A 112,126-nucleotide genomic window follows, 5' to 3' on the forward strand; every position below is an offset into this window, starting at 1 on the left:
GGTGAAGCCGCCGCGCTGAGCAAGGAAGAACAGCTGGCGGTGCTCGACGCCGTGCTGGAGGTGGCGCCCGCCCATCAGGTGGTGATGGGCCTTTCCGGCAATAACATGGCCGCCACGCTGCAGATACAGCAGGCCATTCAACTGCGCGGCATCGCCGGCGTGCTGATCCCGGCGCCTTACTACATCCGCCCTTCGCAATGCGGCCTGATAGACTATTTCACCCAGTTGGCCGACGCCTCCACCGTGCCGGTGATCCTGTACAACATTCCGCAGCGCACCGGCATCGCCATGGAGCTGGCCACGCTGCGCCGGCTCGCACGTCACCCCCGCATCACCGCCATCAAGGATTGCGGCGGCAACCCTGACGCCACCATGGCGCTAATCGCCGACGGCGAAATCGATGTGATGACCGGGGAAGACAATCTGATCCTCACCACGCTGTGCCTCGGCGGCACCGGCGCCATCTCCGCCGCCGCGCATGTTCACCCTGAACGTTTCGTCCAGCTGGTGCAGCAAGTCGCCGCCGGCGATCTGGCCGCGGCGCGCAGCAACTTCTATGAGCTGTTGCCGATGATCCACCAGATGTTCAGCTTCCCGAATCCGGCGCCGGTCAAGACCGTGCTGGCCCAACAGGGGCTGATCGCCAACGAACTGCGCTCGCCGATGCAGGTGGCGCCGCAGGCGCTGCAGCAGCAGATCGCCGCGACGCTGGCGCAGCTGCAGCCCGCCGAGGCGATAGTCGGTTAAATTTGTTAGCTAAGCCGCTGTAATTTTGGCGCTGTGGGACTACGATGAGAGGTTAAGCATGCCCGTCATTCGTCATCAACAAGGAGCTTCCGATGAAACTGTTCTATAAAGCCGGCGCCTGTTCGCTGTCCCCGCATATCGTGCTGCGTGAGGCAGGGCTGGATTTTACGGCGGAGAAGGTCGATCTGGCGCAGAAGAAAACCGAGAGCGGCGCCGATTACCTCGCCATCAACCCCAAGGGACAGGTACCGGCGCTGCTGCTGGATGACGGCAGCCTGCTGACCGAAGGCGTGGCGATCGTGCAATACCTGGCGGACCGCGTGCCGGACCGTAACCTGATCCCGGCGGCGGGCACCCTGTCGCGCTACCACGCGATCGAATGGCTGAACTACATCGCCACCGAGCTGCACAAAGGGTTCAGCCCGCTGTTCAACCCGAAGACGCCCGAGGAATATAAAACCATCGCGCGCGCCAGGCTGGAGCAGCAGTTCAGCTATCTGGATTCGGTACTGGCGAAGCAGCACTTCCTGTTGGGAAGCCGTTTCAGCGTGGCCGACGCCTACCTGTTCACCGTGCTGCGCTGGGCATTCGCCCTGCAGTTCGATGTGCGCAAGCACGCCCATCTGGCGGCCTGGTTCGATCGCGTTGCGGCGCGCCCGGCGGTAGATGCGGCGCTGAACGCCGAAGGATTGAAGTAAGGTTCAGCCCCGGCGGCTCTCGCCGGGGCCCGATGCCGCTTACAGTTTTACCGCTCTGAACTCGCTGCGCGGCTGCACGATCCGATCCTGCGCCGCCACCACCTGCAATTCATACTCGCCCATCGCCTGCGTGGTCAGCATCACCTCATACACGGCGGCGGTCACGTGCTCCAGCGCTTTATCCAGCGCCTCGCCCTTCAGCAGATCCACCAGCAGCAGACCACTGGTCAAATCGCCGACGCCAACCGGCTGACGCGCCCCGAAGTCCACCAGCGGCCGGCTGATGTGCCAGGCTTCGTCCGCCGTCACCAGCAGCATTTCGAAACAGTCGGTGTGATAGCCGGCACGGGCCAGGTGCTTGACCAGCACCAATCGCGGCCCCTTGGCGATCAGCGATCGAGCGGCCTGCACCGCGTCGTCCACGTTGGCGACGGCCATCTGGCTCAGCATTTCCAGCTCCAGCAGGTTCGGCGCCACCATGTCGCTGCACGGCAACGCCTGACGGCAGTGAAACTCGGCCACCCCCGGCGCCACGATGCAGCCCTTTTCAGGATGTCCCATCACCGGATCGCAGAAATACCAGGCGTTCGGATTCGCCTGCTTAACCTGACGCACGATCGCCAGAATATGGTCACCCTGCTCCGGCGAACCGATATAACCGCTCAGCACCGCATCACAGCGTTTCAGCTGATCGATATTGGCGATGCCCTGCGCGATCTCGCTCAGGTGGCTGGCCGGCATGACGCAGCCGGTCCACTGACCGTATTGCGTATGGTTGGAGAACTGCACCGTGTTCAGCGGCCAGACGTTGACGCCCATGCGGCGCATCGGAAACTCCGCCGCACTGTTGCCGGCGTGACCAAACACCACGTGCGACTGGATAGAAAGAATGTTTTTCATCGACAGAACTCGTTGGGAATGCGGCAGCCAGCCTGGCGGCTGCCCAAAAAGAAAGGGGCCGCCTGGGCCCCTTACCATCATTATACGCTTACTGCCAGTCCACCAGGCAGTAGTGTTTCTTGCCGCGGCGCAGCAGCGTGTAACGGCCAAACAGACGGTCCGCATCGCTGAAGCGGTATTCGGCATCCGACTGTTTCTCGCCGTTGATGGTCACCGCGTTGGAACCGATCATGGTGCGCGCCTGGCCACGTGACGGCACCAGTTCAGCATTCACCAGCGCCTGCTGCAGATCGGCGTCGCGCTCAAGTTTGATGGTCGGCATGCCGTCCTGCGCCAGCTGGGCGAAGTCCGCTTCGGTCATGTCATGCAGCGCGCCGGAGAACAGGCTCTGGGTGATGCGCTTGGCAGCCGCCAGGCCTTCCGCACCGTGCACCATGCCGGTCACTTCTTCCGCCAGCACGTACTGGGCGCGCGGCGCCTTGCCGCTGTTCTTGTCTTCTTCTTCCAGCGCGTTGATCTCTTCCAGGCTCATGAAGGTGAAGAACTTCAGGAAGCGGTAAACGTCGGCATCGGCGGTGTTGATCCAGAACTGGTAGAACTTGTACGGGCTGGTTTTTTCCGGCGCCAGCCAGACCGCGCCGCCTTCGGTTTTACCGAACTTGGTGCCGTCTGCCTTGGTGATCAATGGCACGGTCAGGCCGAACACCTGCTTCTGATGCTGACGACGCGTCAGATCGATGCCCGAGGTGATGTTGCCCCACTGATCGGAACCGCCGATCTGCAGCTCCACCTGGTGGCGGTTGTACAGCTCGGAGAAATCGAAGCCCTGCAGCAGGTTGTAGGAGAACTCGGTGAAGGAGATGCCGGAGTCGTCGCGATTCAGGCGCTGCTTGACCGCTTCCTTGTTGATCATCTGGTTGACGGAGAAGTGCTTGCCGATATCACGCAGGAAGGTCAGCACGTTCATGCCGCCGAACCAATCGTAGTTGTTGGCCGCGATAGCGCTGTTGCTGCCGCAGTCGAAATCGAGGAACGGGGAAACCTGTTTGCGGATCTTCTCAACCCACTCGTTCACCGTATCGGTGGTGTTCAGCTTGCGCTCCGCCGCTTTGAAGCTCGGATCGCCGATCAGGCCAGTGGCGCCGCCCACCAGCGCTACCGGTTTGTGGCCGGCCAGCTGGAAGCGCTTCAGGCACAACAGAGGAACCAGATGGCCCAAATGCAAGCTGTCAGCGGTCGGATCGAAACCGCAATACAGTGCAATTGGCCCTTGCGCCAGTCGCTCCGCTAACGCTTCCTCATCCGTAACCTGGGCAACGAGGCCCCGCTCTTGCAGTTGTTTAATCAAGTTGCTGCTTGCCATCAATGACTCCATGTATAAACGAATGCACCTTTGCCGGTACACGGCCTTTCGCCCAGTGGCGAAATAAAAATTCAGGGTAGCGCATAGAATAAAGCGCCGGCGGCGTCAGCACCAGCGCTTAGAGGGGGATTTTACGTCTTCAAGGTGCCAGTCGGTCAATTTTCCAGTCATTCCCGTCCCGCTGATACAGGAAACGGTCATGCAGGCGGTGGGCGCCGCCCTGCCAGAACTCGACGGAGTCAAATTTCACGCGGAATCCGCCCCAGAAACTCGGCAACGGCACCTCGCCCTGCTGGAACTTCTGCTTCAGCTCGAGGAATTTGCTTTCCAGCACGCCGCGCGCGGAAATGCGTGACGACTGCTGCGACACCCAGGCGCCGATTTGGCTGTCCTTCGGCCGGCTATGGAAATACTTCAGCACTTCGAGGGTCGACAGGCGCTCCGCCTGACCGAGGAAAATCACCTGACGATCGAGCATGTGCCAGGGGAACAGCAGGCTGATATGCGGGTTTTGCGCCAGCTGCTGCGCCTTGCGGCTGCCGAGGTTGGTGTAGAACACCAACCCCTGCTCATCGAAATGCTTGAGCAGCACGATGCGCTGATACGGCTGGCCGCGTTCGTCGACGGTAGCGACGCACATGGCGGTCGGATCGGCCAGGCGCGCGTCGCAGGCCTGTTTCAGCCAACGCTCGAACAGCTCGAGCGGATTGGCGGTCAGATCGTTGCGGCGCAGGCCGCCTCGGGTATATTCACGGCGCAGGTCCGCAACATCAAACTCATTCTTTTCAATCATCTGGGTTATCGACCAACTGAAAAATCCGTCGTTACATTCTGCGCCTGCGGCGCCAGGAACTCAATCGCTCCGACGCCACCGCTGACCGTCACTCCGTCAACACGCAGTCGCTCATGACTACCTTGCCGTTGCGCTCAAGATAGGCATTGCGGTCTTTCGACCAAAAAGTGTATTTGCCGTCGCTGTATTTAGCGCCGGTCAACGCCAGCACCTGCTTGAGATGCAGCTGTTCGCCATCCATCAGCAGGCTGACTTCGCTCGCCTTGCCGTCGAGCGCCACCGTCAACGGCGTGGTGCCGCACTGGTAGTGCATCGTCTGGCTGCTCTGCGGCAGGATGTAGCTGCAGCCGGACAGCGCCAGCGCGCCGGCGACGAAAATGACTTTTTTCATGCTGTTGCTCCTTAGAAAAATCCTTCACAGGCTATCCTAACAGAGCTAGCGCCCCCCGAATGGCAAAACCGGATAAATCCCACCCAGCACCGTTTCACGGCTGGCGCCGGTCACCGAAGGCAGGTTGCCGGCCTGGCCGGACAGCGTGCGAAACGCCAGCCAGGCAAAGGCCAAGGCCTCCATATCGTCGCCGCTGACGCCGCAATCGTCGGTCAGCCCAACTTCCGTCCCCGGCAGCAGCGCAGACAGACGCGCCATCAGCAGCGTGTTGCGCGCCCCGCCGCCGCACACCAGCAAACGCTCGCACCCGCCGGCCAGCAACACCTGTTCGCTGATGCTGACGGCGGTCAGCTCCGTCAGCGTGGCCTGCACGTCGACCGGCGCAATCGCCGGTAATCCGGCCAGCTGACGCTCCAGCCAGGCGATGTTGAAATACTCGCGGCCGGTGCTTTTCGGCGCAGGCAGCGCGAAGTAAGGGTCCGCCAGCATCTGCTGCAACAGCGGCAAACAGACGCGCCCCTGCATAGCCCAGCCGCCGTCCTGATCGTAAGGTTGCGCGCGGTGGCGCCAGATCCAGGCGTCCATCAGCATGTTGCCTGGCCCGGTGTCAAAACCGCGCACCGGCGCACCGGGCAACAGCAGAGAGAGGTTGGCGATGCCGCCGATGTTCAGCACCATACGCCGCTCGACGGGATGCCCCAGCAGCGCCTGATGAAACGCCGGCACCAGCGGCGCGCCCTGCCCGCCGTAAGCCATGTCGCGCCGGCGGAAATCGCCGACGGTGGTGATATTGGTCAGTGCGGCGATGCGGTTGTTGTCGCCGAGCTGCATGGAGAAACGCGCGTCGCCTTCCGGTTCGTGCCATACCGTCTGGCCGTGGCAGCCGATGGCGGTGATATGATCCGCGTCGATACCGGTTTGCTTCAGCAGGCCGAGCACCGCCTCGCCAAACAGCGTGCCCAGCTGTGCGTCCAACCGGCCGACCGCGGCCAGCGTGGTTTGCTGCCCCTGGCACATCCCCAGGATCTCTTTTTTCAGCGCGATCGGCATCGGATGGCTATAGCTGGCCTGCTGCGCCACCATGCGATCGTCAATCGCGGCCAATACCACATCGATTCCGTCCAGACTAGTGCCGGACATGACGCCTATATAGCGGCCTGACTTCATAGCAACATCCTCTAACCCGCACGGTAAGCAAATTTTATCCTGACAAATAAACCAGAATTGACGAATTAACGCCATGAATTATGATGCTTTTTTTACGCGCCGTGAGCCAGGTGCGTCGCTGTGGCACATTTTATGTGTTAAACCGTGCGTTAACCGGCAACGGAATGTCGGTGAGGCTGTCATAAAGGTAAACCGCGGTTTATTATTGGTTGAACAGAGAAAAGTTAAGCTGCGTGCAGCGATGAGGCATGGCGCTGTATCAACTTTCAGCCATACTTTGTCTATCATTTTCACTGAATCTTGCCTGGTGAGCATTGCCAGGTTATGGACTACTACCATCAGGAGTTTTATATGATCAAGCGTCTTCTCGTCGTTGCCGTCGCCGCCGTTACGTTGGCTGGGTGTGCCAATGAATCCATGTCCGGCGATGTCTACTCGTCCTCGCAGGCCAAGCAGGTGCAGAACGTCACTTACGGGACGCTGGTTTCCGTGCGTCCGGTTAAAATTCAGGGCGGCGAAGGCTCCAACGCCTTGGGGATGATCGGCGGCGCGGTAATTGGTGGGCTGTTGGGCAACACCGTTGGCGGCGGCACCGGCCGTACGCTGGCTACCGCGGCGGGCGCTATCGCCGGCGGCGCGGCGGGCAACAGCATCGGTGAAGTGGCCGGTCGTACCTCAGGCTACGAGCTGGAAATCAAAACCGACCAGAAAGAGAACATCGTCGTGGTGCAGAAAGCAGGCGACACCAAGTTCAGCCCGGGTCAGCGCGTGCGCATGGCGCGCATGGGCGACACCATCACCGTCTCTCCGCTGTAAGTCAGCAGGCGGCATACGGCAAACCGGAGGCAATCGCCTCCGGTTTTATTTCTGATGCTGTGAAACTGTAATCGTAGAAAAATAAGAATATTATTATTTGTTCTGCAGTTCGGTGATATTTTGTTCTAACTTGCCAATCAGCCCTACCAACAGATGCACTTCGTCGGCGGTAATGCCGCTTAAAATCTCACTGCGCGTAGACGTGATCACACTGTCGACTTCCCTGATGATCGGATCGGCCGCTTCGGTCAGCTTGATGCGCTTCGCGCGGCGATCGTTGGCACAGGTGTGACGCGTGATAAGCCCCTTCTCCTCCAGTTGGTCCAGCGTGCGAACCAGTGACGGTTGCTCGATACCGATCGCCTTGGCCAGCTGGATTTGCGACTGCTCCGGCGGCAAGCGATTGATATTGTGCAACGTAACCCAATGCGTTTGGGTCAGCTCCAACGGCTTGAGCCGATGATCGATGAGCGCTCGCCAAACACGAACCAATCGTGCTAAATCTGAACCTAATGTTGACTCCACTTACCCCTCCTTATAATTAGCATGCTAACATTACCTCCCAGAGCTTAGACTATTTTGGGTAACTCACATTAAAAACACAAATGTATATAATGTATATTGTGGAAATAACCACTATTTTTAACCGCTATTGTTTAATCGTTATGCAAATATTCAACATATTCACCCGTAGGGATTGTTAATGTGAATACATCATGGTTACACGCCTCATCGCCCTTACCCGATTTGGTCCTGGGGGCATCGCTTTATTTTCCACCCATATTTAAAGCTTTTTTGCTAGGACTGGTCTTATGGTTGCTGATTCATCAGCTGCTCAGGGACTGGATGTATTCCGGTGAAATCTGGCACCCCATGTTGATGGACCTGTCCATTTTCGTCCTGACCGTCAGCGGTTCCTTATGGATTTTAGCGAGTTGGTAACCCATGCAGCATAAAACATTAAAATACTTTTCTACGGTGATCGTCTGCGCCATTGCCGTCTGCGCCGGTTGGTGGCTCTGGAATTATTATATGCAATCCCCATGGACCCGTGACGGAAAAGTGCGCGCAGAACTCGTCAATATCACCCCTGAGGTTTCTGGAAGATTAGAGAAAATAAGTGCGAATGACAATCAATTCGTACCTGCGGGAAGTCTGATTTTTACCCTCGACCCGGTGCCTTATCAGATCGCGCTGGACAATGCCGAGGCCGCGGTGGCAAAAGCGCAATCGGATCTGGCCAAGGCGGACCATGAAGCCGCCCGACGCCGCGGGTTGCCGCGCAACGTTATTTCCGCTGAAGATTTGGATGAGTCCAATTTAGCCGCTCAGGCAATGAAGGCCGCCTATAAAGCCGCCCTGGCCAACCTGGAACAGGCCAAATGGAATTTGAGCAAAACTAAAATTTACGCGCCGACCGACGGTTATATCACCAATCTGCAGGCGCGGGTCGGGAACTACGCCAACGCCGGCACGCCTTTGGTCGCACTGGTGGATGTCCATTCGTTTTATGTACTCGGTTATTTCGAAGAAACCAAGCTGAAACATATAAAAGAAGGCAATAAAGCCGATATTGTCTTATATAACGGCAACACCCCGCTGCAGGGGGAAGTAGAGAGTATCGGCCGCGCCATTTACGATCAGAGCGTTGACAGCAACAACGATCTATTAATGGATGTTAAGCCCAATGTTCCCTGGGTGCGTTTGGCTCAGCGCGTGCCGGTGCGGATAAAATTGCTCAACGTGCCCGCCGATTTGACGCTGGTTGCCGGCACCACCTGCACCATTTCGATTCATCAGCGGAACTAAAGTGTGAACCTGCCCTTTCTGGAGTGGAGCCGTACCCCCTGGGGTAAGGCGACCGGCGGCCAATGGCGCTATGCGCTGCGCAACTCGCTGGCGATGTGTCTGGCGCTGTGGGTGGCGTTCGTGCTCGAGCTCGACGAACCCTATTGGGCGCTCACCTCCGCTGCGGTGGTCAGCTTCCCCACCATCGGCGGCGTGATCAGCAAAAGCATCGGCCGCATCTTCGGCAGCCTGGTGGGCGCCGCCGCCTCGGTGGCGATCGCCGGCCACTGCCTGAACGATCCCTGGCTGTTCACGCTGTTCATCGCCGCCTGGATCGGGCTATGCACCTATATCTCCAACCATTATCAAAACAACGTTTCCTACGCGTTCGCGCTGGCAGGCTATACCGCCGCCATCATCGCCTTCGGTACGGTCAACGTCACCGATACCCAGCAGATCTTCGATATCGCCCAGGCGCGGGTTTGCGAAGTGATCACCGGCATTCTGTGCGGCGGGCTGATGATGATGATCCTGCCCAGCACCTCCGACGGCGAAGCCTTGCTGACTTCGCTGCGGCGCATGCAGCAGCGGCTGCTGGAGCACGCCGCCATGCTGTGGCAGCCGGAGGTCACCACGCAGATGCGCACCTCACACGAAGGCGTTATCGGCCAGATCCTGACCATGAACCTGCTGCGCATTCAGGCGTTTTGGAGCCACTACCGCCTGCGGCGGCAAAATAACCTGCTCAACTATCTGCTGCACCAGCAGCTGCGCATTACCAGCGTCATCTCCAGCCTGCGCCGCATGCTGCTGAACTGGCCGGATCGCCCCGCCAATCTGATGCCGGTGCTGACGCAACTGCTGGATGAATTGCGCGATCCCACCACCGATAAATATCGCTTGGCGCGCCTGCTCCAGCAGATCGCCCCGCAAGATGCAGCGGACTACCGCCATCGCGCCTTCTGGCTGCGTTTGCGTGATTTCTGCTGGCTTTATCTGCGCTGCAACCGCTGGCTTCAGCGATTGGAAAGCGCCACGGCGGTCAGCGATCTCCAGCCGCCGCGCGTCACCTCGCTGGCGCGCCATACCGACAGCTACGAAGCCGCCTATAACGGCCTGCGCACCTTTTTATGCATCGTGATCGGCTGCGCCTACTGGATCAACACGCAGTGGGACGCCGGCAGCGCGGCACTGACGCTCACCGCCATCAGCTGCGTGCTCTACTCCTCCACGCCTTCGCCGATCAACAGCGTAAGCACCTTGCTCAAGGCGGTGCTGCTGCTCTCGGTCGCCTGCTTCGTGGTGAAATTCGGTTTGATGATCCAGATTGATGATTTCTGGGTGTTCTGCGCCTTCCTGTTCCCGATCCTGGTGACCATGCAGATGCTCAAACTGCAGAATCCGCCTTATGCCGCGCTTTGGGGGCAGCTGATCGTCTTTATGGGCTCATTTCTGACCGTCAGCAATCCGCCGAGCTATGACTACCAGTCCTTTATCAATGACAACATCGGTAAAATTGTCGGTGTGCTGCTGGCCGGGCTGGCGTTTCAGATCCTGCGCCCCAGCTCGGACAAGCGAAAGAGCCGCCGTATTATCCGCGCGCTGCGCCGCGACTTTATCGATCAGTTGAGCAAAAAGCCGCAGCAGAGCGAAAGCCAGTTTGAATCGCTGATCTACCATCGCATCAGCCAGCTCAATCAAAGTCAGGATCAGGAGGCGCGCACCTGGTTGCTGCGCTGGGGCGTGGTGCTGCTCAACTGCAGCCACATCGTCTGGCAGCTGCGCGACTGGCAAACCCGCTCAGATCCGCTGTCGGCGGTGCGCAACGTCTGTATCCACTGCCTGCGCGGCATCATGACGGAGAAAGGCGTGCAGCACAGTTCGCTGGACGCCACGCTGCAAGAACTGCTGCGCATGAGCAACGCCCTGGCGCACCACCCGGAACAGGCGGCGCGCGATCTGGCCGGCCTGATTTGGCGGCTCTACTGCTCGCTGCAGCAATTGCAACAGGCCATTGGCCAGCCCGCCGCCACAGCGGCCGTCAGCGGCGGATGATCACTTGATCACGCCGCAGGCGAAGCGCTCACCACCCCCGCCGAGCGGCAGCGGATGATCCGAGTGATTATCGCCGCCGGCATGCACCATCAGCGCCTTGCCCTCAATTTCACTGATTTTTTTCAGCCGCGGCGCCAACACCGGATCGTTCGCCATGCCGTCGGCGGTCACATAGATGGCCGGCAAATCGCCCAGATGCCCGTCGGCATACGGCCCGAGGTGTTTCCCGGTTTTTTGCGGATCAAAATGCCCGCCGGCCGCCAGCGCCGCCACCGCCTTGCCGTCCTTCATGCCCGGCTCGCAGCTGCCTTTCTCATGCACATGGAAACCGTGCACCCCGGCCGGCAAGGCTTTCAGGCTCGGCGTGAACAGTAAGCCGTAAGGCGTTTCGCTGATGGCCACTTTGCCGATATCCTGACCGATGCCCTGCCCGGTCACCAAGTTCATCTCAACGTCGACCGTCGCCGCCTGAGCGGCCCCGCAGGCCATCAGGCCAAGCGCCGCATACCAATAACGTTTCATCAATCAGTCTCCTTAATGACTCTATCGAGTTATCAGTATAGGAGAGCCAGCGCCAGCACTGTTAACCAACGCACAATCTCGCCAATTTGATTCGCGGGCCTAATATTTAGCACCAATAATAATTCTACCGATGTTGGTCCTCTGACCAGCTGTCGTTCGGCTAACGTTGTTTCCCTGTTTCCACCGCCGACGCGCGAGAGTTCACTTCCCGGCCAGGCGGCATACTTCATAAGGAACTGATATGGGCATCTTTAGCTATAAGGATCTGGACGAAAACGCGTCAAAGGCGCTGTTTTCCGACGCCTTGGCCATCTCTACCTACGCTTACCACAATATCGATAACGGCTTCGATGAAGGCTATCACCAGACCGGTTTCGGCCTCGGTCTGCCGCTGACGCTGATCACGGCGCTCATCGGCAGCACCCAGTCGCAGGGCGGCCTGCCCGGTCTTCCCTGGAACCCCGACTCCGAACAGGCCGCGCAGGACGCGGTGAACAATGCCGGCTGGTCAGTGATCGACGCCGCGCAATTGGGATACGCCGGCAAAACCGATGCGCGCGGCACCTACTACGGCGAAACCGCCGGTTACACCACCGCTCAGGCCGAGGTGCTGGGCAAATATGACAGCGAAGGCAATCTCACCGCCATTGGCATCTCATTTCGCGGTACCAGCGGCCCGCGCGAGTCGCTGATCGGCGATACCATCGGCGATGTGATTAACGATCTGTTGGCCGGGTTCGGGCCGAAAGGCTATGCCGACGGCTATACGCTGAAGGCCTTCGGCAATTTGCTGGGGGACGTGGCGAAATTCGCGCAGGCCCACGGGCTGAGCGGCGAAGACGTGGTGATCAGCGGCCACAGCCTCGGCGGGCTGGCGGTCAACAGCATGGCGGCGCAGAGCGACGCCAACTGGGGCGGCTTCTACGCGCAGTCCAACTATGTCGCCTTCGCCTCGCCGACCCAGTACGAAGCCGGCGGCAAGGTGATCAACATCGGCTATGAGAACGATCCGGTGTTTCGCGCGCTCGACGGCACCTCGCTGACCCTGCCGTCATTGGGCGTTCACGATGCGCCGCATACCTCCGCCACCAACAATATCGTCAACTTCAACGACCACTACGCGTCGGACGCCTGGAATCTGTTGCCGTTCTCCATTCTCAACATTCCGACCTGGCTATCCCACCTGCCGTTCTTCTATCAGGATGGTCTGATGCGGGTGCTGAACTCCGAGTTTTATTCGCTGACCGACAAAGACTCGACCATCATCGTCTCCAACCTGTCGAACGTCACGCGCGGCAGTACCTGGGTGGAAGATCTGAACCGCAACGCGGAAACGCACAGCGGGCCGACGTTTATCATCGGCAGCGACGGCAATGATTTGATCAGGGGCGGCAAAGGCAACGACTATCTCGAGGGCCGCGACGGTGACGATATCTTCCGCGACGCCGGCGGCTATAACCTGATCGCCGGCGGCAAAGGCCACAATATCTTCGATACCCAGCAGGCGTTGAAAAACACCGAGGTCGCCTACGACGGCAATACGCTTTACCTGCGCGACGCCAAAGGCGGCATTACGCTGGCGGACGACATCAGCACCCTGCGCAGCAAAGAAACCTCCTGGCTGATTTTCAGCAAAGAGGTGGATCATCAGGTGACCGCCGCCGGATTGAAATCGGATTCGGGCCTCAAAGCCTATGCAGCCGCCACCACCGGCGGCGACGGCGATGACGTCCTGCAGGCTCGCAGCCACGACGCCTGGCTGTTCGGCAATGCCGGCAACGACACGCTTATCGGCCATGCCGGCGGCAACCTGACCTTCGTCGGCGGCAGCGGCGATGACATCCTGAAGGGGGTCGGCAACGGCAATACCTTCCTGTTCAGCGGCGATTTCGGCCGCGACCAGCTGTATGGCTTCAACGCCACCGACAAACTGGTATTTATCGGCACCGAGGGCGCCAGCGGGAATATCCGCGACTATGCCACGCAGCAAAACGACGATCTGGTGCTGGCCTTCGGCCACAGCCAGGTCACGCTGATCGGCGTCTCGCTCGATCATTTCAACCCCGATCAGGTGGTGTTGGCCTAAAGACCGACGTAAAAAAAGCCGGGCGCTTTCGCCGCCCGGCTTTCCTCTTTCTACCCCGTCTCAGGGCACGTCATACCCCAACGCAGCCTTGCGAATGCGGAACCACTGCTGGCGGTTCAGCGCCAGTTTCTGCGCCTTCAACGCCGAACGCACCCGCTCGATCTTGCCGGAGCCGATAATCGGCAGCGGCGAAGACGGCAGGCGCATCACCCAGGCGTAAACCACCTGTTCAATGGTCTCGGCGCCGATCTCTTGCGCCACCCGCTGCAGCTCGTCGCGCAGCGGCTGGAACTCGGCGTCGTTGAACAAGCGGCCGCCACCCAGGCAGGACCAGGCCATCGGTTTGATGCGCAGCTGCTGGCACTGGTCGAGCGTGCCGTCCAGGATCGCCGGTTGGTGAATCGGCGAAATTTCCACCTGATTGGTGACCAGAGAGAACGGCAGACGCGACTGCAGCAGTTGGAACTGCGCGGGCGTAAAGTTAGAGACGCCGAAATGGCGCACCTTGCCGCTTTTGTGCAGCGCGACAAAGGCTTCGGCCACGTCGTCAGCGTCCATCAACGGATCCGGGCGGTGGATCAGCAACAGGTCGAGGTAGTCGGTATGCAGATAGCGCAGCGAGTGTTCCGCGCTCTGTACGATATGATCGCGATCGGTGATGTAGTGGCCGATCGGGTTGCCGGGCTTGGCGGTGGTGGCGATGCCGCACTTGCTCACCAGCTCCAGCGACTGCCGCAACGCGGGCTTCAGGCGCAGCGCGTCGCCGAATGCCTGCTCGCAGGCATAACCACCATAGATATCTGCGTGATCGACGGTGGTGACGCCCAGTTCGACGTGCTGTTCGATAAACGTCAGCAGCTGCTGCGGCGACATGCCCCACTCCATCAACCGCCAGTAACCGCAAATCATGCGGGAAAATTCAGGCCCCTGCGGCGCGAGACGAATGCGTTCTACCATTGCGAAAACCTCATGACATTAGTTGTCAGCCAGCATACACAAGCCGGTGAGGCGCAGGGAAGCGCAAAGGCGCATGAACGTGCGGCAGATCAGGAAAGGGTCAAAACAGCGAAGGCTGTTCCGGCAGCGGCTCGTCGGGGGCTTTGTTGGCGCGCTGCAGGCGCAGGAAACGTTGGCGACACAGACGCAGCACTTCGCGCTTTTGCGCGTCGCTCATGCTCATCCAGCCGAACCGCTCCTCGCGGCTGCGCAGGCAGCCACGGCAGAAACCGCGATCGTCGGCCTGGCAAATGCCGCGACACGGGCTGGGGATGTCGAAAAATTCAAGCTGCTGTGCCACGGACCCTCCTGCATTCTCCTGCTAATTGAAGACGTCATCGCCGCCGCTGGCAAGTCCCTTTTCGCCATTGCGGCGAAAATAGTCGCGCAAATAGCGCAGCGCCTGGCGGCTTTTCTCCGGCATAGTGCGTTCCAGCGTCAGCGCGTGCAGCCGCAGCGGCGCCGGCCGCCACTCCGGCAACAGCAGCAACAGCTCGCCGCGCTGCAGCTCGTCGCCAATTTCATACAGCGGCTGAACGGAAATGCCCAGACCGGCGCGGGTAAAGGCGCGCATCACGTTCATGCTCTCGCTGACGATCTGCCCCTCCGCCAGCCGCAGCTTGACCTGCTGGCCGGATTGATGCAGCAAATCCAGATGGGCCCCGCTGTAGCCGCTGGAGATCCAGCGGTGCTGCACCAAATCCTGCGGCTTTTCCGGCACCCCATGCTGGCTGAGGTAACGCGGCGCCGCGCACAGCACCATCGGCCACGCCGTCAGCGGGTGAGCGATCATATTGGCGTCCGCCAGTTGACGATTGGCGCGCAGCGCAATGTCGACCCGCTGTTCTATCATGTCGACGATGCGATCGTCTGCCAGCACCCGCAGCGTCAGCTTGGGATGCGCCTGCAACAGCGGCGCCAGCGCCTCCGCCAACGAGCGGCCGCCGATGCCAACCGGAGTGGCGATGCGCAGCTCGCCCACCAGCGTGTCCCGCAGTTCCGCCAGCCGCTGCTCCGCCTGCTGCGCCTGTTGCAACATCGCCTCGCAGCCGGGATAAAACGCCGCCCCCGCCTCGGTCAACGCCAGACGGCGGGTGGAGCGGTGCAACAGCGGCACCCCGAGCGCCTTCTCCAGCGAGCGCATATGCTGACTGACCGCCGACGGCGTCATGCCCAGCCGCCGCGCCGCACCGGCCAACGATCCCTCCGCCACTACGGTGGCGAACACCGCCATTCGATTGAGTTTATCCACGATTATGAAGTTTTACTTAATCAAGAAAGCATGAATATGGCACTAATCACGGCTATTGTTAAGGACTAGAGTAGATCCCACGCAGCAGGCACATCGGCCTGCCTTACGATACTGACCCATCCCTGAAGGAGCATACAGATGAAAGTAGCCATTATTGGAGCAACCGGTTTTGTTGGCCGCCGTGTGGTGGATGAAGCGCTGGCTCGCGGCATTCAGGTAACGGCGATCGCCCGTCAGAAAAAAGATTTGCCGGACCACGCCAATCTGACCGCCGCGCTGGGCGACGTCGCCGATACCGCCTGGCTGGCGGGGCAATTGCACGGTCAGGATGCGGTGATCAGCGCCTACAATCCCGGCTGGGGCGAAGACAACCTGTATGAGAAGACTACGCGCGGCGCCCAGCAGATCCTTACCGCGGTCGAGCAGGCAGGCGTCAAGCGCCTGTTGGTGGTGGGCGGCGCAGGCAGCCTGGAAGTGGCGCCGGGCGTTGAACTGGTGGATACGCCGCAATTCCCGGAAAATATCCGCCCCGGCGCGCAGGCGGTGCGCGATCTGCGCAATAAACTGCGCAACGAATCAGCGCTCGACTGGACCTATCTCTCTCCGGCCGCCCTGCTGGAACCGGGCAAACGCACCGGCCAGTTCCGCCTCGGCACCACGCAGCTGCTGATGAACGGCGACGCGCCGGCCAGCATTTCGGTGGAAGATCTGGCGGTGGCTATCGTCGATGAGATTGAAAAACCTCAGTTTATTCGCGCCCAATTCACCGCCGCCTACTAATTCCCCTCACCGCCAGGCCACCGGCCTGGCGTTTTCCCGCGTTCGCCGCCGCCAGTATTCTGAATTTCTAAGGTTTTCTTAAGTTTCATCCGGTAGATTTCAAGGCATTATCTACTCTCAGGATCCAGATTTGGCAATGTGGTTACGTCAACGCTTACAGTGCAACAGCCTCGGTTTTATCCTCGCCACCGCCCTGTTCTTCACTCTGTTCCAAAACGCGTTATTCCTGCATCGCGCCTGGTCGTATATCACCTTCGATAGCGTCCACAGCGTGATATTCGCCGCCAGCATGCCGGTGGTGATCTTCTGTGCGCTGAATATTATCTTCAGCGTGTTGACCGTGCCCTACCTGCGCAAACCGCTGATCGTCTTTTTCTTGCTCGGCAGCGCTGCAGCCAACTATTTCATGTACAGCTATGGCGTGGTGATCGACGGCAACATGATGCAAAACGCCTTTGAAACCAACACCCACGAAGCGACGGCGTTGCTGACGCCGCGCATGGGGCTGTGGCTGGCGCTGCTCGGCGTCCTGCCGGCGGCGGCGGTTTGCTTCACCCATATTCGCCAGACCCGCCCCTGGTGGTACATGGTTGGGCTGCGCGCCGCCAACGTCATGCTGTCATTGGTGGTGATCCTGATCATCGCCGCGCTGTTCTACAAAGACTACGCTTCGCTGATCCGCAACAATAAAAGCGTGGTGAAGATGTTGACGCCTTCCAACTTCGTCGCCGGCACCATCAAGTTTACCGAGCAGCGCTACTTCACGCGCAATCTGCCGCTGGTGAAGATCGGTGAAGACGCGCGCAAAGGGCCGCTGATCGCCGGACAGGCCAAGAAAACGCTGGTTATCCTGGTGGTGGGCGAAACCGCCCGCGCCGAAAACTTCTCTCTCGGGGGCTACGATCGCGAGACCAACCCGCGCCTCAAGCAGGACAACGTGGTCTATTTCAAGAACGCCAGCTCTTGCGGCACCGAAACGGCGATCTCCGTCCCCTGCATGTTCTCCAACATGCCGCGCAAAGCGTACGACGCAACTCAGGCGACGCACCAGGAAGGCATGCTCGACGTGCTGGCGCATGCCGGCGTCAACGTGCTGTGGCGTGATAACGACGGCGGCTGCAAAGGCGCCTGCGATCGGGTGCCGCACATCGACATGACCAAACTGAAACTGCCGCAGGACTGTGACGGCGAAGTTTGCATGGACAATGTGCTGTTGTACAAACTGAACGACTACATCAATAGCCTGAAAGACGACGGCGTGATCGTGTTGCACCAGATGGGCAGCCACGGCCCGGCTTATTACCGCCGCAGCATGCCGCAGTTCCAGACGTTTTCGCCGACCTGCAACAGCAATCAGATCCAGGATTGCAGCCATGAACAGCTGGTGAACACCTACGACAACTCGATCCTGTATACCGACGCGATGCTCGATGCCACCATCAAGCTGCTGCAGCAGTATGACGACCGGTTCAATACCGCGCTGGTCTACCTGTCCGATCACGGCGAATCGCTGGGAGAAAACGGCATGTATCTGCACGGCACGCCTTATGTCTTCGCGCCGAGCCAGCAAACTCACGTGCCATTCCTGATGTGGATGTCGGCCGACTATCAGCGCAATTTCGGCATCGATCGCCAGTGCCTGAGCGCGCTGGCGGAAAAGGACGACGTGTCGCAGGACAATCTGTTCCACACCCTGCTGGGCATGCTGAATGTGCAGACGCGTGAATATCAATCCCAGTTGGATATTCTGCAACGCTGCCGCAACGCGGCGTAAGCGCTTAACTTACGCGTGCCGCTGAGGCACAATGCCTGAGACCAACCGGCGTTTTGTGCGCCGGTTTTTTTATTCCCATTGACCTAGACCAATCGGTCTATTATGCTCGGCGCCATGATGACCAAATCAACGCATTGCAACGTGGATACACGTGAACATCTGCTCGCCACCGGCGAAACCCTCAGCCTGCGCCTGGGCTTTACCGGCATGGGGCTGAGCGAACTGCTGGCCACGGCGGGCGTGCCGAAAGGATCGTTCTACCACTATTTCCGCTCGAAGGAAGCCTTCGGCGAAGCGATGCTGCAACGCTATTTCGCGCACTATGATGCGCAAATGCAAAAGCTGTTTGCCGACGAGCACACCGATGCCCGCCACCAGCTCTTGGGGTATTACGCCCAGGCCATCAGTTACCACTGCCGCAGCGAATGTCATAACGCCTGTCTGGCGGTGAAACTCTCCGCCGAGGTGAGCGACCTGTCGGAGCCGATGCGCCATGCGCTGGAAACCGGGACCGCCCGGGTGATCGGCCACCTGCAGGCGGCCATTGAGCGCGGCATCGCCGAGGGAGCGCTGTCGGTAGCCATGAGCCCGGCGGCAACCGCAGAGACGCTGTATGCCCTGTGGCTCGGCGCCTCGCTGCGCGCCAAGATCCGGCGATCGTTGGCCCCGTTGACCAGCGCGCTGGAAAGCATCGAGTTGCTGCTGCGCCCGCCGCAGCCGTAACACCACCGTCTTTTTTCGTGAAAATGCAGTTCGTGTTTTTTTATCGCCCATAACTAGACGACCGGTCTATTAAATACAGGATGCACTATGAAGACTGAAAAATTGCTCTCTCCGCTGAAAGTTGGCGCAGTCACCCTGCCCAACCGCGTGTTTATGGCTCCGCTGACGCGTCTGCGCAGCATCGAACCGGGCGACATTCCCACGCCGCTGATGGCGGAGTATTATGCGCAGCGCGCCGGCGCCGGTCTGATCGTGACCGAAGCGACGCAGATTTCCTTCCAGGCGAAAGGCTACGCCGGTGCGCCGGGCCTGCATACCCCGGAGCAGATCGCCGCGTGGAAACACATCACGCAGGCGGTACACGACAAAAACGGCCACATCGCCGTACAGCTGTGGCACGTAGGCCGCATCTCCCACACCAGCCTCCAGCCGGGCGGACAAGCGCCGGTCGCCCCTTCGGCGATCAACGCAGACACCCGCACCACCGTGCGTGACGAAACCGGCGCCTGGGTGCGTGTACCGACCTCTACGCCGCGCGCGCTGGAAACCAGCGAGATCCCGGGCATCGTCAACGATTTCCGCCAGGCGACCGCCAACGCGCGTGAAGCCGGCTTCGACTTTATCGAGCTGCATGCGGCTCACGGCTATCTGCTGCACCAGTTCATGTCTCCGGCGTCTAACCAGCGTACCGATCAATACGGCGGCAGCATCGAGAATCGCACCCGCCTGACGCTGGAAGTGGTCGACGCCGCCATCGCAGAATGGGGCTCCGAGCACATCGGCATCCGCATCTCGCCGCTGGGGCCGTTCAACGGCCTGGACAACGGTGAAGATCAGGAAGAAGCGGCGCTGTACCTGGTGGAAGAGCTGAACAAACGCAACATCGCCTATCTGCACATCTCCGAACCGGACTGGGCCGGCGGCAAACCGTATTCCGACGCCTTCCGTGACTCGGTGCGCGCCCACTTTAAAGGGGTGATCGTCGGCGCCGGCGCCTACACCGCTGAAAAAGCCGAAGCGTTGATCGAAAAAGGCTTCATCGACGCGGTGGCCTTCGGCCGCAGCTACATCGCCAATCCGGATTTGGTCGAGCGTTTCCGTCAGCACGCCCCGCTCAACGAACCTAAGCCGGAAACCTTCTACGGCGGTGGCGCCGAAGGTTATACCGACTATCCGTTTCTGACGAAGTAACCCGTCCTGACCCTAAACGGCCACGCAACCGCCTGGCCGTTTTTTTATGCACGCAAAAAGGCCCGCACAAGGCGGGCCGACGTTCCCTGGTGTTGTTATCTGCTACAGGTCAATTTCTACACGGTTACGCGCGGAATTGATAATTGATTGTGCAGATCAATTACTTCGTATCGATCGGTACACTCGATCAATATTTAAACACCCATGGCGAGGGGGCAAAAAGTGACATCGTCACCAACTCGTCACGTTGAATTCCCTTGCGGGACAAGGCTATACTCGCTTGTGCTTCAATCCACCCGCCGTCTGCCACGGCACAGTCAATTCAGAGGAATTATGCGTTTACTCCATACCATGATCCGCGTCGGTGATCTGCAACGCTCCATCGACTTCTATACCAAGGTATTAGGCATGCGCCTGCTGCGCACCAGCGAAAACCCGGAGTACAAATACTCGCTGGCTTTTGTCGGCTATACGGAAGAAAGCGAAGGCGCGGTTATCGAACTGACCTATAACTGGGGCACCGACAGCTACGACATGGGCACCGCCTTCGGCCACCTGGCGCTGGGCGTAGACGACGTCGCCGCCACCTGCGACAACATCCGCCGCGCCGGCGGCAACGTCACCCGTGAGGCCGGCCCGGTGAAAGGCGGCACCACGGTGATCGCGTTCGTCGAAGATCCGGACGGTTATAAAATCGAGCTGATCGAAAACAAACACGCCGGCCAAGGCCTCGGCCACTAAGCCTCTCTCGGGGCGCGCCTGTGCCCCGCTGATTCTCCGCGCGATAGCGCCTGCAACCGGGCGCAAAATTTGCCATAATGCGCGCTGCATTCGATGAAGATAAGAAACTGATGGCCGAAAAAAGTGATCTTAACGCCCTGAGTGGTCGTTTTCGTGGGTTTTATCCCGTAGTAATAGATGTTGAAACCGCCGGCTTCAACGCCAATACCGATGCGCTGCTGGAAATCGCCGCCGTGACGCTGAAAATGGATGAAGACGGCTGGCTGCAGCGCGACGAAACCCTGCACTTCCACGTGGAGCCTTTCGAGGGCGCCAACCTGCAACCGGAAGCGCTGGCGTTTAACGGCATCGATCCGCACAACCCGCTGCGCGGTGCGGTCAGCGAATACGACGCGCTGCACGCCATTTTCAAAGCGGTGCGCAAAGGGCTCAAGGATCGCGGTTGCAACCGGGCCATTATCGTCGCGCACAACGCCAACTTCGATCACAGCTTCCTGATGGCCGCGGCCGAACGCGCCGGCTTGAAGCGTAATCCGTTCCATCCGTTCGCCACCTTCGACACCGCTGCGCTGAGCGGCCTGGTGCTGGGGCAAACGGTGCTGGCCAAAGCCTGCATCGCTGCCGGCATGCCGTTCGACAGCAGCCAGGCGCACTCCGCGCTGTACGACACCGAACAAACCGCCCTGCTGTTTTGTGAGCTGGTTAACCGCTGGAAGCGTCTCGGCGGCTGGCCGCTGCCCGCCGGCGATCTCGCCGAATAAGCCCAATAAAAAAGGCGGCCCAGTTTGCACTGGCGCCGCCCGTTACGCGATAACCGCAAGTCTGTCGATTAAGACTGCTGGTCTTCCTGCGCTTTATACTTTTCTGCCGTTTCTTTGATCAGCTGCTGCAATTCGCCGCGCTGATACATTTCGATGATGATATCGCAACCGCCGACCAGCTCACCGTCTACCCACAGCTGCGGGAAAGTCGGCCAGTTGGCGTATTTTGGCAACTCGGCGCGGATGTCCGGGTTTTGCAGAATATCCACATAGGCGAAACGCTCGCCGCAGGCGGACAGCGCTTGCACAGCCTGCGCAGAGAAGCCGCAGCTCGGCAGCTTTGGCGAACCCTTCATGTACAGCAGAATCGGGTTTTCAGCGATCTGGTGCTGAATTTTTTCAAGTGTCGTCGTCATTTATTGCTTCCTCAAGCCACATTTCATGGCTACAACATGCATCACGCGGGCTATTGTAGCGGCTGGAACAGTCGCAAGAAAACGCCATCTTTTGCAAGGATATTCGCCCGCCGCCGATCGCGTTTCACCGGCCACGTCATTCCGGTCAAAACATACGTTGAGAATAACATTTTTAATCCGACCATTTCACTAATATATTGCGCCGCGATGACGGCGCGGCTTAATTATATCCGCCACCGCCTCCTGGCGCTTTTTTATACACCAACAGGCTGATTTTAAACCAAAAAAAATGTCATTAACGTTTTCTCACAATATGGATTATTATTTATGAGTTCTTCGCTGTTTTATATGGCGAAATTCGGGAATACTGTAACTCTTTCGATATCCGTTTCGGGGCCAAGGTTGGTGACGTCGACATGCGTTTAATTCTTACGCTCTTTGCGCTGCTGTTTACTCAGCTCTTCTTCAATTTGGCGCACGCTGCGCCACAGGCGCGTGTTGCCGCCGAGCAGCGTAAAAGCCATGCCAATGAAGCGCGGCCCGATGACCGCAGAAAAAAGAAAGCGGATAAAGCCGCCAAAAAAGCCAAAGTGACGGCCCCCGAGAAAAAAACCAAGACCGCCAAGGTCAAAAGCGAGAAAAGCGCGAAAAAGATCGTCAGCGCCAAACCCAAGGTCAAAGCGCAGAAAACCGCCAAAATTAAAGTCACCCCGCCGAAAAAGGGCTACAAAAAAGGCTATGGCCGCCACCGCGAAGCCGGTATGGCCACCGCCAAGCTGGCGCGTGATGAAAAACCATTGAAACTCAGCCCAGCGCACAAAAAGCGTTACCAGCACGCCAAGCAGACCGCGATGGCCAAGCTGATGGATCAGATGGGCAAGCCTTACCGCTGGGGCGGCAGCTCGCCGCGCACCGGCTTCGACTGCAGCGGCCTCATCTATTACGCCTATAAAGACGTGGTGAAAATCAAGATGCCGCGCACCGCCAACGAAATGTATCACCTGCGCGACGCGGCGCCGATCAAGAAAAGCGAACTGGAAAGCGGCGATCTGGTGTTCTTCCGCATTAACAACCGCGGCGTGGCGGATCATGTCGGCGTCTACCTCGGCAACGGCAAATTCATCCAGTCGCCGCGCACCGGCGAAGAGATCCGCATCAGCCAGCTCGATAACGACTATTGGCAGAACCACTACATCGGCGCTCGCCGCGTAGTAACGCCGAAAACCATCCGTTAATTCCCTGCTCTTCGCGGTTGCGGCCTCGGCCGCAACCGCCTGCTCAAGCTATCGCCCATCGCACTCCCCCACGCGCATTTCTCGCTTTTCCTCCTGTTTTTTATGATGAAAATTGTTAAGATTGAATGACCACAATAAAAAACGGCCCATCCGGCGTTCGCCCCGGCGAGAAGCTGAATGGCGCTGTAAAGGAGGAAGCAATGTCGTTTGAATTACCTGCATTACCGTATGAGAAAAACGCGCTCGAGCCGCACATCTCCGCCGAGACCCTGGAATACCACTACGGCAAACACCACAACACCTACGTGGTTAACCTGAACAACCTGGTGAAAGGCAGCGAGTTCGAAGGCAAATCACTCGAAGAGATCATCAAGACCTCTAACGGCGGCGTGTTCAACAACGCCGCGCAGGTGTGGAACCACACCTTCTACTGGCACTGCCTGTCGCCACAGGGCGGCGGTGAACCGCAGGGCGAACTGGCGGCGGCGATCGTCAAATCCTTCGGCTCTTTCGCTGCGTTCAAAGAGCAGTTCACCGATGCCGCCGTGAAAAACTTCGGTGCCGGCTGGACCTGGCTGGTGAAAAAACCGGACGGCGCGCTGGCAATCGTCAACACTTCCAACGCGGCAACCCCGCTGACCGGCGAAGACAAACCGCTGCTGACCGTTGACGTGTGGGAACACGCGTATTACATCGATTACCGCAATGCGCGTCCAAAATACCTGGAAAACTTCTGGGCGTTGGTCAACTGGACCTTCGCGGCGGAAAACCTGGCGTAAGCGCAGGCCTTGCCTAAGTGATGAGGCGCAGCTTGGCTGCGCCTTTTTTAAAACTGGCGGGAAATCAGTTCAACGCGGCGACAAAGCTGAAAGCGATGATCATCGCCAATGCGCAAACGGTGGTGAACAGCGACATCTTCAGATCGGTATCCATGACAACTCCTTTAAAATGGGCTTTCCTAAGGATAAAAGGCGCACAATTAGTACGTCAAATCATTTTCCCACAGTTCGCCGATAAAATCTTGTTATCATTTCCCGGTTTATAATCTCGATTACCTCTTCCACTTTTGTTCAATATGCGACAAAATTCGCAGTTCACAACTGCGTACCGGCATTCATGCCCCTCCTGATTAAGCGCTGACGACTTCAACACTAAAAACTCAGTTTTCGCTTCTCTGGAGAAGGATCTACGTAGGCAAACGATTAACATCACACTTACATGCTGTAAACATGTGAGTTCAGGAGTCATTCCTTACATGGCAACGATTAAAGATGTGGCCAAACGCGCGGGCGTTTCCACCACCACCGTTTCGCACGTCATCAATAAGACTCGTTTCGTCGCCGAAGAGACCAAAGCGGCCGTGTGGGCCGCCATCAAAGAGCTGCACTACTCGCCGAGCGCCGTGGCGCGCAGCCTGAAAGTCAATCACACCAAGTCTATCGGTCTGCTGGCCACCTCGAGCGAAGCGCCCTACTTTGCCGAAGTGATCGAGGCGGTGGAAAACAGCTGCTACAGCAAAGGCTATACCCTGATCCTGTGCAACTCGCACAACAATCTGGACAAACAGCGCGCCTACCTGGCGATGCTGGCGCAAAAGCGCGTCGACGGCCTGCTGGTCATGTGTTCCGAATACCCGGATCAGCTGCTGGGCATGCTGGAAGACTACCGCAACATCCCGATGGTGGTAATGGACTGGGGCGCCGCGCGCGGCGACTTCACCGACACCATCATCGATAACGCGTTCGAGGGCGGCTATCTGGCCGGGCGTTATCTGATCGAACGCGGCCACCGCGATATCGGCGCTATCCCGGGCCAACTGTCGCGCAACACCGGCGGCGGTCGGCATCAGGGCTTCATGAAGGCGCTGCAGGAAGCGCATATCGATATTCGCGAAGAGTGGATAGTCCAGGGTGACTTCGAGCCGGAGTCCGGTTACAAGGCGATGCATCAAATTCTGTCGCAAAAACAGCGACCGACCGCAGTATTCTGCGGCGGCGACATCATGGCGATGGGCGCCATCTGCGCCGCCGACGAACTGGGGCTGCGGGTGCCGCAGGATATTTCCGTGATCGGCTACGACAACGTGCGCAACGCCCGCTACTTCACCCCGGCGCTGACCACCATTCATCAGCCGAAAGAGCGTCTGGGCGAAATGGCCTTCACCATGCTGCTGGATCGCATCATCAGCAAGCGCGAAGAATCGCAGGTGATCGAAGTGCATCCGAAGCTGGTCGAACGCCGTTCGGTCGCCGACGGTCCGTTCATCGACTACCGCCGCTGATCGTCCTCCCTACCGGAAGCCGGCGCGGCTTCCGGTGCCGCCTCACTCAGCCACTCCTGATTCAGCGTCTCGCCATCGCCCAAATACGCCAGCAGCCAGCTCATCGCCGGTGACGGTTTATCCTGTTGCCAGGTCAGGCAGCAGGGGCTGGCGGGAAACGGCTGCTGCAACTGCAACGCCTTCAGCTCACCGCGCTGCACCCGCGGCAGCGCCAGATGCGCCGGCATCATGCCGACGCACAATCCGGCGCACAAACAGTCGAGCGCCGAGGTCCAGTCCGGCACCACCAGCCGCCGCTGGTTATCCAGCGTCCAGGTGACGCGCTTGGGCAGATTGCGCGAGGTGTCTTCCAGACAAAGCGCAGGGTACGGCCTCAACCGATCGTCATTCAACGGCCCTGCCAGCTGCGCCAACGGGTGCTGTGGGCTGACTACGCACAGCCAGTTCATATCCCCCATGTCGCGGAAAGCGAAGCCGCCGCCGACCGGCACCGCGCGGGTGGCGCCAATCGCCATGTCCGCCCTGCCGTCCACCAACGCATCCCACACGCCGTTAAACACCTCGGGTTGCAGCATCAACTCGACGTCGGGGAAATGGCGGTAGAAATCCAGCACCAGCTGGCGGCTGCGCTGCGGTTTGACGATGATGTCTACCGCGATATTCAGCTGACCGCGCCAACCGTTGGCCACCTGTTGACAGTGGCGGCGGGTGTCGAGCATTTTTTTGATAACAGCTCGCGCATCCTTGATAAACAGCGCGCCGGCCGGCGTCAGTTCCACATCTCGGTGACGCCGCTCAAACAGCGGCACCGCCAGCCATTGCTCCAGCTGCCGCACGGTATAACTTACCGCCGACGGCACCCGGTGCAGCTCCTGCGCCGCCGCGCTGAAACTGCCGGTGCGCGCCACCGCATCAACGACCTCGAGAGAATATTCAGACCACATCGCTTTGCCTTCAATTTTTTTAACAGCACTTTGCAAATATTACCGTTTCACAAGCAGAGATCCAGCCGGATACACTGGCCGGCGCTAAAAACCTGCGACACTAAAATATTAACGAGAAATACCATGCGAAATTCCTTTGGTTTTATGTTCTACCTCGCCGGCCTGAGCATGCTGGGTTATCTGGCGACCGATATGTACCTGCCCGCCTTCGGCGCCATGCGGGAGGAACTGCAAATTTCCGCCGGCGCGGTCAGCGCCAGCCTGAGCATCTTTTTGGCCGGCTTCGCCTTCGCGCAGCTGCTGTGGGGGCCGCTCTCCGACCGTCTGGGGCGCAAACCGGTATTGTTGATTGGCCTGACGCTGTTCGCGCTCGGCTGCCTGGGCATGCTGTGGGTGGAAAATGCCGCGCAGCTCTGGATACTGCGCTTTATTCAGGCCGTAGGTGTCTGTTCCGCCGCCGCCATCTGGCAAGCGCTGGTGGTCGACCGCTATCGTGAAGGCCAGGCCAACCGCGTATTCGCCACCATCATGCCGCTGGTGGCGCTATCGCCGGCGCTGGCGCCGCTGCTGGGCGCCTGGCTGCTGAACCACGCCAGCTGGCGCGCGATCTTCGCCGTGCTGCTGGCCATCACCGCCTTGTTGCTGTTGCCGACGCTGCTGCTCAAAGAGAACGCCAGGCCAAAACCCGCCGTCGACGCGCCAAAAAGCAGCGTCAGTTTTTGGCAATTATTGAAATCCCCGGTATTCAGCGGCAATGTCGCCATGTACGCCGCCTGTTCGGCCGGTTTCTTCGCCTGGCTGACCGGCTCGCCGTTTATCCTCGGTGATATGGGCTACGGCCCGAGCGACATCGGCCTGAGCTATGTGCCGCAGACGCTGGCCTTCCTGCTGGGCGGTTACGGGTGCCGCGCCGCGCTCAAGCGCATCAATGGCAAAACCCTGCTGCCGTGGCTGCTGGTAGCTTATGCTGTCAGCATGGTGGCCCTGTATCTGGTGGCAACCCTGACCAATCCGACGCTCACCACGCTCCTGATCCCGTTCTGCGTGATGGCGCTGGTCAACGGCGCCGGCTATCCGATCATGGTGGCCAACGCGCTGATGCCGTTCCCGGACAGCAGCGGCAAAGCCGCCGCGCTGCAAAATACGCTGCAGCTGGGGCTGTGTTTCGTGGCGAGCATGCTGGTATCGACGTTTATTGCGCAGCCGCTGTTGGCGACGGTGACGGTGATGGTGTCCACGGTGATACTGGCCGCGCTGGGGTATTTCCTGCAGCGGGGAAAAGCGGCCAAGGCGCCGCAAGAAACGGCGCGCGAACATGCTAACTCAGCGTCATAATTGCAAAGCTAAATAATCACTTAAAGAATATGCGTGCCGAGTGCGATTTACAGTTGAGTCAATGCCTCGGCGCGCCTATACTCAAAAACAACCTTGTAAAGTAACACCTTATAATCTCTATATCTCAATTAGCTGTTGTGTACGCGTCTTGCGTCACACTCTTTTTTTGAAGAGGCGTTTATCCTGCGCCGTTTGCGTCGGGTCGCTTCTTTAAATTTCCTCTGTTCATAGTCGGATATCAGACGCCGCGGGCTTATTTCCCGTCGGTATACGTATGCACCCGCAGAAATTGTCTAAGCTGTTTCCTAACGGGTCATCAGTCAGAAGAAGGTGATGGAGAAGCTATGAGTTCATCGTGTATAGAAGATCTGAGCATCCAGGATAACCAGTGGTACCGTATCGCGCACGAAATGCTCGGTCTGGCCGGTATCGAAATTAACGGATCGCGCCCTTTCGATATTCAGGTTAAAAACCCCGAATTCTTTAAACGCGTTTTGCAGCAAGGCTCCCTGGGTCTAGGCGAGAGCTATATGGATGGTTGGTGGGAATGCGAGCGGCTGGATATATTCTTCCAGCGCGTGGTCAGCGCCGGGCTGGAGAAGAAGCTCCCCCACCACCTGAAAGATACCCTGCGTATCGCCGCGGCGCGCCTGACCAATCTGCAATCGAAAAAGCGCGCCTGGATCGTCGGCAAAGAGCATTACGATCTTGGCAACGATCTGTTTACGCTGATGCTCGATCCTTACATGCAGTACTCCTGCGGCTACTGGAAAGACGCCGCCACGCTGGAGGAAGCGCAAGAAGCGAAACTGCGGATGATCTGCGAAAAACTGCAGCTGCAGCCGGGCATGCGCTTGCTGGACATCGGCTGCGGCTGGGGCGGCCTCTCCGCCTATGCGGCGAAAAATTACGGCGTGTCGGTGGTCGGCGTGACCATTTCCGCCGAGCAGCAGAAGCTGGCTCAGGCACGCTGCGCCGGGCTGGACGTGCAGATCCTGCTGCAGGACTATCGTGATCTGCATCAGCAGTTCGATCGCATCGTCTCGGTCGGCATGTTCGAGCACGTCGGGCCGAAAAACTATCGCACCTATTTCAACGTGGTAGAGCGCAATCTGGCGCCGCACGGCCTGTTCCTGCTGCACACCATCGGTTCCAACAAGACCGACATGAACGTCGATCCGTGGATCAACAAATATATCTTCCCGAACGGCTGCCTGCCCTCGGTGAGGCATATCGCCGAGGCCAGCGAAGGCCATTTCGTGATGGAAGACTGGCACAACATCGGCGCCGACTACGATCGCACGCTGATGGCCTGGTTCGAGCGCTTCAAGCAGGCGTGGCCGCAGCTTGCTCCACGTTATTCCGAGCGCTTCGAGCGGATGTTCAGCTATTACCTGAACGCCTGCGCCGGCGCGTTTCGGGCGCGCGATCTGCAGCTGTGGCAGGTGGTGTTCAGCCCGAAAGGCGTTGAAGGCGGCATCCGCGTCGCACGCTGAACGCTCCCCTAATAAAAAAAGCCCCGGCAACCTCATCGCCGGGGCTTTTTTTGCTCTTTCGAACCAGGCGGCTTAGCCGCAGTAAACGCGGATGATTTTATCGTTGCTATCGCCGAGGAAGTTCAGACGGCGCAGGTTGAAATCCATGGTGACGGCAGAGTTGTACGGAATGGCGCGCACCTTGGATTCGATCCGCACGCCTTCCAGCGACGTCATCGGCTTGCCGACGTAGTTTTGATACTGCGAAGCGCCGCAGGTATCGTCCGCATCGGCCACTTGCGCGCCGCCGCCCTGCTCAGGTGAACTGCTGCAGGCGCTCAGCGCCAGCAACGCGGTTAACAACAACGTTTTCCCATAAAACTTCACGCGTTTCTCCTCTCTGCTTATGATTCGACTCCGGCGGCAACGCCCGAATCGCTGTCAGTCTTTGTGCGCCGGCGCCACCGCCGCCGCCAGCGTCGCTTCCCGATTGGCCAGCACGCGTTCGACGGTGTCCACTACCGCCTGCGTCTGCGGATCGATCTCGATGTTCACCTTATCGCCCAGGCGTTTTTTACCCAGCGTAGTGCGCTCCAGGGTTTCCGGGATCAGATGCACGCAGAAACGGTTATTCACCACTTCGCCGATGGTCAGACTAATGCCGTCGATGCCGATGAAACCTTTGTGCAGCACATATTTCATCAATTCCGCATTCGGCATGCGCAGCCATACCTGACGGTTATTTTCCGAGGTATAAATTTTGGCCACTTCCGCCGTGCATATAATATGGCCGGACATCAAATGACCGCCAATTTCATCATTGAATTTCGCCGCGCGCTCGATATTGACGATGTCGCCCAGCGCCAGATCGCCGAGGTTGGTCAGGCGCAACGTTTCCTTGATCAAATCGAAGCTGACGCGGTTGCCTTCCACCGCGGTGACGGTCAGGCAGCAGCCGTTATGGGCCACCGACGCGCCCAGCTCCAGCCCCGGCAGCAGTTCTGCAGGCATCTCGATCACATGGGTGCGGAAATTGGGTTTCTCATCAATGGCGACCAGCGGCGCGGTGCCTTGTACGATACCGGTGAACATATGTGCCTCTTCTTACTCAATAGATTAAAACGCTTCCGGCAGTTTGCCCCAGTTGGCGCTGAAAACCAAATCCGCGACGGCAAAAAACGCGTGCCTGCGCATTTAATAACTATTTATCTGCGGCGTTTGCTTAACGACGCCGAGCAGGTACAATATTTTTGACAAAATTCCGCTATTTTAATTGTTGTCCTCTCGCGGCAGCCCTCCCTCCCACATATATAAAATAGAAAGGTGTATGCGTGCAGAAGTACTTAATTGAAGCGCGTAGTTTATTGGCTCTCGCTATCCCGGTGATCATCGCGCAAATCTCGCAAACCGCCATGGGCGTGGTGGATACCATCATGGCCGGCGCTTACAGCGCCACCGATATGGCGGCGGTGGCGGTCGGCACCTCTATCTGGCTGCCGGCCATCCTGTTCGGTCACGGCCTGCTGCTGGCGCTGACCCCAGTGATCGCCCAGTTAAACGGCGCCGGCCGTCGCGATCGCATCGCCCATCAGGTGCGTCAGGGCTTCTGGCTGGCCTCCGGCGTTTCCGTACTGTTGATCGTCGTGCTGTATAACTGCAAATTCGTCATCGACATGATGCACAACATCGATCCGCAGCTGGCGGATAAAGCCGTCGGTTATCTGCACGCCATCATGTGGGGCGCGCCGGGCTATCTGTTCTTCCAGGTGATGCGCAACCAGTGCGAAGGGCTGTCCAAAACCAAGCCCGGCATGGTGATCGGCTTCCTCGGCCTGCTGGTGAATATCCCGATCAACTACATCTTTATCTACGGCAAGTTCGGCATGCCGGAACTGGGCGGCGTGGGCTGCGGCGTCGCCACCGGCAGCGTCTACTGGATCATGTTCCTGATGATGCGCTGGTACGTGAAGCGCGCGCCGTCGCAGCGCGACATCAAGCGCCAGACAGGCGATCTCGGCGGCCCGGACTGGGCGGCGCTGAAGCGCCTGATCGGCATCGGTATGCCGGTGGCGCTGGCGCTGTTCTTCGAAGTCACCCTGTTCGCCGTGGTGGCGTTGCTGGTGTCGCCGCTCGGGATCGTCGCGGTCGCCGGCCACCAGATCGCGCTTAACTTCAGCGCGCTGATGTTCGTGTTGCCGCTGTCGCTGGGCGTCGGCGCCACCATTCGCGTCGGTTATCGTCTGGGAGAAGGGTCGGTAGAAGGCGCGCGCGTCGCCGCATACTCCGCCATCGGCGTCGGCATCACCATGGCCGTCTGCACTGCGCTGTTTACCGCCACCTTCCGCGAACCGATCGCCCTGCTGTACAACGACAGCCCGGCGGTGGTGGCGATGGCCTCGCAGCTGATGCTGCTGGCGGCGCTGTATCAAATCTCGGATTCAATCCAGGTGATCGGCAGCGGCGTGCTGCGCGGTTATAAAGATACTCGCGCGATCTTCTTCATCACCTTCATCGCTTACTGGGTGTTGGGCCTGCCGAGCGGCTATCTGCTGGCGCTGACCGATGCGGTGGTGCCGGCGATGGGGCCGAGCGGTTTCTGGATCGGCTTTATCATCGGCCTGACCTTCGCCGCCATCATGATGGCGCTGCGCATGCGCTGGCTGCAGAAACAGCCGACCACCGTCATCCTGCAGCGTTCTACCCGCTGAGTCCGTTCCCGGCCGGTTTTCTCCCCGGCCGGGCAGCGGGTTGCGGAAAAAAACGCCTGTCTGCGCACAACCTCAGCAATCGCGTGAAATACCGAATAAAATTGCGTTTTTCCCCTTGCCAGCACGCGGGTAGCTCGTTAATATTCGTCCCCGCTGTCAGCCATGACAGACAGGAAAAGATGCGTCCGTAGCTCAGTTGGTTAGAGCACCACCTTGACATGGTGGGGGTCGGTGGTTCGAGTCCACTCGGACGCACCAAATTCCAGAAGCAGTACAGTGCGTCCGTAGCTCAGTTGGTTAGAGCACCACCTTGACATGGTGGGGGTCGGTGGTTCGAGTCCACTCGGACGCACCAAATTTCAGAAGCAGTGCAGTGCGTCCGTAGCTCAGTTGGTTAGAGCACCACCTTGACATGGTGGGGGTCGGTGGTTCGAGTCCACTCGGACGCACCATATTGCTGATTCACCTCTCCCCCTATCGCGTTATAATTCTCGCTGTTTCGTCTCTGCCCGACCGCTCGATTTTTCATGTCGATTGCGCCGAACTACCGCCATCAGCCATCAGGAACGCCACATGACCACCTTCACCGCCAACACCCCCTTTTTACCGCTCGACAATGGCCTTGCCCGTCGTGAAGGCGTGATGAGCGACGGTTCGCCGGCAGCGGAAGTGCGTTTCGAGACCGGGGCCTTCGGCCAGCTGCAAAAGCCCGCGCACGCGCTGCAAACCCGGGTGATATCGGGTGAATTCGAGTTCACCCTCGGCGGCGACACGCGGATAGTGCGGACCGGCGAGAGCCTGACCCTGCCGGCCAACGTCGCCAGCGGCTGCTTCTGCCTGAGCGCCGGTGTGCTGCTGGAAATCCCGCAAACGCGCTAAGCCGCATTTACAGCAAGGTTATTTGCGCAACAAGCCGTACGCAACGCGTTGCATTTGCGCCACATTTGCCCTCGTTTTGACATATCCGCCGCACCGCCGCGGTTTTTTATTTTGTTTCCCGCCGCTTAGCCTTTATAATGCGCAACGTCTATCAGTTGAATGGTTTCAGCCCTTGATCTGCGAAAACGCAATAACAACACGATTTAATCTCACCCCGTTGCGCAGCATCCCCGCGCCCCCGCGCGGGCTGAATTTTTCCGCCCCACATCAACTGTCGTCACCTATCCTTAACTATGTTTTTCACCACCAGGCACGGCTCAAATTCCCTATCGGCGTAAACAACGCCGGTCAAATTCGTTTTTTTATCCATCACAACTTGTAGAAAACTCCGCCATGAAAAAGACCAAAATTGTTTGTACCATCGGTCCAAAAACCGAATCGGAAGAAATGCTGACCAACCTGCTCAATGCGGGCATGAACGTGATGCGTCTCAACTTCTCTCACGGCGACTATGAAGAGCACGGCAACCGCATCAAGAACATGCGCGCCGTGATGGCGAAAACCGGTATCAACGCCGGCATCCTGCTGGATACCAAAGGCCCGGAAATTCGCACCATGAAACTGGAAGGCGGCAAAGACGCCTCTCTGGTCGCCGGCCAAACCTTCACCTTCACCACCGACCAGAGCGTGATCGGCAACAGCGAACGCGTGGCGGTGACCTACGCCGGCTTCGCCGCCGACCTGAAGATCGGCAACACCGTGCTGGTTGACGACGGCCTGATCGGCATGGAAGTCACCAACGTGACCGAGAACGAAGTCGTTTGCAAGGTGCTGAACAACGGCGACCTGGGCGAGAACAAAGGCGTCAACCTGCCGGGCGTGTCCATCCAGCTGCCTGCGCTGGCCGAGAAAGACAAACGCGACCTGATCTTCGGCTGCGAGCAAGGCGTCGACTTCGTGGCGGCGTCCTTCATCCGTAAACGCTCCGACGTGCTGGAGATCCGCGAGCACCTGAAAGCGCACGGCGGCGAGCAGATCCAGATCATCTCCAAGATCGAGAACCAGGAAGGCCTGAACAACTTCGACGAAATTCTCGAAGCGTCCGACGGCATCATGGTTGCCCGCGGCGATCTGGGCGTTGAAATCCCGGTAGAAGAAGTGATCTTCGCCCAGAAGATGATGATCGAAAAATGCAACCGTGCGCGTAAAGTGGTGATCACCGCCACCCAGATGCTCGATTCCATGATCAAGAACCCGCGCCCTACCCGTGCGGAAGCCGGTGACGTCGCCAACGCCATTCTGGACGGCACCGACGCCGTCATGCTGTCCGGCGAAAGCGCCAAGGGCAAATACCCGCTGGAAGCGGTCAACATCATGGCGACCATCTGCGAACGCACCGATCGCGTGATGCCAAGCCGCATCGATACCCTGAACGATCGCCGCAAGCTGCGCATCACCGAAGCGGTATGCCGCGGCGCGGTTGAAACCGCCGAAAAACTGGACGCGCCACTGATCGTCGTCGCCACCAGCGGCGGCAAGTCAGCGAAATCCGTGCGTAAATACTTCCCGAACGCCGTGATCCTGGCGCTGACCACCAACCAGACCACCGCGCATCAGCTGGTGCTGAGCAAGGGCGTTATCCCGCAGATGGTCAAAGAAATCGCCTCCACCGACGACTTCTACCGCATCGGTAAAGAAGCCGCGCTGGCCAGCGGCCTGGCGCAAAAAGGCGACGTCGTGGTGATGGTTTCCGGCGCGCTGGTGCCGAGCGGCACCACCAATACCGCCTCGGTACACGTGCTGTAATATAAAACGTGACATAATTATCTTGATCAAAACGCCGCTTTGCGGCGTTTTTTTATCGGCAGTAAACTATTTTTCTCAAAACGCAACCGCGATCTGCTCATTATTTAGCTAATAACAAATCGGAGTAGTCCCATGGAAGCCGGCTGTTTTCCCTCGTTTTTTTAACTAATTTGTAAAACCAGATGCAAGTTTGAGCGAACGATCAAAATAAAGCACCTCAACACTAAAAAATTATTCTCTTTCGAAAAAAGTTTGTGTAATACTTGTAACGCTACATGGAGATTAACTCAATCTAGAGGGTGTTATAATGAATCGTACTAAACTGGTACTGGGCGCGGTAATCCTGGGTTCCACTCTGCTGGCTGGCTGCTCTAGCAACGCTAAAATCGATCAACTGTCTTCTGACGTTCAGACTCTGAACGCTAAAGTTGATCAGCTGAGCAACGACGTGAACGCAATGCGTTCTGACGTTCAAGCGGCTAAAGACGACGCAGCACGCGCTAACCAGCGTCTGGACAACCAAGCTCACGCTTACAAAAAGTAAGATAGCTTTGGTTATTGAAAACGGCGCACATTGTGCGCCGTTTTTTTTTGCCTGTTTGTCGCCTGGGCTTTCCAGCTCGGCGGGCAAAAAAAAGAGGTTCAGCACGCTGAACCCCTCTTCGACCGCTCAATCCGGCAAACTTAGTTCACCGAGCTGATTGGCGCTGCCTTGAATGGGCTCTTTTTCGCCGCAGGAGCCGCTGCAGGCGTTAAACTCACCTCAGACGGGCTCTCCCCTACGTTGACCAGCACCGGCATGCCAGAGCGGCGGACAACCGCGCTATCGAACACGGCGCGATCGGTTTGCCCATCGGCAGCAAAGGCTTTCTCCGCTTTAGACAACGCGATCGGCATGGTCTGCGGATCGTCGCTTTCCACCCGCGACAGCGGCTGGTGCACTTCCACATAGCGTTTGCCGTCCGGCTCGACCGAAATCTTCACCGGATCGTTGATCACCTGCACCCGCGTACCGCGCGGCACCATGTTGAACAGCGCCTCGATATCCGTCGGACGCAGGCGAATACAGCCGGAGCTGACGCGCATGCCGATACCGAAGTTGGCGTTGGTGCCGTGGATCAGGTATTCACCGCGCCCCATCGCCAGACGCAGGGCGAACAGCCCCATCGGGTTCTCAGGGCCGGCCGGCACCACCGCAGGCAGCGTCACGCCCTGGGATTGATAGCGCTTGCGGATGTTGGCGGTGGGCGTCCAGGTCGGGTTAGGGATCTTTTGGCTGATGGAAGTCACCTCCAGCGGCGTGTGCATCCCGGTCTGGCCGATACCGATCGGATAGACGATCACTTTATTCTCGCCTTTCGGATAGTAGTAAAGGCGCAGCTCGGCCAGGTTGACGATGATCCCTTCACGCTTGGTGTCAGGCAGCAGCATTTGGGTCGGAATGGTCAGCACCGTGCCTGGCTTGGGCAGGAACGGGTCGGTGCCGGGGTTGGCTTCCAGCATGCCCAGCAGGCCAATCTTGTAGTCGGCGGCGATCGCCTCCAGCGGACGGCCGTCGTTTGGCACGGTATAAGTGGTGTTTTCGCCGATCAGACGGCTGTCCGGCGGCGGCAGCGGGTATTCGGTCGCACTGGCGGCCTGCGTGCCGGCCAGTACGGTGGCGAAGACCATGCCCATTAAACTCAACGCACGTTTCATTATCATCCCTATATTTTTTATGACGGTTCGCCCCCAAGGCTAACGAGCGCCTGGCGGTGGGTAAATCAGACAATACCTGATTAATACTAGCAACGCTGGCATCAAAGGCAATAAGTTCTCTAAAAATCAACACGTTATAACGTAATCGCCGTCGTTGATTGTCAACGAAACGTCAATGGGTAAGCTGCTGAAATATCACTGAATTGGGGGATGAACCCTGGGGAAAACGGCGGATTGTAAAGACTCATTGACAAAGCGAATATATCAATGAGCCTTTAAAGAGCAGTGGCGTTAAGGATCAGGCCAGCTGAGCGGCTTTACTGCGAATGGCGCGGATCATCGCCTCCAGCCCCTGCGAGCGCGAAGGCGTCAGATGTTGGCTGAGCGCCAGCTCGGTGAAAAACGGCCGCACGTCGAGCTCGACGATTTGCTGTGGTGTCAATTGACGATAAAGAATAAACACCACCGCCAGCAGCCCTTTGACGATCGCCGCGTCGCTATCGCCATGGAATTCGACCTGCCCTTGCTCATCGCAGCGCATCACGATCCACACCTGGCTCTGGCAGCCGGAAATCAGGTTCTCGGCCTGCCGCTCGGCCTCGTCCAGCGGCGGCAATTTGGCGCCGAGTTCAATCACGTACAGGTATTTCTCCTCCCAGTTCAAACAGCGGGAGAAATTACGCACCAATTTGTCTTTGTCCGGCAAATTCGCCATGGGGATCCTTTTGTACCGCCGAGGACGCGCCCCGGCTAGCCTAACAGCTGATGAATGCGTTGCAGCCCGGCCACCAGCCGGTCCACCTCTTCGCGGGTATTATATAACGCCAGCGACGCGCGGCACATGCTCGGCACCTGATAAAACGCCATCAGCGGCATGGCGCAATGGTGGCCGGTGCGAATGGCGATGCCGTATTGATCGAGGAAGCTGCCGACGTCATAGGCATGGTGTTCCCCCAAATTGAAGGCGATCACCCCGGCCCGATGCGCCGGACCATAGATTTTCAGCGTCGGCACCTGCTTGAGCGCCTCAAGCGCGTAATGCATCAGCGACTGTTCGTAATCGCGGATCGCATTCAGCCCCAGGGCTTCGACGTAATCGAACGCCGCGCCCAGCCCCATGATGCCGGCGGTGTTCGGCGAACCGGCCTCGAAGCGCCAGGGCGGATCGGCGAAGGTGGTGCCCGCCGTCAGGCTGACCTGACGGATCATCGAACCGCCCCCTTCCCACGGTGGCATCTGCTGCAGGAGCGCCTGGCGCCCATACAGCATGCCGATGCCGGAAGGGCCATACAGCTTATGGCCGGAAAACACGTAAAAATCGCAGTCCAGCGCCTGAACATCGACGCGCTGGTGCATCACCGCCTGCGCGCCGTCCACCAACACCGTCAGATCCGGCGCCAGGGCTCTGGCGCGGGCGATGATGTCGCGCACCGGGTTGACGGTGCCCAGCACGTTGGAGACCTCGGTCAGCGCCAGCAGTTTGCAGGACGCGTCGATCAGTTCCGGCAACTGCGCCAGATCCAGCGTGCCGTCGGGCTGCAGCGGCCAAACCCGCAGCTGCAGACCGCGCTCCTGCGCCAGCATCTGCCAGGGCACGATGTTGGCGTGGTGCTCCATCTCGGTGATGAGAATCGCGTCGCCCGACTGCAGCCGGTGGCGGCCAAAGCTGTTGGCCACCAGGTTAATGCCTTCGGTGGTGCCCTTGACGAACACCATCTCTTCCGCCGAGGCGGCGTTGATAAAGCGCGCCGCCTGTTCCCGCACCGCTTCCATCTGCTGAGTCGCCTCGGCGCTTAGGGTGTGGATGCCGCGATGCACCGCGGCATAGCCGTGGCGATAGAAATCCAGTTCGCGGTCGATCACCGTCTGCGGTTTCTGCGCGCTGGCGGCGCTGTCGAGGTAGGCCAGCGGTTGGCCGTTCACCTCGCGCGCCAGCAGCGGGAAGTCGCCGCGCACGCGTTCAATCGGATAACTCATGCAGCCTCCCCCGGCAGGCGCTGGGCGATGCGCGCCAGCACCCGTTCCCGGATGGTGTCGTTGGCGATGCCTTCGGTCAGCTCGGCGGCGAAGGCGAAGATAATCATCTGCTGCGCCGCGCGTTTGTCGATGCCGCGCGACTGCAGATAAAACAGCTGTTCTTCATCGATACGCCCCACGGTGGCGCCGTGGCTGCACTTGACGTCGTCAGCGTAGATCTCCAGCTGCGGCTTGGTATCCACTTCCGCCACTTTCCCCAGCAACAGATTGTGGTTGGTCATCTGCCCGTCGGTTTTGATGGCGTGTTTGGCCACTTTGATCATGCCGTTGAACACCGCTTTGCCGCGATCGCTGACCACGGTTTTATGCAGCTGGCGGCTTTCGCAGTAGCCCTTGTTGTGTTCCAGATAGGTGCGGGTATCGCAGATCTCCTTGCCCACCGGCAGCACCAGGCTGTTGATCACCAGATTGGCACCTTCGCCGTTCAGCTGCGCGCTGGTGTTGTGGCGCGTCAGGCCTGCGCCCAACAGGAAGCTGTCGCTTTTCACCCGCGCGTCGCGGCCGATGACCAGATCGTTATGGGCAAAGTGGTAGCTCGGCCGGCTTTCAAACGCCAGCTTGCAGTGCAACAGCCCGGCGTTGTCCGCCACGTTGGCGGTCAGGCGCGCGCCGGTAAAGTGCGCGGCCTCGCCCAGGCTGACATAGTGTTCAATCACTTCCGCCTCGGCCCCGCGCCCGATCTCCAGATGATGACGATGATGCACGGTATTCACTTCCCCCGTCACGCCGCGGCCGCTGCTGATATGCAGCAGGTACAACGGACGAGCCGGGGCCTTGCCGGCCGGCAAGCGAATCAGGCTGGTTTCCTGCGCCAGGCTTTCGGTCAGATGCAGGAAGACTTCGGGCTGAATGGGCTCCGGCAGCGCCTGCGGCGTGCCGTAGGCGGTCAGCTCGAACTGGTAGTCGCCCAGATCGCCATCGCTGAGCGCGGCACTGTAGCGACCGTCGATAAACACCAGCCGACAGGCATCGATGCCGAGCGCCAGCGCCTCAAGCTGCTCTGCACTCACCGGCGCGGGCTGCGGCTCAAGGAATTGCTGCTCCAGCAGCCCCTCGAGCGGCGTGTATTTCCAGTTCTCATGTTTGCGCGTCGGCCAGCCGAGGCGCAGCGCCTGCTGCCAGTGCGCCAGCGCATGGGGCGAACGCTCGCCGCCGCGGCCTTCGAACAGGCGATACAGCTGCTGCAACGCGTTGGCGTTACTGTTGGTCGGTAAGCCAGCCATAGCCCTGCTCCTCCAACTGTTTCACCAGCGAGAAATCGCCGGATTTGACGATGCGCCCCTGGGACAGCACGTGTACGTAATCCGGCTGGATGTAGTCCAAAATGCGCTGGTAGTGTGTGACGATGATAAAGGCGCGCTTGCCGTCCCGCAGCGAGTTGACGCCGTTGGCGACGATTTTCAGCGCGTCGATATCCAGACCGGAGTCGGTTTCATCGAGAATGCACAGATCCGGCTCCAGCGCCGCCATCTGCAGAATGTCGTTGCGCTTTTTCTCGCCGCCGGAGAAACCGACGTTGACCGAACGGGTCAGCAGATCGGCCGGCATATCCAGCAGTGCGATCTTCTCTTCGATGAAATCGGCGAAGTCAAAGCGATCCAGCGGCTCCTGTTCGCGGTATTTGCGCACCGCGTTGACCGACGTCTGCAGGAAAAAGTGGTTGCTGACGCCGGGGATCTCCACCGGGTACTGGAACGCCAGAAACACGCCTTCGCCCGCGCGATCTTCCGGATCCAACTCCAGCAGGTCCTTGCCCTTGAAGGTGACTTCCCCTTCGGTCACTTCGTACTCTTCACGCCCGGCCAGCGTGGCGGACAGCGTGCTCTTGCCCGAGCCGTTCGGCCCCATGATGGCGTGCACTTCGCCCGGTTTGATCTCCAGATCCAATCCCTTGAGGATCTCGTTGCCTTCCACGCTCACTTTCAAATTCTTGATGCTTAACATGCTGTGTCCTCAGATAGCGCCGACGGCGCTAAAAATGCGGCGATTAGCCCACGCTGTGTTCCAGGCTGATGGCCAAAAGTTTCTGCGCCTCGACGGCGAACTCCAGCGGCAGCTCGGAGAAAACGTCCTTGCAGAAACCGTTGACGATCATCGAAATGGCGTCATCCTCGCTGATGCCCCGCTGCAAGCAGTAGAACAGCTGGTCGTCGCCAATCTTCGAGGTGGTGGCTTCGTGCTCCAGCTGCGCGCTGTTGTTGCGCGCTTCAACGTAAGGGAACGTATGGGCGCCGCTGTCCGGCCCGATCAGCATCGAGTCGCACTGGGTAAAGTTACGGGCGTTTTCCGCCCCCGGCAGGATTTTCACCAGGCCGCGATAGGTGTTCTCGCTGTGCCCGGCGGAAATGCCTTTGGCGATGATGGTCGACCTGGTGTTTTTGCCGATGTGGATCATCTTGGTGCCGGTGTCCGCCTGCTGATGGCCGCTGGTCAGCGCCACCGAGAAGAATTCGCCGATCGAATTGTCGCCCTGCAAAATCACGCTCGGGTATTTCCAGGTGATGGCCGAGCCGGTTTCCGACTGGGTCCAGGACATTTTCGAGCCGGCGCCTTCACACAGCGCGCGCTTGGTGACGAAGTTGAGGATGCCGCCCTTGCTCTCGCCGCCGGAGAACCAGTTCTGCACCGTCGAGTATTTCACTTCGGCGTCTTTATGCAGGATCACTTCCACCACCGCCGCGTGCAGCTGGTAGCTGTCGCGCACCGGGGCCGAGCAGCCTTCGATGTAGCTGACATAGCTGCCTTCGTCGGCGATCAGGATGGTGCGCTCGAACTGGCCGGTTTTGGCGGCGTTGATACGGAAATAGGTCGACAGCTCCATCGGGCAGCGCACGCCTTTCGGCACATAGACGAAGGTGCCGTCGGAGGCCACCGCGGCGTTCAGCGCGGCGAAGAAATTATCGTTGGACGGCACCACGCGGCCCAGGTACTGACGCACCAGATCCGGGTATTCCTGGATAGCTTCGCCGAACGAGCAGAAGATCACCCCGCTCTCCGCCAGTTTTTCACGGTAAGTGGTAGCGACCGAGACCGAGTCGAAGATGGCGTCCACCGCCACCTCGCTGCCCTCGCGCACCGGCACGCCGAGCTGATTGAACGCCAGCTCCACTTCGCTGGTCAGGTAATCTTTTTCCGTCGCCGCGCCCGGTTGCTGCTCGGCGCCGGGTTGCGAACCGCAGGCATCGTCGCAGCTGCCGCAGGACGGCGCCGAATAGTAACTGTAGTCCTGGTAGTTCAGGCGATCGTAATTGGCCTTCAGCCAGTGCGGCTCTTCCATCTGCAGCCAGGCGCGGTAGGCCTCGAGGCGGAATTCCAGCATCCACTCGGGTTCGTTGCGCTTGGCCGAGATAGCGCGCACCACCTCTTCGTTGATGCCCTTGGCCAACTCATCGGTTGCCAGCTGGGTGAAGAAACCTTCTTTGTAGCGACCTTCGCTGACCCAAGCCTGCACTTCATTAGGCATTTCTACATTGCTTCGTGTCATGTTGATTGCATCGCTCAAACGCCAAAACTCTCGCCGCACCCGCAGGCATGCTGAGCTTTAGGGTTATTGAATTTGAATATCTGATTCAGCCCTTCGCGGACATAATCTACCGTGGTGCCGTCGATAAACGGCATCGCCTTCAGCGGCACATAGAGTTTGGCGCCGTCGCGCTCAAACAGCAGATCGTCATCGGCGGGTTCGCGGGTCAGATCCAGCACATAGGCAAAGCCGGCGCAGCCGGATTGTTTTACCCCTAGCTGCAGCCCTTTCACCTGCGGATCCTGCTGCATCAGTTTCGTTATTTGTCGTACGGCGCTGTCGCTGAGCGAAATGCCTTGCCAGACATTCTCGTCCAAAGAAAAAGTGCCGACATTTTCCGTTTGCATAGGGTTTACCTCACACTCGTGTTTGGCCACAGCCAATCTGGGTTACTTACATGTTAGTGATAACGATTATCACTTCAACCGTTTGTTTTGCGGGGGTATCCGCCGCGAGCGCGGTTTTTCGCTGCGGCGTGCGGCAAGCCAGCGGGACATCCGTGGCGGCTTGCGGCGTGTGGCGGCAAGGCGTGCATGCTATCCCTATGAATTTGTTCTTTATCCTGCATCACCGTACCGCACTCCCCGGTGGCCCGTCAGCGTTACAGCGCCGCCGTGCGTTGCCGATCTAAACATTCATAGAAAATACCTATTTCTGCATTCTGTCTGTCGTAAATGTGCGTTTATCGGCATTTTGCGCCGCGGCGCAAGGCGCGGCCTTTAAGTTAAAGTTTAGTCGCTCTGGGTTAAGTTGGGCCGTCGATGGCCTTTTACCCCCCATGGAATGAAAAAACGCCGCCACGGGGATTGATCGGCAACGCGGCAGTTTATATGATAATGATTATCATTCAATTTGAATTTGAGCGCGAAGCCAATGACTCTTTCGATCAACGCATGGTTGCTGGGCAAGATTGATGACTACAAATTCAGCGTGCGCGACGCCACGGTGGACTTTTATATGGCCGAAGCGGCGCTGCGCCGCCCGGAATGCAATATTGATCATCTGAAGCGGTACAACAGCGTCAGCCTCACCATGGCCAATCTGTGCCTGGAGAACGGCGATGATGACAGCTATCTGCACGCGCTCAGCAAGCTGCACAACCGGCTGATCGTCGAGATCAACAATCCGCAGCGCTGCCAGCTGTTTCGGGTGCAAAGCTACCACTTCGCCCGCCACACGCTGACGCTGATCTGCCAAAAATATGCGATGGAAGGCACCTGGGAGAAGGCGAACGCGTTTCAGAAGGACTTCGTCAAACGCGTGCCGTTTCAGCTGTAAAACGAAGCGCTCCGCAGGCCGATCGCCTGCGGAAACCGGCGGGGATCAGTCGATGACCGCCGTGGTCAGACGCGAGGTGCAGCACAGCCGATCGCGCGCGTCGAAGATCTCTATCTGCCACACCTGATGACGGCGGCCAACGTGCAGCGCGCGGCACACCCCGCGCACCTGGCCATCGAACACCGCCCGCAGGTGGTTGGCGTTGATCTCCAGCCCCACCACCTTCTGTTCGCCTTCGCTGCACAGGTAGCCGGCCATCGATCCCATCGATTCCGCCAGCACCACCGACGCCCCGCCGTGCAGCAGCCCGAACGGCTGCCGGGTGCGGCCGTCCACCGGCATGGTGGCTTCCAGGAAATCCTCGCCCAGTTGAGTAAACTCGATGCCCACATGGCTGACCATGCAGCCGTCGCCGGCGCGGTTCAGCTGCTCCAGCGATGTTTCACGTTTCCACAATTTCACTCAATCATCTCCAGAAGTGCCTGTAATGGGTGGCGCACGCCATTGCCCTCGATGCGTTTCACCTGGCTGCGGCAGGAATAGCCGGTCGCCAGGCAGCGCTGACGCGGCAAACGCTGCAGCGTCGGATGCCATGATAGCTCATAAATGCCGAGCGAGTTTTGCAGGTTCTTGGCTTCATGGCCGTAAGTGCCGGCCATGCCGCAGCAGCCGACGCTGACGTTCTCCAGTTTGGCGCCGAAGCGGGCGAAGATCGCCGCCCACTGTTGGCCGCTGGCCGGCAGCGCGGTGGTTTCAGTGCAGTGACCGAACAGATACCAGGGTTCGCCGGTCGCCGGCTGTTCGGCGCGATCCGCGATCCGCTGTTGTAACCATTCATGCACCAGCTGCACCTGGAAATCGCCACGCTCGGTGCCGAGGATCTCGCGGTATTCGTCGCGATAGCACAGCACCAGCGCCGGATCGACGCCCACCAGCGGCATGCCGAGCTGCGCCACGCGGTTGAGGAAATCGGCGGTTTTGCGCGCGGTGCGGGCAAAGCGCGTCAGGAAGCCCTTCACATGCTGCGCCTTGCCGTTCGGCGAGAACGGCAGCAACACCGGTTTATAACCGAGCTTTTCCACCAGCCGAACGAAATCCGCCACCACTTTGGCGTCGTAATAGCTGGTGAACGGATCCTGAACAATCAGCACGTGTTCTTCGCGTTGCTCGGCGTTCAACCCTTCCAACTGTTCCAGCGTCAGCGTGGTCGCCCGGTGGCCTGACAGCTGCTGACGCAGCGTCGGGCTGGACAACAGCGGCAGATCGACCATGCCGACGGCGTTGCGGCTCATCTCCCGCAGCCACGGCTGGCGGAAGAAGAAGTTGAACACCTTCGGCGCGCGGGCCATCAACGGGGTATAGCTTTCTACGCCGGCGACCATGTAGTCGCTCACCGGGCGCAGGTAGCGGGTATGGTAAAGCTGCAGGAAGCGCGAACGGAACCCCGGCACGTCAATTTTGATCGGGCACTGGGTGGAACAGGCCTTGCAGGCCAGACAGCCGGACATCGCCTCTTTCACTTCGTGCGAAAAGTCGTACTCGCCCTTGCCGGCATGCCAGCTGTTGCGGGTTTTCTCGATTAGACCGCGCAAGCTGAGGCGCTGCTGCGGCAGCTGTTTCTCCAGCGCCAACGGATCGACGCCCTGCTCGGCCAACAGACGCAGCCACTCGCGCACCAGCGTCGCCCGCCCTTTCGGCGAATGGATGCGGTTGCCGCTGATCTTCATCGACGGGCACATCGGGCTGCGCACGTCGAAGTTGAAGCACAGGCCGTTGCCGTTACACTCCAGCGCGCCGCGGAACGAGGTGCGCACCTCGACCGGGATCTGGCGATCGAAGGTGCCGCGTTTGACCGCATCCACCTGCATCATCGGCGCATCCACCGCCAGCGGCGCACAGATCTTGCCCGGGTTAAGACGGTTATCCGGATCGAACGCCGTCTTGATGCGGCGCAGCTCCTCGTACAGCGTTTCCCCGAAGAATTCAGGGCTGTACTCGGCGCGGAACCCCTTGCCATGCTCGCCCCACAGCAGGCCGCCGTATTTGGCGGTGAGCGCCACCACCCGATCGGAGATCTGCTTCATCAGCACTTCCTGCTGGGGGTCGCACATGTCGAGCGCCGGACGCACGTGCAGCACCCCGGCATCGACGTGGCCGAACATGCCATAGCTCAGCTTGTGGTCGTCGAGCAGTTGGCGGAACTCGACGATATAGTCCGCCAGGTGCTGCGGCGGCACGCAAGTATCCTCGGCGAACGGGATCGGCTTGGCGCGCCCTTTGGCGTTGCCCAGCAGCCCGACCGCCTTCTTGCGCATGTTGTAAATGCGCTCGATGCCCGCCAGGTCGCCGCAGATCTGGTACCCGATCACGCCGGCCTGCCGCTGGGCGATCAGTTCATCCAGCCGTTGGCACAGGGTCTCCATCTGGCCGTCGATCAGCGCGCGGTCGTCGCCGGCGAATTCGACGATGTTCAGCCCAAGCATCTCTTTATCCGGCACGTCGGCGATCAGTTCGCTTACCGAATGCCAAACGATATCTTCACGCGCCAGATTCAGCACCTTGGAGTCGATGGTTTCCACCGACAGCGCCTTGGCCTCGACCATAAAGGGCGCATTGCGCAGCGCCGAGTCGAAGGAGTCGTATTTCACGTTAACCAGACGACGCACCTTCGGCAGCGGCGTAATGTCCAGCCGCGCTTCGGTGATAAAGGCCAGCGTGCCTTCCGCACCGGTGAGGATGCGCGTCAGATCGAAGGTTTGCAGATCGTCGCTCAGCACGTGGCGCAGGTCGTAGCCGGTGAGGAAGCGGTTGAGTTTGGGGAATTTTTCCAGGATCAGCGCGCGCTGCTCGCGGCAGCGATTCAGCACCGTGCGGTAGATGCGCCCTTCGGCGGTCTCTTCCAGGGCAATCGTTTCCGCCAGCGCCGTCGGCATGGCGCGGGTGTCGATCATCTCGCCGCCCAGCAGCACCGCCCGCAGGCCCAACACGTGATCGGAGGTTTTGCCGTATACCAGCGAGCCCTGGCCGGAGGCGTCGGTGTTGATCATGCCGCCCAAGGTGGCGCGGTTGCTGGTGGACAGTTCCGGCGAGAAGAAGTAGCCGAACGGCCGCAAATATTGATTCAGCTGATCCTTGATGACCCCGGCTTCGACTTTCACCCAGCCCTGTTCGACGTTGATCTCCAGAATGCGGTTCATATGACGCGACATATCGACCACGATGCCGGTATTGAGCGACTGACCGTTGGTGCCGGTGCCGCCGCCGCGCGGGCTGAAGGTCAGCGTATTGAAACGCTCTTCCCCCGCCAGGCGGGCGATCAGCGCCACGTCGGCGGTGGAACGGGGAAACACCACCGCATCGGGCAACAGCTGGTAAATGCTGTTGTCGGTGGCCATCGTCAGCCGGTCGGCGTAGCTGGTGGCGGTATCGCCGTTGAATCCGTTTTGCTTCAGTGCTTCCAAAAAGTCGAGCACCCGTTGAACGAGGCCGGGCGCCTGAGAAATCTGTGGGATCATTCGCTTTTTTGACCCTGTCCGTCTATTTTTTATGCGCTGATGTACGCTGAATCGGGCCTTTAATTCAGACCCACCCTATTTTTTAGTGACACTAAAAACTAACATACTCGTTTAGTGAAGGCATTCACATTATTACCGCCCTGCGAGCGCCGCCACAGGCGGCCGCCCGGCGGTGATAAACCGACCGACAGGCACCCCGATTCGCCGGTGCCAGGGATTTAATTGACCAGGATGAGAACCCACTGATGCCACTCCCGCAATCGCGTTACGACTTACCGCGAATTATTTTCGGCGTGCTGTTTATCGCCATCATGATCGTCGCCTGTTTCTGGGTGATCCAACCGTTTATTCTCGGCTTCGCCTGGGCGGGCATGGTGGTCATCGCCACCTGGCCGCTGCTGCTCAAACTGCAAAAGCTGCTGTGGGGCCGCCGCTCGCTGGCGGTGCTGGTCATGACCCTGCTGTTGATCCTGCTGTTCATTCTGCCCATCTCCCTGCTGATCAGCAGCGTGGTGGATAACAGCGCGCCGTTGATCGCCTGGGCCAGCTCGCCAGGCAAGTTGCATATTCCCGACCTCGCCTGGCTGCAATCCGTCCCGATGATCGGCGACAAGCTCTATACCAGCTACCATACGCTGGTTAACGCCGGCGGCGCCGCGCTGCTGGCGAAGGTACAGCCATACTTCGGCCAGACCGCCACCTGGTTCGTGGCGCAGGCGGCGCATATCGGCCGCCTGCTGCTGCACTGCGCGCTGATGCTGCTGTTCAGCGCCTTGTTGTACGCGCGCGGCGAACAGGTCGCGCTGGGTATCCGTCACTTTGCGGTGCGCCTCGGTTCCGCGCGCGGCGATGCGGCGGTGCTGCTGGGCGGCCAGGCGATCCGTGCGGTCGCGCTGGGCGTGGTAGTGACGGCGCTGGTGCAGTCGGTGCTGGGCGGCATCGGTCTGGCGGTAAGCGGCATTCCGGCCGCCACCCTGTTGACGATGCTGATCTTCATCTGCTGTGTGGCGCAATTGGGGCCGCTGTTGGTGCTGGTGCCGGCCATCATTTGGCTGTACTGGCACGGCGACACCACCTGGGGCACCGTGCTGCTGGTCTGGAGCTGCGTGGTGGCCACGCTGGATAACGTGCTGCGCCCGGTGCTGATCCGCATGGGCGCCGATCTGCCGCTGCTGCTGATCCTGTCCGGCGTTATCGGCGGTTTGCTGGCCTTCGGCATGATCGGCCTGTTCATCGGCCCGGTGGTGTTGGCGGTGTCTTATCGCCTGCTGACCGCCTGGATGGATGAAGCGCCGGAGCCGACCACCGCGCCGGAGCAAGTGATCGAAGAACTGGAAAAACGTTAATCGCCCTCCCTTCCGCCCGCATCGCCGGGCGGAAGAGTTTCCCCTCTCACTACGCCTACCTCATTCGGGTAATATCTTCGCCAAATATAATGCCGTTGTTTATTGATTAAGGCGCGGCAAATGGAAAGGTGCAATGTAAATCCGTGTTTGCTGCAAAATGCAAAAAGAGATAACGCCCGCAAATAAATGGTGATACCGCTATCGATTAGGATGATTCTTAATGACTAGTCGCGTTCAAATATCTAGTATTATGGCCATCTATTGCTTCAAATCACTGATTTTAAAGCAACCTTTCTGAACAATGTAATGCCATACATGTGAATTGCTGTGTGTAGTCTTTGCCCATCTCCTACGATGGGCTTTTTTTTATTCTTTTTTCGCCAAATTGATTATTTAACGCGCCGTTATTTACATTCAGAAATAAAAAGGCCGCAGCGTAAACTGCGGCCGGGTATTAATGCCTTAGCAACGCCGAAGCCTTATTTCTTTTTCGACAAGTTGATCCAGGTCTGCACTACGGTATCCGGATTGAGCGACAGGCTATCGATGCCCTGCTCCATCAACCACTCGGCGAAGTCTTCATGGTCGGACGGCCCCTGGCCGCAGATACCGACGTATTTGCCGTGGCGTTTGGCCGCCTGGATCGCCATCGACAGCAGCGCTTTCACCGCGTCGTTGCGTTCGTCGAACAGTTCCGACACCACGCCGGAGTCGCGATCCAGCCCCAGCGCCAGCTGGGTCATGTCGTTGGAGCCGATGGAGAAGCCGTCGAAGTGCTCAAGGAACTGATCCGCGAGCAGCGCATTGGACGGGATCTCGCACATCATGATCACTTTCAGCCCGTTTTCGCCGCGCTTCAGCCCCTGACGCGCCAGCTCGGCCACCACCGCTTCCGCCTGCGCCACGGTGCGCACGAACGGCACCATGATTTCGACGTTGGTCAGCCCCATTTCGTTACGCACGCGTTTCACCGCTTCGCACTCCAGCGCGAAGCAATCGCGGAAGCTGTCGGCCACGTAGCGGCCGGCCCCGCGGAAGCCCAGCATCGGGTTCTCTTCGTGCGGTTCATACTTGTCGCCGCCCACCAGGTTGGCGTACTCGTTGGATTTGAAGTCGGACAGACGCACGATCACGCGCTTCGGCCAGAAGGCGGCGCCCAGCGTCGCGATCCCTTCGGTCAAACGACCGACGTAGAACTCGACCGGGTGGTCATAGCCCTGCATCAACGCGCGAATTTCGTTTTGCAACGCCGGCGTTTGCTGATCGAACTCCAGCAACGCGCGCGGGTGCACGCCGATCATGCGGTTGATGATGAATTCCAGCCGCGCCAGGCCCACGCCTTCGTTCGGCAAACGCGCGAAGTCGAAAGCGCGATCCGGGTTGCCGACGTTCATCATGATCTTCAGCGGCAGATCCGGCAGTTCGGTCACTTCGGAGCTCTGCACGCTGAAGTCCAGCATGTCGCTGTAAACGAAGCCGGTGTCGCCTTCCGCACAGGATACGGTGACTTTCTGGCCGTCTTTCAGCACGTCGGTGGCGTGGCCACAGCCCACTACCGCCGGAATGCCCAGCTCACGGGCGATGATCGCCGCGTGGCAGGTGCGCCCGCCGCGGTTGGTGACGATCGCAGCGGCCTTCTTCATGATCGGCTCCCAGTCCGGGTCGGTCATGTCGGTCACCAGCACGTCGCCCGGCTGGATGCGATCCATTTCGCTGATATCGTGAATCACCTTCACCGGACCGGCGCCGATGCGATGACCGATGGCGCGGCCTTCCACCAGCACCGGGCTGGAGCCGTTCAGCTGATAGCGTTCCATGGTCTGTTCGTTGGAGCGAACGGTCTCCGGGCGCGCCTGCACGATCAGCAGTTTGCCGGTGTGGCCGTCTTTCGCCCACTCGATATCCATCGGGCGGCCGTAATGTTTTTCGATCAGGATCGCCTGCTGCGCCAGCGCCTGCACTTCGTCATCGGTCAGCGAGAACCGGCTGCGCTGCGCTTCCGGCACGTCTTCGATGCGCACCTGCTTGCCGTGATCCTGCGACGGCGCGTACACCATGCGGATTTTTTTCGAGCCCAGGTTGCGGCGCACGATCGCCGGCTTGCCTTTTTGCAACGTCGGCTTGTGCACATAGAACTCATCCGGGTTCACCGCGCCCTGCACCACCATCTCACCCAGACCGAAGGCGGAGGTGATGAACACCACCTGATCAAAGCCGGACTCGGTGTCGATGGTGAACATCACGCCCGAGGAGGCCAGATCGGAGCGCACCATGCGCTGTACGCCCGCCGACAGCGCCACGCCGCGGTGGTCGTAGCCCTGGTGCACGCGATAAGAGATGGCGCGGTCATTGAACAACGACGCGAACACGTGCTTGATCGCCACCATCACGGCGTCGATGCCCTGCACGTTGAGGAAGGTTTCCTGCTGGCCGGCAAAGGAGGCGTCCGGCATGTCTTCCGCCGTGGCGGAAGAGCGCACCGCAAAGGAGGCTTCCGGTTCGCCGTCGGCGAGCTGTTGGTAAGCCTGATGAATTTCACGCTCGAACTCGGCGTGGAACGGCGTGTCGATCACCCATTGGCGGATCTGGGCACCGGCCTTGGCCAGTTGTGCAACGTCGTCAACGTCAGTCTGATCCAGTAACTGATAGATGCGCTGGTTAACACCGCTTTGTTCGAGGAAATCGTTAAACGCCTGCGCGGTGGTGGCAAAACCGTTCGGCACGGCCACGCCCAAATCGGAAAGATTGGTGATCATTTCACCGAGGGAAGCGTTTTTGCCGCCGACACGGTCAACGTCGTGCATGCCAAGCTGGTTGTACCAAAGCACATTACGCAAGTCTGGGCCATTGTTGGACATCGAGACAATCCTTATTGCTATCAGTAGGGTAAAGACGGATTTAATTCGCTTGCTTTACGGCGCCGCTAAACGCGGAGCCGAATCAGACTAGCACACTGATCCGGGGAAAATGGAAAGGTGAATCGATCAACCCACTGAAGAAAGTGGTTTTTAAGAGAATGTCCTAACCGGCTGATTTGCCTGGGAACCGTTCCCAAACGCACGAAAAGCTTAGTTCTCAACAAATTACGTTCTTTTTAAACTTCTGTTTTAATGACCGCGCAAACGCTACCGTTTTTGGTGAAAATAACGGCAAACTCGCGCTTCAGGTGGAAAAGCGCCGCTGGGCCGCACTTTTTATGGCCGCTAATCGCGCTTTCCGCCCGCGCCGCCGCATGGCGGTTTATCGCCCCGCCGTCACAATTTTTTCTCTCGTCCCTTTACCGACGGATCGTCTGCGGCCCATGATATTGACAGTGATGACAGCAGGAACACCGTTTTCAGGTAAGGAGCCTCGGGTGGAAAGAAGCGTTTTTTATATTTCGGATGGTACGGCGATCACCGCCGAAGTGCTGGGACACGCGGTGCTGTCGCAGTTCCCGGTCACGGCGACCACCTATACCCTGCCGTTTGTCGAAACCGAGGCCCGCGCGCGCGCAGTTCGCCAGCAAATCGATGATATTTACCATGAAACCGGCGTGCGCCCGTTGGTGTTTTACTCCATTATCTCGCCGGAAGTGCGCGATGTGATCGTCCAGAGCCAGGGCTTCTGCCAGGATATCGTGCAGGCGCTGGTCGGCCCGCTGCAGGGCGAGCTGGATGTGGAACCGACGCCGGTGCCGAACCGCACCCACGGCCTGACCGCCAGCAATCTCGGCAAGTACGACGCCCGCATCGCCGCCATCGACTATACCCTGGCGCACGATGATGGCATTTCGCTGCGCAACCTCGATCAGGCGCAGGTGATCCTGCTCGGCGTCTCGCGCTGCGGCAAAACCCCCACCAGCCTCTATCTGGCGATGCAGTTCGGCATCCGCGCCGCCAACTACCCGTTTATCGCCGACGATATGGACAATTTGCATCTGCCGGCCTCGCTGAAACCGTTTCAGCATAAATTATTCGGCCTGACCATCGATCCGGAGCGCCTGGCGGCGATCCGTGAAGAGCGGCGCGAAAACAGCCGTTACGCCTCCTTGCGCCAGTGCCGCATGGAAATCGCCGAGGTCGAGGCGCTGTTCCGCAAAAACCAGATCCGCTACCTCAACACCACCAACTATTCGGTCGAAGAGATCTCCACCAAAATCCTCGATATCCTCGGCATGAGCCGCCGCATGTTCTGATCTTTCCCCGCGGGGCCATCGCGCCCCGCCGCCTGCCGTTTATTTCAGCAGCAGCTGATTTTTTTGTGCTTTTTTTCGCGGCTTTGATCAACAGAACGCAATCTCTACGGTTGAATTCAGCGCTTTTTGCGTTATTGTGATCGCCATCACTTCCCGGCGCTCCTGCCGCAGAGAAGAACAGTTTCCAGGGAACAACATGCACAAAACAGATGAACTGCGGACCGCGCGCATCGACAGCCTCGTCACGCCGCAAGCGTTGGCGGATAAGCTGCCGATCTCGGCGGCCGTCGCCGATAACGTGACAGCGTCACGTAAACGCATTGAAAAAATCCTTACCGGTGAAGACCGCCGCCTGCTGGTGGTGATCGGCCCCTGCTCCATCCACGATCTCGACGCCGCCGTCGATTACGCCGGCCGGCTGAACGCCCTGCGCGAACGCTACCAGGATCGCCTGGAGATCGTGATGCGCACCTACTTCGAAAAACCGCGCACCGTTGTCGGCTGGAAAGGCCTGATCTCCGATCCGGCACTGGACGGCACCTTCCAGGTCAACCGCGGCATCGAAATGGCGCGCCGCCTGCTGCTGGAGGTGAACCAGCTCGGCCTGCCGACCGCCACCGAATTCCTGGACATGGTCGTCGGCCAATACATCGCCGATCTGATCAGCTGGGGCGCCATCGGTGCGCGCACCACCGAAAGCCAGATCCACCGTGAAATGGCCTCGGCGCTCTCCTGCCCGGTCGGCTTCAAAAACGGCACCGACGGCAACACCCGCATCGCCATCGACGCCATTCGCGCGGCGCGTGCCGGGCACATGTTCCTGTCGCCGGACAAACATGGTCAGATGACCATCTACCAGACCAGCGGCAACCCGTACGGCCACATCATCATGCGCGGCGGCAAAACGCCGAACTACCACGCCAGCGATATCGCCGCCGCCTGTGACAGCCTGCGTGAATTCGATCTGCCGGAGCACCTGGTGATCGACTTCAGCCACGGCAACTGCCAGAAGATGCATCGCCGTCAGTTGGAAGTGGCCGACAATGTCTGCCAGCAGATCCGCGCCGGCTCTGCCGCCATCACCGGCGTGATGGCGGAAAGCTTCCTGGTGGAAGGCACGCAGAAAATCGTCACCGGCCAGCCGCTGACCTATGGCCAGTCGATCACCGATCCTTGCCTGAGCTGGTCCGACAGCGAACAGCTGCTGGCGATGCTGGCGGATGCCATCGATAGCCGCTTCTAGCCTATCGCAGGCCGGGGCCACGCCCCGGCTTTATCTCCCCTGTTTCGCTCATCTATACTGATCGCAATCCTTTAACACCCGCCGCAACGCACTGGGAGCCCCGGCATGATTCACTCTCTGTTATCCATCCCCTGCGTCACGCTGCAGGGCGAGCAAAAAACGCTGGGCGATTTCCCGGCGCGCGCTTACCTGGTGGTCAACACCGCCAGCAAGTGCGGCTTCACCCCGCAATACCGCGGGCTGGAAAATTTGTGGCAATACTATCGCGAACGCGGGTTGATGGTGCTCGGCTTCCCTTGCAACCAGTTTGGTTCTCAGGAGCCGGGCAGTCCGCTTGAGATCGCCAATTTTTGCAGCCTCAACTACGGCGTCAGTTTCCCGCTGTTCAACAAAATAGAGGTCAACGGCCCCGGCGCCCATCCGCTGTTCAACGAACTGAAACGCCTGGCGCCCGGCATTCTGGGCAGCCGCCGCATCAAATGGAATTTCACCAAATTCCTGCTCACCGCCGATGGCCAACGTGTCACACGCTTTGCGCCGATCACCAAACCTGAGCGTCTGTTCGACCGCATCGAAACCCTGCTGAAATAATCCCCTCTTTTTTACGGGCCGAGCGCGTTCGGCCCGTCGCCGGATGTCCGTTCGGCAAAAAGGTTCCATCGGTAAGAAAATTTTCCTTGATGTAACCTTTCCATCACATGATAATGATTCTCAATTTGATATTAATTACCATTTAATGGTCTGTTTTATAAGCACAAAGATGATGGATACTGCCAACACGCCAACTCCCGCCGCCGCGGCCCCGACCGAGCACAGCGCAAACGCGCCGCCCAGCTACGACAGCGCACAGCTGCTCGGCGCCGACGGCATCGCGTTCATTACCCATCAGGGCCAGCGCTATCAACTGCGGCAGACCAAGGCAGGGAAATTGATCCTGACCAAATAACCACAGAATCCTCAAACGCCAGCCACCCCGATCTTGTGATCCAGGCAGCCAGCAAATCTATTGATATGTTTCATTACATACGGAGAGTTGCACCATGCCTCTGACATTTTCCACCCGGCTGCGTTTTTCCGCGTTGAGTCTGGCGATTGCCTGCGCTCTGCCTACGGTGGCCTTGGCACAAAACACCAGCACGACACCCTCTTCTTCCCCCGCGACGCCGGCCAAAAAAGCCAAAGCCGCTGACGAAACCATGACCGTGGTCGCCACCGGCAATCAGCGCAGCAGCTTTGAAGCGCCGATGATGGTGACGGTCATCGAAGGCAGTTCGCCGGAAAGCCAAACTGCGGGGACCGCTGCCGATATGCTGCGCCGCGTGCCGGGTATTACCGTCACGGGCTCCGGCCGCAGCAATGGGCAGGATCTCATGATGCGCGGTTACGACCGACGCGGCGTGCTGACGCTGGTCGACGGCATCCGCCAGGGCACCGATACCGGCCATATTAACGGCACATTTTTAGATCCTGCGTTGGTGAAGCGCATCGAAATCGTGCGCGGCCCTTCTGCCCTGCTGTACGGCAGCGGCGCGTTGGGTGGCGTAGTGTCTTATGAAACTGTCGACGCCGCCGACCTGCTGTTGCCAGGCCACGACAGCGGGTTCCGCGTCTACGGCACCGCCGGCAGCGGCGATCACAGCTTGGGCATGGGCGCCAGCGCCTACGGCAAGACCGATAACCTCGACGGCCTGCTGTCGTTCGGCACCCGCGACGTCGGCAATCTGCGCCAGGGCAATGGCTTCGATGCCCCCAACGACGAAACCATCAACAACGTGCTGGCCAAAGGCACCTGGAAGATCGACGACAACCAGTCGCTGGGCGGCAACCTTCGTTACTACAACAACAGCGCCCAAGAGCCGAAAAACCCACAAACGCCAGCCAGCTCCGCTGGAAACTTAATGACCAATCGTTCGACGATCCAACGCGACGCGGCTCTGAGTTACAAACTGAAGCCGGTCGGCCAGGATTGGCTGGATGCTGAAGCGAAAGTGTATTACTCGGACGTGAAAATTAACGCGCACGCCAGCGGCAGCGAAGATGAAGCGCGCAAACAAACCACTAAAGGCGCCAAACTCGAAAACCGCACACGCCTGTTTGCAGATACTTTCGCTTCGCACCTGTTGACCTACGGCACCGAGGCTTACAAACAGGAGCAAACGCCGGGCGGAGCGACCGAAAGTTTCCCGCACGCAAAAATCAACTTCGCTTCAGGCTGGCTGCAGGACGAAATCACGCTGCGCGATCTGCCCGTCACCCTGCTCGCCGGCACCCGCTATGACAATTACAAGGGCTCAAGTGACGGCTATGCCGATGTGGATGCGAACAAATGGTCCTCACGCGGCGCAGTCAGCATTACCCCCACCGACTGGCTGATGCTGTTCGGCTCCTATTCTCAGGCGTTCCGCGCACCGACGATGGGTGAGATGTACAACGACTCCAAACACTTCTCCATCCCAATGGGGCCTACCACCATCACCAACTATTGGGTGCCGAACCCTAATTTGAAACCGGAAACCAATGAAACTCAAGAGTACGGATTTGGTCTGCGTTTCGACGATCTGCTGCTCGCCGATGATAGCTTGCAGTTCAAAGCGAGCTATTTCGATACTAAAGCCAAGGATTACATCACAACCGACGTCACCATGGAGCTGGGACGCGGCCCGCGCGGCCCTTACTGCATCAGTTGCACCACCTTTTCGACCAATATCGATCGCGCAAAAATCTGGGGATGGGACGCTACGCTCAGCTATAAAACCTCTTGGTTCGGCTGGGATTTGGCTTATAACCGCACCCGCGGCAAAAATGAAGCGACCGGTGACTGGTTGAGCAGCATCAATCCGGACACCGTCACCAGCTCGCTGGATGTGCCGCTGGGCGAAACCGGTCTGTCCGCCGGTTGGGTCGCCACCTTCGCCGAACGCGCCACCCGCGTGCAGACGGGGACGCCGGAGCAAGGCGGCTACGGGGTTAACGACTTCTATCTGAGCTACAAAGGCCGCGACCGTCTGCAGGGCGTCACCACCACCGTGGTGCTGGGCAACGCCTTCGACAAAGAGTACTACTCGCCGCAGGGCGTCCCGCAGGATGGCCGCAACGCCAAACTGCTGGTCAGCTACCAGTGGTGATCATTTGACTATCTGGCGGACATCCGGTGTGTCCGCCATTCGCATCACAGCGCAGGAGAATCCCGCATGAGCAACACCCTGTACGAACGTTACCAACAGGCTAAAATCGACCATCCCGGCAAATACGCCCGCGACCTGGCGGCGATCCTTGGCGTCAGCGAAGCGGAGCTGACGCACGCCCGCGTTGGCCACGACGCACGCCGCCTGCAGGCCGACGCCCGCACATTGCTGACCGAACTCGAGCAAGTGGGCGTCACCAAGTCTATCACCCGCAACAGCTATGCGGTGCATGAGCAGATGGGCCGCTACCGCAACCAGCACCTCAACGGCCACGCCGGGCTGATCCTCAACCCGCGCGAGCTGGATCTGCGCCTGTTCCTCAACCACTGGACCAGCGTCTTCGCCATGAGCGAAACCAACAAGCGCGGCGTGCGCCACAGCATTCAGTTCTTTGACCCGCAGGGCGATGCGCTGCACAAGGTCTACACCACCGAGGAAACCGATCTGCCGGCCTGGATGGCGCTGGTGGAACGCCACCTGAGCGAAGAAAACTCGGCGCTGGCGCTGCAGCCCGCCGAGGCGGCCACCTCCGATGAAGCCACGCAGGATCAGGCCAAAATCGACGCTGAATGGCGCGCGATGACCGACGTGCACCAGTTCTTCCAGCTGCTGAGCCGCAATAAGCTGACGCGCCAGCAGGCCTTCCGCGCCGTCGGCGACGATCTGGCCTATCAGGTGGACAACAGCGCGCTGTCGCAACTGCTGGAGGCGGCGCAGCAACAGCAAAATGAGATCATGATCTTCGTCGGCAACCGTGGCTGCGTGCAGATTTTCACCGGCCAGATCGAACGGTTGATGCCGCAGGAAGGCTGGATCAACGTGTTCAACCGCCGCTTCACGCTGCACCTGATTGAAAACGCCATCGCCGAAAGCTGGATCACCCGCAAACCGACCAAAGACGGCATCGTCACCAGCCTGGAGCTGTTCGCCGCAGATGGCACGCAGATCGCGCAGCTGTATGGCCAGCGCACCGAAGGCCAACCGGAACAAACCCAGTGGCGCGAGCAGGTCGCCGCGCTCGCCGCCAAGGACATCGCCGCATGAAATCCTCCTTGATCCGCCGCCTGGCGTTGATGGTGACGCTGACGCTGCCGCTCACCGCCGCCGCCGCGCAGCGCATCGTCTCGATCGGCGGCGACGTGACGGAAATCGCCTTTGCGCTCGGCGCCGGCGACGACGTGATCGCCCGCGACAGCACCAGCCTGCATCCGGAAGCGGTGAAAAAGCTGCCGGACGTCGGCTACATGCGCCAGCTGAACGCCGAAGGCATTCTGGCGCTGAAACCGACGCTGGTGCTGACGACCGAGCTGGCGCAGCCGGCGCTGGTGCTCAAACAACTGGCGGACAGCGGCGTCAAGGTCGTCAGCGTGCCGGGTGACACCACCCTGCAGGCGGTGCCGCAAAAAATCGCCGCGATCGCCGCCGCGCTGCAGCGTGATGAGCAAGGCAAGCAGTTGAGCGAGCGCTATCAACAGCAGCTGGCGGCGGTCGATACCACTCCGCTGCCGGTCAAGGTGCTGTTTGTGATGAGCCACGGCGGCATTACGCCGATGGCGGCCGGGCAACACACCGCCGCCGACGCGGTGATCGCCGCCGCCGGACTGAAAAACGCCATGCAGGGTTTTGACCGCTACCGTCCGCTGTCGCAGGAAGGCGTCATCGCCAGCGCGCCGGACCTGTTGCTGGTCACCACCGACGGCGTGCGCACCCTCGGCGGCGAACAGCAACTGTGGACGTTGCCGGGTCTGGCGTTGACGCCGGCAGGTAAGCAGCGTCGCGTGCTGATCGTCGATGACATGGCGCTGCTGGGCTTCGGTCTGGAAACGCCGGCGGCGCTGGCCAAACTGCGCCACGCGGCGGAGCAAAAGTAATGCGCTGCCGCACCTCGCCTCAGTTAGCCATCATCGGCCTGCTGGTGCTGCTGACGCTGCTGGCGCTGGTCGCCGCTAACCTGGGCGCGCTGACGCTGTCGTTTGGCACCCTGTGGCGCGAACCCTTCAGCGACGCCGCCTGGCACATCTGGCTGAACATCCGCCTGCCGCGCGTGCTGTTGGCGGTGGTGATCGGCTGTGCGCTGGCGGTATCCGGCGCGGTAATGCAGGGGCTGTTCCGCAATCCGCTGGCGGATCCGAGCCTGCTGGGCATCAGCAGCGGCGGCGCGCTGTTTGTCGCGCTGTTCATCGTGATGCCGCTGGCGTTGCCGGTGACGATCGCGTTGTATGGCCACATGCTGGCGGCGTTCCTCGGCAGCCTGCTGGTATCGCTGTTGATCTACGGCATCAGCCGCAGCGGGCACGGCAATCTGTCGCGGCTGCTGCTGGCGGGCATCGCGATCAACGCCCTGTGTATGGCTGCCATCGGCGTGCTCTCCTACATCAGCAGCGATCAACAGCTGCGCCAATTCTCGCTGTGGATGATGGGCAGCCTCAGCCAGTCGCAATGGCCGACGCTGGCCGTTTCCGCCTCGCTGATCCTGCCCACGGCACTGCTGACGCTGCTGCAGGCGCGTCGTCTGAACCTGTTACAGCTGGGGGACGAAGAGGCACACTACCTCGGGGTGAACGTTCAGCGCGCCAAGCTGCAGCTGCTGCTGTTGAGCGCCCTGTTGATCGGCGCGGCGGTGGCGATGAGCGGCGTGATCGGCTTCGTCGGTCTGGTGGTGCCGCATCTGGTGCGTATGCGCCTCGGCGGGGATCACCGCTGGCTGCTGCCCTGCTCTGCTCTGGGCGGCGCCTGCCTGCTACTGGTCAGCGACACGCTGGCGCGCACGCTGGTGGCGCCGGCCGAAATGCCGGTGGGATTGATGACCAGCCTGATCGGCGGCCCTTACTTCTTGTGGCTGGTGATGCGCCAGCGGGAGCGAACCAGTGGATAACGCCGCCAACCTCACGGCCCGGGAGTTGCGCTACAGCCTCGGTACGCGCCGCTTGATCAACGATGTTTCGCTCAGCCTCGCCGGCGGTGAAATGGTGGCGATTATCGGCCCTAACGGCGCCGGCAAATCGACGCTGCTGCGTTTGCTGACCGGCTATTTGACGCCGGACTGTGGCGAATGCCGGCTGCTTGGCCGCCCGCTGGAACACTGGGCGCCGCAGCAGTTGGCCAAAGTCCGAGCCGTGATGCGTCAATACAGCGATCTGGCGTTCCCCTTCAGCGTGGAAGAAGTGGTCAGCATGGGACGCGCGCCGCACGGCAAACGCGACGAGCACCAGGCGATCCAACAGGTTATGGCGCAGACCGATTGCCTGGCGCTGGCGCAGCGCGACTATCGTCAGCTGTCCGGCGGCGAACAGCAGCGGGTGCAACTGGCGCGGGTATTGGCACAGCTGTGGCAGCCGCAGCCGTCCCCCGCCTGGCTGTTCCTCGACGAGCCGACTTCGGCGTTGGATCTTTACCACCAGCAGCATACCCTGCGCCTGCTGCGCTCGTTGACGCGCCAACAGCCGCTGGGCGTCTGCTGTGTGCTGCACGATCTCAATCTGGCGGCGCTGTACGCCGACCGCATCCTGCTGCTGCATCAGGGGCGCCTGGTGGCGAGCGGCACACCGCAGGAAGTGTTGCAGACGGAAATCCTCACCCGCTGGTACCAGGCCGATCTCGGCGTGATTCATCATCCCGAAGTGTCGTTGCCGCAGGTCTATCTGCGCCAATGAAACGTTCAAGGGCGCCATGAGGCGCCCTTTTTTCATCTCAGCTGGAGCAGGAAATCTCCAGATGTTTGCCCCAGTCCGGCGGCAGCGCGGCGAGATCGTCATACTCCGGCGCATCGTCGAACGGCCGCAGCAAGGCCTGATGCAACCGCTGCAAACGGCCGACGTCGTCTTTCTCCGCATCCTCAATCGCTTGCTGGGCCAGGTAGTTGCGCAGGATCAGCCGTGGGTTCACCGCCTTCATCGCCCGTTGCCGCTCCGCGTCGCTGACCTGCTCCTGCTGCAAACGCTGACGATATTGCTGATACCAGGCGTCGAAGGCCGCGCGGTCGATAAACTCATCGCGCAGCGGCGACTGCGCCTGTTGCTGTTCGGTTTCGCTCAACAGGCGGAACGTGCGGGTATAGTCCCGCCCTTCCTGGGCCATCAGGCTCAACAGGCCGGTCAGCACGTCGTTATCCTGCGCCGTCGGCGTGAAGAAGCCCAGTTTGGCGCGCATCTGTTCGCCATAGGCGCGCATCAACGCCGGTTCATACGCCGCCAACGCCTGCTGCAGCTGTTCGGCAGTCATCAGCCCCGACAAGGTTTGCGCCAGGCGATGCAGGTTCCATAACGCCACCGCCGGCTGATTATCAAAGGCGTAACGCCCTTGATGGTCGGAATGGTTACAGATATAGCCGGGCTGATAGTCATCGAGGAAGCCGTAAGGGCCGTAATCGATGGTGATGCCGAGAATCGACATGTTGTCGGTGTTCATCACGCCGTGGGCGAATCCGACGGTTTGCCAATGGGCGATCAGGCGCGCCGTGCGTTCGACCACGTCGGTAAACCACAACAGGTAACGATCGGCCTGATCCTGCAACTGCGGCCAGTGACGGGCGATGACGAAATCCGCCAGCTGCCGCACCTGCTCCGGCTGTTTGCGGTAATAAAAGTGTTCGAAGTGACCGAAGCGCACATGGCTTTCCGCCACCCGCAGCAGCATCGCGCCGCGTTCCGGCTGCTCGCGGTATACCGGTTGTTGACTGGTGACAATAGTTAACGCACGCGTGGTGGGGATCCCCAGATGGTGCAACGCCTCAGAGGCCAGAAACTCGCGGACAACCGAACGCAGCACCGCGCGGCCATCCCCCATGCGTGAATACGGCGTCAGCCCGGCGCCCTTCAGGTGCCAGTCACGGTGACTGCCGTCCGCCAGGACTTGTTCGCCCAGCAAAATGCCGCGCCCATCGCCCAGTTGCCCGGCCCAGACGCCGAACTGGTGGCCACTGTACACCTGTGCCAACGGCTGCATGCCCGGCAGCAGCGTTTCCCCCGCCCAAATCGGGGTTTTATCCTGAGTAAACCAACTGTCATCCAGCCCCAGCTCGCGCGCCAGCGGCTCACTGTGGTACAGCAGGCGCGCATCCTTGAGCGGCGTCGGGTTCAGGGCGGTGTAAAAACCGGGTAATTGTTGATAGTAAGCGTTATCGAATTGCGGCATAGGCCCTCCGTTTCAGCGTAGTGTAGAGCCTGAACGGGAGGATTAACACCGAAGGAATGCAGGGAGAACGCATCCGCCTGTCACCAGAACGGATGCGGGAGGTTTCTCGTGAGGAAACGCGCTGAACGTCGGCTGACAAACGCGGTTATCAGCAAAACGTGGGGGAATAACGGCGACTGAATCACGCTAAACATCACCCCGTCGCTTATTTACCTCATTGTGTGTAGTTTTTTTGTATCACTTCTTAATTATTGAACTCGCTGGGCATCGCCAGCAAAGCTTGCAGATTATCCACACCAACGCTGGGCCATAAAAAACCTTGCAGGCCTAAAACACCGGCGTATCTGAGTTTATTAAAGTACTCTTTTTTCTCTATTCCTCCGACGATCACGCCTTTACACAACAGGTTGATATTCTTTAACAACGAGTCGATGACCACGTCATACCCCTGATGGGTAAACAGCTGCCAGTAAAAACGCTTGTCTATCTTTACGTAGTCAAACAAACCATCGTACAACGCGGTCAGCGTGGCTTTACCGGAACCGAAATCATCGAGCCACAGCGTAAACAATTCGCTTAATCGCCGCACGCTCGTATTGTTCTTTCCGGCAGAAAGATTCGGAAAACTCTCACTCATTTCAAATGCAATAAAAGGATATTGCCGGATCCTCTGGCACAAGGCCGGATCGGAAAGAATAAGCTCGACGATGGTTTCTTCGATATTGATGGTCAACTGCACGCTGTTACCGGTAAACCAGGCAGCATGCTGCTCCGCCAGTCTCAATTGCTCATTAAATAACTCAATCCTTTGTTCAGGCGCCAATAAATTAATCCCAATTTCGGCCGGCATGGCTAAATCACCGTCGAGACTGTTGAAACGGCTCAACATTTCCACCGCCAACAGCCCGCCCTCCATTGAGTAAACAGGTTGAAAAACATAGCTACTAATAAAGTCAGCTTCGAGTTGGATGTTCATTTTAATGCCACAGGATGAATGGCTAGCGTATCATCGTATATCAATATATTTTATCGATCAATCCTTCTGGGATTAATCGGAAATATCAATGCAAATGCTCGTAAAATATCATTTAATTGATAGATTAAAGCTATACGACAATCGCGAACGGCGCAAAGAAAAGCAGCCGCACTTATGCCAGTTTTCTCGTTCGGCGCGTGATGCGAAAAGATATTTGGCTTAAGTGGAATGGATTTGAGGTCAAATTTGACTTATCTCCTTTGTTTTAATTAAGAAAAATCCTAAATAAAGTAAAATAATCTTTCTGACTTAACGCCAATTTTTCCGGCCGTTAACGATGACTGATTAAATTTAATAACGCATCAATTCCGCCCGTTATTCGCAGCATTGAAAACCTGAAAAAATGCCCACCTTGATTTTCAGAAAATCTGCGCTACGCCCAGCGAAACGTCGCTTTCAGCGATAAAAAAAGGGATGAGCACGCTCATCCCCTCGCAGCCAGACCGCCCGGCTAGCGGATGGTATCGCTCAGCCATTGCCGCAGCTCGGTCAATTCAGCCGCCTGTTGCGGATAGGCCGCCACCAGGCGGTCGCAGCAGGCGGCGACGGGCTCACTGCGGTACGCGCAGCCCACCAGCATGTCCGCCAACCGCTGTAGCGGAGCCGGATTCAGGCTGTCGGTGAATACCTGCGCACGAACAATTGTCCCCTTCTCGACATCGAAGAACAGGTCCACGCCGCCCCAGACGAAGCGTTCATTTAGCAGATGGCTGAACGCCGGCGCCTTGCCGAAATTCCATTCCCAACTGCTCTGTTTGGCGAACTGCGCGGCAAAATCGGGCAGATCGGGGAATACATCCGGCGAAATGATCTCCGGCTCGGCCGTCTCGCCATAGTGGGCGAAGAAGGCCTGCACGATCGCCTCACACACCTGCTCATGGCTGATGCCCGGCAAAAACTCCGCCAGGTTGGCGACGCGTGAACGCACCGAGGTGATGCCCTTGGCCTGCAGTTTTTTGGGATCCGGATTGAGGTAGTCCGCCAGCCGCTCCAGATCGGCATTCAGCAACAGCGTGCCGTGGTGGAAACCGCGATCCTGCGTTTCGCGATAGGCGGAGCCGGATATTTTGCGCGGCCCATCGGCAGTTTCCATCACCAGGTCATTGCGCCCCGATGCGTCGGCCGTTACGCCCAACTGCCGCAGCGCTTGCAGAATGATATTCGTAGAGACGCTTTTATCGTACCCCGGCTTGCCGGCCATAAAGGTGAAGCAGGTGTTGCCCAAATCGTGGAATACCGCCCCGCCGCCGCTGCTGCGCCGCGCCAGCCGAATGCCATCCTGTTCCATACGCCGGGTGTTGCACTCTTTCCAGGGGTTCTGCGACTGGCCGATCACCACCGTTTCGGCATTGCGCCACAGGAAGAGGATTTTTTGCGTGGTCATTTCGCGGAAGATGCACTCTTCCACCGCCAGGTTGAACCAGGGATCGTAGGAGTCGGAGATCAGTAAACGCAAACTGTTCATGGCAGGCACCGTTCAAAACACGTGATGCCGCCATGATACACCAAATCAACGGGTTAAGGCTAAATGCGCCGCGCCTGCCAGTACACCCGTTTCCAGTAAACGTTATCGAGCGAGGAGCGGATCACCCCGCGGCTGGTCGAAGCGTGGATAAATTGGTCGTTGGTATCGTAAATGCCGACGTGCAAACCGTTCTCACCGCCGCCGGTTTTGAAAAACACCAGATCGCCCGGCATCAGTTCGTCGCGCGAGACCTTGGTGCCCAGCGAGGTTTGCTCTTCGGTCGAACGGGGCAGCTGCATATCGAAGCGATCGCGGAACGTGCGGTAAACAAAGCCGGAGCAATCGACGCCGCCGCGATCCAGGCCGCCGTAACGGTATGGCGTGCCGTACCACTGGCGCAGTTGTTCATTGAGCTGAGCCACCACCACGATAGAATCCGCCAGGCGGCCGCTGGGTGGCGGCGCATGGCTGCTGCAACCGGCGAGGATTAAACTGGCTAATAAAAACCACACACGCATCCGCATAATATCCCTTCATTGAACACGTTGCCGCATTATGCCATTCGGTACACCACTACACTGCCTGCGAGGCAAAGCCGGCACCACGTAAGGAAAGCGCTATTTCGCGTTAATTTATCTCCCGCACGGGGAAAAAGGCAAGCGCCATGAGGGAGATAATAGCAGGATCGCCGGTTTTGGCCCTATTGCGGCGATTTGGTCTCGGATTTGCTGTTAATCAGCCAGACGCCGAACAGAATAAACAGCGTGCCCAACGTTTTCAGCAGCGTAGCGGATTCGTTAAACCACGGCAGGATCACCGCCGCCAGGTAAACCAGCGCATAGCTGACGCTCAGCAGAGGATAAGCGCGGTTTAACGGCAGATGGCGCAGCGCAAAGAACCAACACAGCATCGACAGCGCATAGCCAAAGATGCCGCCGCCCACCGCCAGCAGCGGCAGCCAGTAGTCGCCGATCAGCCTCAGCGAGACATCGGCGAACGACATCAGCGGGATCTGAACCATGCCCCACTTCATCAGCAACTGCGCCAGCGTCACCAGCAGTACGCTGGCGGCGCCCCAGGCATAGCCCTTCATGAATGCACGCTCATCAGCAGGATCCCCAGCATAATCGACGCCACGCCACACCAATGGCGCGCGGTCGTCGGCTCATGAAACAGCCAGCGCGCCGCCAGCGTCACCATCACGAAGTTAAGGCTGAGCATCGGGTAAGCCAGGCTGAGCGGCAGGCGTTGCAGCACATTGAGCCACACCGCCATGCCCAGCCCCAGCAACAGCACCGCCAGCGCCAGCCAACGCAGCGTCTGCTTGAGCCGCGCCTTGTCCGCCCGTTCCCAGCAGTGCGCCGCCTGCTTCTGGCACAGCTGCCCACCACAGGTGAGCAGACTGACCACTATCACCAACAGAAAACCGATCATGGTTGCTGTTTATACCACATCAGCACCAGACGGTTCATGCGATCCACCTTATCTGCGGCAGGCAGTTCCTGCGGCAGCGCTTCGCCGCGGGAGAGCTGCAACACCAGCGACACATTCCCCTGCTTGCGCGCCTGCGCCAGCCACTGCGGGAAGTCGGCGTCGCTGATCAGGTGCCCTTTGGCGTCCGGATACTCCAGACCATAGGCCACCTCGCCTTTCTGGCTGTACATCAGCACGTCGCTGCGCTTGAGTTCCCAGGCCAGGCCGGCCGCCACCCCGACGCTGTCGGTCAGCACGTAACGGCTGTCGCCCAGTTCGGCCATCGTGGCGCGGGCGAAGTTCTGCGGCAGTTTGGAATCGGTCACCTGTTGCGGGATGGCGTAGCCGATCACCAGGCACAGCAATACCGGGCAGGCCGCCGCCCAGCGCCATTGACGGCCGTTATCGCGCGCAGAAACCAGTGCGAACAGCAGCCAGCCGCCGAAGGCGATCAGGCCGAGCACCACCTTCGGCCACTCTTGCGCGGTAAACAGATGGGCTTTCGGCAGCAGGCCGGAGCTCAACACCACCAGCGCCACGATGCCGATCAGCCCGAACAGGCCGTTCAGCCAGGCATTGGCCTTGAACAGCCTGGCGCGCAGGGTGGCGGCGTAGTCTTCCGCATAGGCGGTCATCAGCAGCGCCAGCGGCGCCATGCACGGCAGAATATAGGTCGGCAGCTTGCCTTTGGCGATGCTGAAGAAGATCAGCGGCATCATCGCCCAGCTCAGCAGGAAGAACAGCTCCGGGCGCTGTACGCGTTCGCGCCAGCCCTTGAGCAGCGCACCGGGCAGCAGCGCCAGCCACGGCAGCACCGCCGCCAGCAGGATCGGCAGGTAATACCAGAACGGCGCCTTGTGCTGGGCGTTATCTTCGGCGAAACGCTGAATATGTTCGACCCAGAAGAAGTAATTCCAGAAATCGGGTTCGCGTTGCGCGATCGCCAGCGCCCACGGCAGGCTGAGCAACGTAGCGGTCACGATCGCCACCGGGCCGTAGCACAGCAGATCCTTGATGCGACGTTGCTGGATGACGATCGGGATCACCGCGATCACCGGCACCGCCAGCGCCAGGAAGCCCTTGGTCATAAAGCCCATACCGCAGGCCAAGCCCAATAGCGCGTAGGCGCCCAGCTTGCCTTTGACCGAGGTGGCTTTCAGCGTCAGGTAGTAGCTGACCATCGCCGCCGCCAGCCACAGCGAGATCATCGGATCCAGCACGCTGTAGGTGCCGATGCTGAACACCAGCACCATCGACAGGAATATCAGCGCCGCCAGGCTAGCGCGGCGCGCATTGCGCCACATCAGCATCGCCAGCGCGAACACCAGCAGTGCGGTCATGCCGGTGCTGAACACCGAGCCGAAGCGCACCGCAAAGTTGTTTTCGCCGAACAGCCACTGGCTGATGTTATTGAACCAGTAACCCGCCACCGGCTTTTCGAAGTAGCGCAGCCCCAGCAGGTGCGGCACAACCCAATCGCCGCGCTGCAGCATTTCACGGCTGATCTCGGCATAACGCGTCTCGTCCGGCTGCCACAGCAGGCGGCCGTTAAGCGGGATCAGGTAAACCAGAGCAAAAAAAACGGCCAGCAGAATGGCCCAGGATCCTTTTAGCGCCTTCATGTAACGTCCTTCACATCGGTTTGACAGCCCAGCCAACCTTCGCGGCCGGGGAAAGGAGCGCGCTTGATGCGGCCCAACGGCAGTGACGCCAAATCTTGCGGTAACAGCGCGCTCAGCGGGCAGAATTCGATGCCCTGCTGCCGTGCGCGTTGCAATAACTGTTCGAACATCGCCGCTTGCGACATGCCTTCCACTTCGGTGTGAATGGTGTACACCGGTACGCCGCGATCGTTCTCGATGGCGCGCAGAATGTAGTCGTTAAAGTCGGCCATGCTGACTTCGCTGCCGATCACTTCGTCGAAGGTCGGCAACGTCACCGGGATCTGCACCGTACCGTGACGCCCGTCGCTCAGCACCGGACGGAACGGATGGGTGCCGCGGCAATCGCTGTTGTAATGGAAGCCGAAGCGCTGCTTGACCTCCAGCACGCGCGTGTCGGCACGCCAGCCCGCCACGGCAGAGCATTTCACCGGCTGGCCGGTGCTGGCGCTCAGGGCATCGACGCCCCGCTGCACCTGTTCGGTCAGTTGCGCCTCGCTCCACTTGCCGACGTTGGCCTGCCATCCCTGGTGATCCCAGGCATGCAGCCCGACTTCATGGCCGGCTTCGGCGGTGCGCTTCATCAGCGGCCCCAGCGCGCGTGAAATGTTGCGCCCCGGCCACGCAGTGCCGGCCAGCAGAATATCCAGACCGTACAGCGAAGCGGCGTTCGAGCGCAGCATTTTCCACAGAAATTTCGGACGCAAAAGGCGCCAAAGATGGCGCCCCATGTTGTCCGGTCCCACGCTGAAGAAGAAGCTGGCCTGAATGTCGTACTTTTCGAACAGGTCCAGCAACTGCGGCACCCCTTCACGGGTGCCGCTGAAGGTATCTACATCAACCCGCAGACCGACTTTCTTCATGCATCGTTCCCTTCCTGAACGGTAGTGCGCAGGAAGTAGTCCAGCGTATCGGCGACGGTTTGCTTCATCTCGATGGTCGGCTGCCAGCCCAACAGGCGGCGCGCGTTTTTGATGCTCGGCGTGCGGTGCTCGACGTCCTGGTAACCTTTACCGTAGTAGCTGCTGCTCTCCACGTCCTTGAAGCCGGCAAACGGCGGGAAGCGGTCGCGCAGCGGGTGGTTGTTGAAGCTTTCCAGCAGCATTTCCGCCAGCTCGCGAATGCTCGCTTCGTTGGTCGGGTTGCCGATGTTGACGATCTGACCGTCGCACAGGCCGTCGCGGTTCTCAATGATGCGGAACAGCGCTTCGATGCCGTCGTTGATGTCGGTGAAGCAACGCTTCTGTGCGCCGCCGTCCATCAGTTTGATCGGCGAACCTTCTACCAGGTTGAGGATCAGCTGGGTGATGGCGCGGGAAGAACCGATGCGCGCGGCGTCCAGGTTATCCAGACGCGGCCCCATCCAGTTGAACGGACGGAACAGCGTGAACTTCAGGCCTTCTTTGGCGCCGTAAGCCCAGATCACCCGATCCAGCAGCTGTTTGGAGACCGAGTAGATCCAGCGTTGTTTGTTGATTGGCCCGACGATCAGACGAGAATGGTCTTCATCGAACTCTTTGTCGTCGCACATGCCGTACACTTCGGAGGTGGACGGGAAGATGATGCGCTTGTTGTATTTCACGCAGTCGCGAACGATCTTCAGGTTCTCTTCGAAGTCCAGCTCGAACACGCGCAGCGGGTTACGGGTGTATTCGATCGGCGTCGCGATCGCCACCAGCGGCAGCACCACGTCGCATTTCTTGATGTGATACTCGATCCACTCGGAGTGGATGCTGATGTCGCCTTCCACGAAGTGGAAGCGCGGGTTGTCGAGGAAGCGGCTGATGGCGTCAGAGCCGATATCCAGACCGTAGATGTCGTAACGATCGTCGCGCAGCAGACGCTCGGTCAGGTGGTTGCCGATGAAACCGTTGACCCCGAGGATCAGCACGCGAGTGCGGCGTTTCATCACGGCGTTAGGCTTGGCGGCCAGACGCACGTCGGTGACGATGCCCATTTCCTGCGCCAGGCGGCTGCCCTGCACGTACAGGCCACTTTCGTTCTGCCCGGCGACGATTTCCAGCGCGCCTTCGCCACAGGCGATGACCAGCGGGGCGGTGCTCAGCACGGTGCCCGGTTGTTTATCGTGTTGGGTATCCAGCACGCGGGAACGCCAGACGATCAGCTTGCGCTGGCCGAGGTAGCTGAATGCCCCCGGGTACGGTTCAGTGACGGCGCGCACCAGGTTGTTGATCTCTTTGGCGGATTTGTGCCACAAGATCTCGCCGTCCGCCGCGGTGCGGCGCCCGAAGTAGCTGGCCTGAGACTCATCCTGCTTGGTAAAAGTGGCGGTGCCGTTCTTCAGCTTCGGCAGCTGCTCTTTCAACACGGCCTGCGCGGCTTCCAGCACTTTTTTGTGCAGCGTCAGCGCGGTGTCGTTGTCGGCGATAGCCACTTTCTGCTGGCCCACAATGTCGCCGGCGTCAGGGCGTTTCACCATTTTGTGCAGGGTGGCGCCGGTTTCGGTTTCGCCATTCACCAACGCCCAGTTCACCGGCGCGCGGCCACGGTAGCGCGGCAGCAACGAACCATGCAGGTTGAAACCGCCCAACGGGGCCAGCGATAAGATCTCGTCGCTCAGCATGTGACGGTAGTAGAACGAGAAGATCACGTCCGGCTGCAGTTCGCGAATGCGATCAACCCACAGCGGGTGGTTCACGTCTTCCGGCGCATAGACCGGCAGATCCAATTCGGCGCCCAAACGGGCCACGGAGGAGAAGAAGTTGTTCTCACCTGGGTCGTCGGTGTGCGTGAACACAGCCTGCACGTCATAACCCGCCTCAGTCAGCGCTTTCAGACCTGCGCAGCCAATATCATGGTAAGCAAATACAATAGCTTTCATCATTCTTCTTCCTGAGTATTGTGGTCTTGCTGTACGCCGACCACTTTCTGAACAAAATAGCGAGGACGTGCGCGCACGTCGGTATAGATGCGGCCGATGTATTCACCCAGCAGCCCCATGCCGACAAACTGGGCGCCGATAAAGGTGAACAGGACGGCGAAAAGCGTGAACACGCCGCCGGCGGCCCATTCAGGACCGAGCAGCAGACGCAGCGCGATCAGCACCAGCGCCAACACGAACCCGGACAGCGCCACGATGCTGCCGACCACGCTGAGCAAACGCAGCGGCGTAGTGGTCAGACAGGTGATCAGGTCATACATCAGGTTGATCAGCTTCATCAGGCTGTATTTGGAGTCGCCGAACTCGCGCTCGGCGTGACGCACGTCGATCTCGGTCGTGCGACGGGCGAAGGTATTCGCCAGGATCGGGATGAAGGTGCTGCGCTCATGACAGTGCAGCATCGCCTCAACGATATGACGACGGTAGGCGCGCAGCATGCAGCCGTAGTCCCCCATCGATTTACCGGTGGCGCGTTGAATCATCATGTTGATTACGCGCGAAGCGCTTTTGCGGAACCAGGAGTCCTGACGGTTGGCGCGCACGGTGCCCACCACGTCATAGCCCTCTTCCGCCACGCTGACCAGCCGAGGGATTTCCTCCGGCGGGTTCTGCAGATCGGCGTCAAGGGTAATCACCAGATCGCCGGTCACCTGATTGAAACCGGCCATGATCGCCGAATGTTGGCCATAGTTGCGGTTAAGCAGGACGGCAATCACGTGACTGTCCGGCTTTTCGGCCGCCGCGGTCAGCATGTCAGCGGAGTTGTCGCTGCTGCCATCGTCGACGAGAATGATTTCATAAGGTTGGGATAACTGCTTACAGGCGGCGGTAGTGCGCTCCAGCAACGCAGGCAGGCTTTCCTGCTCGTTGTATACCGGGATGACTATCGACACTTTTTTGATCGGTTCAACGCGAGACACGTAAAGACTCCACAACAGAAGACAAGGCATTGACCACGCGATCCACATCGGCGTCGGTCATATCAGGGAATAGCGGTAAGGTGCACAGCCGCGCCGAGTTCCATTCGGTATTCGGCAACGACAGCTGCGGATAGCGCTCACGGTAGAATTTCTGGGTGTGCGCCGCACGGAAATGCAGCCCGGTGCCGATGCCAACCTCTTTCAGGCGCTCCATCAGCTGGTCGCGATCGAGGCCGCAGCGCTCGGCATCGACGCGCACCATAAACAGGTGCCAGGCGTGGTCATGCGGATAATCCGGCACGCCCAACGGCTGGAACGGCGAGCCTTCCAGCGCGCTCAGGTAGCGCTGCGCCAGCGCCTTACGGCGCGCGTTCAGCTCGGCAAAGCGCGACAGTTGCACCACGGCGATCGCCGCGTGAATGTCGGACAAGTTGTATTTGTACCCCGGCTCCACCACTTCGGCCTGCGGTTTGCGGCCAAGCTGCTGGCGATCGAAGGCATCGACGGCCAGGCCGTGGAACTTCAGGCAACGCAGGCGATCCGCCAGCGCATTGTCGTCGGTGGCGATCAGGCCGCCTTCGGCGCAGGTCACGTTCTTAATCGCGTGGAACGAGAAAATCGCCGTGCCGCGCGCGCCGACCCATTCGCCGTTGTAACGCGTGCCGACCGCATGGGCGGCGTCTTCGATTAACGGCAGACCATGGCGTTCGGCCACGGCGCGCAAAGCGTCCATCTGCAGGGGGGCGCCGGCATAATGCACCGGAACAATCGCTTTGGTTTTCGGGGTGATGGCAGCCTCGACGTCGGCGGCACTGACCATCAAGGTCTCACGGTCAACGTCGATCATCACCGGCGTAGCGCCCAGCAGTTCGATCATGTTGAGGGTGGAAACCCAGGTTTGGGAAGGGGTGATGACTTCATCGCCGGGCCCCACGCCCAGCGCCATCAAAGTGATGTGCATGCCTGCTGTGGCGGAACTGACGGCGATGGCGTGCTTACAGCCGAAGGTGGAACAGAAGTCGCTTTCCAGTTGCTGATTTTGCGGGCCGGTGGTGATCCAACCGGAACGCAACACTTTCTCTACCGCGGCGATTTCTTCGTCGCCGATGGCTGGACGAGAGAAAGGTAAAAATTGATCCATAGTTAACCCCAAACGTATCGGACTGCTTTTGATGACACTGTAAATCCCTTTCGTTTAACGAATATTAAACGCCAGAGAAGAATCGTTTCCGTGGATTAACTGCCAATGTAAGGCCGCAAGCTTAACTAAACCTTAAGACGAGACTTGTCATCAGTGGGAGAACTGATAGGAAGGTGCCGTCATCATTAATATAATTTTATTATGTAAATCAATTTCTTATATTTTTTAATAATTACTTACGTATTTTATTTTTGCCGAATCAAGCGTAGCACGTCATCGACGTTTTTCAAGAAAATCGGTATGAAAATGAGAGACCGCACAATATTCGCCGATGCTTATCTGACTATTTATATTCACTATGTTTAGTTTCCGTTTACGTTGCGCCCCGCCGACTGGGTTAATTAAGCCGTGCGGGTCATGATCCAACGCTGGTCCCCTACCCATTGCAGCTGGAAATCCACTTCATAAATCTGCGACAGCAGCGCGGGCGCCATCACTTCACGCGTGACGCCCTGCGCCACAAGCCGGCCGGCATGCAGCAACCAAACCCGATCGGCCTGCTGTAGGGTGTGATTCAGATCGTGCGCGCATACCAGCGCGCTGCGCCCGCTCTGGCAGAATTCGCGCAGCAGGCGATCCAGCGCGACTTTCTGCGCCACATCCAGGCTGTTGGTCGGCTCATCCAGCAACAACAGGCGGCTGTGCGGATTGACGCTGGGCCACACCTGCAGCAAGACCGCCGCCAGCCGCACCCGTTGCCATTCGCCTCCAGAAAGCTGCGTCAGCATGCGTGACAGCTTATCCACCAGCTTCAACCGCCGACACAGATAGAGGATGGCGTGCTCCACATCGGTTTGCGTTGCCGCCGCAGGCCGGTGCAGCGCCAAATACTGAAACACCGGCATCAGCGACACCGGCGGCTGTTGCTGGCTGAGGTAACCGCGCCGGGATGCCAGTTCGCTCCCCGGATAATCGGAGAGCGCGCGTCCGTCCAGACGAACCTCGCCCAGCCCCGGCAGCATGCCCGCCACCCGCGCCAGCAGAGTGCTCTTCCCGGCGCCGTTTGGGCCGATCAGGTGAACCTGCAACCCGCCGTCAATCTGTGCCGAAAAAGGCGCCAGGCGCCCCGCCACCCCAACCTCAACGAGTTGCAGCATCCGTCTTACCCTGCCAGCGCTTGTTTCACCGCCGCCACCAGCGCCGGATCTTCCGGCGTGGTGTCAGGCGAGAAGCGCTGGATCACCGTGCCGTCGCGCGCGATGAGGAATTTCTCGAAGTTCCACAGAATATCGCCGGCGTGCTTCGGCGCACGCCCTTTGCTGGTCATCCGCGCCAGGAACTCGCTGCCCTGCGGCGCGACAGCAGCCGGCTGCGCGGCAATCAGCGCCTGATACAGCGGATGACGGTGTTCGCCGTTCACCTCAATCTTGGCGAACATCGGGAATTGCACGCCGAAAGTGCCGCGGCAAAACGCCAGGATCTCTTCGTTGCTGCCCGGCTCCTGCCCCAGGAATTCATTGGACGGGAACCCCAGCACTTCCAGCCCCCGATCGCGATAGGTTTCGTACAGCGCTTCCAGCCCTTCATATTGCTTCGTCAGGCCGCACTCCGAGGCCACGTTGACCACCAGCAGCACCTTGCCCTGATAGGCCCCCAGCGTGGTAGCCTGATTTTCGATGGTCTGTAACGGCAGGTTATAAATTGGATTGCTCATCGGTTGTCATCCTGTAGTTTTTTAATGGCAGGTGAATGAAGAAAACTACCTTACGCCTTTTGCCCGGGTCAGTAACCAGATAAATAGCGGCGCTCCCAGCGTAGCGGTCACCACGCCGATCGGCAGTTCGGCCGCCAGCAGCGCAACGCGGGCAATCACATCGGCCACCAGCAACACGCCGGCCCCCGCCAGTGCGCAGGCCGGCAACAGATAGCGTTGGTCGGTCAGGCCGGTGAGCCGCAAAATATGCGGGATCACCAGCCCGACGAAGCCGATCACCCCGGCGAGCGCCACGCTGACGCCCACCAGCCAGCCGATCGCCAGCACCAGCAGGTTGCGCCACAGATGCAGCGACAGCCCGAGCTGCCGCGCCTGCACCTCGCCCAGCGCCATCAGGTTAAGCGCTCGCCCCTGGCCGCACAGCCACAGCAGCACCGGCAGCAGCGCCAACACCAGCCACTTTTGGCGCCAGTCGACGCCGCCGAAGCCCCCCATCATCCAGTACATCAACTGCCGCAGATCGAGACTGGTGCTGAAATAGACCGCCCAGGTCATCAGCGCGCTGCACACGATGCCCAGCGCCACTCCCACCAGCAACAGCCGCGCATTGGTCAGGCGGCGCCGGCGAGCGAAGCCCAGCAGCAAGAACGTCATCGCCAGCGCGCCTGCTATCGCGGCGGCGCTCATCAGCGCTACCGGCAGCAGACCGTGGCCCAGCAGCACCGTCAGCACCAGCGCGACGCCGGCGCCGTTCGCCACCCCCAGCAGGCCAGGTTCCGCCAACGGGTTTTCAAATAGCGCCTGCATCACCGCCCCGGCTACCGCCAGGGCGGCGCCGACCAACATCACCGCCAGCGCACGCGGCAATCGCAGTTGCCAGACGAACAGCTGCGCCCGATCGCTGAACCATTCTGACGGCCATATCCATCGATCGCCGGCGCAAAGGCTAAACAGCAATGCCAGCACCACACCCAGCGCCAACAGAATGACCTGGCGTTTATCGCGGTAACGTTGATGTTGCAACAGTAAGGTGAAGGTACGGCTGGTTGGCATGGCGCGGCGATTCCCTGCCGGCCGCTGTCGTGGCCGGATAATTGACGTCTGAGTCAAATATTAGGGGGTTAACGCCGCAAGGGGAAGCCTTGCGTAAGCGATGGCGCAGGAAAGCAGCGGCTGGCCCTGCCCGTCATCGCCAGGATGATGGCAAAACCAGCCGCCGATAAACTCAGGGGTTAACGATGCTGACCGGGGTTGCCCTGCGGATAGGGCCGGCCGCGGCCGTCATCGCGCCGGTCATGGTCGCCGCGATCGTCATGATCACGATTATCGCGATCGCCGTGGAAAGGATTGCCGCTGCGCGCCGGCTCGCGATGCTCATAGCCGCGCGGCGGCGAAGGCTGCCAGCGCCCGCCGTCCCAGTACAGGCAGCGCGCATTGCGCTCCCCCAAACCGCGGCCCTGGTGTGCATGCCACCATTGCGGGGGACGCCAGTCGTAGCCATCCCAGTAGTAACCACGGCGGTCCTGATCCCCCAAATGTAGGGAAACGCCCGGCACGTTGATATCGACAGAGACATCGGCCTGTGCCGCCAGCGGCAGCAACAGAGGGAAACACACCAGCAACAGGAGCTTTTTCATTTTGCCTTCTCACTCTATTTTTCTTGCTGCAGTGGTTATATCAGTGCGCTTATTTAGCGACTATCTCACCGGTGCCTATTTTCAGATCGTTTTCGACGGCCTTACACAATCCCTACACTGTTTGCCGACGTCTTTAATTATTATTGCCTCTGCCAAGGCTTAACGAATAACTGACATCGCTTAAGCGGCGCGACAATGATAATTAAACGGATCCCCACCGGAGGATAATAAGATGATTAAACGTATAGGTATGTTGCTGGCCTTTGTGGCCCTGGCCTCAAGCCTCAGCGCCTGCTGCTGGGGGCCGCACTGGGGCGGCGGCCACCGCGGCGACGGCCCAGGCCATTATTACGGCCGTTATTGATTTGATAAATAAGGTCATCAACTAAATAAAATAAGATATAAGAATATTCCGCAATTAACATAAAATAAATTTTCGCCGTGGCGTTTTAATGAATAATGTTAATTCTTACTTAGCCCATTAGGAATAAACTGAATTTTTCCAAAAAAAGAAAAAGGCCGCGCAAGCGGCCTTTTTTGATGTCACGTCATTCACCCTTTCGGGCTGGCGTTTTCTACCCGGCTTTTCAGCTTCTGCCCCGGACGGAAGGTCACCACGCGGCGCGCCGTAATCGGAATGTCTTCGCCGGTCTTCGGGTTACGCCCCGGACGTTGGTTCTTGTCACGCAGATCAAAGTTGCCAAAACCCGACAGTTTTACCTGTTCGCCATTCTCAAGGGCCCGACGGACCTCTTCAAAGAACAGTTCCACCAGGTCTTTGGCGTCCCGTTTGCTAAGCCCAAGCTTCTCAAACAGGTGTTCTGACATTTCAGCTTTAGTAAGCGCCATAGGTTCAATCCCTCAAGGATGCTTGGAATCGCTGTTTTAGAGCCTCTACGCATTTTGCAACGGTAGCGGCTATCTCCTCTTCTTCCAGTGTACGAGCGGTATCCTGCAATACCAGACTGATAGCCAGGCTCTTGTCACCTTCTGCCACGCCCTTGCCACGGTACACGTCAAACAAGTTTACGCCAACTACCTGATTTGCGCCAACTTTCTTACACTCGGCCAAAATATCTTCTGCGGGGACGTTTTCAGCCACCACAATGGCGATATCACGGCGGTTTGCCGGGAAGCGCGAAATCTCCCGCGCCTGAGGCACGGCGCGGCTCGCAAGCTTGTTCCACTCCAGTTCAAACACCACGGTGCGGCCGTTAAGATCCAGTTTACGTTCAAGTTCCGGGTGAACCACACCGATGAAACCAACGCGTTCGCCGTGCAAATAAATCGCCGCACTTTGCCCTGGATGCAGGGCCGGATTGGCTTCCGCCCGGAACTGAATTTCGGATAATTTACCGGTCAGCTCGAGGACAGACTCCAGATCCCCTTTTAAATCATAGAAGTCGACAGGCTTGCGCGCCAGATCCCAATGTTCATCGTGCGTATGGCCGGCGATCACGCCCGCCAGCATGACGTCCTGACGGATACCCAGATCTGCCGCACTATCAGGCACAAAGCGCAGGCCGCTTTCGAACAGGCGTAGGCGCGTCTGCTGACGGTTCTGGTTATACACCACCGCAGACAGCAGGCCGGTCCACAGCGACAGACGCATCGCCGACATTTCGACCGAAATCGGGCTTGGTAGGATCAGCGCTTCTTCATTCGGGTGCAGCAGCGCCTGCACTTTCGGATCGACGAAGCTGTAGGTGATCGCTTCCTGATAACCGTGATCGACCAGCATGGTCTTCACGCGCTTGAGCGTCAGATCGGCTTCGCGATGCTGGGTCATCACCAAATCGGCGCGCACCGGTACATCCGGAATGTTGTCGTAGCCGTAAACGCGCGCCACTTCTTCCACCAGATCCTCTTCAATCTCCATATCGAAACGCCAGCTCGGCGCGACCGCTTGCCAGCTGTCGCCCTGTTCGGTCACCTGGCAACCCAGGCGGCGCAGAATGTCGCTGACCTGCTCGCTCGGCACCACGTGGCCGATCAGGCGATCCAGCTTCTCGCGGCGCAGCGTGATGGTGGCGCGTTTCGGCAGTTCATTCTCGTGAGTCACGTCGATAATCGGGCCTGCCTGGCCGCCGCAGATGTCGAGCAGCAGGCGCGTGGCGCGCTCCATGGCTTTGTACTGCAGCGCCGGATCGACGCCGCGCTCATAGCGGTGAGAAGCATCGGTGTGCAGGCCGTGACGGCGCGCGCGACCGGTGATCGACAGCGGGCTGAAGAAAGCGCACTCCAGCAGCACGTCCTGGGTTTCGCCGTTGACGCCGGAATGCTCGCCGCCGAAGATGCCGCCCATCGCCAATGCTTTTTGATGATCGGCGATCACTAAGGTGTCGGCGTTCAGTTTGGCTTCGTTGCCGTCCAGCAGCGTCAAGGTTTCCCCTTCTTCCGCCATGCGCACCACGATGCCGCCGTCGATGCGACTCAGATCGAAAGCGTGCATCGGCTGGCCAAGTTCCAACAGCACATAGTTGGTGACGTCGACGACGGCATCGATAGAACGGATACCGCAACGACGCAGTTTTTCACGCATCCACAGCGGGCTTAACGCCTTGACGTCGATGCCTTTCACCACGCGGCCCAGATAACGCGGGCACGCCTGCGGCGCGTCAACGCGGATCGGCAGCGTGGCGTCAATCGTCGCGGGCACCGGGCTCATGTCCGGCTCGGTCAGCGCAACCTGGTTCAGTACGCCCACGTCACGCGCGACGCCGATGATGCCCAGGCAGTCGGCGCGGTTCGGGGTGACGCTGATCTCGATGGTGTTGTCGTTCAGTTTCAGATAGTCACGGATGTCGGTGCCGATCGGCGCATCCAGCGGCAGCTCGATAATGCCGTCATGATCGTCAGAAATGCCCAGTTCGGAGAACGAACACAGCATGCCTTCCGAAGGTTCGCCGCGCAGTTTGGCGGCCTTGATTTTGAAATCGCCCGGCAGCACCGCGCCCACGGTGGCGACCGCCACTTTCAGGCCGGTGCGGCAGTTCGGCGCGCCGCAGACGATGTCGAGCAAGCGATCGCCGCCCACGTTAACTTTAGTGACACGCAGTTTATCGGCGTTCGGGTGCTGACCGCACTCGACAACCTCACCCACCACGACGCCGTTAAACGCGCCGGCAACCGGATCCACGCCGTCCACTTCCAAACCGGCCATGGTGATTTGATCGGATAATGCTTCGCTGCTGATGGCCGGGTTTACCCACTCGCGCAACCAGAGTTCACTGAATTTCATGTGATATTCCCGCCTTACTTAAACTGTTTGAGGAAACGCAGATCGTTTTCGAAGAATGCGCGCAGGTCGGTGACGCCGTAACGCAGCATCGTCAGGCGCTCCATGCCCATACCGAAGGCGAAGCCGGAGTAAACTTCCGGATCGATGCCCACGTTGCGCAGTACGTTCGGATGCACCATGCCGCAGCCCAGCACTTCCAGCCATTTACCGTTTTTGCCCATCACGTCCACTTCGGCGGACGGCTCGGTGAACGGGAAGTAGGACGGACGGAAACGAACCTGCAGGTCTTCTTCAAAGAAGTTATTCAGGAAATCGTGCAGCGTGCCCTTCAGGTTGGTGAAGCTGATGTCTTTATCAACGATCAGCCCTTCCATCTGGTGGAACATCGGGGTGTGAGTCTGATCGTAGTCGTTACGATAAACGCGGCCCGGCGCAATGATGCGGATCGGCGGCTGCTGGTTCTTCATGGTGCGGATCTGCACGCCGGAGGTCTGAGTGCGCAGCAGGCGCGTGGCGTCGAACCAGAAAGTATCGTGGTCGGCGCGCGCCGGGTGATGCCCTGGAATGTTCAGCGCGTCGAAGTTATGGTAATCGTCTTCAATCTCCGGGCCGGTAGCGACGGAGAAGCCCAGCTCGCCGAAGAAGGTTTCGATGCGGTCGATGGTGCGGGTCACCGGGTGCAGGCCGCCGTTTTCCATGCGACGGCCCGGCAGGGAGACGTCGATGGTTTCAGCCGCCAGGCGCGCGTTCAGCGCGGCGCTTTCCAGCGCGTTCTTGCGCGCGTTCAGGGCGTCTTGCACCTCTTGCTTGGCCTGGTTGATCACCGCGCCGGCCGCCGGACGGTCTTCCGCCGGTACGTCGCGCAGAGACTGCATCTGCAAGGTGAAATGACCTTTCTTGCCAAAATATTCGACGCGCACCAAATCTAACGCGGCAACATCCTGGGCATCTTCTACGGCTGCCTTGGCATTGGCAACCAGCTCTGCGAGATGTGGCATTGCTTTCCTCTTCCTCTGGCCGGGATGGCCCTAAGTAATTGTTATCTATTATTCGAACACGCCTTTGAGCAATCTTCAAAGACTTTTCAATGCGTTGCTGGCCAGGCGGCTCGCCTGCGCGGCGCAGGGCCGGCTGAGTACCCGCCGTTCTCACCGCAACGCTTTGCAAGGCGGGACGATGGCCAAAAACAAAAAAGCCTCCACGAGGGAGGCTTAGGCGCTACTTTTCGTTTCTTTTCTTACGCGCAAAGCCTCCTGAAGTCAGGCGCTAAAGTAAAAAAAGAAACGAAAAATAGCTGCGTGCATGATTGCGGTACCTTGTCGATGATTGTCCACCAGTGATATAGCGGCGGGCAATGAAAGTCAATATTTGTCGCTGAAAACAAAGATTAAAAGAGGGAGCAAGCTCCCTCTTCTACTGACTTACGCCAGAGCTGCTTTCGCTTTCTCAACCAGTGCGCCGAAGGCCACTTTGTCGAAGACTGCGATGTCAGCCAGGATCTTACGGTCAATTTCGATCGAGGCTTTTTTCAGGCCGTTGATGAACTTGCTGTAAGACAGACCGTTCTGACGAGCAGCTGCGTTGATACGTGCAATCCACAGCTGACGGAACTGACGCTTACGTTGACGACGGTCACGGTAAGCATACTGACCTGCTTTGATTACTGCCTGGAAGGCAACACGATATACGCGCGAACGGGCACCGTAGTAACCTTTCGCCTGCTTCATGATTTTCTTGTGACGTGCGCGTGCAATTACACCACGTTTTACGCGAGCCATATGCTCTCTCCTAAAGTCTTATTCTAAATTCAAAAAAAATGGCTTATGCGTACGGCAGGCACGCGGTAACCAGGACCAGATCGTTTTTAGACACCATGCCTTTCGGACGCAGGTGACGTTTACGCTTGGTTGCTTTTTTGGTCAGAATATGACGCAGGTTGGCATGTTTACGCTTAAAACCACCGCTGCCGGTTTTTTTGAAGCGCTTGGCTGCACCACGTACAGTTTTAATCTTTGGCATTTTAATTAAATCCACTTCGCATTGTTAAACAACGAATCAGTTGGGCGAATAAAACCCACACAGCGCAAGCGCCGCGCGGGTTCCATTACTTGTAAGCCTTACTGTTTCTTCTTAGGAGCGAGCACCATAATCATCTGGCGGCCTTCGATCTTCGTAGGGAAGGACTCGACCACTGCCAGATCCATATCTTCACACAGGTCTTTACGGACGCGGTTAAGCACTTCCATGCCGATCTGCTGGTGCGCCATCTCACGCCCGCGGAAACGCAGGGTGATTTTGGCTTTATCGCCATCTTCCAGAAAGCGAATCAGGTTGCGTAGTTTGACCTGATAGTCGCCATCATCGGTGCCAGGACGGAATTTGATTTCCTTGACCTGGATAACTTTTTGCTTCTTCTTCTGTTCTTTCGTCGACTTGCTCTTCTCGTAGAGGAATTTGCCGTAATCCATGATTCGGCAAACTGGCGGTTCGGCATTTGGGCTGATTTCTACTAAATCAACGCCCGCTTCCTCAGCTTTTTCAAGAGCTTCATTCAGACTGACAATACCAATCTGCTCGCCATCGACGCCGGTTAGGCGAACTTCTTGCGCGCGAATTTCTCTGTTAATGCGATTAGGACGCGCCGGTTGAACTCGTTTTCCGCCTTTAATACTTTATTCCTCCAGTTGATGAAGACTACGGCTGCGAATCTCTTTCAGCAGCTTGTCTACGACTTCGTTTACGTCCAGGCTTCCCAAGTCTTTGCCACGGCGGGTACGAACGGCAACTTTGCCTGCTTCGACCTCTTTGTCACCGCACACCAACATGTAAGGGACTCGACGTAAAGTATGTTCGCGAATTTTAAAGCCAATCTTCTCATTTCTCAAGTCCGCTTTCACGCGAATACCTGCATCCTGCAGTTTTTTGGTCAATTGCTGGACGTAATCAGACTGGCTATCGGTGATATTCATCACCACCACCTGCACCGGGGCGATCCAGGTCGGGTAGAACCCGGCGTATTCTTCGGTAAGGATACCGATGAAACGTTCCATGGAGCCCAAAATGGCGCGGTGAATCATTACCGGCACGACGCGATCGTTGTTTTCGCCAACGTACGATGCGCCCAAACGGCCCGGCAAGAAGAAATCGAGCTGCACGGTACCACATTGCCATGCGCGATCCAAACAATCATGCAGGGTAAATTCAATTTTCGGTCCGTAGAAGGCGCCCTCGCCCGGCTGGTACTCGAACGGAATGCCGTTCTCGGTCAGCGCGGCGGCCAGGTCTTCTTCCGCACGGGTCCACATGTCGTCGGTGCCGATGCGTTTTTCCGGGCGCGTGGACAGCTTGACGGCGATCTTGTCGAAGCCGAAAGTGCCGTACACGTCATAGACCATGCGAATGCATTCGTTCACTTCGGCGCGCACCTGCTCTTCGGTACAGAAGATGTGGGCGTCATCCTGCGTGAAGCCACGCACGCGCATCAGGCCGTGCAGGGAACCCGAAGGCTCGTTGCGGTGGCAGCTGCCGAATTCGCCCATGCGCAGCGGCAAATCGCGGTACGACTTCAGGCCCTGGTTGAAGATCTGCACGTGACCCGGGCAGTTCATCGGCTTGATGCAGTATTCGCGGTTTTCCGACGCGGTGGTGAACATGGCGTCTTTGTAGTTTTCCCAGTGGCCGGTTTTTTCCCACAGCACGCGGTCCATCATGAACGGACCTTTCACTTCCTGGTACTGGTACTCTTTGAGCTTCATGCGCACGAAGGCTTCCAGCTCGCGGAAGATAGTCCAACCGTCGTTGTGCCAGAACACCATGCCCGGCGCTTCTTCCTGCATATGATACAGGTCGAGCTGTTTGCCGATCTTGCGGTGATCGCGCTTGGCCGCTTCTTCCAGGCGTTGCAGGTAGGCGTTCAGCTGCTTCTTGTCTGCCCAGGCGGTACCGTAGATACGCTGCAGCATTTTGTTTTTGCTGTCGCCGCGCCAGTAAGCGCCGGAGGTTTTCTGCAGTTTGAAATGGTGGCAGAAACGCATGTTCGGCACGTGCGGACCGCGGCACATGTCGACGTATTCTTCGTGGTGATACAGGCCCGGACGATCGTCATGGCTGATGTTCTCATCCAGGATCGCCACTTTATAGATTTCGCCGCGCTCAGCGAAGGTGTCGCGGGCTTCTTGCCAGCTGACCTTCTTCTTGATGACGTCGTAATCCTTATCGGCCAACTCGTGCATCCGCTTTTCCAGCAGATCCAGGTCTTCCTGCGTCAGGGTGCGGTCGATATCCACGTCATAATAGAAACCGTTGTCGATCACCGGACCGATCGCCATTTTGGTATCCGGCCACAGCTGCTTGATCGCATGACCCAGCAGGTGCGCACAGGAGTGGCGCATGATTTCCAGACCGTCTTCGTCTTTGATGGTGATGATGGCCAGCTGCGCATCTGATTCGATCAGATCGCCGGCGTCGACCAGCTCGCCGTTGACGCGGCCGGCGATACAGGCTTTCGCCAGGCCAGGGCCGATATCGCGCGCGACATCCATCGGGGAAACGGGGTGATCGAAATGACGCTGACTTCCGTCAGGAAGGGTAATAACAGGCATTAATAATTCCTTATCTACAGTGGTGACCCACACGACAGATCACATGCAGTACGAAAATTGGATTTTGGGTTTGGTCAGCCAGGTTTCAGATCTCGCCCACAATTGCCAGATTGAAACCTCACTGGGTATACAGAATGGAACGCATACCTTCTCAGCCGCATTCGGCTAAGCGAATAGTATCACTAAAATTGTTCCGGATAAATAAAGCGCCGCCGCCCTCACGCTTTCGCTCTATCCGGCGCAAACACGCCTTTCAGGTAGCTAAGGGTGGCCAGCAGGCACAGGCCGTAGCCCAGCAGTTCGCATCCCTCTTCCACCATGTTTTTCACCACCCGGTTGTAACCGTCCAGCATCAGCGTTTGCCACAGCGCGCTCATGCCGAACAGGCGTGAAAACACCAGGATGCACAGCAGGCCGGCGCACATCATGCCGTAGCCGGGGTGCGACACGATATAGACCAGGCCGCGCGCCGTAGCCGCAATATGTCTTGCGGCATGCCACAGACAGGCCAAGGCGACCGCCAGCGCGAACCACACCCAGGCGCCGTGCCACAACGCATCGAAAGCGAAGTCCATCTCGCGGATCAGCATGCAGAGAAAGAAGCCGCCAACCAGCAGCCAGGCGGAACGACGCTCGGCCTGTCGCCGAGCCGCGGCGAAGAAACCGCCGGAGATGGCGAGCAGCAACAGTTCCTGCGCCGCTTCGGTCAACGAGGTTTCATGCACGAAGTTATGCAGCCAGTGCACATCGATAAACACCAGGCCGACCAATGCCGCCATGAAGGCGGCGGAAAGCGCGAATGCGCCGATTTTCCCCAGTAAAATATGCAGTTCTTGTTTCATAATCACACTCATTATTATTTACAGCGCATCTATGGTATCCACCTGTTCTCAGGGATCGTGGCAATTGATGCCTAATGCCCTGCGCCGCGCGAAAGGTGGTCGTTAATTACGCCGAAACAATAAAAAACCCCGGCACCTGGGCCGGGGTGAGGCCAGTCTTTCCTGGCAGTCACTTCATCGTCGTCAGTATTCCAGGCTCTCATCCCTATATCATCGAGACGCGCAAAGGAGCCTGAAGATTACGCCTGCGCAGGTGATACCGCGATACGGCGGACATTGGTGTTAACGCCCCACAAGCCGGCCAACGCACTGACCACTGCGCCAATCAACAGCGCAAAGAACGACCACAATGCGGCCCGCGACAATTCGTCCGCAGCAGCGGCAGCCTGCTCGCGCGCCTTCTGTTTCAGCTCCACATACTCCTGTTTTGCCTGATTGATTTTTGCTTCGGCGTCATCCAAACGCTGATTAACCAGCTGGGCAGTTTTATTTTTGGCTTCGACCAAATTCTTCACCGTCTGGTCCACTTCCTGCGGCGTCATATCGGTATTTTCCGCCAAGGCCTTTTTCAGGGCGTCTTGATCCACATCTTGCGAGATGGCCTCACCCTGTTTTTTAAGCTTGGCGACCAGTTGATTAATAATGTCGTCGCTATTGTCAGGCTGAAGTGCCAGAGCTTTTACTGCGTCCGCCAAATCAGTTTTGGCCGCATTCAACTGCTGTTGCATGAATTCAGGCTGCAATGACGGGATACCGCTTTTTTTAAGCGCCGTAACCACATCGCCTTGCAGCTGTTCAGGTTCCAAGGTTGTGTCAATGCCCAACTTGTCAAACACTTTACCGCCGGCGTCCGCCAATCCGGATGCCCCTTTGCCAATCGCTGAACCGGCGCCGGAGAGCAAGCTGCCGGAGGTCGAAGCGATAGCGCCCAGCGCATTGCCGGTCGCCTTCACGGCAGACCCGACCAGCATCCCCCCCAGCACCGCCGCCACAATCAGTGAGGTCGCCCATACCAGGAAGCCATGAATAAGTCCGTCATTAGCAGCCAAACGCCCGGCAATAAAAGCGCCGGCGGCCAAACTAATAATGATTGAAACAGCGGACCAAATCACTACAGTGGTACCGGCGCCGTTTATCGGATCGTCTGATGTCGGATCCACGATGGAGAATCCAAGACTGGTGCCTAACGTCGACAGCAACAGTGAAACAGCCAATACGGTGATCACGCCGCCGATGACGCTGCCCCAGGAGATTTTTTTCGCCGCTACCCATTCTTTTGCCACTTCCATAGTAAAACTCCTTTTAAGTTTTCGATTATAAAGAAATGCCAGAAAGCCTTACCATTATAGACTCGCTTCATCAATCAGGCGGTTAAAGGGTGAAAACAGTTAAAAATAATTAATGATAATGACTTCAGACGTGCGTTTACTTTCAGCGGCGCTACGCTGACAGACCGCCTTAGCGTCACTATTCTTACGCTATCCACCAATGAACAAGGTCTTAGCGCACAACATGAACCGGTTACTCGCAGCCCTCATCGTGGCGTGCGCGGCATTGGCGACGTTATATGGGCTGGTGCATTTTGGCGCACGTTCGGTGCCGCGCGCGATTGCGGTCAACGAGGCGCCGCTGGGGTGTGAGGATGAACCTGAGCTCGCCGGCGAGTGCGGCGATGACGATGAGGCTCCCGCCGACGAATTTCGCCGGCCGGCGACGCTGAACGCCCGGGCCGACGGTTAATTAACGTTACGAGCTATCCCCATTGCCGCCAGGCGTACGGCAGGCTAGGCTGTTCAGCTCATGGGCCGCCGTTTGGCGGCTTGAACGTTGCACAGGGAGTCTATTTTATGACGGGTATTTTGCAGTTATTCCAGGCCATCGGACTGGGTTTGGTGCTGCTGTTGCCGCTGGCCAACCCGCTGACCACGGTGGCGTTGCTGCTCGGGTTGTCCGGCAATATGACGCGCGAAGAGCGTAATCAGCAGTCGCTGATGGCCTCGGTTTATGTGTTCTGCATCATGACGGTGGCGTTTTACGCCGGGCAGGTGGTGATGAACACCTTCGGCATTTCGATCCCCGGCCTGCGCATCGCCGGCGGCCTGATCGTCGCCTTCATCGGTTTTCGCATGCTGTTCCCGCAGCAGAGCCCCGAAGACGCGCCGGAGGTGGAGAGCAAGTCGCACGAGCTGCGCCACAAGACGTCGGCCAACATCGCCTTCGTGCCGCTGGCCATGCCGAGCACCGCCGGGCCGGGCACCATCGCGATGATCATCAGCTCGGCATCGAGCGTCAAAGCGAACTCGCTGGGCTTTGAACCCTGGGTGTTGGCCGTGGCGCCGGTGGCCATCTTCCTGACGGTCGCGGTGATCCTGTGGGCCTGCCTGCTCAGTTCCGGCGCCATCATGCGGTTGGTGGGAAAAAGCGGCATCGAGGCGATCTCGCGCCTGATGGGGTTCCTGCTGGTCTGTATGGGCGTGCAGTTCATCATCAACGGCGTGCTCGAGATCATCTCCACCTACACACCGGCCGCCTGACGATAAAAAACGGGCGCGATGCTCGCGCCCGTTGCCGTTATTTCCCCGCCGGCGCCTGCGCGCCCAAAATGCCCTTGCCTTCCGGCACTTCGGTAAAGCGACTGAGGATCTCGCTGTAGGTCTTGGCCGGATCCAAATCCGGGAACTGCGCCGGATAGATAAACTTCGCCAGATACTCCAGCCCGACGATGTTGTACGGGTGGTTGTAGAAGTTATGGTAGATGCCGTAGAACCGCCCTTCCTTCACCGCCGACAGCTGCGCGAACCCTGGGCGCTGCTTCATGCGGTTGAAGGCCTCATCCACCTGCTGCTGCGTCACGCCATAGCCGAACGGCACTGCGGCGTTGGTCTTGCTGGCCCACTGTGAGCCGGAAACGATGTAGGCATCCGGCTTCATGGCGATCACTTTTTCCAGCGCCACGTCGCCGGTCGCGCCCGGCAGCAGCGCAGAGCCGATGTTGCGCGCGCCGACCGCCTCGACCAGTGCCCCCCAGCCGACGTGCGCATGGGTAAAGCAGCAGGATTCCAGTCCGTTCAGGCCGGCCTTGGCTTCAAAGAACACCAGCGGCTTGGGTTCCACCGCCTGCGTTTTGGCTAGAATGGCCTGATAGTGCTGCTGATAATAATCGGTATATTGCTTGGCCTCGCTTTCGCGGTTGAGGGTTTCCCCCAGCAGCGTCACGCTTTTGGGCGTGTTTTCCACCGGCTTGAGCATGGTATCGATAAACAGCACCGGCACGTTCAGCGCCTTTAGCTTATCCAGCACGCCGGTTTGGCTCAGGGACGGTTTGGAGCGCAGCTGGGCGATCATCAGATCGGGCCGCTTGGCGATCACGCTCTCCAGATTCACTTCACCCTTGTCGCTGAAGCCCATATCGATGATGTTTTTCGCCGCCGGCCATTTGCTCTGCAAGATATCCCAGGTCGCCGCGTCGCTTTTCTTCAATAAGTTATTCCAGGCCACCAGCCGGCCAAACGGGTTGGCGCGATCGAGCAGCGCCAGCGTGAGAATGTCGCGCCCGTCCTGCACCACGATGCGTTTCGGTTCTTGCTGGAGGGTGAGCGTCTGGCCGGAGGTGTCGGTCAGGGTCAACGGATAGGTAGTGGCCATCGCCGGAGAGGCGAGTAAGGTGGCGCAAACCAGCGCCGGCAAAGTGATTCGACGGTGCACGAAAGACTCCTTAGTCATGAATACATTCAGGAAATACTAATGAGAATGGCTTGCATTATCAAAGATAACGCCCGGCATGCCGGCGATTAATTGCAAAGGGATGTGTAAAGGAAGGATAAGAGGCGCGCCGGAGCCGGCGCGCCCAGGGGATCACATCAGGCCGTAGATCAGCGCCGAGAGCGCGATCAGGCCCATCACCAGCACGAAGACGTTGCTCGCCGCGCGATATTGGCGCATGGCCGGCACCGCACGCACGGCGTACATCGGCAAGATGAACAGGATCGCCGCAATCAGCGGGCCGCTGATGGTTTCGATGATATGCAGCGCGCTGGGGTTCCACACCGTCGCCGCCCAGGTGAGCAGGAACAGCGACACCGCCGAGATGCGGTGCGTCATGCGCGAGCTGAGCGGCTTGCCGACCGCGCGCGTGACGCCGTCGATCAGGCTGGTCGCCCCTTCCGTCACCCCCAGCGAGGTGCCGAGATAGGATTTGGCCATTGCCAGCATCGCCATCACCGGGCCGAGATAGGCGATCAGCGGGTTGGAAAACTTGTTGGCCAGGGTGGTCAGCACCGTGATGTTCTGATCTTTGGCCTGCTGCATGTCTTCATGGGACAGGCTCAGCACGCAGCTGAACACGAAGAACAGCACGGTAACGCAGATCAGCACATAGCTGTAGCGCATGATGCGCGCGCAGCGGCGTTCCGCCTTGTCGCCATACAGGCTCTTCTGCGTCGAGGCGAAGGAGGAGATGATTGGCGCATGGCTGAAGGAGAACACCATCACCGGCACCGCCAGCCACAGCGAATGCCAAAGCCCCGGCGTGTCGAAGCGGGTGGCGGCCAGGCCATTAACGAAGTTGGCGGTATTCCAGCTCGGCATCAGGTACAGCGAAATGCCCATCAGGAACACCAGCAGCGGGAACACCAGCATGCCCATTGCCGCCACGATGCTGTCTTTGCCGCGCAGCAGCACCAGATTGAGCACCACCACCACCGCCAGGCTCAGCCAGATGCGCGGCAGCGGCGCCACGTGGAACTGATGGATCAGGAAGCTGTCCAGCGCGTTAGTGATCGAAATGCTGTACACCAGCACGATCGGGAAGAACGCCATCAGATACAGCACCATGATGATTTTGCCGGCCAGCACGCCGAAGTGTTCCACCACCACATCGTGAATGTTGCCGTCGCGGCTGGAGCCGGAAAGCACGAAGCGGCTGAGCGCGCGGTGCGGCAAATAGGTCAGCGGGAAAGCGAACAGCGCCATCAGCAGCAACACCAACGGGCCGTTCAGGCCGGCGTTGATCGGCAAGAACAACGTACCTGCGCCCACCGCAGTCGCATAGAGACCGAACATCCAGACGGTGTCGGTTTTGTTCCATTTGGCAGGCTGAGCGGCCGTCAGCGTGCCTGAATCGGGAGAAATCGTACTCATGAGACAGTCTACCTTAATCTGCGGCGCCAACGATTGCGCCTAACGGGATATCCTTCTCCGCGAATTTTTTAATAGTAATCAGTGAATTAAAGCGATATTTCATACTTACGCCTGATGAAAGGACGGCAAAGGATAATGAAAAATCCGCTGCGGGTCTATGTTTTATCGGCCGAACGAACGATTTGCGAACAGGAAATGCTGAAAAAAACGGCGCAGGCAGGAAAAACTAAGGGCCCCTTGCGGAGCCCTTAAGCGGTTTACTTCTTCGCGTCCGGATGGTCCGGCACCTCGGCGCTGCCCATCTCCTTCTCATCGCGGATCATCGAGCGGTCTTTACGCACGTCGGCCACGTCGGAGGCGCTCACCGGTTTGGCGCTGTTGCCCCAGCTGGAGCGGATGAAGTTCACCACGTCCGCCACCTGCTGATCGTTCAAACGCCAGCCAAACGGCGGCATGGTGATGTTGGACACCGCGCCCTGCACCGCCGGCGTGGTGTTGCCGGTCAGCACGATGTGGATCAGCGAGGTCGCGTCCTCGGTCTGCACCACCGGATTGCCCTTCAGCGACGGGAAGGCGCGCTTGTAGCCCACGCCGTCGGTGCGGTGGCAGGCCGCGCAGTTATCGACATACAGCGCCGCGCCGGGCTTGCTGTCATTCCCGCGCCACAGATCCTTGGCCACGCTGTCTTCGACCGGCGCCGCCTGCTGCTTGCCGTCTTTCGGCGGCAGCGATTTCAGGTAGCGCGCGATGGCGGTCAGATCGTCGTCGCTCAGGTATTGCAGGCTGTGCTCCACGACGTCGCTCATGCCGCCGAACACGATGGCTTTGTCGTTACGGCCGGTTTTCAGGAACTCGGTCAGCTCGGCTTCGCTCCAGCTGCCCAGGCCGTCCTTGCGGTCGCCGCGCAGGCTGGAAGCCACCCACCCGTCGATCGGCGCGTTGCTCCCGGACAGGTAGTCGTCGCTTTCGCTGTTGCTCAACGCTTTCTCCTGCATGGTGATGCTGCGCGGGGTATGGCAGGCGCCGCAGTGGCCCAGGCCTTCCACCAGGTAGCGACCGCGCTCAATCACCGGATCGGCCTTGGCGTCGGCGACAAAATCCGCCGGCGACGGCGCAAACATGCCGCGCCAGATGCTCAGCGGCCAGCGCATCGACAGCGGCCACGGGATGTCGGAGTCCTTGTTGGCCTGCTCCACCGGCTGCACGCCGTGCATGAAATAGGCATACATGGCGCGCATGTCGTCCTCTTTCACCAGCGCGAACGACGGGTACGGCATCGCCGGGTACAGGGTGCTGCCGTTTTTGGCTACGCCCTTACGCACCGCGTTGTCGAAATCCTCGAAGCTGTAATCGCCGATGCCGGTTTTCTTGTCCGGCGTAATGTTGGTCGAGTAGATGGTGCCGATCGGCGTCTCCATCGCCAGGCCGCCGGCGAAGGTCTTGCCGTTCTTGCCATCGGTATGGCAGGCCACACAGTCACCGGCGCGCGCCAGGTACTCGCCGCGCTTGATCAGCTCGCTGCTGACGGTGGCGTCCTGCGCCCAAACGGAGAAACTCACTGCACTGAGAACCAGTGCCGGTACAAATGCTTTCATCGTTCGCCGTCCTTATGCCTGCACCAATGGGCCTGGGTTTTTCAGATACTGCTCGCGAATGGCGCGGGCAGACCAATAAGCCAGCGCCGCCACGGTGCCGGTCGGGTTGTAGCCCAGCCCTTGCGGGAAGGCCGATGCGCCGATCGAGAACACGTTGTGCACATCCCAGCTCTGCAGATAGCGGTTGACCGCGCTGGTCTTCGGATCTTCCCCCATCACCGCACCGCCGTTCATGTGGGTGGTCTGGTAGCTGGTGGTATCGAAGTGGCTGTTGGCGTTTTTCGGGCTGCCGGCGATCAGTTTCGGGTTCATCGCCTTGGCGATCGGCGCCATCTTGTCGTACATGAACTGCGCCATCTTGATGTCGTTTTCCTGCCAGTCGAACGTCATGCGCAGCAGCGGCTGGCCGAACACGTTCTTGTAGTTGGGATCGAGATCCAGATAGTTGTTGCGGTACGACTGGTGCGCGCCGTGGGCATCCATCGAGACGTGGTGGGTGTAGGCATCCGCCACCGCCGCTTTCCACTTGCTGCCCCAGGCCGGGGTACCCGGCGGGGTCGGCAGGCCGGAGATCGGCTTGGTGCCCGCCTGGTTGACCCAGAACGGCGAACCGCCGACGAAGCCTTCTTTGGCGTGATCGAAGTTGTCGGCGTTGAAGTCATCCACGCCCACGCCGTTGCCGCCGGCGCCGATGAACGGGTTGGTGAAGACGTCTTTATCAAAGAACGCCTTGATGGTGGTCATGTTCTGGTAGGCGAAGTTGCGCCCGACCACGCCTTCGCCGGTCACCGGATCGTAAGGCTTGCCGATGCCGGACAGCAGCATCAGGTGCACGTTGTGGAACTGGAACGCGCCCAGGATCACCAGGTCGGCCGGCTGTTCAATCTCACGGCCCTGCGCATCGACGTAGTTCACGCCGGTGGCGCGGGACTTGTCATCGGTCAGGTTGACCTTCAGCACGTTGGCGTTGGTGCGCAGCTCGAAGCGTTTCTCCATGCGCAGCGCCGGCAAGATGTTGACGTTCGGCGAGGCTTTGGAATACATGTAGCAGGCGTAGCCGCTGCAGAAACCGCAGAAGTTGCACGGACCCATCTGCGCGCCGTACGGGTTGGTGTAAGAGTCCGAGGTGTTGGCGGACGGCAGGTTGTAAGGGTGGTAACCCACCTCCAGCGCCGCTTTCTCGAACAGCTGGGCGGAGTAGGTGTTTTTCTGCGCCGGCAGCGGGAAGTCGTCGGAGCGATCCGGCGCAAAGCGGTTGCCGCCCTTCTGCGCCACTTTCTGCCCTTTGATGGTCCAGGCGGTGCCGGAGGTGCCGAACACTTTCTCCGCTTTGTCGAAGAACGGTTCCAGCTCGTCGTAGGTCACGCCGAAGTCCTGGATGGTCATGTCCTTCGGAATGAAGTTTTTGCCGTAGCGCTCTTCATAATGGCTGCGCATGCGCAGTTCGATCGGATCGACGCGGAAATGCACGCCCGACCAGTGCAGACCGGCGCCGCCGACGCCGGTGCCCGGCAGGAACGCCGCCAGCTGGCGGTAAGGCACCGCGGTCTGGCTGCTGTTGTGGCGAATGGTGACGGTGCTTTTCGACAGATCCTGGAACAGCTTGCGTCGAATGTTATAGGTCAGCTCGTCGATCACCTGCGGATAAGAACCGTCCGGGTAGGTGTCGCGCATCGGGCCGCGCTCCAGCGCCACCACGTTGAGGCCGGCCTCGGTCAGCTCTTTGGCCATGATCGCGCCCACCCAGCCGAAGCCGACGATCACCGCGTCTACTTTTTTCATTACCGTTGCCATGGTTAGCCCCTCTCCCCACGAATCGAGACCGGCGGGAAGGGATAACGCTCCCCTCGCTCAACCCAGTCCATAAAATCGGCGCGCGCGCCCGGAAAATTAATCAGCTTCCAGCCAACCATGTCTTTGTTGCCGCCATGGATCGGATCGCTGAAGAAACCTTCACGGGTGTTTTGCAGCAGATAGGAGAAGAACAGTTTCGACGGCAGTTGCTGGAACTCCGCCTCGCCGGACTCGAACTTTTGCAGCAGGGCGTCTTGCTGCGCGCCATCCAGTTCGGCGAAAGGCTTGCCGGCGGTTTTCTTGCTGTAGGCGTCGGCGTCATGGATGCCGAGGTTGTAGATTTGCTTGGGCACCAGCGGCAGCTGGTAGCCCATCTCCTTCGGCACATCGGGGTTGAACGGCCCCTGCATGTACCAGATGGAACCGGTGGCGTACGGCGTGTTCATCTGGCGATCGATAAACTCCGGCACGCCGGCTTCCAGCGCGCCAGGGCCGCGTTCGTCGGCCGGGATCAGGCGCGCGACGGCGGCCTTGATGAAGGCCCACTCTTCCGGGGTGAAAAAGGTCGGTTGGTAATCGTTCTGCGTTGAAGTGTTCGAGGCAGCGACCGCTGGTGCTGGGGCCGTCAGCGCGCCAACGCCGCTGCCACCAATTACCGCCGCAGGAATTAAGGTCATCGATTTCAACAAGAAATCGCGCCGCGAATTGTTGGTTTTATGATTCGACATGTCACATTCCATCCAAAGATAGTCACAACTATTTAACCGCAACCTTGCGATCGATACGGGTTTTTAAAATAATTTGTTACTTATTTGTCTATTTATTGAAGGTCAGAATGCGAGCAAAAGCAAAAATGTTACCGGTAACTTATTGAATGAACGTAAAGATTTATCTGCTAACGTAAATTTAACTTTTTGTGCGGTTTTTCTGATAAGCGATGAGGAAATAACGAAAAATGAGAGGCGGGTCGCGCTAAAAACTGACGCCGAAAACAAAATCGGCCGCGTTCGGCGGCCGATTCAAAGGATGGGATTACTGCGACATCGCCTGATAAGCGGTGGTCACTTTCCATAAATAGCGCGGCGCCTGCGGTGCCGGGTGCTTTTTCTGGATGTGCTGATAAAACTCATCCGGACTCATCTGATTGATGCGATTAACCGCCACGCGCTTGTCCGAGGAGAAAGTGCGCAACATGGCGCCCGCCCCGTTCACATACGAAACGATGGTGGCGTAACGCAAAGTCTGTGGGTTGTTGATCCCGGCTAGCTGCTGGCTTTGAAGAATATTGATATAGGCCGTTCCCAGATCAATATTGACCGCCGGATCCTTCAGCTCACGCGAGCTGGGTTGCCCGCTTCGTCCTTTCATGCGATAGGCGTCGCGGCCGGCGGTAGAAGCCTTCAGCTGCATCAATCCCACTGCGTTCGAGGTGCTGACCACGTTCGGGTTAAACCCGGACTCCACCTGAATAATCGCTTTAATCAGCGTTTCGTCGACGCCGTAGTTGCTGGCGGCCTGACGAATGTAATCGTTATAAGCAACCGGGGTGCCTGTGCGGTTTACCGGTGCCTGCGGAGGGGGTTTTAACCAACCGCCGCGCGTTGTGCCACTGCCTGAAATATTGCTCGCCGTTTGCGGGTCTTTGGCGCACCCCGACAAAAGCAAAATTGCCGTAAGGCAACCTATTTTTGTTTTCACAGAATCCCTCACTCCTTTCAATGAGTTGCGTAGCATATACAACTTGTAAGGACACCTGCAGTAATTTTTTGGACTAATCTCAAGCTATCCATATACCAAGAGGTGATTTATGAGTCAATCTGCAACAAGCTGCTTTGTGGTGACTTTTCGCTATCAGGAAGCGGGACTGACCGACCTGGCCAAGCTGACCGGGCAATTGACCCGTGAAGGTTTTGTCACGTCGGTGACAGACGAAAATGGCGTTCATCATGAACTCGGCAGCAACAGTTTTGCGTTCATAACCGTTCTGGATCAAGAGGATGTGCAGCGACTGGCGCAGGGGTTCGGGCAGTTGGCGTTGGGAAAACAGCCGGAGGTGGCGATCTGCACCTGTAAGGACTACCTTCAGCGGTTACATACTGATACATAAAATGCTATAACTCCCCGGACGGTATTATTTTTCAGTTGGAGAAATAGCCCCGCCGGCGGTGGGCAAGTGACGCTTGACTTCGCTTCAATTGATATTGATAATCATTTTCATTTGAACCAGGAGACGTCATCATGCCATTGATAACTTGCGCTTTTCGTCGCAGTCGCCCTCCCCGCGCTGCCGCACTGTTACGCCCCTTCACGCTCGCCTGTTTGCTGCTCGGCGCCGCTCTGGTCAGCCAACCCGCGCTGGCGGAAAAAAAGCTGCGCGTGGTGACCACTTTCACCATCATTCAGGATATCGCCCAGAACGTGGCGGGTGACGCCGCCGTCGTGGAATCCATCACCAAACCGGGCGCCGAGATCCACGATTACCAACCCACCCCGCGCGATATCGTCAAAGCGCAGCACGCCGACCTGATCCTGTGGAACGGCATGAACCTGGAACGCTGGTTCCAGCGCTTCTTCGAGAACATCAAGCAGGTGCCGGCGGCGGTCGTGACCGAAGGCATCACCCCGCTGCCAATCCGTGAAGGGCCCTATAACGGCAACCCGAACCCGCATGCCTGGATGTCACCGAGCAACGCGCTGGTATATATCGAAAACATCCGCAAAGCGCTGGTGGCGCACGATCCGGCCAATGCGGAAACCTACAACCGCAACGCCAAGGCCTACGCAGAGAAAATCGGCGCGCTGGACGCCCCGCTGCGCGAACGCCTGGCGCGCATTCCGGCCGCGCAGCGTTGGCTGGTGACCAGTGAAGGCGCCTTCAGCTACCTGGCGCAGGACTATCAGCTGAAAGAAGTCTATCTGTGGCCGATCAACGCCGATGAGCAAGGCTCGCCGCAACAGGTCCGCCGGGTGATCGACGCGGTGCGCGCCCACCATATTCCGGTGGTGTTCAGCGAGAGCACCATTTCCGACAAGCCGGCCAGGCAGGTGGCGAAAGAGACCGGCGCCAAATACGGCGGCGTGTTGTACGTGGACTCGCTGTCCACCCGCGATGGCCCGGTGCCGACCTATATCGATCTGCTTAACACCACCGTGCAAACCATCGCCAAAGGATTCGATCAATGACCCATGAGCTGTTTGTCCGCCCTGAATTGAGCGTGGACGACGTCACCGTGACCTACAACAACGGGCACACCGCCATTCATAACGCCAGTTTTACCCTGAGCGGCGGTTCTATCTGCGCGCTGGTGGGCGTTAACGGCAGCGGTAAATCGACGCTGTTCAAAAGCATCATGGGGCTGGTCAAGCCCACCAGCGGCCGGGTGTCGCTGAGCGACAAACCGGTAGCGGACGCGCTGAAAAAGAACCTGATCGCCTACGTGCCGCAAACCGAAGACGTCGACTGGAACTTCCCGGTGCTGGTGGAAGACGTGGTGATGATGGGCCGCTACGGCAAGATGAATTTCCTGCGCATTCCGTCGCGCGAGGATCGCTTGCGGGTCGACAAGGCGCTGGAGCGCGTCGGCCTCAGCGAGCTGCGCGGCCGGCAGATCGGCGAACTCTCCGGCGGTCAGAAAAAGCGCGTGTTTCTGGCGCGCGCCCTGGCGCAGCAGGGCACGGTGCTGCTGCTGGATGAGCCTTTCACCGGCGTGGATGTGAAAACCGAGAATGCCATTATCGATCTACTGCGCTCGCTGCGCGACGAGGGGCATCTGATCCTGGTTTCCACCCATAACCTCGGCAGCGTGCCGGAGTTCTGCGATCGGGTGATCCTCATCAACCGCACGGTGTTGGCCGCCGGCCCGACCGAAACCACCTTCACCCAGAGCAATCTGGAGCTGGCGTTCGGCGGCGTGCTGCGCCATATCAACCTCTCCGGCCCGGATCTGCACGACGACAACGATCCGCGCACCGTCACGGTGTTGACCGACGATGAACGCCCGGCGGTGTTCTATGGCCACACCAAGAGCGATCCGCCTGCCAACAGTCAGGCCAGGGAGAAACAATCCTGATGCTGGACCTTCTGCTGCAACCTTTCAGTTATAACTACATGGTGAAGGCCATCTGGGTCAGCGCCATCGTCGGCGCCGCCTGCGCGTTTCTGTCCGCCTACCTGATGCTGAAAGGGTGGTCGCTGATGGGCGATGCGCTGTCGCACTCGGTGGTGCCCGGCGTGGCCGGCGCCTATGCCCTCGGCCTGCCCTACGCCGCCGGCGCCTTCTTCACCGGCATGCTGGCGGCGCTGGCGATGACGCTGGTGCGCCACATCACCCGGCTGCGCGAAGACGCCATCATCGGCTTTATCTTCTCCACCTTCTTTGCCGTCGGCCTACTGATCGTGTCGCTCAACCCCACCTCGGTCAACGTACAGTCGATCATCTTCGGCAATATCCTCGGCATCGCCGACGAAGACGTGCTGCAGGTGGAAATCATCATCGGCGTTTCGCTGCTGATCCTGTGCCTGGTGTGGAAAGATCTGCTGGCGGTGTTCTTTGACGAAAGCCACGCGGTGTCGATCGGCCTGTCGCCGCTGAAGCTGAAGATCCTGTTCTTCACCCTGCTCAGCGCCTGCACCGTCGCCGCACTGCAAACCGTCGGCGCCATTTTGGTGATCGCCATGGTGATCACGCCGGGCGCCACCGCCTATCTGCTGACCGACCGCTTCAGCCGGCTGGTGATCATCGCCATCATCATCGGCGCATTGACCAGCGGCATCGGCGCCTACCTGAGTTTCTTCCTCGACGGCGCCACCGGCGGGGTGATCGTCACCCTGCAAACGCTGGTGTTCCTGGCGGCGTTCTGCTTCGCGCCGAAACACGGCCTGCTGGCGGCAAAACGTCGCGTAGCACAGTCACCAACCGGAGGCCGCTGATGGACACGCTCTACCAACTGCTCAGCGAACCCTTCGCCTACCCGTTCATGCAGCGGGCGATCGTCGCCGCCATCGTCACCGGCGTGGTATGCGCCGTGCTCTCCTGCTATCTGGTGCTCAAGGGCTGGTCGCTGATGGGCGACGCCATCTCGCACGCCGTCTTGCCCGGCATCGTAGTGGCGTTCGTCATCGGCATTCCGCTGGCGATCGGCGCCTTCCTCTCCGGCATCTTCTGCGCGGTGGCCACCGGCTACCTGAAAGAGAACAGCCGGGTGAAAGAAGACACGGTGATGGGCATCGTTTTCTCCGGCATGTTCGCCTTCGGCCTGGTGCTGTTCTCGCGCATCGACACCGACCAGCACCTGAGCCACATTCTGTTCGGCAACATGCTGGGCATCACCGACGGCGAGCTGAAGCAAACCCTGCTGATCGCCGGCTTCACCCTGGCGGTGGTGTTGCTTAAACGCAAAGACTTCATGCTCTACTGTTTCGATCCGCACCATGCGCGGGTGATTGGCCTGCCGGTCAAGCAGCTGCACTACGGGCTGCTGTGTCTGCTGGCGATGACCATCGTCGCCTCGCTGCAGGCTGTGGGGGTGATCCTGGTGATCGCCATGCTGATCGCCCCCGGCATCATCGCCTTTATGCTGTGCCGCCGCTTCGATCGCATGCTGATGGTGGCGACGGTGGTGTCGGTGTTCTCTTGCGTGCTCGGCACGCTGATCAGTTTCCACATCGACGGCGCAACCGGGCCCTGCATCGTCATTGTACAGGCCGTGCTGTTCGTTATCGCCTTACTGTACGGTAAACTGCGTCCGTTACAGCGTAACCAAACCGCCCTGGGCGACAGTTAAACGCCCTCCTCTGATGCGGCGGCGCTCTCCGCCGCATCCTGTTTCCTCTGCCCCCTTATCCGTTGTCATCAAGTTGCAACCGGTATTGCGCTTAAATTAATCAATAGGGTATATACTGTGAGCTGGCGGGATGCTGAAAAAATCGCCGCCTTTGACGCCGGCTGTGCGCCGCGTCGTGTTTTCACCACGGGAAAGACGCTAACCTAATGAATTATCAGGCAGCACAGAGGGGGAAATACCATGTGGCAAGCCGTTAGCCGTCTGTTAAGTGAACATCTTGGCAGCGCAGAGATACGCGAAAGGATTGAACTGCCCGGGGGCGACATTCACCCGGCGTGGCGCGTGAGTTACGGTGACAACGAGGTGTTCGTGAAATGCGACGCCCGTGAACAACTGCCGATATTCACCGCCGAGGCCGATCAGCTGGCGCTGCTGGCGCGCAGCAAAAGCGTGCGGGTGCCGGAAGTGTACGGCGTCGGCAGCGATCGCGACTACAGCTTCCTGCTGCTGGAGTATCAGCAGTTGAAACCCCTCGACGCCCATGGCGCCTACTGCCTGGGGCAACAACTGGCGCATCTGCACCAGTGGAGCGAGCAACCGCAGTTCGGTCTCGACTTCGACAGCGATCTGACCACCACCCCGCAACCCAACGCCTGGCAACGCCGCTGGTCGGAATTCTTCGCCGAGCAGCGCATCGGCTGGCAGCTGCAGCTGGCGGCGGAAAAAGGCATGACCTTCGGCGACATCGACGACATCGTCGATCGGGTGTATCTGCGCTTGCAGCACCACCAGCCTCAGCCTTCCCTGCTGCACGGCAACCTGTGGCCGGGCAACTGCGCGATGACCGCCAACGGGCCGATACTGTTCGATCCGGCCAGCTACTGGGGCGACAGAGAGTGCGATTTGGCGATGCTGCCGCTGTATCCGGAGCTGCCGCCGCAGATCTACGACGGCTATCAGAGCGTGTGGCCGCTGGGGGCCGGATTTATCGAACGCCAGCCGCTGTATCAGCTGTACTACCTGCTCAACCGCAGCAATCTGTTCGGCGGCCAGCATTTGGTGGCTGCCCAACGCGCGGTGGAGGCGCTGTTGCAGCCGGAAGCGTCATAACGTTCCGGGGCGCCGAGCGGCGCCCCGTTCATGGTTCAGGCCGCGCCGGCCAACTGCCCCAACAGGCGGATCACGAACCAGGCGATCACCGCAATCACGATCGGCAGGATGTACAGCGGGAAGTACTGCAGGAAGATGGTGTGGTGCGGCAGCGTAATGCGCTCCTCAAGCTGTTGGCGCGTGTGCCCTTCGCTGCCCTTGGCCTGCTCCAGGATCATCTGGTCTTCCAACCCTTCGCGGATGAACTTGACCTGACGCGACATGCGCGCGCCGGAAGCCTGCAGCGCCAGCCCGACGAAGATCAGAATATAGATGATGATGAACATCAGATTGGCGCCGCTGAACAGGCTTTTATCCACGTCGGGCACCGGTGAGTTGTACCAGAAAAGGTTCAGGAACGGCGTGTTGAAACGCACCATGTCCACCATCACGTGGACGAAATCCAGCATCACCGCGTTGATGCCCTTGGTTTTTTCACTGTGCTGATAGATAAAACCCAGCACGGAAATCAGCGTCGACAGCAACGCCGGGATAAAAACCACCCATCCGAGAATGCGTTTCAAAATGGCGAGACGCCCGGCCTGTTGATACGTCATGTGTTCCCCTTGTTAGCGACGTAACCGAATCGGCTAAGTCTACCTGCTGTTGGCGAAACTCGCCCACCGTTTTCTTCACTCCCGCTGTGCTACAAGCTTAGCCGAATTAGTCGAAATCAAAAACTTAACCGCGCCGGCACACTATCATTGAAGAGATAACGTTATCCATTCGGGCAGAGGCCGCCATGATTCGACTGATTATCTTATTGCTGGGCGCGCAGGCGCTGCACGGTCAGCGCCGTCTGCTGGTGCTGTTCGGTTGGCTGTGGATAGCCGCAGGGGCGCTGATGCTGTTCGACATCCTGCAGGATGGCCGGTCGGTGCTGGCGCTGGATGCCCTGGCGGTCATCCTGGCGCTGGAGGGGTTGGTGGCGGTATCCGCCGCGCTGGTGATCGGCTCTTCGGCCAGCAGGCCGGTGCTGCTGAAAGGATTGGGTTTTGTCTTTATGGCCTTTTTAATGCTGGACGTGCCCGCAGACGATAACATCGTCGCCACCGTGGTGTTTGGCAGCGCGCTGCTGCTTGACGGCGCCGTGCGCATCGCCTCCTCCACGGTGATTCAACACAGTCGATGGAAAGGCGTGGCGCTGGCGGGCAGCGGCGAGATCCTGCTTTCGTTGATGATTTTTGTCGGCTGGCCGGCGCCGCATCGGATGACGGTGCCCTTTTGCCTCGGCGTGATGATGGTGCTTTCCGGTTGGGCCTTATTGCGTATCGCCCGGAGACTGACAAGCTTCTCTCTGAATCAGCACCCCGCGCGGCAGCCACCGCACCCGGAGGATGAGACTGCGCCGCTCACGGTGTATGTCTGGACACCGATTGGTGCGGCTAAAGATCCGCGCCGGCGTTACATCGTCGACCGATACATCGCGGCGGTCGACGGCGGCGGCAATATCTCCACCGGTCACGCCGCCCTGGCGCTCGCGCCGGATGTGTATATCAGTCACTACCCGCTCAACGACATCAGCCATTCCGTTCAGGATTTCCGCCAGTTGTTGCATGCCGGCGAACAGAACAACGTCGACGGGCGTTTCCTGCCCGACCTGGCGGGCGAGATCGCCGCCTGGTGCCCCCCGGACAAGAAAATTCAATTCTACCGCTATAACCCGGCGGCGCTGCGCGCATTCTGGCTGCGTTATCGGCAGGACGCCACCTACAATCTGACCCGGCGCAACTGCTCCACCACGGTCATCGGCGCGCTCGACAGCGCGTTGGAAGGCGTGCTGGGCGATAAACATCTGTGGCGCCGCTTTCTGTTGCTGGTGCTCGATCCCAACCTGTGGATGCTGGCGGTACTGCGCAGCCGCGGCGAAAGCATGACCTGGACGCCGGGTTTGGTGCTGGACTATGCGCGCATGTTGCAACAGGTTACCGAGCGCCAACACCAACGCTGGTGGCTAAAGTTGCGCGAGATGTGGAATATCCTTCGCTTTGGCAAAAGCCAAACGCGCAGGCAAAGGTTTTAGTCTCGTCACCGGCGATGATAAAGTGTCGGGCACATTCACCCGCGCCGGCAGGAGTTAACCGTTAATGGCTTATTCGCAACGCATTGAAACCGCAATTTTTGATATGGACGGCTTGTTGATCGACTCGGAACCGCTGTGGCTGCAGGCCGAGTTGGATATCTTCGGCGCGCTGGGTTTGGATCTGTCCGACCGTCACAAGCTGCCGGACACGCTGGGGCTGCGCATCGATCTGGTGGTGAAGATGTGGTATCAGGCGATGCCGTGGCAAGGGGTTTCGCTTGATGAGGTGTCGGCGCGGATTATCGAGCGCGCCATCGAGCTGGTGCACGAGACGCGCCCGCTGCTGCCGGGCGTTCAGCAGGCGCTGGAGCTGTGCCGCCGCCAGGGGCTGAACATCGGTCTCGCCTCCGCCTCGCCGCTGCACATGCAACGGCAGGTGCTGAAGATGTTCGAGCTTGAGGATTACTTCGATCAGCTGGTTTCCGCCGAATACCTGCCGTACAGCAAGCCGCACCCGGAGGTCTACCTGATCGCCGCCGAACGCCTGGGCAGCGATCCGCTGCGCTGCATCACGCTGGAAGACTCGTTTAACGGCATGATCGCCACCAAGGCCGCACGCATGCGTTCCATCGTGATCCCGGCAGCCGAATACCGTCACGATCCGCGCTGGGCGCTGGCGGACCACAAGCTGGACACCCTGGAACAGCTCACCCCCGCCCACTTTGCCTGACCTGCGGCGCCGGCCATCGGCGCCCTGGGTTTGCCGCTCTGCGTCATAAAAGGGATCCGCACCGCAAAATAAACGAAACACCGTTTCATTTTATTGAATTGGCATGACGTTCTCATTATGCTGCATGGCAGGGAAAGCGACGGCCCGCGGCGCGTTGTCACTGCCACGCAGCGCGGTTCAAGGCCGCCGCTTCCTCCCGCCACACGCCGAGCAACCGTCTTTTTTCTCACCGCCATACGCCCCCCATCGCCCGCTTTTTGTTCTCGCCCGTCAAAATCGATGCTTTGTTACCCATTGCCGTAACAAGCCGTTGTAAAACAGGGGAAAATAAACAATTGGTTACAGGGTAACTGCTTCCACTACTGGGAATTTTCCCATATACTGGATAAATTAACAGTTTACCAGTCGGAATCGCAACAGCATGACCGCGGAAGGACACCTTATATTCTCTGTCGCTTGCGCGATCTTCGCCAAGAAGGCGGAAGTGACGCCAGAGCTGGCTACCGGCGACTGGTGGCACATCATACCCGCCGCGCTGCTGACCTCACTGCTGCCGGACATAGATCACCCCAAGTCGGTGCTGGGCCAGCGTCTGCGCTGGATCGCCATTCCCATCGCCCGCGCCTTCGGCCACCGCGGTTTCACCCACAGCCTGCTGGCGATCGCCGGCGGCATGGCGCTGTTTCAGCTTGATGTGCCGCGCAGTTGGCCGATCCCGGCCGACGCGCTGCACGCCATGATCATCGGTTACTTCAGCCATCTGCTGGCCGACATGCTCACGCCCGCCGGCGTACCGCTGCTGTGGCCGTGCCGCTGGCGTTTTCGCCTGCCGCTGCTCAACTCGCAAAAAGGCAATCAGTTGGAGCGCGTGCTTTGCCTCTGCCTGGTGGCGTTTGCCATCTGCTGGCAAGGTGATTTCACCCTCCCGGTGCAATCCTACGTAGAGCAAATCAGAAATATTAGACTCTGATCACAAAAAATCGCTCAACCCATCACCCATGTGTATATAAAACGAACAAAATCACACAAAAAGCTATATTAAATTCCATTTGGATATAAGTAGGCCCCTCGGCAAACTGTTACGATATTTACATCGCGACACACCTAATGGTGCGTAGTCGTTTTTATATAAGAAAGATTATTGGAGATATTGGGGATGAATCTTCCGCTCGTGATTAACGTGCTGGTGTTTGTCGCGCTCCTTTTGCTGCTGGCGCAAACCCGCCACAAGCAATGGAGCCTGGCGAAAAAAGTGCTGGTCGGCCTGGTGGTCGGCGTGGTGTTCGGTCTGGGGCTGCAGCTGGTGTACGGCGCCGACAACCCGGTACTGAAAGAATCCATCAGTTGGTTCAACATCGTCGGCAACGGCTATGTGCAACTGCTGCAAATGATCGTCATGCCGCTGGTCTTCGCCTCTATCCTGAGCGCGGTCGCCAAATTGCATAACGCCTCTTCGCTGGGCAAAATCAGCGTTCTGACTATCGGCACATTGCTGTTCACCACGCTGATCTCGGCGCTGGTGGGCGTGCTGGTCACCAACCTGTTCGGCCTGACCGCCGAAGGCCTGGTGCAGGGGGCGCAGGAAAGCGCGCGCCTGACGGCGATCCAGACCAACTACGTAGGCAAACTGGCCGATCTGACCGTGCCGCAGATGGTGCTGTCGTTCATCCCGAAAAACCCGTTCGCCGATCTGACCGGCGCCAGCCCGACCTCAATCATCAGCGTGGTGATTTTCGCCACCTTCCTCGGCGTGGCGGCGCTGCAGCTGCTGAAAGACGACAAGCCGAAAGGCGAGCGCGTGCTGGTGGCTATCGATACCCTGCAGGCCTGGGTGATGAAGCTGGTGCGTCTGGTCATGAAGCTGACGCCGTACGGCGTGCTGGCGCTGATGACCAAAGTGGTCGCCGGCTCCAACATTCATGACATCGTCAAGCTCGGCAGCTTCGTGGTGGCCTCCTATATCGGTCTCGCCATCATGTTCGTGGTACACGCCATCCTGCTGGCCTTCACCGGCGTGAACCCGATGAAGTTCTTCCGCAAGGTGTGGCCGGTAATCACCTTCGCCTTCACCAGCCGCTCCAGCGCCGCCAGCATTCCATTGAACGTGGAAGCGCAGACTCGCCGCCTGGGCGTGCCGGAATCCATCGCCAGCTTCTCGGCGTCGTTCGGTGCCACCATCGGCCAGAACGGCTGTGCGGGCCTCTACCCGGCGATGCTGGCGGTGATGGTTGCGCCGACCGTCGGCATCAACCCGCTGGATCCGGTATGGATCGCCACCCTGGTCGGCATCGTCACCCTCAGCTCCGCCGGTGTGGCGGGCGTGGGCGGCGGCGCCACCTTCGCCGCGCTGATCGTGCTGCCGGCGATGGGCCTGCCGGTGACGCTGGTCGCGCTGCTGATCTCGGTTGAACCGCTGATCGACATGGGCCGTACCGCGCTGAACGTCAACGGTTCCATGGCGGCGGGCACCATCACCAGCCAACTGATGAAACAAACCGACAAAGCCGTGATGGACAGCGAAGACGAAGTCGAATTGGCTCACCGTTAACGCCTTCCGCGAACGAAAAAACCGGGGATGATCCCCGGTTTTTTTATGCCCTGCGTTCGGTCGTTACGGCCGCTCGCCGTTCGCCAGCCGCCGGTTGATATCGGCGATCACACCCGGCAATTGCGCCAGCGTGTCTATCACATAGTGCGCGCCCGCCGCGTACAGCTTATCGGCGGCGGCCGTGCGGCGGCGCTCGATCTCCCCTTGCGGCATTTGGCGATACTCCTGCCAGGTCGCGCCAAACTCGTTGCCGGACAGCGCCAGCCCGACGCTCCACATCCCGGCGTTCAGCCCTTCGGCAATGCCAGGCACCGCGTCATCCACCTTCACGCAATGCGCCACCGCATCGATGCCCAGCGCAATCACGTTTTGCAACGCCATCCACGGCCCCGGTCGCCCGCCGGCCGCGAGATCGTCGGTGGCGACCCAGTAATCCGGCGCGTAGCCGCGCTGCGCTGCGGCAGGCGCCAGCACCGCCATCACCGCGCGCGGATAACCGGAGCAGGAGCCGATTTTGATGCCCTGTTCACGCAGAGCGGCAATCACCTGCGGCACGCCCTCGATAGGATCGGCGAAGTCGACCACTTTGGCGATTTGCAGCGGCATAAACGCCTGATACAGCGCGTCGATATCCTGGTGGCTCATCGAGCGGCCCAGCTTCTGCCGCCAGCGCGCGTCAACCGCCGGCAACTTGCCCAGCGCCTCGATGTGTTGCCATTTGCCGAGCCCCATCGGAATGCGCGCTTCCGCCAGGCTGATGTCGATATCGAAAGTGCGTTTGAACGCCTCGACGAAAATCTGCGTCGGCGCAAAGGAGCCGAAGTCCACCGTGGTGCCGGCCCAGTCGAGGATCACTGCGTTGATCTGTTTCATGGTCAATCCTTATTGATTCCAGTACATCGCCTGCCCGACGGCCGCCAGCAATCGTTCGATATCCTGCGGATAAATTTCGCCGATGTTGCCGATGCGGAAGCAGTCGCTCTGCGACACTTTGCCGGGATAAATCACGAAGCCCTGCTGCTTCAGGCGCTGATAAAACTCGGCGAAGCGGTAAGTGTCGGCCTTCGGCGAATAGAACGCCGTGATGATCGGCGAATGCAGCGCATCGTCCAGCAGGGTCTCAAAGCCCAGTTCACGCATGCCCGCCACCAGCCGACGCTGATTGGCGTGATAGCGGTCGTGACGCGCGGCAATGCCGCCCTCTTGTTCCAGCTCTTTCAGCGCCTGCGCGAAGGCCAGTACGGTGTGAGTGGGCGACGTAAAGCGCCATTTGCCGGCCTGGTCTTCCATACAGCGCCACTGGGCATACAAATCCAGTGACAGCGAGCGCGAACGGCCGGCGCATTTCTCCAGTTCGCTGCGGCGGGCGATGACGAAAGCAAAGCCCGGCACGCCCTGAATGCATTTGTTGGCGGAGCTGATCAGAAAATCGATGCCCAGCGCGTCCACATCCAGCGGGATGCCGCCGAAGCTGCTCATCGCATCGACGATAAAGGTCTTGCCGTTGCGCGCCGCCAGACCGGCGACCTTCTGCAGCGGGTTGAGCATGCCGGTGGTGGTTTCACAGTGCACCATGGCGATATGGCTGATGCGCGCATCGCTTTTCAGCACCGCCTCCATCGCCGCCACGTCCGGTTCGTTCACCTCGCCGCAGTCGAACGCGTGGTGGTCGATATCCATCAGCCGCGCCATTTCGATCATCCGCGCCCCGTAGGCACCGTTGTTGACGATCAGCAGCTTGTCGTGCGGGCCGATGGCCGTGCCCAGCACGCCCTCTACCGCATAGCTGCCGCTGCCCTGCAACAGCACCGAGGTATAGCCGGCGGACGGCGTCGCCAGCGCCACTAACCGTTGGCGAATGCGCTGCACCACCCCAAGGTTGTAATCTTCATCCCAGGTGCAGCTGTCATACAGCATCGCCTCTTTCACCGTTTTCGACGTGGTCAACGGGCCGGGGGTCAACAGCAGGTAGTTACGGTCGGACATGTTATTCACCTATTGGTCTATACCAGATTGCGCTGATTGTGGCGGCAAATTCCTTCCCAGGTCAAACGGCAAAACGCGGTGAAACAAAAAATTCATCTGGCTATGTATAATAAGCGGGCCGGAATGCCAGGCCGATGCCATAGCGAGATGAAATGAAAGAACATCCGGGCGATATGCCCCACTATCTGCAGATCAAGGATCAGCTTCAGGCGCGCATCACCCGCGGCGCGCTGCAGGCCGGCGACAAGCTGCCTTCGGAGCGCGAGCTGTGCGCCATCTTCTCCACCACCCGCGTCACCATCCGCGAGAGCCTGGCGCAGCTGGAAGCCACCGGCGCCATCTACCGCGCCGATCGTCGCGGCTGGTTCGTCACGCCGGAGCGGCTGTGGCTGGATCCGACGCAGAACACCAACTTCCACCGTCTGTGTCAGGAGCAAGGGCGCACGCCGCGCACCGCGCTGCTGTCCGGCGAAAAAACCACGGTGCCGCTCGACGTGATGCAGCCGCTGGCGCTCGAACCGTTCGATCAGGTGTATCTGCTGCGCCGGGTGCGCTATGCCGACGGCCGCGCCATCTGCTATTGCGAGAACCACTGCCTGCCGCACCGGGTGCCGGAACTGCTCAGCCACGATCTCAACGGCAGCCTGACCGAGGTTTATCAGCAGCATTACGATTTGATTTACAGCAACATGCACCTGTCGTTCTACCCGACCGCCCTGCCTTATCGCGCCGCCAACGCGCTGGGTGCCATGGTCGGCCTGCCCGCGTTGCTGCTGCGCCGCTTGAATTACGATCAGCACGGCCGCATTCTCGATTTCGATATCGAATACTGGCGCCACGACAGCCTGCGCATCGAAGTCGATACGCTTTAACCCCCTGCCCAACGGGGCCTGCGCACGCAGGCCCGCCTTTCTCTCCCGCGTCGTCCTCCCCGTTTCCGGCAATGATATTTTGCTGATTTCATTTGTTTGTCATATTCGCCGATTAGCGTGGCCGCATATCTGGTGTATACCAGTTTCGCATTAACCCGTAACAGTGAGGCTGAAGCTATGAAACTTTCTCGACTGGTCGTGATGACCGCCATCGCACTCGGCTCCGCGCCGCTCTGGGCCGCCGAGGCGGTGGTGACCGTCTACTCCGCCGATGGTTTGCACGACGGCGATCACAGCTGGTATCAAACGCAGTTCGACGCCTTCACCCAGGCGACCGGCGTCAAGGTGCAGTACGTCGAAGGTGGCTCCGGCGCCATCGTGGAACGCCTGTCGAAAGAGCGCAGCAACCCGCAGGCCGACGTGCTCGTGACGCTGCCGCCGTTCATTCAACGCGCGGCGGCGGAAAAACTGCTGCAGGACTTTACCCCGCAGGCGGCCGCGCAGATCGCCGATGCGCAGCCACAGTTCGTGCCGCTGGTGAACAACTACCTGAGCTTCATCTATAACGCCAAACTGCTGCCGCAGGCGCCCGCCAGCTACCAACAGCTGCTGGACGCGCAGTTCCGCAATAAGCTGCAGTACTCCACGCCGGGCCAGGCGGGCGACGGCACTGCGGTGATGCTGCAGGCGTTCCACAGCTTCGGCGGCAAAGACGCCGGTTTCGACTACCTCGGCAAGCTGCAAAGCAACAACGTCGGCCCTTCCGCCTCCACCGGCAAGCTGACCGCGCTGGTCAATAAAGGGGAGCTGCTGGTGGCCAACGGCGATCTGCAGATGAACCTGGCGCAGATGCGCAGCAACCCGAACGTGAAGGTGTTCTGGCCGGCCGGGCCGGACGGCAAGCGCAGCACGCTGGTGCTGCCTTACTACATCGGCCTGGTGCAAGGCGCGCCGCAAAGCGCCAATGGCAAAAAGCTGATCGATTTCCTGCTGAGCAAAGAGGCGCAGAGCAGCGTCAGCGCCATTTCCTACGGCATGCCGGTGCGTAAAGACGTGACCCCGACCGACGATAACTTCAGGCAGTCGCAGGCTGCGCTGCAGGGCGTGGATATCTGGGCGCCGGACTGGAATCAGGTGGTGAGCAGCCTGTCCGCCGACATTTCCCGCTGGCACAAGGTGACAGAATGACGCTGACCATGCCTTCCCTTCTCGCTTCCCGCGCTGAGGCGCGGGATAACAGCCGGGACATCGCCGGGCCGTCGGGCATTCAGCTCGACCGCGTCAGCGTGTCGTACCGCAGCACCGAAGTGCTGAAACCCCTGACGCTCACCATCGCGCCCGGCGAAGTGCTGGCGCTGATCGGCCCCTCCGGCTCGGGCAAAACCACCGTACTGCGAGCGATTGCCGGTTTCGTGCAGCCGTCCGCCGGACGCATCGCCATCGGCGATATCGATGTCACCGACGTGCCGCCCTATGAACGCGGCCTGGGCATGGTGGTGCAGAACTATGCGCTGTTTCCGCATATGCGCGTCGAGGACAATGTGGCGTTCGGCCTGCGCGCCCAGGGCAAGCCGCGCGGCCTGACCGCCGAGCGCGTCGAAGAAGCGTTGGCCATCGTCGGCATGTCCGCCTACGCCAGGCGCTATCCCAGCCAGCTTTCCGGCGGCCAGCAACAGCGGGTGGCGATCGCCCGCGCCATTGCGGTGCGCCCCAAAGTGCTGTTGCTGGATGAACCGCTGTCGGCGCTGGACGCGCAAATCCGCCACAGCATGGTGGAAGAGATCGCCCGCCTGCACCGCGAGCTGCCGGATCTGACCATCCTGTACGTCACCCACGATCAGGGCGAAGCGCTGACGCTGGCGGACAAGATCGGCATCATGCGCGACGGCCACCTGATCGCCCACGGCGAAACCCGCGCGTTGTACCACCATCCGACGAACCGCTTCGCCGCCGAGTTTCTCGGCCGCGCCAACCTGCTGCCGGCCACCGCGCTGGAGACCACCACCGGGCAAGGCATGACCACCGTCAGCTGCGCCGGCAAAGTGATCGGCTGTTTCACCTACGGCGCACAACGCGGCTTCGACAAGCTGCTGTGCATCCGGCCGCAGCATATTGCGCTCGATGCCGACGCTCAGCGCAGCAACTGCCTTATCGGCACGCTACGCGATATTCATTGGCAGGGTGAACTGACGCACCTGCAGTTCGACGCGCAAGGCCACCCGCTGCGCGTGGTCACCACCCATCGCAGCCGGATGCCGCAGATCGGCGAACGCGTGCCGCTCTATTTCGCCCCCGACGATGCGGTACTGATCGAGGACTGACATGATCGACTCTACGCTTATTCGCCCGGCCCTGCGGCTGCGTTTGCCGCGCCGCCTGTGGATCCTGCTGCCGCTGCTGGTGCTGGCGACGCTGTTTTTCTACCCGCTGGCGCTGATCGTCAAACAGGCATTTACCGACGATCAGGGGCTGTTCAGCGCCGCCGCGCTGCAACAGGTGTTCGAATCCCGACGTTTTGTCGGCGCCCTGCTCAACACGCTGCAGATTGCGCTGCTGGCAACGCTGGGCTGCCTGGTGCTCGGCACCCTGCTGTCGCTGCTGCTGGTGTTCACGCCGTTCCCCGGCAGCCGTCTGATCGCCCGGGTGATCGATACCTTTATCGCCATGCCGACCTTCCTCATCACGCTGGCCTTCACGTTCATCTACGGTTCCGCCGGCCTGCTGAACGGCACGCTGATGGCGACCTTTGGTTTCACCTTGCCGCCGGTGGATTTTCTTTACTCCATCTGGGGGGTGATCCTGGCGGAAATCACCGTGTTTACCCCGCTGGTGATGCGCCCGCTGATGGCGGCGCTGTCGCAGATCGACCGCAGCCAGCTCGAGGCCGCCAGCATCCTCGGCGCCCGGCCGGGGCGCGTGGTGCGCCAGGTGATTTTGCCCGCCGCGCTGCCGGCCTTGCTGGCCGGCGGCAGCCTGTGTTTGCTGTTGACCACCAATGAGTTCGGCATCGTGCTGTTTATCGGCGCCAAGGGCGTCACCACGCTGCCGATGATGGTCTACTCCAAAGCGATTCTGGAGTCGGATTACGCCGTCGCCTGCACGATCGCCGTCGTGAATATCGCGCTATCGCTCGGGCTGTTCTCCCTTTACCGCTACGCCGCGGCGCGCGCCGGGCTGAGGAACTGACAATGTTGATTTGGTCCCGCACCGGACGCACCCTGACCTGCACGTTGACGATCACGCTGTTCGCCCTGTTCTTCTGCCTGCCGCTGGCGGTGATCCTGATGTCCAGCCTCAGTGAGCAGTGGAACGGCGTGCTGCCGAGCGGTTTCACCCTCAACCACTTCCGCCAGGCGTTCAGCGGCGCCTCCTGGGACGCACTGATCGCCAGTCTGGCTATCGGTTTCAGCGCCAGCCTGTTCGCGTTGTTGTGCGGCACCTGGGCGGCGTTGGCGCTGCGCCACGTGCCTGAACGCGGCCGACGGCTGCTGGGCACGCTGTTTTTCATTCCCAGCGCGGTGCCTTCGGTCTCTATCGGTTTGGGGATGCTGGTGGCGTTCAGCCAGGGGCCGCTGCAGATGAACGGCACCTTCCTGATCGTGCCCGCCGCCCACTTCGTGCTGATTTCCGCCTTTACCTTCGGCAACGTCATGGCCGGGCTGACCCGGCTGCCTGACGACTACGAGAACGTCGCCGCCAGCCTGGGCGCTTCGCCGCTGTTTCGCCTGCGCCACGTCACCCTGCCGATGATCGCCCCCTACATGATCTCCGCCTTCGCGCTCAGCCTGTCGCTGTCGATGGGGGAGCTGGGCGCGACCATGATGATCTACCCGCCGAGCTGGGCGACGCTGCCAGTCACGATCTTCAGCCTGACCGATCGCGGCAGCATCGCCAATGGCGCAACGCTGACCATGATCCTGGTGGCGGCCACGCTGTTGCTGATGTTGGTGCTGGAGCGGATTTCTCAGCGGCTGACGCCCGGCGCAAAATAACAGCAAGGCGCCGTCATGGCGGCGCCTTGCTCATCGAAACGCAGGTCAGAACGGGTAGTCGTGATAGCCCTGCTGTTCGGAAATGCGTCGGGCGGCGACGTGCAGCAACGCCACATACTCCTC

At 59.4% G+C, this 112,126-nt stretch carries 111 protein-coding genes, 3 tRNA genes, 1 other RNA gene and 1 other annotated feature (2 of these 116 only partly in view); of the genes, 55 read left to right on the top strand and 60 right to left on the bottom strand.

Annotated features, from left to right (window positions below):
- Together dapA and gstA are read left to right on the top strand one after the other, a co-directional pair.
- Positions 1-747, top strand: the 3' portion of a protein-coding gene (gene dapA / locus ACJ8M3_RS06685) for a 4-hydroxy-tetrahydrodipicolinate synthase (protein WP_089196998.1). Its footprint begins 138 nt before the window's first position; 747 of the gene's 885 nt are visible here — the last part of the coding sequence; its start codon lies beyond the left edge, outside the window; its stop codon occupies positions 745-747.
- A 92-nt stretch (positions 748-839) separates the two neighbouring features.
- Complete coding sequence (gstA, locus tag ACJ8M3_RS06690; protein WP_025302671.1) at positions 840-1,445, top strand: glutathione transferase GstA; 606 nt, start codon at positions 840-842, stop codon at positions 1,443-1,445.
- Between the two features lie 39 nt (positions 1,446-1,484).
- On the opposite strand, the gene pdxY is transcribed toward gstA, so the two are convergent.
- From pdxY to anmK, 5 genes are all read right to left on the bottom strand, one after another.
- Positions 1,485-2,345 (bottom strand): pyridoxal kinase PdxY, encoded by an 861-nt coding sequence (pdxY, locus tag ACJ8M3_RS06695; protein WP_033642932.1) that lies wholly within the window; start codon positions 2,343-2,345, stop codon positions 1,485-1,487.
- An 88-nt stretch (positions 2,346-2,433) separates the two neighbouring features.
- Complete coding sequence (tyrS, locus tag ACJ8M3_RS06700; protein ID WP_033642931.1) at positions 2,434-3,708, bottom strand: tyrosine--tRNA ligase; 1,275 nt, start codon at positions 3,706-3,708, stop codon at positions 2,434-2,436.
- Between the two features lie 139 nt (positions 3,709-3,847).
- Positions 3,848-4,501 carry a pyridoxamine 5'-phosphate oxidase gene (gene pdxH, locus ACJ8M3_RS06705; protein ID WP_033642930.1) on the bottom strand — a complete coding sequence of 218 codons (654 nt, stop codon included), beginning with the start codon at positions 4,499-4,501 and terminating at the stop codon, positions 3,848-3,850.
- A gap of 88 nt (positions 4,502-4,589) precedes the next feature.
- Complete coding sequence (locus ACJ8M3_RS06710) at positions 4,590-4,892, bottom strand: MliC family protein (RefSeq protein WP_004931294.1); 303 nt, start codon at positions 4,890-4,892, stop codon at positions 4,590-4,592.
- A 45-nt stretch (positions 4,893-4,937) separates the two neighbouring features.
- Complete coding sequence (gene anmK / locus ACJ8M3_RS06715) at positions 4,938-6,059, bottom strand: anhydro-N-acetylmuramic acid kinase (protein WP_089194694.1); 1,122 nt, start codon at positions 6,057-6,059, stop codon at positions 4,938-4,940.
- 351 nt (positions 6,060-6,410) lie between these two features.
- Between anmK and ACJ8M3_RS06720 the strand changes: the two genes are divergently transcribed.
- A complete protein-coding gene (locus ACJ8M3_RS06720) occupies positions 6,411-6,875 on the top strand; it encodes a glycine zipper 2TM domain-containing protein (RefSeq protein ID WP_025159710.1) in 465 nt (154 codons plus the stop codon).
- A 93-nt stretch (positions 6,876-6,968) separates the two neighbouring features.
- Here ACJ8M3_RS06720 and slyA read toward each other — a convergent pair whose 3' ends face one another.
- Complete coding sequence (slyA, locus tag ACJ8M3_RS06725) at positions 6,969-7,400, bottom strand: transcriptional regulator SlyA (RefSeq protein WP_004931301.1); 432 nt, start codon at positions 7,398-7,400, stop codon at positions 6,969-6,971.
- A gap of 180 nt (positions 7,401-7,580) precedes the next feature.
- Between slyA and ACJ8M3_RS06730 the strand changes: the two genes are divergently transcribed.
- Genes ACJ8M3_RS06730 through ACJ8M3_RS06740 form a run of 3 tightly spaced genes read left to right on the top strand, consistent with a single transcriptional unit; the run spans position 7,581 to position 10,718 of the window.
- The gene (locus tag ACJ8M3_RS06730) at positions 7,581-7,817 is read left to right on the top strand and encodes a DUF1656 domain-containing protein (RefSeq protein ID WP_025159708.1); all 237 of its coding nucleotides are present in this window, start codon (positions 7,581-7,583) and stop codon (positions 7,815-7,817) included.
- A gap of 3 nt (positions 7,818-7,820) precedes the next feature.
- Complete coding sequence (locus tag ACJ8M3_RS06735; protein WP_015377735.1) at positions 7,821-8,684, top strand: efflux RND transporter periplasmic adaptor subunit; 864 nt, start codon at positions 7,821-7,823, stop codon at positions 8,682-8,684.
- Positions 8,685-8,687: 3 nt separating this feature from the next.
- Positions 8,688-10,718 (top strand): FUSC family protein, encoded by a 2,031-nt coding sequence (locus ACJ8M3_RS06740; RefSeq protein WP_103101263.1) that lies wholly within the window; start codon positions 8,688-8,690, stop codon positions 10,716-10,718.
- Here ACJ8M3_RS06740 and sodC read toward each other — a convergent pair whose 3' ends face one another.
- The gene (gene sodC / locus ACJ8M3_RS06745; protein WP_033642927.1) at positions 10,719-11,240 is read right to left on the bottom strand and encodes a superoxide dismutase family protein; all 522 of its coding nucleotides are present in this window, start codon (positions 11,238-11,240) and stop codon (positions 10,719-10,721) included.
- Positions 11,241-11,481: 241 nt separating this feature from the next.
- Here sodC and ACJ8M3_RS06750 point away from each other — a divergent pair, with 241 nt between their 5' ends.
- On the top strand, positions 11,482-13,326 hold the full coding sequence (locus ACJ8M3_RS06750; RefSeq protein ID WP_033642926.1) for a polyurethane esterase: 1,845 nt from the start codon (positions 11,482-11,484) through the stop codon (positions 13,324-13,326).
- Positions 13,327-13,386: 60 nt separating this feature from the next.
- On the opposite strand, the gene ACJ8M3_RS06755 is transcribed toward ACJ8M3_RS06750, so the two are convergent.
- The 3 genes from ACJ8M3_RS06755 to ACJ8M3_RS06765 all read right to left on the bottom strand — a co-directional run bounded on the left by ACJ8M3_RS06755 (position 13,387) and on the right by ACJ8M3_RS06765 (position 15,574).
- On the bottom strand, positions 13,387-14,283 hold the full coding sequence (locus ACJ8M3_RS06755) for an aldo/keto reductase (RefSeq protein ID WP_069100775.1): 897 nt from the start codon (positions 14,281-14,283) through the stop codon (positions 13,387-13,389).
- Positions 14,284-14,383: 100 nt separating this feature from the next.
- A complete protein-coding gene (locus ACJ8M3_RS06760; RefSeq protein WP_019455980.1) occupies positions 14,384-14,623 on the bottom strand; it encodes a DUF1289 domain-containing protein in 240 nt (79 codons plus the stop codon).
- Positions 14,624-14,644: 21 nt separating this feature from the next.
- Positions 14,645-15,574, bottom strand: coding sequence for a LysR substrate-binding domain-containing protein (locus tag ACJ8M3_RS06765; RefSeq protein ID WP_187174031.1), 930 nt, complete (start codon positions 15,572-15,574; stop codon positions 14,645-14,647).
- 138 nt (positions 15,575-15,712) lie between these two features.
- Here ACJ8M3_RS06765 and ACJ8M3_RS06770 point away from each other — a divergent pair, with 138 nt between their 5' ends.
- From ACJ8M3_RS06770 to rnt, 6 genes are all read left to right on the top strand, one after another.
- A complete protein-coding gene (locus ACJ8M3_RS06770) occupies positions 15,713-16,354 on the top strand; it encodes an NAD(P)-dependent oxidoreductase (protein WP_069100774.1) in 642 nt (213 codons plus the stop codon).
- Between the two features lie 136 nt (positions 16,355-16,490).
- Positions 16,491-18,128 carry a phosphoethanolamine transferase EptA gene (gene eptA / locus ACJ8M3_RS06775; RefSeq protein WP_350424559.1) on the top strand — a complete coding sequence of 546 codons (1,638 nt, stop codon included), beginning with the start codon at positions 16,491-16,493 and terminating at the stop codon, positions 18,126-18,128.
- A gap of 102 nt (positions 18,129-18,230) precedes the next feature.
- Positions 18,231-18,851 (top strand): TetR/AcrR family transcriptional regulator, encoded by a 621-nt coding sequence (locus ACJ8M3_RS06780; protein ID WP_376788178.1) that lies wholly within the window; start codon positions 18,231-18,233, stop codon positions 18,849-18,851.
- A gap of 87 nt (positions 18,852-18,938) precedes the next feature.
- Positions 18,939-20,042: an alkene reductase gene (locus tag ACJ8M3_RS06785; RefSeq protein WP_033642920.1), complete on the top strand. Its 1,104-nt coding sequence runs from the start codon at positions 18,939-18,941 to the stop codon at positions 20,040-20,042.
- 333 nt (positions 20,043-20,375) lie between these two features.
- Complete coding sequence (gene gloA / locus ACJ8M3_RS06790) at positions 20,376-20,783, top strand: lactoylglutathione lyase (protein ID WP_033652600.1); 408 nt, start codon at positions 20,376-20,378, stop codon at positions 20,781-20,783.
- Between the two features lie 77 nt (positions 20,784-20,860).
- The gene (gene rnt, locus ACJ8M3_RS06795; protein ID WP_016927925.1) at positions 20,861-21,544 is read left to right on the top strand and encodes a ribonuclease T; all 684 of its coding nucleotides are present in this window, start codon (positions 20,861-20,863) and stop codon (positions 21,542-21,544) included.
- A 68-nt stretch (positions 21,545-21,612) separates the two neighbouring features.
- Here the strand turns inward: rnt and ACJ8M3_RS06800 are convergent, their stop codons facing one another.
- Positions 21,613-21,960: a Grx4 family monothiol glutaredoxin gene (locus ACJ8M3_RS06800; RefSeq protein ID WP_004931329.1), complete on the bottom strand. Its 348-nt coding sequence runs from the start codon at positions 21,958-21,960 to the stop codon at positions 21,613-21,615.
- 416 nt (positions 21,961-22,376) lie between these two features.
- Here ACJ8M3_RS06800 and ACJ8M3_RS06805 point away from each other — a divergent pair, with 416 nt between their 5' ends.
- Positions 22,377-23,195 carry a C40 family peptidase gene (locus ACJ8M3_RS06805; RefSeq protein WP_046686964.1) on the top strand — a complete coding sequence of 273 codons (819 nt, stop codon included), beginning with the start codon at positions 22,377-22,379 and terminating at the stop codon, positions 23,193-23,195.
- 200 nt (positions 23,196-23,395) lie between these two features.
- Positions 23,396-23,974 (top strand): superoxide dismutase [Fe], encoded by a 579-nt coding sequence (gene sodB, locus ACJ8M3_RS06810; RefSeq protein ID WP_004931333.1) that lies wholly within the window; start codon positions 23,396-23,398, stop codon positions 23,972-23,974.
- A 64-nt stretch (positions 23,975-24,038) separates the two neighbouring features.
- On the opposite strand, the gene cydH is transcribed toward sodB, so the two are convergent.
- Complete coding sequence (gene cydH, locus ACJ8M3_RS06815) at positions 24,039-24,128, bottom strand: cytochrome bd-I oxidase subunit CydH (RefSeq protein WP_094143265.1); 90 nt, start codon at positions 24,126-24,128, stop codon at positions 24,039-24,041.
- A gap of 322 nt (positions 24,129-24,450) precedes the next feature.
- Here cydH and purR point away from each other — a divergent pair, with 322 nt between their 5' ends.
- Positions 24,451-25,476 carry an HTH-type transcriptional repressor PurR gene (purR, locus tag ACJ8M3_RS06820; protein WP_004931336.1) on the top strand — a complete coding sequence of 342 codons (1,026 nt, stop codon included), beginning with the start codon at positions 24,451-24,453 and terminating at the stop codon, positions 25,474-25,476.
- Here purR and punR read toward each other — a convergent pair.
- Complete coding sequence (punR, locus tag ACJ8M3_RS06825) at positions 25,464-26,420, bottom strand: DNA-binding transcriptional activator PunR (protein ID WP_033642916.1); 957 nt, start codon at positions 26,418-26,420, stop codon at positions 25,464-25,466. The two genes, purR and punR, sit on opposite strands and share 13 nt — an antisense overlap.
- A gap of 123 nt (positions 26,421-26,543) precedes the next feature.
- Between punR and punC the strand changes: the two genes are divergently transcribed.
- Together punC and cfa are read left to right on the top strand one after the other, a co-directional pair.
- Complete coding sequence (gene punC / locus ACJ8M3_RS06830) at positions 26,544-27,755, top strand: purine nucleoside transporter PunC (RefSeq protein WP_069100772.1); 1,212 nt, start codon at positions 26,544-26,546, stop codon at positions 27,753-27,755.
- Positions 27,756-28,099: 344 nt separating this feature from the next.
- A complete protein-coding gene (gene cfa / locus ACJ8M3_RS06835) occupies positions 28,100-29,251 on the top strand; it encodes a cyclopropane fatty acyl phospholipid synthase (protein WP_033642914.1) in 1,152 nt (383 codons plus the stop codon).
- 72 nt (positions 29,252-29,323) lie between these two features.
- On the opposite strand, the gene ACJ8M3_RS06840 is transcribed toward cfa, so the two are convergent.
- Together ACJ8M3_RS06840 and ACJ8M3_RS06845 are read right to left on the bottom strand one after the other, a co-directional pair.
- Positions 29,324-29,617 carry an I78 family peptidase inhibitor gene (locus tag ACJ8M3_RS06840; protein ID WP_033642913.1) on the bottom strand — a complete coding sequence of 98 codons (294 nt, stop codon included), beginning with the start codon at positions 29,615-29,617 and terminating at the stop codon, positions 29,324-29,326.
- A gap of 54 nt (positions 29,618-29,671) precedes the next feature.
- A complete protein-coding gene (locus ACJ8M3_RS06845) occupies positions 29,672-30,322 on the bottom strand; it encodes a riboflavin synthase (RefSeq protein ID WP_033642912.1) in 651 nt (216 codons plus the stop codon).
- A gap of 239 nt (positions 30,323-30,561) precedes the next feature.
- Between ACJ8M3_RS06845 and ACJ8M3_RS06850 the strand changes: the two genes are divergently transcribed.
- The 7 genes from ACJ8M3_RS06850 to ACJ8M3_RS06880 all read left to right on the top strand — a co-directional run bounded on the left by ACJ8M3_RS06850 (position 30,562) and on the right by ACJ8M3_RS06880 (position 35,167).
- Complete coding sequence (locus tag ACJ8M3_RS06850) at positions 30,562-31,938, top strand: MATE family efflux transporter (protein WP_033642911.1); 1,377 nt, start codon at positions 30,562-30,564, stop codon at positions 31,936-31,938.
- 181 nt (positions 31,939-32,119) lie between these two features.
- Positions 32,120-32,196 (top strand) — tRNA-Val (locus ACJ8M3_RS06855).
- 20 nt (positions 32,197-32,216) lie between these two features.
- Positions 32,217-32,293: transfer RNA gene (locus tag ACJ8M3_RS06860), tRNA-Val, on the top strand.
- Positions 32,294-32,313: 20 nt separating this feature from the next.
- Positions 32,314-32,390 (top strand) — tRNA-Val (locus ACJ8M3_RS06865).
- A gap of 121 nt (positions 32,391-32,511) precedes the next feature.
- A complete protein-coding gene (locus ACJ8M3_RS06870) occupies positions 32,512-32,817 on the top strand; it encodes a cupin (RefSeq protein ID WP_046686960.1) in 306 nt (101 codons plus the stop codon).
- A gap of 393 nt (positions 32,818-33,210) precedes the next feature.
- The gene (pykF, locus tag ACJ8M3_RS06875) at positions 33,211-34,623 is read left to right on the top strand and encodes a pyruvate kinase PykF (RefSeq protein WP_033642909.1); all 1,413 of its coding nucleotides are present in this window, start codon (positions 33,211-33,213) and stop codon (positions 34,621-34,623) included.
- 307 nt (positions 34,624-34,930) lie between these two features.
- The gene (locus ACJ8M3_RS06880; protein WP_004931354.1) at positions 34,931-35,167 is read left to right on the top strand and encodes a major outer membrane lipoprotein; all 237 of its coding nucleotides are present in this window, start codon (positions 34,931-34,933) and stop codon (positions 35,165-35,167) included.
- Positions 35,168-35,307: 140 nt separating this feature from the next.
- Here the strand turns inward: ACJ8M3_RS06880 and ACJ8M3_RS06885 are convergent, their stop codons facing one another.
- The 7 genes from ACJ8M3_RS06885 to sufA all read right to left on the bottom strand — a co-directional run bounded on the left by ACJ8M3_RS06885 (position 35,308) and on the right by sufA (position 42,228).
- Entirely contained in the window at positions 35,308-36,321 is a 1,014-nt protein-coding gene (locus ACJ8M3_RS06885; RefSeq protein ID WP_033642908.1) for a L,D-transpeptidase family protein, read from the bottom strand.
- 298 nt (positions 36,322-36,619) lie between these two features.
- Positions 36,620-37,036 carry a cysteine desulfuration protein SufE gene (sufE, locus tag ACJ8M3_RS06890; RefSeq protein WP_033642907.1) on the bottom strand — a complete coding sequence of 139 codons (417 nt, stop codon included), beginning with the start codon at positions 37,034-37,036 and terminating at the stop codon, positions 36,620-36,622.
- Positions 37,037-37,071: 35 nt separating this feature from the next.
- Positions 37,072-38,298 (bottom strand): cysteine desulfurase SufS, encoded by a 1,227-nt coding sequence (sufS, locus tag ACJ8M3_RS06895; protein ID WP_116286371.1) that lies wholly within the window; start codon positions 38,296-38,298, stop codon positions 37,072-37,074.
- On the bottom strand, positions 38,295-39,581 hold the full coding sequence (gene sufD / locus ACJ8M3_RS06900) for a Fe-S cluster assembly protein SufD (protein ID WP_197775813.1): 1,287 nt from the start codon (positions 39,579-39,581) through the stop codon (positions 38,295-38,297). Before sufD ends, sufS begins: the two co-directional genes overlap by 4 nt.
- The gene (gene sufC / locus ACJ8M3_RS06905) at positions 39,556-40,302 is read right to left on the bottom strand and encodes a Fe-S cluster assembly ATPase SufC (protein WP_016927936.1); all 747 of its coding nucleotides are present in this window, start codon (positions 40,300-40,302) and stop codon (positions 39,556-39,558) included. The genes sufD and sufC overlap by 26 nt, the downstream gene beginning before the upstream one ends.
- A 43-nt stretch (positions 40,303-40,345) precedes the next feature.
- Positions 40,346-41,842: a Fe-S cluster assembly protein SufB gene (gene sufB, locus ACJ8M3_RS06910; protein ID WP_197775814.1), complete on the bottom strand. Its 1,497-nt coding sequence runs from the start codon at positions 41,840-41,842 to the stop codon at positions 40,346-40,348.
- Positions 41,843-41,856: 14 nt separating this feature from the next.
- Positions 41,857-42,228, bottom strand: coding sequence for a Fe-S cluster assembly scaffold SufA (gene sufA, locus ACJ8M3_RS06915; RefSeq protein WP_004931368.1), 372 nt, complete (start codon positions 42,226-42,228; stop codon positions 41,857-41,859).
- 526 nt (positions 42,229-42,754) lie between these two features.
- Here sufA and ACJ8M3_RS06920 point away from each other — a divergent pair.
- On the top strand, positions 42,755-43,159 hold the full coding sequence (locus tag ACJ8M3_RS06920) for a hypothetical protein (protein ID WP_004931369.1): 405 nt from the start codon (positions 42,755-42,757) through the stop codon (positions 43,157-43,159).
- Positions 43,160-43,204: 45 nt separating this feature from the next.
- Here ACJ8M3_RS06920 and menI read toward each other — a convergent pair whose 3' ends face one another.
- Positions 43,205-43,621: a 1,4-dihydroxy-2-naphthoyl-CoA hydrolase gene (gene menI / locus ACJ8M3_RS06925; RefSeq protein ID WP_016927938.1), complete on the bottom strand. Its 417-nt coding sequence runs from the start codon at positions 43,619-43,621 to the stop codon at positions 43,205-43,207.
- The gene (ydiJ, locus tag ACJ8M3_RS06930; RefSeq protein WP_033652720.1) at positions 43,618-46,674 is read right to left on the bottom strand and encodes a D-2-hydroxyglutarate dehydrogenase YdiJ; all 3,057 of its coding nucleotides are present in this window, start codon (positions 46,672-46,674) and stop codon (positions 43,618-43,620) included. The genes menI and ydiJ overlap by 4 nt, the downstream gene beginning before the upstream one ends.
- Positions 46,675-46,919: 245 nt before the next feature.
- Between ydiJ and ydiK the strand changes: the two genes are divergently transcribed.
- Positions 46,920-48,020, top strand: coding sequence for an AI-2E family transporter YdiK (ydiK, locus tag ACJ8M3_RS06935; RefSeq protein ID WP_042784360.1), 1,101 nt, complete (start codon positions 46,920-46,922; stop codon positions 48,018-48,020).
- A gap of 260 nt (positions 48,021-48,280) precedes the next feature.
- Positions 48,281-48,390: antisense sRNA RprA (gene rprA, locus ACJ8M3_RS06940), an RNA gene on the top strand.
- Between the two features lie 109 nt (positions 48,391-48,499).
- Here the strand turns inward: rprA and ppsA are convergent.
- Entirely contained in the window at positions 48,500-50,878 is a 2,379-nt protein-coding gene (ppsA, locus tag ACJ8M3_RS06945; RefSeq protein WP_047576000.1) for a phosphoenolpyruvate synthase, read from the bottom strand.
- Between the two features lie 458 nt (positions 50,879-51,336).
- On the opposite strand from ppsA, the gene ppsR reads away from it, so the two are divergent.
- The 9 genes from ppsR (at position 51,337) to ACJ8M3_RS06990 (ending at position 60,278) form a co-directional block, all read left to right on the top strand.
- The gene (gene ppsR, locus ACJ8M3_RS06950; protein WP_160880175.1) at positions 51,337-52,197 is read left to right on the top strand and encodes a posphoenolpyruvate synthetase regulatory kinase/phosphorylase PpsR; all 861 of its coding nucleotides are present in this window, start codon (positions 51,337-51,339) and stop codon (positions 52,195-52,197) included.
- A gap of 196 nt (positions 52,198-52,393) precedes the next feature.
- A complete protein-coding gene (locus ACJ8M3_RS06955; RefSeq protein WP_089196991.1) occupies positions 52,394-53,440 on the top strand; it encodes a 3-deoxy-7-phosphoheptulonate synthase in 1,047 nt (348 codons plus the stop codon).
- A 105-nt stretch (positions 53,441-53,545) separates the two neighbouring features.
- The gene (locus tag ACJ8M3_RS06960) at positions 53,546-54,031 is read left to right on the top strand and encodes a glutathione peroxidase (protein ID WP_033642898.1); all 486 of its coding nucleotides are present in this window, start codon (positions 53,546-53,548) and stop codon (positions 54,029-54,031) included.
- A gap of 172 nt (positions 54,032-54,203) precedes the next feature.
- Entirely contained in the window at positions 54,204-54,386 is a 183-nt protein-coding gene (gene hemP / locus ACJ8M3_RS06965) for a hemin uptake protein HemP (protein WP_016927944.1), read from the top strand.
- A gap of 94 nt (positions 54,387-54,480) precedes the next feature.
- The gene (locus ACJ8M3_RS06970; RefSeq protein ID WP_089196990.1) at positions 54,481-56,565 is read left to right on the top strand and encodes a TonB-dependent hemoglobin/transferrin/lactoferrin family receptor; all 2,085 of its coding nucleotides are present in this window, start codon (positions 54,481-54,483) and stop codon (positions 56,563-56,565) included.
- Between the two features lie 66 nt (positions 56,566-56,631).
- Positions 56,632-57,669 (top strand): hemin-degrading factor, encoded by a 1,038-nt coding sequence (locus tag ACJ8M3_RS06975; RefSeq protein ID WP_089196989.1) that lies wholly within the window; start codon positions 56,632-56,634, stop codon positions 57,667-57,669.
- On the top strand, positions 57,666-58,496 hold the full coding sequence (locus ACJ8M3_RS06980) for a heme/hemin ABC transporter substrate-binding protein (protein ID WP_033642895.1): 831 nt from the start codon (positions 57,666-57,668) through the stop codon (positions 58,494-58,496). Before ACJ8M3_RS06975 ends, ACJ8M3_RS06980 begins: the two co-directional genes overlap by 4 nt.
- Positions 58,496-59,500, top strand: coding sequence for a FecCD family ABC transporter permease (locus ACJ8M3_RS06985; RefSeq protein WP_033642894.1), 1,005 nt, complete (start codon positions 58,496-58,498; stop codon positions 59,498-59,500). Before ACJ8M3_RS06980 ends, ACJ8M3_RS06985 begins: the two co-directional genes overlap by 1 nt.
- The gene (locus tag ACJ8M3_RS06990; RefSeq protein ID WP_033642893.1) at positions 59,493-60,278 is read left to right on the top strand and encodes a heme ABC transporter ATP-binding protein; all 786 of its coding nucleotides are present in this window, start codon (positions 59,493-59,495) and stop codon (positions 60,276-60,278) included. The genes ACJ8M3_RS06985 and ACJ8M3_RS06990 overlap by 8 nt, the downstream gene beginning before the upstream one ends.
- Before the next feature lie 37 nt (positions 60,279-60,315).
- Here ACJ8M3_RS06990 and ACJ8M3_RS06995 read toward each other — a convergent pair whose 3' ends face one another.
- The 15 genes from ACJ8M3_RS06995 to ACJ8M3_RS07065 form a co-directional block, all read right to left on the bottom strand.
- Positions 60,316-61,758 (bottom strand): protein adenylyltransferase SelO, encoded by a 1,443-nt coding sequence (locus ACJ8M3_RS06995; RefSeq protein ID WP_033642892.1) that lies wholly within the window; start codon positions 61,756-61,758, stop codon positions 60,316-60,318.
- 244 nt (positions 61,759-62,002) lie between these two features.
- Positions 62,003-62,734, bottom strand: a complete 732-nt coding sequence (locus ACJ8M3_RS07000) for an EAL domain-containing protein (RefSeq protein WP_033642891.1) — start codon at positions 62,732-62,734, stop codon at positions 62,003-62,005.
- A 511-nt stretch (positions 62,735-63,245) separates the two neighbouring features.
- The gene (locus ACJ8M3_RS07005; protein WP_033642890.1) at positions 63,246-64,259 is read right to left on the bottom strand and encodes a lipoate--protein ligase A; all 1,014 of its coding nucleotides are present in this window, start codon (positions 64,257-64,259) and stop codon (positions 63,246-63,248) included.
- Between the two features lie 59 nt (positions 64,260-64,318).
- Positions 64,319-64,783: an NlpC/P60 family protein gene (locus ACJ8M3_RS07010; protein ID WP_016927954.1), complete on the bottom strand. Its 465-nt coding sequence runs from the start codon at positions 64,781-64,783 to the stop codon at positions 64,319-64,321.
- Between the two features lie 176 nt (positions 64,784-64,959).
- Positions 64,960-65,352 (bottom strand): 4-amino-4-deoxy-L-arabinose-phosphoundecaprenol flippase subunit ArnF, encoded by a 393-nt coding sequence (arnF, locus tag ACJ8M3_RS07015; RefSeq protein WP_089196988.1) that lies wholly within the window; start codon positions 65,350-65,352, stop codon positions 64,960-64,962.
- On the bottom strand, positions 65,349-65,693 hold the full coding sequence (gene arnE / locus ACJ8M3_RS07020) for a 4-amino-4-deoxy-L-arabinose-phosphoundecaprenol flippase subunit ArnE (RefSeq protein ID WP_089196987.1): 345 nt from the start codon (positions 65,691-65,693) through the stop codon (positions 65,349-65,351). Before arnE ends, arnF begins: the two co-directional genes overlap by 4 nt.
- Entirely contained in the window at positions 65,690-67,354 is a 1,665-nt protein-coding gene (arnT, locus tag ACJ8M3_RS07025) for a lipid IV(A) 4-amino-4-deoxy-L-arabinosyltransferase (protein ID WP_060440070.1), read from the bottom strand. Before arnT ends, arnE begins: the two co-directional genes overlap by 4 nt.
- Entirely contained in the window at positions 67,351-68,256 is a 906-nt protein-coding gene (arnD, locus tag ACJ8M3_RS07030) for a 4-deoxy-4-formamido-L-arabinose-phosphoundecaprenol deformylase (protein WP_033652453.1), read from the bottom strand. Before arnD ends, arnT begins: the two co-directional genes overlap by 4 nt.
- Positions 68,253-70,235 carry a bifunctional UDP-4-amino-4-deoxy-L-arabinose formyltransferase/UDP-glucuronic acid oxidase ArnA gene (gene arnA / locus ACJ8M3_RS07035; RefSeq protein WP_033644264.1) on the bottom strand — a complete coding sequence of 661 codons (1,983 nt, stop codon included), beginning with the start codon at positions 70,233-70,235 and terminating at the stop codon, positions 68,253-68,255. Before arnA ends, arnD begins: the two co-directional genes overlap by 4 nt.
- Positions 70,235-71,215 (bottom strand): undecaprenyl-phosphate 4-deoxy-4-formamido-L-arabinose transferase, encoded by a 981-nt coding sequence (gene arnC / locus ACJ8M3_RS07040; protein WP_033642884.1) that lies wholly within the window; start codon positions 71,213-71,215, stop codon positions 70,235-70,237. Before arnC ends, arnA begins: the two co-directional genes overlap by 1 nt.
- Positions 71,202-72,356, bottom strand: a complete 1,155-nt coding sequence (gene arnB, locus ACJ8M3_RS07045) for a UDP-4-amino-4-deoxy-L-arabinose aminotransferase (RefSeq protein ID WP_089196986.1) — start codon at positions 72,354-72,356, stop codon at positions 71,202-71,204. The genes arnC and arnB overlap by 14 nt, the downstream gene beginning before the upstream one ends.
- 401 nt (positions 72,357-72,757) lie before the next feature.
- On the bottom strand, positions 72,758-73,513 hold the full coding sequence (gene btuD, locus ACJ8M3_RS07050; protein WP_033642882.1) for a vitamin B12 ABC transporter ATP-binding protein BtuD: 756 nt from the start codon (positions 73,511-73,513) through the stop codon (positions 72,758-72,760).
- A gap of 5 nt (positions 73,514-73,518) precedes the next feature.
- Positions 73,519-74,070 (bottom strand): glutathione peroxidase, encoded by a 552-nt coding sequence (locus ACJ8M3_RS07055; RefSeq protein ID WP_033642881.1) that lies wholly within the window; start codon positions 74,068-74,070, stop codon positions 73,519-73,521.
- Positions 74,071-74,115: 45 nt separating this feature from the next.
- The gene (gene btuC, locus ACJ8M3_RS07060; RefSeq protein WP_033652456.1) at positions 74,116-75,123 is read right to left on the bottom strand and encodes a vitamin B12 ABC transporter permease BtuC; all 1,008 of its coding nucleotides are present in this window, start codon (positions 75,121-75,123) and stop codon (positions 74,116-74,118) included.
- Positions 75,124-75,302: 179 nt separating this feature from the next.
- Positions 75,303-75,707 carry a DUF2502 domain-containing protein gene (locus ACJ8M3_RS07065; protein WP_442514633.1) on the bottom strand — a complete coding sequence of 135 codons (405 nt, stop codon included), beginning with the start codon at positions 75,705-75,707 and terminating at the stop codon, positions 75,303-75,305.
- Positions 75,708-75,939: 232 nt separating this feature from the next.
- Here ACJ8M3_RS07065 and ACJ8M3_RS07070 point away from each other — a divergent pair, with 232 nt between their 5' ends.
- The gene (locus ACJ8M3_RS07070; protein WP_046686953.1) at positions 75,940-76,071 is read left to right on the top strand and encodes a hypothetical protein; all 132 of its coding nucleotides are present in this window, start codon (positions 75,940-75,942) and stop codon (positions 76,069-76,071) included.
- Between the two features lie 188 nt (positions 76,072-76,259).
- Here ACJ8M3_RS07070 and ihfA read toward each other — a convergent pair whose 3' ends face one another.
- From ihfA to ACJ8M3_RS07120, 10 genes are all read right to left on the bottom strand, one after another.
- Positions 76,260-76,556 carry an integration host factor subunit alpha gene (ihfA, locus tag ACJ8M3_RS07075; RefSeq protein ID WP_004931414.1) on the bottom strand — a complete coding sequence of 99 codons (297 nt, stop codon included), beginning with the start codon at positions 76,554-76,556 and terminating at the stop codon, positions 76,260-76,262.
- Between the two features lie 4 nt (positions 76,557-76,560).
- A complete protein-coding gene (gene pheT / locus ACJ8M3_RS07080; RefSeq protein ID WP_089196984.1) occupies positions 76,561-78,948 on the bottom strand; it encodes a phenylalanine--tRNA ligase subunit beta in 2,388 nt (795 codons plus the stop codon).
- A 14-nt stretch (positions 78,949-78,962) separates the two neighbouring features.
- Positions 78,963-79,946 carry a phenylalanine--tRNA ligase subunit alpha gene (gene pheS / locus ACJ8M3_RS07085; RefSeq protein WP_004931416.1) on the bottom strand — a complete coding sequence of 328 codons (984 nt, stop codon included), beginning with the start codon at positions 79,944-79,946 and terminating at the stop codon, positions 78,963-78,965.
- A gap of 187 nt (positions 79,947-80,133) precedes the next feature.
- Positions 80,134-80,256: a sequence feature (Phe leader region), on the bottom strand.
- Positions 80,208-80,252, bottom strand: coding sequence for a pheST operon leader peptide PheM (gene pheM, locus ACJ8M3_RS07090; protein ID WP_121626058.1), 45 nt, complete (start codon positions 80,250-80,252; stop codon positions 80,208-80,210). Its footprint overlaps the feature before it by 45 nt.
- Positions 80,257-80,369: 113 nt before the next feature.
- A complete protein-coding gene (gene rplT / locus ACJ8M3_RS07095) occupies positions 80,370-80,726 on the bottom strand; it encodes a 50S ribosomal protein L20 (RefSeq protein WP_004931417.1) in 357 nt (118 codons plus the stop codon).
- A 43-nt stretch (positions 80,727-80,769) separates the two neighbouring features.
- Positions 80,770-80,967: a 50S ribosomal protein L35 gene (gene rpmI / locus ACJ8M3_RS07100; RefSeq protein WP_004931418.1), complete on the bottom strand. Its 198-nt coding sequence runs from the start codon at positions 80,965-80,967 to the stop codon at positions 80,770-80,772.
- 98 nt (positions 80,968-81,065) lie between these two features.
- Positions 81,066-81,617 carry a translation initiation factor IF-3 gene (gene infC / locus ACJ8M3_RS07105; RefSeq protein WP_048233542.1) on the bottom strand — a complete coding sequence of 184 codons (552 nt, stop codon included), beginning with the start codon at positions 81,615-81,617 and terminating at the stop codon, positions 81,066-81,068.
- 3 nt (positions 81,618-81,620) lie between these two features.
- Entirely contained in the window at positions 81,621-83,549 is a 1,929-nt protein-coding gene (gene thrS, locus ACJ8M3_RS07110; RefSeq protein ID WP_025159696.1) for a threonine--tRNA ligase, read from the bottom strand.
- A 218-nt stretch (positions 83,550-83,767) separates the two neighbouring features.
- Positions 83,768-84,391, bottom strand: a complete 624-nt coding sequence (locus tag ACJ8M3_RS07115) for a hypothetical protein (protein ID WP_047576017.1) — start codon at positions 84,389-84,391, stop codon at positions 83,768-83,770.
- Positions 84,392-84,630: 239 nt separating this feature from the next.
- Positions 84,631-85,680 carry a YrzE family protein gene (locus ACJ8M3_RS07120; protein WP_089196983.1) on the bottom strand — a complete coding sequence of 350 codons (1,050 nt, stop codon included), beginning with the start codon at positions 85,678-85,680 and terminating at the stop codon, positions 84,631-84,633.
- A 223-nt stretch (positions 85,681-85,903) separates the two neighbouring features.
- Between ACJ8M3_RS07120 and ACJ8M3_RS07125 the strand changes: the two genes are divergently transcribed.
- Together ACJ8M3_RS07125 and ACJ8M3_RS07130 are read left to right on the top strand one after the other, a co-directional pair.
- A complete protein-coding gene (locus tag ACJ8M3_RS07125; protein WP_025302614.1) occupies positions 85,904-86,131 on the top strand; it encodes a hypothetical protein in 228 nt (75 codons plus the stop codon).
- A gap of 107 nt (positions 86,132-86,238) precedes the next feature.
- On the top strand, positions 86,239-86,925 hold the full coding sequence (locus tag ACJ8M3_RS07130) for a MarC family NAAT transporter (protein WP_016927970.1): 687 nt from the start codon (positions 86,239-86,241) through the stop codon (positions 86,923-86,925).
- Positions 86,926-86,962: 37 nt separating this feature from the next.
- Here ACJ8M3_RS07130 and ACJ8M3_RS07135 read toward each other — a convergent pair whose 3' ends face one another.
- The 6 genes from ACJ8M3_RS07135 to ACJ8M3_RS07160 all read right to left on the bottom strand — a co-directional run bounded on the left by ACJ8M3_RS07135 (position 86,963) and on the right by ACJ8M3_RS07160 (position 94,617).
- Positions 86,963-88,096, bottom strand: coding sequence for an ABC transporter substrate-binding protein (locus ACJ8M3_RS07135; protein WP_089196982.1), 1,134 nt, complete (start codon positions 88,094-88,096; stop codon positions 86,963-86,965).
- Between the two features lie 150 nt (positions 88,097-88,246).
- A complete protein-coding gene (locus ACJ8M3_RS07140; protein WP_089196981.1) occupies positions 88,247-89,530 on the bottom strand; it encodes an HAAAP family serine/threonine permease in 1,284 nt (427 codons plus the stop codon).
- Positions 89,531-89,787: 257 nt separating this feature from the next.
- A complete protein-coding gene (locus tag ACJ8M3_RS07145; protein WP_033642870.1) occupies positions 89,788-91,125 on the bottom strand; it encodes a c-type cytochrome in 1,338 nt (445 codons plus the stop codon).
- Positions 91,126-91,137: 12 nt separating this feature from the next.
- The gene (locus ACJ8M3_RS07150) at positions 91,138-92,919 is read right to left on the bottom strand and encodes a GMC family oxidoreductase (protein WP_004931432.1); all 1,782 of its coding nucleotides are present in this window, start codon (positions 92,917-92,919) and stop codon (positions 91,138-91,140) included.
- 2 nt (positions 92,920-92,921) lie between these two features.
- Complete coding sequence (locus ACJ8M3_RS07155) at positions 92,922-93,647, bottom strand: gluconate 2-dehydrogenase subunit 3 family protein (protein WP_033642869.1); 726 nt, start codon at positions 93,645-93,647, stop codon at positions 92,922-92,924.
- A 304-nt stretch (positions 93,648-93,951) separates the two neighbouring features.
- Positions 93,952-94,617 carry a transglycosylase SLT domain-containing protein gene (locus ACJ8M3_RS07160; RefSeq protein ID WP_004931439.1) on the bottom strand — a complete coding sequence of 222 codons (666 nt, stop codon included), beginning with the start codon at positions 94,615-94,617 and terminating at the stop codon, positions 93,952-93,954.
- Between the two features lie 109 nt (positions 94,618-94,726).
- Between ACJ8M3_RS07160 and ghoS the strand changes: the two genes are divergently transcribed.
- From ghoS to ACJ8M3_RS07190, 6 genes are all read left to right on the top strand, one after another.
- A complete protein-coding gene (gene ghoS, locus ACJ8M3_RS07165) occupies positions 94,727-95,026 on the top strand; it encodes a type V toxin-antitoxin system endoribonuclease antitoxin GhoS (RefSeq protein ID WP_033642868.1) in 300 nt (99 codons plus the stop codon).
- 131 nt (positions 95,027-95,157) lie between these two features.
- Complete coding sequence (locus tag ACJ8M3_RS07170) at positions 95,158-96,102, top strand: metal ABC transporter substrate-binding protein (RefSeq protein WP_033642867.1); 945 nt, start codon at positions 95,158-95,160, stop codon at positions 96,100-96,102.
- Positions 96,099-96,989: a manganese/iron ABC transporter ATP-binding protein gene (locus tag ACJ8M3_RS07175; RefSeq protein WP_033642866.1), complete on the top strand. Its 891-nt coding sequence runs from the start codon at positions 96,099-96,101 to the stop codon at positions 96,987-96,989. Before ACJ8M3_RS07170 ends, ACJ8M3_RS07175 begins: the two co-directional genes overlap by 4 nt.
- Positions 96,989-97,849 (top strand): iron/manganese ABC transporter permease subunit YfeC, encoded by an 861-nt coding sequence (yfeC, locus tag ACJ8M3_RS07180; protein WP_016927980.1) that lies wholly within the window; start codon positions 96,989-96,991, stop codon positions 97,847-97,849. Before ACJ8M3_RS07175 ends, yfeC begins: the two co-directional genes overlap by 1 nt.
- Entirely contained in the window at positions 97,849-98,703 is an 855-nt protein-coding gene (locus tag ACJ8M3_RS07185; RefSeq protein ID WP_089196979.1) for a metal ABC transporter permease, read from the top strand. Before yfeC ends, ACJ8M3_RS07185 begins: the two co-directional genes overlap by 1 nt.
- Before the next feature lie 240 nt (positions 98,704-98,943).
- Positions 98,944-99,813 (top strand): fructosamine kinase family protein, encoded by an 870-nt coding sequence (locus ACJ8M3_RS07190; RefSeq protein ID WP_033642864.1) that lies wholly within the window; start codon positions 98,944-98,946, stop codon positions 99,811-99,813.
- Between the two features lie 35 nt (positions 99,814-99,848).
- On the opposite strand, the gene ACJ8M3_RS07195 is transcribed toward ACJ8M3_RS07190, so the two are convergent.
- On the bottom strand, positions 99,849-100,409 hold the full coding sequence (locus ACJ8M3_RS07195; protein ID WP_025302601.1) for a YniB family protein: 561 nt from the start codon (positions 100,407-100,409) through the stop codon (positions 99,849-99,851).
- Between the two features lie 185 nt (positions 100,410-100,594).
- Between ACJ8M3_RS07195 and ACJ8M3_RS07200 the strand changes: the two genes are divergently transcribed.
- The 4 genes from ACJ8M3_RS07200 to ACJ8M3_RS07215 all read left to right on the top strand — a co-directional run bounded on the left by ACJ8M3_RS07200 (position 100,595) and on the right by ACJ8M3_RS07215 (position 105,153).
- Positions 100,595-101,875, top strand: a complete 1,281-nt coding sequence (locus ACJ8M3_RS07200) for an HdeD family acid-resistance protein (protein ID WP_442514634.1) — start codon at positions 100,595-100,597, stop codon at positions 101,873-101,875.
- A 64-nt stretch (positions 101,876-101,939) separates the two neighbouring features.
- On the top strand, positions 101,940-102,605 hold the full coding sequence (gene hxpB / locus ACJ8M3_RS07205) for a hexitol phosphatase HxpB (protein WP_033652469.1): 666 nt from the start codon (positions 101,940-101,942) through the stop codon (positions 102,603-102,605).
- Positions 102,606-103,026: 421 nt separating this feature from the next.
- Entirely contained in the window at positions 103,027-103,575 is a 549-nt protein-coding gene (locus tag ACJ8M3_RS07210) for a metal-dependent hydrolase (protein ID WP_033642861.1), read from the top strand.
- Between the two features lie 186 nt (positions 103,576-103,761).
- On the top strand, positions 103,762-105,153 hold the full coding sequence (locus tag ACJ8M3_RS07215; protein ID WP_047576041.1) for an L-cystine transporter: 1,392 nt from the start codon (positions 103,762-103,764) through the stop codon (positions 105,151-105,153).
- 63 nt (positions 105,154-105,216) lie between these two features.
- Here the strand turns inward: ACJ8M3_RS07215 and phnX are convergent, their stop codons facing one another.
- Together phnX and phnW are read right to left on the bottom strand one after the other, a co-directional pair.
- Complete coding sequence (gene phnX, locus ACJ8M3_RS07220) at positions 105,217-106,026, bottom strand: phosphonoacetaldehyde hydrolase (protein WP_047576043.1); 810 nt, start codon at positions 106,024-106,026, stop codon at positions 105,217-105,219.
- 9 nt (positions 106,027-106,035) lie between these two features.
- A complete protein-coding gene (phnW, locus tag ACJ8M3_RS07225) occupies positions 106,036-107,139 on the bottom strand; it encodes a 2-aminoethylphosphonate--pyruvate transaminase (RefSeq protein WP_442514635.1) in 1,104 nt (367 codons plus the stop codon).
- A gap of 152 nt (positions 107,140-107,291) precedes the next feature.
- Here phnW and phnR point away from each other — a divergent pair, with 152 nt between their 5' ends.
- From phnR to ACJ8M3_RS07250, 5 genes are all read left to right on the top strand, one after another.
- Positions 107,292-108,011, top strand: coding sequence for a phosphonate utilization transcriptional regulator PhnR (gene phnR, locus ACJ8M3_RS07230; RefSeq protein WP_060660795.1), 720 nt, complete (start codon positions 107,292-107,294; stop codon positions 108,009-108,011).
- A 177-nt stretch (positions 108,012-108,188) separates the two neighbouring features.
- Positions 108,189-109,199 (top strand): 2-aminoethylphosphonate ABC transporter substrate-binding protein, encoded by a 1,011-nt coding sequence (locus ACJ8M3_RS07235; protein ID WP_033652475.1) that lies wholly within the window; start codon positions 108,189-108,191, stop codon positions 109,197-109,199.
- Positions 109,200-109,207: 8 nt separating this feature from the next.
- A complete protein-coding gene (gene phnT, locus ACJ8M3_RS07240) occupies positions 109,208-110,332 on the top strand; it encodes a 2-aminoethylphosphonate ABC transport system ATP-binding subunit PhnT (protein ID WP_233503962.1) in 1,125 nt (374 codons plus the stop codon).
- Between the two features lies 1 nt (position 110,333).
- Positions 110,334-111,197: a 2-aminoethylphosphonate ABC transporter permease subunit gene (gene phnU / locus ACJ8M3_RS07245; protein ID WP_060660796.1), complete on the top strand. Its 864-nt coding sequence runs from the start codon at positions 110,334-110,336 to the stop codon at positions 111,195-111,197.
- 2 nt (positions 111,198-111,199) lie between these two features.
- Complete coding sequence (locus ACJ8M3_RS07250) at positions 111,200-112,003, top strand: ABC transporter permease (RefSeq protein ID WP_033642856.1); 804 nt, start codon at positions 111,200-111,202, stop codon at positions 112,001-112,003.
- 45 nt (positions 112,004-112,048) lie between these two features.
- Here ACJ8M3_RS07250 and kdgR read toward each other — a convergent pair whose 3' ends face one another.
- Positions 112,049-112,126, bottom strand: the final stretch of a protein-coding gene (gene kdgR, locus ACJ8M3_RS07255; protein ID WP_033642855.1) for a DNA-binding transcriptional regulator KdgR. The gene runs 714 nt beyond the window's last position; 78 of the gene's 792 nt are visible here — the last part of the coding sequence; its start codon lies beyond the right edge, outside the window; it ends in the stop codon at positions 112,049-112,051.

The sequence above is a fragment of the Serratia sp. CY55921 genome (assembly GCF_052167655.1).
Taxonomy (GTDB): Bacteria; Pseudomonadota; Gammaproteobacteria; order Enterobacterales; family Enterobacteriaceae; genus Serratia; species Serratia ureilytica.

Bases quoted from the DNA above. Each gene is read 5' to 3' on its own strand.
- gstA (WP_025302671.1), top strand. From the start codon at position 840: ATGAAACTGTTCTATAAAGCCGGCGCCTGTTCGCTGTCCCCGCATATC.
- pdxY (WP_033642932.1), bottom strand. From the start codon at position 2,345: ATGAAAAACATTCTTTCTATCCAGTCGCACGTGGTGTTTGGTCACGCC.
- tyrS (WP_033642931.1), bottom strand. From the start codon at position 3,708: ATGGCAAGCAGCAACTTGATTAAACAACTGCAAGAGCGGGGCCTCGTT.
- pdxH (WP_033642930.1), bottom strand. From the start codon at position 4,501: ATGATTGAAAAGAATGAGTTTGATGTTGCGGACCTGCGCCGTGAATAT.
- ACJ8M3_RS06710 (WP_004931294.1), bottom strand. From the start codon at position 4,892: ATGAAAAAAGTCATTTTCGTCGCCGGCGCGCTGGCGCTGTCCGGCTGC.
- anmK (WP_089194694.1), bottom strand. From the start codon at position 6,059: ATGAAGTCAGGCCGCTATATAGGCGTCATGTCCGGCACTAGTCTGGAC.
- ACJ8M3_RS06720 (WP_025159710.1), top strand. From the start codon at position 6,411: ATGATCAAGCGTCTTCTCGTCGTTGCCGTCGCCGCCGTTACGTTGGCT.
- ACJ8M3_RS06735 (WP_015377735.1), top strand. From the start codon at position 7,821: ATGCAGCATAAAACATTAAAATACTTTTCTACGGTGATCGTCTGCGCC.
- sodC (WP_033642927.1), bottom strand. From the start codon at position 11,240: ATGAAACGTTATTGGTATGCGGCGCTTGGCCTGATGGCCTGCGGGGCC.
- ACJ8M3_RS06750 (WP_033642926.1), top strand. From the start codon at position 11,482: ATGGGCATCTTTAGCTATAAGGATCTGGACGAAAACGCGTCAAAGGCG.
- ACJ8M3_RS06755 (WP_069100775.1), bottom strand. From the start codon at position 14,283: ATGGTAGAACGCATTCGTCTCGCGCCGCAGGGGCCTGAATTTTCCCGC.
- ACJ8M3_RS06770 (WP_069100774.1), top strand. From the start codon at position 15,713: ATGAAAGTAGCCATTATTGGAGCAACCGGTTTTGTTGGCCGCCGTGTG.
- eptA (WP_350424559.1), top strand. From the start codon at position 16,491: ATGTGGTTACGTCAACGCTTACAGTGCAACAGCCTCGGTTTTATCCTC.
- ACJ8M3_RS06780 (WP_376788178.1), top strand. From the start codon at position 18,231: ATGCTCGGCGCCATGATGACCAAATCAACGCATTGCAACGTGGATACA.
- ACJ8M3_RS06785 (WP_033642920.1), top strand. From the start codon at position 18,939: ATGAAGACTGAAAAATTGCTCTCTCCGCTGAAAGTTGGCGCAGTCACC.
- gloA (WP_033652600.1), top strand. From the start codon at position 20,376: ATGCGTTTACTCCATACCATGATCCGCGTCGGTGATCTGCAACGCTCC.
- rnt (WP_016927925.1), top strand. From the start codon at position 20,861: ATGCGCGCTGCATTCGATGAAGATAAGAAACTGATGGCCGAAAAAAGT.
- ACJ8M3_RS06800 (WP_004931329.1), bottom strand. From the start codon at position 21,960: ATGACGACGACACTTGAAAAAATTCAGCACCAGATCGCTGAAAACCCG.
- ACJ8M3_RS06805 (WP_046686964.1), top strand. From the start codon at position 22,377: ATGCGTTTAATTCTTACGCTCTTTGCGCTGCTGTTTACTCAGCTCTTC.
- sodB (WP_004931333.1), top strand. From the start codon at position 23,396: ATGTCGTTTGAATTACCTGCATTACCGTATGAGAAAAACGCGCTCGAG.
- cydH (WP_094143265.1), bottom strand. From the start codon at position 24,128: ATGGATACCGATCTGAAGATGTCGCTGTTCACCACCGTTTGCGCATTG.
- purR (WP_004931336.1), top strand. From the start codon at position 24,451: ATGGCAACGATTAAAGATGTGGCCAAACGCGCGGGCGTTTCCACCACC.
- punR (WP_033642916.1), bottom strand. From the start codon at position 26,420: ATGTGGTCTGAATATTCTCTCGAGGTCGTTGATGCGGTGGCGCGCACC.
- punC (WP_069100772.1), top strand. From the start codon at position 26,544: ATGCGAAATTCCTTTGGTTTTATGTTCTACCTCGCCGGCCTGAGCATG.
- cfa (WP_033642914.1), top strand. From the start codon at position 28,100: ATGAGTTCATCGTGTATAGAAGATCTGAGCATCCAGGATAACCAGTGG.
- ACJ8M3_RS06845 (WP_033642912.1), bottom strand. From the start codon at position 30,322: ATGTTCACCGGTATCGTACAAGGCACCGCGCCGCTGGTCGCCATTGAT.
- ACJ8M3_RS06870 (WP_046686960.1), top strand. From the start codon at position 32,512: ATGACCACCTTCACCGCCAACACCCCCTTTTTACCGCTCGACAATGGC.
- pykF (WP_033642909.1), top strand. From the start codon at position 33,211: ATGAAAAAGACCAAAATTGTTTGTACCATCGGTCCAAAAACCGAATCG.
- ACJ8M3_RS06880 (WP_004931354.1), top strand. From the start codon at position 34,931: ATGAATCGTACTAAACTGGTACTGGGCGCGGTAATCCTGGGTTCCACT.
- ACJ8M3_RS06885 (WP_033642908.1), bottom strand. From the start codon at position 36,321: ATGAAACGTGCGTTGAGTTTAATGGGCATGGTCTTCGCCACCGTACTG.
- sufE (WP_033642907.1), bottom strand. From the start codon at position 37,036: ATGGCGAATTTGCCGGACAAAGACAAATTGGTGCGTAATTTCTCCCGC.
- sufS (WP_116286371.1), bottom strand. From the start codon at position 38,298: ATGAGTTATCCGATTGAACGCGTGCGCGGCGACTTCCCGCTGCTGGCG.
- sufD (WP_197775813.1), bottom strand. From the start codon at position 39,581: ATGGCTGGCTTACCGACCAACAGTAACGCCAACGCGTTGCAGCAGCTG.
- sufC (WP_016927936.1), bottom strand. From the start codon at position 40,302: ATGTTAAGCATCAAGAATTTGAAAGTGAGCGTGGAAGGCAACGAGATC.
- sufB (WP_197775814.1), bottom strand. From the start codon at position 41,842: ATGACACGAAGCAATGTAGAAATGCCTAATGAAGTGCAGGCTTGGGTC.
- sufA (WP_004931368.1), bottom strand. From the start codon at position 42,228: ATGCAAACGGAAAATGTCGGCACTTTTTCTTTGGACGAGAATGTCTGG.
- ACJ8M3_RS06920 (WP_004931369.1), top strand. From the start codon at position 42,755: ATGACTCTTTCGATCAACGCATGGTTGCTGGGCAAGATTGATGACTAC.
- ydiJ (WP_033652720.1), bottom strand. From the start codon at position 46,674: ATGATCCCACAGATTTCTCAGGCGCCCGGCCTCGTTCAACGGGTGCTC.
- ydiK (WP_042784360.1), top strand. From the start codon at position 46,920: ATGCCACTCCCGCAATCGCGTTACGACTTACCGCGAATTATTTTCGGC.
- ppsA (WP_047576000.1), bottom strand. From the start codon at position 50,878: ATGTCCAACAATGGCCCAGACTTGCGTAATGTGCTTTGGTACAACCAG.
- ppsR (WP_160880175.1), top strand. From the start codon at position 51,337: ATGACAGCAGGAACACCGTTTTCAGGTAAGGAGCCTCGGGTGGAAAGA.
- ACJ8M3_RS06955 (WP_089196991.1), top strand. From the start codon at position 52,394: ATGCACAAAACAGATGAACTGCGGACCGCGCGCATCGACAGCCTCGTC.
- ACJ8M3_RS06960 (WP_033642898.1), top strand. From the start codon at position 53,546: ATGATTCACTCTCTGTTATCCATCCCCTGCGTCACGCTGCAGGGCGAG.
- hemP (WP_016927944.1), top strand. From the start codon at position 54,204: ATGGATACTGCCAACACGCCAACTCCCGCCGCCGCGGCCCCGACCGAG.
- ACJ8M3_RS06970 (WP_089196990.1), top strand. From the start codon at position 54,481: ATGCCTCTGACATTTTCCACCCGGCTGCGTTTTTCCGCGTTGAGTCTG.
- ACJ8M3_RS06975 (WP_089196989.1), top strand. From the start codon at position 56,632: ATGAGCAACACCCTGTACGAACGTTACCAACAGGCTAAAATCGACCAT.
- ACJ8M3_RS06980 (WP_033642895.1), top strand. From the start codon at position 57,666: ATGAAATCCTCCTTGATCCGCCGCCTGGCGTTGATGGTGACGCTGACG.
- ACJ8M3_RS06985 (WP_033642894.1), top strand. From the start codon at position 58,496: ATGCGCTGCCGCACCTCGCCTCAGTTAGCCATCATCGGCCTGCTGGTG.
- ACJ8M3_RS06995 (WP_033642892.1), bottom strand. From the start codon at position 61,758: ATGCCGCAATTCGATAACGCTTACTATCAACAATTACCCGGTTTTTAC.
- ACJ8M3_RS07000 (WP_033642891.1), bottom strand. From the start codon at position 62,734: ATGAACATCCAACTCGAAGCTGACTTTATTAGTAGCTATGTTTTTCAA.
- ACJ8M3_RS07005 (WP_033642890.1), bottom strand. From the start codon at position 64,259: ATGAACAGTTTGCGTTTACTGATCTCCGACTCCTACGATCCCTGGTTC.
- ACJ8M3_RS07010 (WP_016927954.1), bottom strand. From the start codon at position 64,783: ATGCGGATGCGTGTGTGGTTTTTATTAGCCAGTTTAATCCTCGCCGGT.
- arnF (WP_089196988.1), bottom strand. From the start codon at position 65,352: ATGAAGGGCTATGCCTGGGGCGCCGCCAGCGTACTGCTGGTGACGCTG.
- arnE (WP_089196987.1), bottom strand. From the start codon at position 65,693: ATGATCGGTTTTCTGTTGGTGATAGTGGTCAGTCTGCTCACCTGTGGT.
- arnT (WP_060440070.1), bottom strand. From the start codon at position 67,354: ATGAAGGCGCTAAAAGGATCCTGGGCCATTCTGCTGGCCGTTTTTTTT.
- arnD (WP_033652453.1), bottom strand. From the start codon at position 68,256: ATGAAGAAAGTCGGTCTGCGGGTTGATGTAGATACCTTCAGCGGCACC.
- arnA (WP_033644264.1), bottom strand. From the start codon at position 70,235: ATGAAAGCTATTGTATTTGCTTACCATGATATTGGCTGCGCAGGTCTG.
- arnB (WP_089196986.1), bottom strand. From the start codon at position 72,356: ATGGATCAATTTTTACCTTTCTCTCGTCCAGCCATCGGCGACGAAGAA.
- btuD (WP_033642882.1), bottom strand. From the start codon at position 73,513: ATGCTGCAACTCGTTGAGGTTGGGGTGGCGGGGCGCCTGGCGCCTTTT.
- ACJ8M3_RS07055 (WP_033642881.1), bottom strand. From the start codon at position 74,070: ATGAGCAATCCAATTTATAACCTGCCGTTACAGACCATCGAAAATCAG.
- btuC (WP_033652456.1), bottom strand. From the start codon at position 75,123: ATGCCAACCAGCCGTACCTTCACCTTACTGTTGCAACATCAACGTTAC.
- ACJ8M3_RS07065 (WP_442514633.1), bottom strand. From the start codon at position 75,707: ATGAAAAAGCTCCTGTTGCTGGTGTGTTTCCCTCTGTTGCTGCCGCTG.
- ACJ8M3_RS07070 (WP_046686953.1), top strand. From the start codon at position 75,940: ATGATTAAACGTATAGGTATGTTGCTGGCCTTTGTGGCCCTGGCCTCA.
- ihfA (WP_004931414.1), bottom strand. From the start codon at position 76,556: ATGGCGCTTACTAAAGCTGAAATGTCAGAACACCTGTTTGAGAAGCTT.
- pheT (WP_089196984.1), bottom strand. From the start codon at position 78,948: ATGAAATTCAGTGAACTCTGGTTGCGCGAGTGGGTAAACCCGGCCATC.
- pheS (WP_004931416.1), bottom strand. From the start codon at position 79,946: ATGCCACATCTCGCAGAGCTGGTTGCCAATGCCAAGGCAGCCGTAGAA.
- rplT (WP_004931417.1), bottom strand. From the start codon at position 80,726: ATGGCTCGCGTAAAACGTGGTGTAATTGCACGCGCACGTCACAAGAAA.
- rpmI (WP_004931418.1), bottom strand. From the start codon at position 80,967: ATGCCAAAGATTAAAACTGTACGTGGTGCAGCCAAGCGCTTCAAAAAA.
- thrS (WP_025159696.1), bottom strand. From the start codon at position 83,549: ATGCCTGTTATTACCCTTCCTGACGGAAGTCAGCGTCATTTCGATCAC.
- ACJ8M3_RS07115 (WP_047576017.1), bottom strand. From the start codon at position 84,391: ATGAAACAAGAACTGCATATTTTACTGGGGAAAATCGGCGCATTCGCG.
- ACJ8M3_RS07120 (WP_089196983.1), bottom strand. From the start codon at position 85,680: ATGGAAGTGGCAAAAGAATGGGTAGCGGCGAAAAAAATCTCCTGGGGC.
- ACJ8M3_RS07125 (WP_025302614.1), top strand. From the start codon at position 85,904: ATGAACCGGTTACTCGCAGCCCTCATCGTGGCGTGCGCGGCATTGGCG.
- ACJ8M3_RS07130 (WP_016927970.1), top strand. From the start codon at position 86,239: ATGACGGGTATTTTGCAGTTATTCCAGGCCATCGGACTGGGTTTGGTG.
- ACJ8M3_RS07140 (WP_089196981.1), bottom strand. From the start codon at position 89,530: ATGAGTACGATTTCTCCCGATTCAGGCACGCTGACGGCCGCTCAGCCT.
- ACJ8M3_RS07145 (WP_033642870.1), bottom strand. From the start codon at position 91,125: ATGAAAGCATTTGTACCGGCACTGGTTCTCAGTGCAGTGAGTTTCTCC.
- ACJ8M3_RS07150 (WP_004931432.1), bottom strand. From the start codon at position 92,919: ATGGCAACGGTAATGAAAAAAGTAGACGCGGTGATCGTCGGCTTCGGC.
- ACJ8M3_RS07155 (WP_033642869.1), bottom strand. From the start codon at position 93,647: ATGTCGAATCATAAAACCAACAATTCGCGGCGCGATTTCTTGTTGAAA.
- ghoS (WP_033642868.1), top strand. From the start codon at position 94,727: ATGAGTCAATCTGCAACAAGCTGCTTTGTGGTGACTTTTCGCTATCAG.
- ACJ8M3_RS07170 (WP_033642867.1), top strand. From the start codon at position 95,158: ATGCCATTGATAACTTGCGCTTTTCGTCGCAGTCGCCCTCCCCGCGCT.
- ACJ8M3_RS07175 (WP_033642866.1), top strand. From the start codon at position 96,099: ATGACCCATGAGCTGTTTGTCCGCCCTGAATTGAGCGTGGACGACGTC.
- yfeC (WP_016927980.1), top strand. From the start codon at position 96,989: ATGCTGGACCTTCTGCTGCAACCTTTCAGTTATAACTACATGGTGAAG.
- ACJ8M3_RS07185 (WP_089196979.1), top strand. From the start codon at position 97,849: ATGGACACGCTCTACCAACTGCTCAGCGAACCCTTCGCCTACCCGTTC.
- ACJ8M3_RS07190 (WP_033642864.1), top strand. From the start codon at position 98,944: ATGTGGCAAGCCGTTAGCCGTCTGTTAAGTGAACATCTTGGCAGCGCA.
- ACJ8M3_RS07195 (WP_025302601.1), bottom strand. From the start codon at position 100,409: ATGACGTATCAACAGGCCGGGCGTCTCGCCATTTTGAAACGCATTCTC.
- ACJ8M3_RS07200 (WP_442514634.1), top strand. From the start codon at position 100,595: ATGATTCGACTGATTATCTTATTGCTGGGCGCGCAGGCGCTGCACGGT.
- hxpB (WP_033652469.1), top strand. From the start codon at position 101,940: ATGGCTTATTCGCAACGCATTGAAACCGCAATTTTTGATATGGACGGC.
- ACJ8M3_RS07210 (WP_033642861.1), top strand. From the start codon at position 103,027: ATGACCGCGGAAGGACACCTTATATTCTCTGTCGCTTGCGCGATCTTC.
- ACJ8M3_RS07215 (WP_047576041.1), top strand. From the start codon at position 103,762: ATGAATCTTCCGCTCGTGATTAACGTGCTGGTGTTTGTCGCGCTCCTT.
- phnX (WP_047576043.1), bottom strand. From the start codon at position 106,026: ATGAAACAGATCAACGCAGTGATCCTCGACTGGGCCGGCACCACGGTG.
- phnW (WP_442514635.1), bottom strand. From the start codon at position 107,139: ATGTCCGACCGTAACTACCTGCTGTTGACCCCCGGCCCGTTGACCACG.
- phnR (WP_060660795.1), top strand. From the start codon at position 107,292: ATGAAAGAACATCCGGGCGATATGCCCCACTATCTGCAGATCAAGGAT.
- ACJ8M3_RS07235 (WP_033652475.1), top strand. From the start codon at position 108,189: ATGAAACTTTCTCGACTGGTCGTGATGACCGCCATCGCACTCGGCTCC.
- phnT (WP_233503962.1), top strand. From the start codon at position 109,208: ATGCCTTCCCTTCTCGCTTCCCGCGCTGAGGCGCGGGATAACAGCCGG.
- phnU (WP_060660796.1), top strand. From the start codon at position 110,334: ATGATCGACTCTACGCTTATTCGCCCGGCCCTGCGGCTGCGTTTGCCG.
- ACJ8M3_RS07250 (WP_033642856.1), top strand. From the start codon at position 111,200: ATGTTGATTTGGTCCCGCACCGGACGCACCCTGACCTGCACGTTGACG.